Origin of the sequence: Streptomyces sp. NPDC057438, assembly GCF_042802995.1 — a bacterium.
In the GTDB taxonomy this organism is placed as follows: domain Bacteria; phylum Actinomycetota; class Actinomycetes; order Streptomycetales; family Streptomycetaceae; genus Streptomyces.
Genome location: NZ_JBHVDD010000001.1, coordinates 57672 through 171399, shown reverse-complemented (window position 1 = coordinate 171399; position 113728 = coordinate 57672). Strand labels below are relative to the sequence as shown.

The 113728-nt window shown below is 71.6% G+C and carries 107 protein-coding genes, 3 pseudogenes and 1 riboswitch (2 of these 111 only partly in view); of the genes and pseudogenes, 56 read left to right on the top strand and 54 right to left on the bottom strand.

The features are described from left to right. Positions 1–236, top strand: partial view of a M28 family metallopeptidase gene (locus ACFU5F_RS00800; RefSeq protein ID WP_383880097.1) — the end only. 718 nt of this gene lie to the left of the window's left edge; 236 of the gene's 954 nt are visible here — the last part of the coding sequence; the start codon falls outside the window, past its left edge; the stop codon is at positions 234–236. Between the two features lie 195 nt (positions 237–431). Here ACFU5F_RS00800 and ACFU5F_RS00795 read toward each other — a convergent pair whose 3' ends face one another. The 4 genes from ACFU5F_RS00795 to ACFU5F_RS00780 all read right to left on the bottom strand — a co-directional run bounded on the left by ACFU5F_RS00795 (position 432) and on the right by ACFU5F_RS00780 (position 5517). Further along, on the bottom strand, positions 432–1265 hold the full coding sequence (locus ACFU5F_RS00795; RefSeq protein ID WP_383880095.1) for a hypothetical protein: 834 nt from the start codon (positions 1263–1265) through the stop codon (positions 432–434). Further along, positions 1255–3600 (bottom strand): hypothetical protein, encoded by a 2346-nt coding sequence (locus ACFU5F_RS00790; protein ID WP_383880094.1) that lies wholly within the window; start codon positions 3598–3600, stop codon positions 1255–1257. The genes ACFU5F_RS00795 and ACFU5F_RS00790 overlap by 11 nt, the downstream gene beginning before the upstream one ends. A 7-nt stretch (positions 3601–3607) precedes the next feature. Further along, on the bottom strand, positions 3608–4387 hold the full coding sequence (locus tag ACFU5F_RS00785; protein ID WP_383880092.1) for a hypothetical protein: 780 nt from the start codon (positions 4385–4387) through the stop codon (positions 3608–3610). Positions 4388–4479: 92 nt separating this feature from the next. Continuing rightward, a complete protein-coding gene (locus tag ACFU5F_RS00780) occupies positions 4480–5517 on the bottom strand; it encodes a peptidoglycan DD-metalloendopeptidase family protein (RefSeq protein WP_383880090.1) in 1038 nt (345 codons plus the stop codon). Positions 5518–5793: 276 nt separating this feature from the next. Here ACFU5F_RS00780 and ACFU5F_RS00775 point away from each other — a divergent pair, with 276 nt between their 5' ends. The 16 genes from ACFU5F_RS00775 (at position 5794) to ACFU5F_RS00700 (ending at position 23236) form a co-directional block, all read left to right on the top strand. After that, the gene (locus ACFU5F_RS00775) at positions 5794–6342 is read left to right on the top strand and encodes a DUF6668 family protein (RefSeq protein WP_383880088.1); all 549 of its coding nucleotides are present in this window, start codon (positions 5794–5796) and stop codon (positions 6340–6342) included. Further along, entirely contained in the window at positions 6339–6599 is a 261-nt protein-coding gene (locus ACFU5F_RS00770; RefSeq protein ID WP_383880087.1) for a hypothetical protein, read from the top strand. The genes ACFU5F_RS00775 and ACFU5F_RS00770 overlap by 4 nt, the downstream gene beginning before the upstream one ends. Before the next feature lie 397 nt (positions 6600–6996). Beyond that, a complete protein-coding gene (locus tag ACFU5F_RS00765) occupies positions 6997–7293 on the top strand; it encodes a hypothetical protein (protein ID WP_383880085.1) in 297 nt (98 codons plus the stop codon). A gap of 31 nt (positions 7294–7324) precedes the next feature. Next, positions 7325–8113 carry a hypothetical protein gene (locus ACFU5F_RS00760; RefSeq protein ID WP_383880084.1) on the top strand — a complete coding sequence of 263 codons (789 nt, stop codon included), beginning with the start codon at positions 7325–7327 and terminating at the stop codon, positions 8111–8113. A 1-nt stretch (position 8114) separates the two neighbouring features. Continuing rightward, on the top strand, positions 8115–9305 hold the full coding sequence (locus ACFU5F_RS00755) for a hypothetical protein (RefSeq protein ID WP_383880082.1): 1191 nt from the start codon (positions 8115–8117) through the stop codon (positions 9303–9305). 114 nt (positions 9306–9419) lie between these two features. Further along, complete coding sequence (locus tag ACFU5F_RS00750; RefSeq protein ID WP_383880080.1) at positions 9420–10913, top strand: SCO6880 family protein; 1494 nt, start codon at positions 9420–9422, stop codon at positions 10911–10913. After that, entirely contained in the window at positions 10910–12388 is a 1479-nt protein-coding gene (locus ACFU5F_RS00745) for an ATP/GTP-binding protein (protein WP_383880078.1), read from the top strand. The genes ACFU5F_RS00750 and ACFU5F_RS00745 overlap by 4 nt, the downstream gene beginning before the upstream one ends. A 257-nt stretch (positions 12389–12645) precedes the next feature. After that, the gene (locus ACFU5F_RS00740; RefSeq protein WP_383880077.1) at positions 12646–14397 is read left to right on the top strand and encodes a TraM recognition domain-containing protein; all 1752 of its coding nucleotides are present in this window, start codon (positions 12646–12648) and stop codon (positions 14395–14397) included. Continuing rightward, positions 14394–14780, top strand: coding sequence for a DUF4913 domain-containing protein (locus ACFU5F_RS00735; RefSeq protein WP_383880076.1), 387 nt, complete (start codon positions 14394–14396; stop codon positions 14778–14780). Before ACFU5F_RS00740 ends, ACFU5F_RS00735 begins: the two co-directional genes overlap by 4 nt. Positions 14781–14939: 159 nt before the next feature. Further along, on the top strand, positions 14940–16121 hold the full coding sequence (locus ACFU5F_RS00730) for an amidase (protein WP_383880074.1): 1182 nt from the start codon (positions 14940–14942) through the stop codon (positions 16119–16121). After that, positions 16099–16650 carry an NUDIX domain-containing protein gene (locus ACFU5F_RS00725; RefSeq protein ID WP_383880072.1) on the top strand — a complete coding sequence of 184 codons (552 nt, stop codon included), beginning with the start codon at positions 16099–16101 and terminating at the stop codon, positions 16648–16650. Before ACFU5F_RS00730 ends, ACFU5F_RS00725 begins: the two co-directional genes overlap by 23 nt. Before the next feature lie 103 nt (positions 16651–16753). Beyond that, a complete protein-coding gene (locus ACFU5F_RS00720) occupies positions 16754–17704 on the top strand; it encodes a hypothetical protein (RefSeq protein ID WP_383880071.1) in 951 nt (316 codons plus the stop codon). Then, entirely contained in the window at positions 17701–20496 is a 2796-nt protein-coding gene (locus ACFU5F_RS00715) for an ATP-binding protein (RefSeq protein WP_383880070.1), read from the top strand. The genes ACFU5F_RS00720 and ACFU5F_RS00715 overlap by 4 nt, the downstream gene beginning before the upstream one ends. Before the next feature lie 404 nt (positions 20497–20900). Further along, a complete protein-coding gene (locus ACFU5F_RS00710; protein ID WP_383880069.1) occupies positions 20901–22208 on the top strand; it encodes a C2 family cysteine protease in 1308 nt (435 codons plus the stop codon). A gap of 4 nt (positions 22209–22212) precedes the next feature. Next, positions 22213–22485, top strand: coding sequence for a DUF6406 domain-containing protein (locus ACFU5F_RS00705; protein WP_383880068.1), 273 nt, complete (start codon positions 22213–22215; stop codon positions 22483–22485). Positions 22486–22633: 148 nt separating this feature from the next. Continuing rightward, on the top strand, positions 22634–23236 hold the full coding sequence (locus ACFU5F_RS00700; RefSeq protein ID WP_383880066.1) for a flavodoxin family protein: 603 nt from the start codon (positions 22634–22636) through the stop codon (positions 23234–23236). A 7-nt stretch (positions 23237–23243) separates the two neighbouring features. Here ACFU5F_RS00700 and ACFU5F_RS00695 read toward each other — a convergent pair whose 3' ends face one another. The 4 genes from ACFU5F_RS00695 to ACFU5F_RS00680 all read right to left on the bottom strand — a co-directional run bounded on the left by ACFU5F_RS00695 (position 23244) and on the right by ACFU5F_RS00680 (position 28214). After that, positions 23244–24188: an ABC transporter permease gene (locus tag ACFU5F_RS00695; protein WP_383880064.1), complete on the bottom strand. Its 945-nt coding sequence runs from the start codon at positions 24186–24188 to the stop codon at positions 23244–23246. Then, a complete protein-coding gene (locus tag ACFU5F_RS00690) occupies positions 24175–25197 on the bottom strand; it encodes an ABC transporter ATP-binding protein (protein WP_383880062.1) in 1023 nt (340 codons plus the stop codon). Before ACFU5F_RS00690 ends, ACFU5F_RS00695 begins: the two co-directional genes overlap by 14 nt. Positions 25198–25268: 71 nt before the next feature. Beyond that, positions 25269–26648 (bottom strand): outer membrane lipoprotein carrier protein LolA, encoded by a 1380-nt coding sequence (locus ACFU5F_RS00685; RefSeq protein ID WP_383880061.1) that lies wholly within the window; start codon positions 26646–26648, stop codon positions 25269–25271. A gap of 555 nt (positions 26649–27203) precedes the next feature. Next, the gene (locus ACFU5F_RS00680) at positions 27204–28214 is read right to left on the bottom strand and encodes a polyprenyl synthetase family protein (RefSeq protein WP_383880059.1); all 1011 of its coding nucleotides are present in this window, start codon (positions 28212–28214) and stop codon (positions 27204–27206) included. Between the two features lie 784 nt (positions 28215–28998). Then, a riboswitch (cyclic di-AMP (ydaO/yuaA leader) is annotated at positions 28999–29204 on the top strand. 4 nt (positions 29205–29208) lie between these two features. On the opposite strand from ACFU5F_RS00680, the gene ACFU5F_RS00675 reads away from it, so the two are divergent. Then, on the top strand, positions 29209–29961 hold the full coding sequence (locus ACFU5F_RS00675) for a transglycosylase SLT domain-containing protein (RefSeq protein WP_383880057.1): 753 nt from the start codon (positions 29209–29211) through the stop codon (positions 29959–29961). 63 nt (positions 29962–30024) lie between these two features. Here ACFU5F_RS00675 and ACFU5F_RS00670 read toward each other — a convergent pair whose 3' ends face one another. Beyond that, positions 30025–30831: an HAD family hydrolase gene (locus tag ACFU5F_RS00670; protein WP_383880055.1), complete on the bottom strand. Its 807-nt coding sequence runs from the start codon at positions 30829–30831 to the stop codon at positions 30025–30027. A gap of 819 nt (positions 30832–31650) precedes the next feature. On the opposite strand from ACFU5F_RS00670, the gene fahA reads away from it, so the two are divergent. The 10 genes from fahA (at position 31651) to ACFU5F_RS00620 (ending at position 43164) form a co-directional block, all read left to right on the top strand. After that, the gene (gene fahA, locus ACFU5F_RS00665; RefSeq protein WP_383880054.1) at positions 31651–32895 is read left to right on the top strand and encodes a fumarylacetoacetase; all 1245 of its coding nucleotides are present in this window, start codon (positions 31651–31653) and stop codon (positions 32893–32895) included. A 412-nt stretch (positions 32896–33307) separates the two neighbouring features. Beyond that, positions 33308–34111, top strand: a complete 804-nt coding sequence (locus ACFU5F_RS00660) for a GntR family transcriptional regulator (protein WP_383880053.1) — start codon at positions 33308–33310, stop codon at positions 34109–34111. 46 nt (positions 34112–34157) lie between these two features. Next, positions 34158–34385 carry a ferredoxin family protein gene (locus ACFU5F_RS00655; protein ID WP_010986276.1) on the top strand — a complete coding sequence of 76 codons (228 nt, stop codon included), beginning with the start codon at positions 34158–34160 and terminating at the stop codon, positions 34383–34385. A gap of 27 nt (positions 34386–34412) precedes the next feature. Continuing rightward, positions 34413–35774, top strand: a complete 1362-nt coding sequence (locus ACFU5F_RS00650) for an ABC transporter substrate-binding protein (protein WP_383880051.1) — start codon at positions 34413–34415, stop codon at positions 35772–35774. Next, entirely contained in the window at positions 35771–36721 is a 951-nt protein-coding gene (locus ACFU5F_RS00645; RefSeq protein ID WP_383880050.1) for an ABC transporter permease, read from the top strand. Before ACFU5F_RS00650 ends, ACFU5F_RS00645 begins: the two co-directional genes overlap by 4 nt. Continuing rightward, on the top strand, positions 36705–37592 hold the full coding sequence (locus tag ACFU5F_RS00640) for an ABC transporter ATP-binding protein (protein ID WP_383880048.1): 888 nt from the start codon (positions 36705–36707) through the stop codon (positions 37590–37592). The genes ACFU5F_RS00645 and ACFU5F_RS00640 overlap by 17 nt, the downstream gene beginning before the upstream one ends. A 123-nt stretch (positions 37593–37715) precedes the next feature. Beyond that, the gene (locus ACFU5F_RS00635; RefSeq protein WP_383880046.1) at positions 37716–40511 is read left to right on the top strand and encodes a fumarate reductase/succinate dehydrogenase flavoprotein subunit; all 2796 of its coding nucleotides are present in this window, start codon (positions 37716–37718) and stop codon (positions 40509–40511) included. Positions 40512–41647: 1136 nt separating this feature from the next. After that, complete coding sequence (locus ACFU5F_RS00630; RefSeq protein WP_383880044.1) at positions 41648–41800, top strand: hypothetical protein; 153 nt, start codon at positions 41648–41650, stop codon at positions 41798–41800. Between the two features lies 1 nt (position 41801). Next, positions 41802–42527, top strand: coding sequence for a Crp/Fnr family transcriptional regulator (locus tag ACFU5F_RS00625; RefSeq protein WP_383880042.1), 726 nt, complete (start codon positions 41802–41804; stop codon positions 42525–42527). Between the two features lie 118 nt (positions 42528–42645). After that, the gene (locus ACFU5F_RS00620) at positions 42646–43164 is read left to right on the top strand and encodes a hypothetical protein (protein WP_383880040.1); all 519 of its coding nucleotides are present in this window, start codon (positions 42646–42648) and stop codon (positions 43162–43164) included. Between the two features lie 67 nt (positions 43165–43231). Here the strand turns inward: ACFU5F_RS00620 and recQ are convergent, their stop codons facing one another. From recQ to ACFU5F_RS00545, 15 genes are all read right to left on the bottom strand, one after another. Beyond that, complete coding sequence (recQ, locus tag ACFU5F_RS00615; RefSeq protein WP_383880039.1) at positions 43232–45295, bottom strand: DNA helicase RecQ; 2064 nt, start codon at positions 45293–45295, stop codon at positions 43232–43234. A gap of 265 nt (positions 45296–45560) precedes the next feature. Next, a complete protein-coding gene (gene nuoN / locus ACFU5F_RS00610; RefSeq protein ID WP_383880037.1) occupies positions 45561–47210 on the bottom strand; it encodes an NADH-quinone oxidoreductase subunit NuoN in 1650 nt (549 codons plus the stop codon). After that, positions 47207–48778 carry an NADH-quinone oxidoreductase subunit M gene (locus tag ACFU5F_RS00605; protein ID WP_383880036.1) on the bottom strand — a complete coding sequence of 524 codons (1572 nt, stop codon included), beginning with the start codon at positions 48776–48778 and terminating at the stop codon, positions 47207–47209. Before ACFU5F_RS00605 ends, nuoN begins: the two co-directional genes overlap by 4 nt. 5 nt (positions 48779–48783) lie before the next feature. Next, entirely contained in the window at positions 48784–50679 is a 1896-nt protein-coding gene (gene nuoL / locus ACFU5F_RS00600) for an NADH-quinone oxidoreductase subunit L (RefSeq protein WP_383880035.1), read from the bottom strand. 15 nt (positions 50680–50694) lie between these two features. Beyond that, positions 50695–50994, bottom strand: a complete 300-nt coding sequence (gene nuoK, locus ACFU5F_RS00595; protein WP_005481399.1) for an NADH-quinone oxidoreductase subunit NuoK — start codon at positions 50992–50994, stop codon at positions 50695–50697. Continuing rightward, positions 50991–51827: an NADH-quinone oxidoreductase subunit J gene (locus ACFU5F_RS00590; protein ID WP_383880034.1), complete on the bottom strand. Its 837-nt coding sequence runs from the start codon at positions 51825–51827 to the stop codon at positions 50991–50993. The genes nuoK and ACFU5F_RS00590 overlap by 4 nt, the downstream gene beginning before the upstream one ends. Continuing rightward, complete coding sequence (nuoI, locus tag ACFU5F_RS00585; RefSeq protein WP_383880033.1) at positions 51824–52465, bottom strand: NADH-quinone oxidoreductase subunit NuoI; 642 nt, start codon at positions 52463–52465, stop codon at positions 51824–51826. Before nuoI ends, ACFU5F_RS00590 begins: the two co-directional genes overlap by 4 nt. Continuing rightward, entirely contained in the window at positions 52458–53822 is a 1365-nt protein-coding gene (gene nuoH, locus ACFU5F_RS00580) for an NADH-quinone oxidoreductase subunit NuoH (protein WP_383880032.1), read from the bottom strand. The genes nuoI and nuoH overlap by 8 nt, the downstream gene beginning before the upstream one ends. Beyond that, a complete protein-coding gene (locus ACFU5F_RS00575) occupies positions 53819–56323 on the bottom strand; it encodes an NADH-quinone oxidoreductase subunit G (RefSeq protein WP_383880031.1) in 2505 nt (834 codons plus the stop codon). Before ACFU5F_RS00575 ends, nuoH begins: the two co-directional genes overlap by 4 nt. After that, positions 56320–57675, bottom strand: coding sequence for an NADH-quinone oxidoreductase subunit NuoF (gene nuoF / locus ACFU5F_RS00570; RefSeq protein WP_383880030.1), 1356 nt, complete (start codon positions 57673–57675; stop codon positions 56320–56322). The genes ACFU5F_RS00575 and nuoF overlap by 4 nt, the downstream gene beginning before the upstream one ends. Then, a complete protein-coding gene (gene nuoE, locus ACFU5F_RS00565; protein WP_383880423.1) occupies positions 57675–58505 on the bottom strand; it encodes an NADH-quinone oxidoreductase subunit NuoE in 831 nt (276 codons plus the stop codon). Before nuoE ends, nuoF begins: the two co-directional genes overlap by 1 nt. Before the next feature lie 29 nt (positions 58506–58534). Continuing rightward, entirely contained in the window at positions 58535–59875 is a 1341-nt protein-coding gene (locus ACFU5F_RS00560; protein ID WP_383880029.1) for an NADH-quinone oxidoreductase subunit D, read from the bottom strand. Continuing rightward, positions 59872–60633: an NADH-quinone oxidoreductase subunit C gene (locus tag ACFU5F_RS00555; protein ID WP_383880027.1), complete on the bottom strand. Its 762-nt coding sequence runs from the start codon at positions 60631–60633 to the stop codon at positions 59872–59874. The genes ACFU5F_RS00560 and ACFU5F_RS00555 overlap by 4 nt, the downstream gene beginning before the upstream one ends. Beyond that, a complete protein-coding gene (locus ACFU5F_RS00550; RefSeq protein WP_046913396.1) occupies positions 60630–61184 on the bottom strand; it encodes an NADH-quinone oxidoreductase subunit B family protein in 555 nt (184 codons plus the stop codon). Before ACFU5F_RS00550 ends, ACFU5F_RS00555 begins: the two co-directional genes overlap by 4 nt. 14 nt (positions 61185–61198) lie before the next feature. Next, positions 61199–61558, bottom strand: a complete 360-nt coding sequence (locus ACFU5F_RS00545; RefSeq protein ID WP_005476348.1) for an NADH-quinone oxidoreductase subunit A — start codon at positions 61556–61558, stop codon at positions 61199–61201. A 717-nt stretch (positions 61559–62275) separates the two neighbouring features. Between ACFU5F_RS00545 and ACFU5F_RS00540 the strand changes: the two genes are divergently transcribed. Then, positions 62276–63106 (top strand): C40 family peptidase, encoded by an 831-nt coding sequence (locus ACFU5F_RS00540; RefSeq protein WP_383880026.1) that lies wholly within the window; start codon positions 62276–62278, stop codon positions 63104–63106. A gap of 333 nt (positions 63107–63439) precedes the next feature. Here the strand turns inward: ACFU5F_RS00540 and ACFU5F_RS00535 are convergent, their stop codons facing one another. Next, positions 63440–64732, bottom strand: a complete 1293-nt coding sequence (locus tag ACFU5F_RS00535) for a geranylgeranyl reductase family protein (protein ID WP_383880025.1) — start codon at positions 64730–64732, stop codon at positions 63440–63442. A 145-nt stretch (positions 64733–64877) separates the two neighbouring features. On the opposite strand from ACFU5F_RS00535, the gene ACFU5F_RS00530 reads away from it, so the two are divergent. Further along, positions 64878–65384: a GNAT family N-acetyltransferase gene (locus ACFU5F_RS00530; protein WP_383880023.1), complete on the top strand. Its 507-nt coding sequence runs from the start codon at positions 64878–64880 to the stop codon at positions 65382–65384. 143 nt (positions 65385–65527) lie between these two features. Next, positions 65528–65851, top strand: coding sequence for a PASTA domain-containing protein (locus ACFU5F_RS00525; RefSeq protein ID WP_013001520.1), 324 nt, complete (start codon positions 65528–65530; stop codon positions 65849–65851). 80 nt (positions 65852–65931) lie between these two features. Here ACFU5F_RS00525 and ACFU5F_RS00520 read toward each other — a convergent pair whose 3' ends face one another. Next, positions 65932–67821 carry a zinc-ribbon domain-containing protein gene (locus ACFU5F_RS00520; RefSeq protein WP_383880021.1) on the bottom strand — a complete coding sequence of 630 codons (1890 nt, stop codon included), beginning with the start codon at positions 67819–67821 and terminating at the stop codon, positions 65932–65934. Positions 67822–68019: 198 nt separating this feature from the next. After that, positions 68020–68718: a demethylmenaquinone methyltransferase gene (locus tag ACFU5F_RS00515; protein ID WP_383880019.1), complete on the bottom strand. Its 699-nt coding sequence runs from the start codon at positions 68716–68718 to the stop codon at positions 68020–68022. Positions 68719–69122: 404 nt separating this feature from the next. Here ACFU5F_RS00515 and ACFU5F_RS00510 point away from each other — a divergent pair, with 404 nt between their 5' ends. Then, positions 69123–70127 (top strand): chitinase, encoded by a 1005-nt coding sequence (locus ACFU5F_RS00510; RefSeq protein WP_383880018.1) that lies wholly within the window; start codon positions 69123–69125, stop codon positions 70125–70127. A gap of 45 nt (positions 70128–70172) precedes the next feature. Here the strand turns inward: ACFU5F_RS00510 and ACFU5F_RS00505 are convergent, their stop codons facing one another. From ACFU5F_RS00505 to ACFU5F_RS00485, 5 genes are all read right to left on the bottom strand, one after another. After that, positions 70173–70622 carry a hypothetical protein gene (locus tag ACFU5F_RS00505; protein WP_383880016.1) on the bottom strand — a complete coding sequence of 150 codons (450 nt, stop codon included), beginning with the start codon at positions 70620–70622 and terminating at the stop codon, positions 70173–70175. Positions 70623–70629: 7 nt separating this feature from the next. Then, complete coding sequence (gene mqnC, locus ACFU5F_RS00500) at positions 70630–71829, bottom strand: cyclic dehypoxanthinyl futalosine synthase (protein WP_383880014.1); 1200 nt, start codon at positions 71827–71829, stop codon at positions 70630–70632. A gap of 112 nt (positions 71830–71941) precedes the next feature. Then, on the bottom strand, positions 71942–72724 hold the full coding sequence (locus ACFU5F_RS00495; RefSeq protein WP_383880012.1) for a prepilin peptidase: 783 nt from the start codon (positions 72722–72724) through the stop codon (positions 71942–71944). 141 nt (positions 72725–72865) lie between these two features. Further along, entirely contained in the window at positions 72866–74653 is a 1788-nt protein-coding gene (locus ACFU5F_RS00490; protein ID WP_383880011.1) for a serine/threonine-protein kinase, read from the bottom strand. Positions 74654–74858: 205 nt separating this feature from the next. After that, the gene (locus ACFU5F_RS00485) at positions 74859–75704 is read right to left on the bottom strand and encodes a menaquinone biosynthetic enzyme MqnA/MqnD family protein (RefSeq protein ID WP_383880010.1); all 846 of its coding nucleotides are present in this window, start codon (positions 75702–75704) and stop codon (positions 74859–74861) included. Positions 75705–76082: 378 nt separating this feature from the next. Here ACFU5F_RS00485 and ACFU5F_RS00480 point away from each other — a divergent pair, with 378 nt between their 5' ends. Next, positions 76083–76286, top strand: coding sequence for a cold-shock protein (locus tag ACFU5F_RS00480; protein ID WP_007490911.1), 204 nt, complete (start codon positions 76083–76085; stop codon positions 76284–76286). A 145-nt stretch (positions 76287–76431) separates the two neighbouring features. On the opposite strand, the gene ACFU5F_RS00475 is transcribed toward ACFU5F_RS00480, so the two are convergent. Continuing rightward, entirely contained in the window at positions 76432–76953 is a 522-nt protein-coding gene (locus ACFU5F_RS00475) for a DUF4115 domain-containing protein (protein WP_383880008.1), read from the bottom strand. Positions 76954–77262: 309 nt separating this feature from the next. On the opposite strand from ACFU5F_RS00475, the gene ACFU5F_RS00470 reads away from it, so the two are divergent. After that, on the top strand, positions 77263–77772 hold the full coding sequence (locus ACFU5F_RS00470) for a GNAT family N-acetyltransferase (protein WP_383880007.1): 510 nt from the start codon (positions 77263–77265) through the stop codon (positions 77770–77772). Here the strand turns inward: ACFU5F_RS00470 and ACFU5F_RS00465 are convergent. After that, positions 77756–78238: a hypothetical protein gene (locus ACFU5F_RS00465; protein WP_383880005.1), complete on the bottom strand. Its 483-nt coding sequence runs from the start codon at positions 78236–78238 to the stop codon at positions 77756–77758. The genes ACFU5F_RS00470 and ACFU5F_RS00465 overlap by 17 nt on opposite strands. Positions 78239–78387: 149 nt before the next feature. On the opposite strand from ACFU5F_RS00465, the gene ACFU5F_RS00460 reads away from it, so the two are divergent. Then, positions 78388–78879, top strand: coding sequence for a hypothetical protein (locus ACFU5F_RS00460; RefSeq protein ID WP_383880003.1), 492 nt, complete (start codon positions 78388–78390; stop codon positions 78877–78879). 32 nt (positions 78880–78911) lie between these two features. Here ACFU5F_RS00460 and ACFU5F_RS00455 read toward each other — a convergent pair whose 3' ends face one another. After that, positions 78912–80870 carry an AMP-dependent synthetase/ligase gene (locus ACFU5F_RS00455; RefSeq protein WP_383880002.1) on the bottom strand — a complete coding sequence of 653 codons (1959 nt, stop codon included), beginning with the start codon at positions 80868–80870 and terminating at the stop codon, positions 78912–78914. A 291-nt stretch (positions 80871–81161) separates the two neighbouring features. Here ACFU5F_RS00455 and ACFU5F_RS00450 point away from each other — a divergent pair. Together ACFU5F_RS00450 and ACFU5F_RS00445 are read left to right on the top strand one after the other, a co-directional pair. Next, positions 81162–81692 (top strand): annotated as a pseudogene (locus tag ACFU5F_RS00450) (hypothetical protein); the annotation flags it as partial. Positions 81693–82094: 402 nt separating this feature from the next. After that, positions 82095–82469 (top strand): annotated as a pseudogene (locus ACFU5F_RS00445) (MaoC/PaaZ C-terminal domain-containing protein); the annotation flags it as partial. 419 nt (positions 82470–82888) lie between these two features. Here the strand turns inward: ACFU5F_RS00445 and ACFU5F_RS00440 are convergent. From ACFU5F_RS00440 to ACFU5F_RS00415, 6 genes are all read right to left on the bottom strand, one after another. Continuing rightward, entirely contained in the window at positions 82889–83548 is a 660-nt protein-coding gene (locus ACFU5F_RS00440) for a TetR/AcrR family transcriptional regulator (RefSeq protein ID WP_383880001.1), read from the bottom strand. Positions 83549–83585: 37 nt separating this feature from the next. Then, a complete protein-coding gene (locus ACFU5F_RS00435; RefSeq protein WP_383879999.1) occupies positions 83586–84002 on the bottom strand; it encodes a DUF4229 domain-containing protein in 417 nt (138 codons plus the stop codon). A gap of 112 nt (positions 84003–84114) precedes the next feature. Next, positions 84115–84639: a GNAT family N-acetyltransferase gene (locus tag ACFU5F_RS00430; protein ID WP_383879997.1), complete on the bottom strand. Its 525-nt coding sequence runs from the start codon at positions 84637–84639 to the stop codon at positions 84115–84117. A 166-nt stretch (positions 84640–84805) separates the two neighbouring features. Further along, positions 84806–85969: an aminofutalosine synthase MqnE gene (mqnE, locus tag ACFU5F_RS00425; protein WP_275456668.1), complete on the bottom strand. Its 1164-nt coding sequence runs from the start codon at positions 85967–85969 to the stop codon at positions 84806–84808. A gap of 91 nt (positions 85970–86060) precedes the next feature. Then, the gene (locus ACFU5F_RS00420; RefSeq protein ID WP_275456669.1) at positions 86061–86519 is read right to left on the bottom strand and encodes an Lrp/AsnC family transcriptional regulator; all 459 of its coding nucleotides are present in this window, start codon (positions 86517–86519) and stop codon (positions 86061–86063) included. A gap of 137 nt (positions 86520–86656) precedes the next feature. Further along, positions 86657–87355, bottom strand: a complete 699-nt coding sequence (locus ACFU5F_RS00415) for a UbiX family flavin prenyltransferase (protein WP_383879994.1) — start codon at positions 87353–87355, stop codon at positions 86657–86659. Between the two features lie 92 nt (positions 87356–87447). On the opposite strand from ACFU5F_RS00415, the gene ACFU5F_RS00410 reads away from it, so the two are divergent. After that, positions 87448–88116, top strand: coding sequence for a rhomboid family intramembrane serine protease (locus ACFU5F_RS00410; protein ID WP_383879992.1), 669 nt, complete (start codon positions 87448–87450; stop codon positions 88114–88116). A gap of 226 nt (positions 88117–88342) precedes the next feature. Here ACFU5F_RS00410 and mqnP read toward each other — a convergent pair whose 3' ends face one another. Continuing rightward, the gene (mqnP, locus tag ACFU5F_RS00405; protein WP_383879990.1) at positions 88343–89248 is read right to left on the bottom strand and encodes a menaquinone biosynthesis prenyltransferase MqnP; all 906 of its coding nucleotides are present in this window, start codon (positions 89246–89248) and stop codon (positions 88343–88345) included. Then, positions 89245–90702 carry a menaquinone biosynthesis decarboxylase gene (locus ACFU5F_RS00400; RefSeq protein WP_383879988.1) on the bottom strand — a complete coding sequence of 486 codons (1458 nt, stop codon included), beginning with the start codon at positions 90700–90702 and terminating at the stop codon, positions 89245–89247. The genes mqnP and ACFU5F_RS00400 overlap by 4 nt, the downstream gene beginning before the upstream one ends. Before the next feature lie 94 nt (positions 90703–90796). Here ACFU5F_RS00400 and ACFU5F_RS00395 point away from each other — a divergent pair, with 94 nt between their 5' ends. The 15 genes and pseudogenes from ACFU5F_RS00395 (at position 90797) to ACFU5F_RS00325 (ending at position 99364) form a co-directional block, all read left to right on the top strand. Then, the gene (locus tag ACFU5F_RS00395; protein ID WP_383879987.1) at positions 90797–91204 is read left to right on the top strand and encodes a PLD nuclease N-terminal domain-containing protein; all 408 of its coding nucleotides are present in this window, start codon (positions 90797–90799) and stop codon (positions 91202–91204) included. An 85-nt stretch (positions 91205–91289) separates the two neighbouring features. Beyond that, on the top strand, positions 91290–91517 hold the full coding sequence (locus ACFU5F_RS00390; RefSeq protein WP_383879985.1) for a MerR family DNA-binding transcriptional regulator: 228 nt from the start codon (positions 91290–91292) through the stop codon (positions 91515–91517). Between the two features lie 21 nt (positions 91518–91538). Beyond that, positions 91539–91865, top strand: a complete 327-nt coding sequence (locus ACFU5F_RS00385) for a gas vesicle protein (RefSeq protein ID WP_383879983.1) — start codon at positions 91539–91541, stop codon at positions 91863–91865. 120 nt (positions 91866–91985) lie between these two features. After that, positions 91986–92435 carry a gas vesicle structural protein GvpA gene (locus ACFU5F_RS00380; RefSeq protein WP_383880420.1) on the top strand — a complete coding sequence of 150 codons (450 nt, stop codon included), beginning with the start codon at positions 91986–91988 and terminating at the stop codon, positions 92433–92435. 8 nt (positions 92436–92443) lie between these two features. Then, positions 92444–93157 carry a GvpL/GvpF family gas vesicle protein gene (locus ACFU5F_RS00375; protein ID WP_383879981.1) on the top strand — a complete coding sequence of 238 codons (714 nt, stop codon included), beginning with the start codon at positions 92444–92446 and terminating at the stop codon, positions 93155–93157. Between the two features lie 22 nt (positions 93158–93179). Further along, positions 93180–93443: a gas vesicle protein GvpG gene (locus ACFU5F_RS00370; protein WP_383879979.1), complete on the top strand. Its 264-nt coding sequence runs from the start codon at positions 93180–93182 to the stop codon at positions 93441–93443. Then, positions 93440–94153 carry an ABC transporter substrate-binding protein gene (locus ACFU5F_RS00365; RefSeq protein ID WP_383879977.1) on the top strand — a complete coding sequence of 238 codons (714 nt, stop codon included), beginning with the start codon at positions 93440–93442 and terminating at the stop codon, positions 94151–94153. The genes ACFU5F_RS00370 and ACFU5F_RS00365 overlap by 4 nt, the downstream gene beginning before the upstream one ends. Beyond that, positions 94146–95291 carry an SRPBCC family protein gene (locus ACFU5F_RS00360; protein ID WP_383879975.1) on the top strand — a complete coding sequence of 382 codons (1146 nt, stop codon included), beginning with the start codon at positions 94146–94148 and terminating at the stop codon, positions 95289–95291. Before ACFU5F_RS00365 ends, ACFU5F_RS00360 begins: the two co-directional genes overlap by 8 nt. After that, positions 95288–95800, top strand: coding sequence for a gas vesicle protein (locus ACFU5F_RS00355; protein ID WP_383879973.1), 513 nt, complete (start codon positions 95288–95290; stop codon positions 95798–95800). Before ACFU5F_RS00360 ends, ACFU5F_RS00355 begins: the two co-directional genes overlap by 4 nt. 39 nt (positions 95801–95839) lie before the next feature. Further along, positions 95840–96070, top strand: a pseudogene (locus tag ACFU5F_RS00350) (gas vesicle protein); the annotation flags it as partial. A gap of 112 nt (positions 96071–96182) precedes the next feature. Further along, positions 96183–96605 (top strand): gas vesicle protein K, encoded by a 423-nt coding sequence (locus tag ACFU5F_RS00345; protein ID WP_383879971.1) that lies wholly within the window; start codon positions 96183–96185, stop codon positions 96603–96605. Between the two features lie 48 nt (positions 96606–96653). Continuing rightward, positions 96654–97133 (top strand): nucleoside deaminase, encoded by a 480-nt coding sequence (locus ACFU5F_RS00340; RefSeq protein WP_383879969.1) that lies wholly within the window; start codon positions 96654–96656, stop codon positions 97131–97133. Beyond that, on the top strand, positions 97096–98091 hold the full coding sequence (locus tag ACFU5F_RS00335) for an isopenicillin N synthase family dioxygenase (RefSeq protein WP_383879966.1): 996 nt from the start codon (positions 97096–97098) through the stop codon (positions 98089–98091). The genes ACFU5F_RS00340 and ACFU5F_RS00335 overlap by 38 nt, the downstream gene beginning before the upstream one ends. 102 nt (positions 98092–98193) lie before the next feature. After that, positions 98194–98985 carry a hypothetical protein gene (locus ACFU5F_RS00330; RefSeq protein WP_383879964.1) on the top strand — a complete coding sequence of 264 codons (792 nt, stop codon included), beginning with the start codon at positions 98194–98196 and terminating at the stop codon, positions 98983–98985. Continuing rightward, positions 98978–99364 (top strand): GntR family transcriptional regulator, encoded by a 387-nt coding sequence (locus ACFU5F_RS00325; RefSeq protein WP_383879962.1) that lies wholly within the window; start codon positions 98978–98980, stop codon positions 99362–99364. Before ACFU5F_RS00330 ends, ACFU5F_RS00325 begins: the two co-directional genes overlap by 8 nt. Here ACFU5F_RS00325 and ACFU5F_RS00320 read toward each other — a convergent pair. Genes ACFU5F_RS00320 through ACFU5F_RS00310 form a run of 3 tightly spaced genes read right to left on the bottom strand, consistent with a single transcriptional unit; the run spans position 99361 to position 100260 of the window. Further along, positions 99361–99573, bottom strand: coding sequence for a hypothetical protein (locus tag ACFU5F_RS00320; protein ID WP_383879960.1), 213 nt, complete (start codon positions 99571–99573; stop codon positions 99361–99363). The genes ACFU5F_RS00325 and ACFU5F_RS00320 overlap by 4 nt on opposite strands. Before the next feature lie 52 nt (positions 99574–99625). Beyond that, positions 99626–100054: a hypothetical protein gene (locus ACFU5F_RS00315; protein ID WP_383879958.1), complete on the bottom strand. Its 429-nt coding sequence runs from the start codon at positions 100052–100054 to the stop codon at positions 99626–99628. Beyond that, entirely contained in the window at positions 100051–100260 is a 210-nt protein-coding gene (locus ACFU5F_RS00310) for a hypothetical protein (RefSeq protein WP_383879957.1), read from the bottom strand. Before ACFU5F_RS00310 ends, ACFU5F_RS00315 begins: the two co-directional genes overlap by 4 nt. Positions 100261–100382: 122 nt before the next feature. Here ACFU5F_RS00310 and ACFU5F_RS00305 point away from each other — a divergent pair, with 122 nt between their 5' ends. The 3 genes from ACFU5F_RS00305 to ACFU5F_RS00295 all read left to right on the top strand — a co-directional run bounded on the left by ACFU5F_RS00305 (position 100383) and on the right by ACFU5F_RS00295 (position 103426). Continuing rightward, complete coding sequence (locus ACFU5F_RS00305) at positions 100383–101345, top strand: Scr1 family TA system antitoxin-like transcriptional regulator (RefSeq protein ID WP_383879955.1); 963 nt, start codon at positions 100383–100385, stop codon at positions 101343–101345. Then, a complete protein-coding gene (locus ACFU5F_RS00300) occupies positions 101287–101415 on the top strand; it encodes a DUF397 domain-containing protein (RefSeq protein ID WP_383880418.1) in 129 nt (42 codons plus the stop codon). Before ACFU5F_RS00305 ends, ACFU5F_RS00300 begins: the two co-directional genes overlap by 59 nt. A 73-nt stretch (positions 101416–101488) precedes the next feature. Continuing rightward, positions 101489–103426, top strand: a complete 1938-nt coding sequence (locus tag ACFU5F_RS00295) for a hypothetical protein (RefSeq protein WP_383879953.1) — start codon at positions 101489–101491, stop codon at positions 103424–103426. A gap of 178 nt (positions 103427–103604) precedes the next feature. Here ACFU5F_RS00295 and ACFU5F_RS00290 read toward each other — a convergent pair whose 3' ends face one another. The 8 genes from ACFU5F_RS00290 to hemL all read right to left on the bottom strand — a co-directional run. Continuing rightward, positions 103605–105263: an alpha/beta hydrolase gene (locus ACFU5F_RS00290; RefSeq protein ID WP_383879951.1), complete on the bottom strand. Its 1659-nt coding sequence runs from the start codon at positions 105261–105263 to the stop codon at positions 103605–103607. A gap of 362 nt (positions 105264–105625) precedes the next feature. Continuing rightward, a complete protein-coding gene (gene ccsB, locus ACFU5F_RS00285) occupies positions 105626–106768 on the bottom strand; it encodes a c-type cytochrome biogenesis protein CcsB (protein ID WP_383879950.1) in 1143 nt (380 codons plus the stop codon). Further along, on the bottom strand, positions 106765–108579 hold the full coding sequence (locus ACFU5F_RS00280; protein ID WP_383879948.1) for a cytochrome c biogenesis protein ResB: 1815 nt from the start codon (positions 108577–108579) through the stop codon (positions 106765–106767). Before ACFU5F_RS00280 ends, ccsB begins: the two co-directional genes overlap by 4 nt. A 24-nt stretch (positions 108580–108603) precedes the next feature. Next, positions 108604–109383 carry a cytochrome c biogenesis CcdA family protein gene (locus ACFU5F_RS00275; protein ID WP_383880415.1) on the bottom strand — a complete coding sequence of 260 codons (780 nt, stop codon included), beginning with the start codon at positions 109381–109383 and terminating at the stop codon, positions 108604–108606. 10 nt (positions 109384–109393) lie between these two features. Then, complete coding sequence (locus ACFU5F_RS00270; protein ID WP_383879947.1) at positions 109394–109993, bottom strand: TlpA family protein disulfide reductase; 600 nt, start codon at positions 109991–109993, stop codon at positions 109394–109396. An 89-nt stretch (positions 109994–110082) separates the two neighbouring features. After that, positions 110083–111360 carry a hypothetical protein gene (locus ACFU5F_RS00265; RefSeq protein ID WP_383879945.1) on the bottom strand — a complete coding sequence of 426 codons (1278 nt, stop codon included), beginning with the start codon at positions 111358–111360 and terminating at the stop codon, positions 110083–110085. 471 nt (positions 111361–111831) lie between these two features. Then, on the bottom strand, positions 111832–112506 hold the full coding sequence (locus tag ACFU5F_RS00260) for a histidine phosphatase family protein (RefSeq protein ID WP_383879943.1): 675 nt from the start codon (positions 112504–112506) through the stop codon (positions 111832–111834). Further along, positions 112503–113728, bottom strand: partial view of a glutamate-1-semialdehyde 2,1-aminomutase gene (gene hemL, locus ACFU5F_RS00255; RefSeq protein WP_383879941.1) — the 3' portion only. 94 nt of this gene lie beyond the right edge of the window; only the last 1226 of its 1320 coding nucleotides appear in the window; the start codon falls outside the window, past its right edge; it ends in the stop codon at positions 112503–112505. Before hemL ends, ACFU5F_RS00260 begins: the two co-directional genes overlap by 4 nt.

The window sequence follows — 113728 nt, the reverse complement described above, 5'->3', positions numbered from 1 at the left end:
ACGGCCGCTCCGACCACGCGCCCTTCAAGAGCGCGGGTGTCCCCGTGGGCGGCCTCTTCACCGGGGCCAGCCGCACGAAGACCGCCGCGCAGGCCACCAAGTGGGGCGGCACGTCCGGCCAGGCCTTCGACCGCTGCTACCACTCGTCCTGCGACAACACGTCGAACATCAACGACACGGCGCTCGACCGGAACAGCGACGCGGCGGCGTACGCGGTGTGGGAGCTGTCGGAGTAGGCAGCGCCTGGGTTTCGGGGGGCGGACACCCGGGGTCGGCCGGTCGGCGGGGAGCGCCGTGGCCGGCCCCGGGCGTGGGCGTGGGCGTGGGCGTGGGCGTGGGCGTGGGCGTGGGCGTTGCGAGTGTGGCGGTCCCGGGTAGGGGGCGGGGCGGGTGCAGCGGTCCCGAGTGTGGGCGTTGCGGGCGTGGGCGGGTCAGCGTGCCGGCCGGTACGCGGGGGCGTCGGGGGTCCGCGGGCGGGTGGGCGCGGCGGCCGGCGGGTGGGTCGCGGCCGAGGTGTGGTGTGCGGTGAGGGCGTGGGTGTGGGCCGGGGTCGCGCTCGTCGACCTGAGACGGGACGCGAGCGCCGTGGGCATCCCGGCGCCGTGGGCGAGTCCGGCGGCCGCCTCGGAGCGCAGGGCGCCGAGCCGGGCCAGATGGCTCCGCCGGCCCTCCGGGGTGAGCGCGGCCACGTCGACATCCAGGGCGGACCGTACGGCCGCGGGGTGCGTCGGGATCGGGACGGCACCCGTGGCGGGGGCACGGGACGGGTCCAGCCCGGCGGACCGCAGGGCCGCGGCGCGGGCGCTCCAGGGCGCGGTCCCGGGCGTGAGGCGGTGCGGGGTGCGCGGGGTGCTCGCGCTGCGCGGGGTGGCGTCCTGGGCGCCGCCGGCCGCGGGGGCCGCCCTGTCGAGGGTGCGCCAGCTCATGGTGCCGGTCAGCTCGTTGAAGGTGACCTCGACCCGGGGGCGGGAGCCGGACGGCGGTGCGGGGGACGACGGGGACGGCGAGCGGAGTCGCGCCGCCCCGGCACTCCGGGCGACGGCCGGGTCGCGCGGCGCGTCCGGGAGGCCGGCGGGGGCCGGAGGAGTGTCCGGGTGAGTGCCGCCGGCGGCAGGGGCGGCGGCGCGGCGGGCGGGATCGTCGGCCCGGACCCCGTCGGCCCGGACCCCGGCCGTCCGGACCCCGTCCGTCCGGGCGCGCCGGAACCGGGGGGCGGCCGCCGCCGGCCCTCCGTCCCGATGCCGTCCGGTGGGGTCACTGGCCATGGGCGTAGGGGGCGGAGTCGAGGGCGCGAGCCCGTTCGGTGAGGCGGGTCATCCGGGAGCGGGCCTTCTCCAGCTGTTCCAGGTCGTCGGCGGCGGGCCCCTCGTCGGCGGCGAGGTCGGTCCAGACGGCGATCAGGTCCCGGCCCAGGTGCAGGCCCTGGAGCGGATCACGGACCGCGCGCCAGGCGGCCGCCGCGCTCTGGATGTTGCCGTACGCGGCCCGCTCGTCGCGCAGGCGGTGCCGCACACCCGCCAGGTCGAGCGAGACGTGGAAGGAGCGGAGGGCGTCACCGGCCAGGTAGGCGATGTAGGCGGTCAGTTCACGGAGCTTCAGCACCTCGGGGTGGTGCGGGCCCAGCGCGGCCGTCGCCTGGGCGACGGTCTGCTCGGCCATCTCCGCGGCCTCCTGGATACGGCCCAGCTTCACCGCCTCGTTGATGTGGGACATGGGCTCCGCGAAGGGGGAGGCCGTGCCCGCACTCGTCCCCTCCAACTCCAGCACGGCTTCGGCGACGCCGTCGAACTCCCGTACCGGCGCGGGTTTGGGGCCCGGGTCCTCCTCCAGCACCCACTCGGGAGCGGAGTAGGCGTCCGTCGCGGACTCCTCCGGCAGGACCGGCGCGGAAGGTACGGGTTCCGGGGCGGGCGCGGTCGCCGCCGTGTGGAGTGGCATCGCAGGCGGTGCCGGCGGCCAGGGCTGGGGCTCCAGCGAGGCGGGCCCCGCGTCCGGCACGGAGTCACCGGGCGCGGACGGCTCGTAGGTCTGCTCCGGGGCGGGGCCGTCGGCCGGGGCCGGGGGCCAGGGCTGCGGGGTGAGCGAAGCGTGCCCCGGCACCGGGTCGGCCATGGCGTCCGGTGCCTGGAGCATGTCCCCCGCGCGCTCCGGGGACCCACCCGGGGGCCACGGCCGCGGCTCCAGGGAGGCCGGGGCCGGCGGCGGGGCGCTCGGCGGGGTGGCGGACTGGTCCGGGTGCCAGGACGGGGAGGTCGTCCCCGCCGGGGGCGCCGACGACTCCGCGTCCATGAGCGGACCGAACTCGCCCGTCGGCGGCGAGACGGTTCCGGCGGCCGGGGCGGCGTCGTAGGCCGGCTCGGGTGCCGGCGGGGTGCTGTCCGGGTCCGCCGTGCCGCCCGGCGGGGTCGGCGGGAGGTCCGGCGTGCGGGGTGGCCGCGCCTGCGGGCGGGCCAGGGGGCCCTCCGTCGGTTCCGGCACCGCGCGCAGCACGAACGTCGACGGCGCGACCCTGCCCGGCGCGGGCTGAGCCGATTCTTCCCGCTTCTCCTTCGCCGCCGTGAGCGGCATCGTCCGGGGCTCCCGCTTCTCCTGCGGAGCCACGGGCGGCACCGAGGGTCGGTCCGGCGTGGACTCGGCGGCGGCCGGCTCCTGTGCGTGCGGGGGCGTGGCGGCGGGGGCAGGGGCGGGTACGGGTGCGGGTGCGGGCTTCGCCGCCGCCAGCGGGAGCGTCCTCGGCTCCCGCTTCGGCCGCGCGGGCGGCTGCGGCTGCGGCTGCGGCTGCGGTCCGGGGTACCCCGACGGCTCCGGGCCGGCCTGAGCCTGCCACTGCGGCTGCGCCTGGGTCTGCGGTTGAGCCTGGGCCTCCGGCCGTACGTCGGGCTGCCGCTGCCACTCGGCTCGCGCTTCCGGCCGTACCTCGTGCCGTTGCCGACTCTCGGCCTGCGCCTGGGCCTGCGCCTGGGCCTGTCCGTCCTGCTCCGGCTGCCACTGCGGCTCCGGGCGGACGTGGTGCTGGGGAGCGGCCCCCCGCGGTCCGGACCGCGCGTGGGGTGCCGTGCCGGTCGGGTGGGGCAACTGGCCCTGACCGTGCGGCGGTTCCGGCTCGGCGGCTGCCGACTCGGGCACCGCGCGCAGGACATGTGTCGACCTGTCACGGCGGGGGCCCGGCGCGGCTGCCGGCTGCTCGGGCACCTCAGGGGCCGCCCAGCGGGGCGTCCCCTCGCCGCGGTGGGCCCCCGGGGCCGTACCCGGCACGGCCTCGCCCGTGGCGGCTCCCGCGAACCCCCGCGGCTCGCCCACCCGCACGGGTTCCCCGGCGTAGTGGCTGGAGCCGTCGACGTGGACCTGGAGGGGGACGACGTAGCCGATGCGCTCGTCGTGGACGGTGGCGAGGACGGGGTGGCCCGTGGCGAGGGCCAGGCGGTGCAGGTAGTCGAGGGCGGCGCTCTGCGGGGTCTCCCCGGCGGTCGGGGGCACCGGCATGCCGCCGACCGTCGCACCGGTCTCGGCACTGACGCGTACCTCGATCGGGGTGAGTCCGGCCGGCGCGCGTCCCGCGCGCTTGAGTTCCCGCTTCTGTTCGCGGCTGAGTCGAGTCATCGTTCCCTCACTCGGGTCGGGCAGAAGGAGAAGTCGTGGACGGGGCGGCGGAGTCCGGGCCGGACGGGTCCGGTGCCGACACCGCTGCCTCCACCGTACGCACCCCGTCCACCCGCCATGGCTCGCCCTTGCCCGGGCGAACCAGCTTCACGTACACCGTGGCCTGCGGCCCGGTCCCCGTCCAGCCGTCACGGCCGTGCGCCGTGCCGTCGACGAAGAGGGCACGGTAGGCGTCCCGGGCCGAGTCGGCGGGCGCGTCGCCGTCGTCGTCGGCTTCCACGTCGACGGTCGTCCACGCCTCGTGCGCGGCCCAGGAGTTCCACTGTTCACCGGCACCGCTCGCGGGCCGGTACGAGCGCTCGGCCTTCGCCCTGGCGGCGGTGAACCAGCGGGCGGAGCGCAGGACGGCGTCGTGCGGGCCGGTGTCGTACTTCGTGTCGTGGCCGTACGCGACCTGCACCCATGCCTCCGCGACGGCGGTCGCGTCGGTGCCGTCGACACCGGTGGGGTTCGGGACGTGCGCGTCCGCGCCCAGCGGCCGGCCGGAGGGCAGGGGCGCCTTGGGGGTGAAGGGCGGTGCGGACGTGGCCGTTCCGCCGCCCGCCGTCTCGCGGTGGTCCTCCAGGCCGCACGCGGCGAGGACCGCCACACCGGTCACCGTCGCGAGCACCGCCGCGCACGCCCTGCGCGCGCCGCCGCGCCCCCCGGCCACGGGCGCGGTCGCGTGCCGGCCGGTGCGCTCGTCACGCCCCGCGCGCCCGCCGCGCGCATCGTGCTTCGCGTTCACCCTCGTCCCCCTCCTCACTTCGGTGTCCTTCCCCGCCGATCGCGTCGTCCACGGCGAACGCCGTGCGCGCTGCGCCCATGTCTCCCGCGCCCTCACTTCAGCCCCAGCCAGGGCGCCGGATCCACGTACGTCCCGTTCCGCATCACCTCGAAGTGGAGGTGGGCGCCCGTGGAGTAGCCCGTCGAGCCGACCAGGCCGACCCGTTGACCGACCTTCACCTCGTCGCCGGCGCTGACGGAGAGGCCGGAGAGCATGTGGTTGTAGGTCGTGGAGACGCGGTCGCCGTCGATGGTGCCGTGGGAGATGACGACGCGGTTCCCGTACCCGTTGGTCCAGCCCGCGAAGGTGACCTCGCCGTCGCGGGCGGCGAGGACCGGCTTGCCCTCGGCCACGCCGAAGTCGGTGCCGGTGTGCAGCTTGCGGACCCCGAGGATGGGGTGCATGCGCCAGCCGTACGGGGAGGTCACGGGCGGGTTGCCGGAGAGTGGCATCGCCATCTGCCTGCCGTCCGGGAGTGTGCCCGGCGGGTCGTCCACCGACTCGTACTTGGAGATCAGGGACTTGATGCGGACGACGTAGTTCCGGGTCTCGGTGTAGGGCGGGACACCGCCGTACTTCTGCACCGCGCCCGGCCCGGCGTTGTACGCGGCGAGCGCGAGGTCGAGGGTGTCGCCGGTCGCCTGGCCGCTGTCCTTGTAGCCCTGGACCTGCCGGGCGAGGGCGCAGTCGTAGCGGCCCTGGGCCATGATCGCGTCACCGGGGTCGTACGGGGAGGCACGGCCGTTGCCGTCGTCGTCCCTGCCCCAGCTCGGCCAGGTGCCGGGCATGAACTGGCTCAGCCCCTCGGCGCCGACCGGGGACCTGGCGTTGGGGTTCCAGCCCGACTCGGCCTCGATCTGCGCGGCGATCACGGCCGGCTTGATGATGTCGCACATGGCGCCCGCCTTGAGCACCCAGGGCACGTACTCCGCCGGTACCTGACCGGACTTGAGGCCGCCGCCGACGCCCTGTTCCTCGGCCTCGGCCTCACCGCCCCCGCTCACCGCGACCATCATCACCACCGGCATGAGCACGGCCGCCACGCAGCCGCCGACGACCCAGGTCGTGACGGACCCTCCCCCGTTGGACATCTGCTCCCCTCAGCGCCGCAGTGGCGAAGTCCGGTCATGCTCCTGCCACTTGAGTCCTGCCGACGAGTCTCGCCGGTCCCCCTCGTTCCGCGCGTCACCGCCGCGTCACAGGCTCGTCGCAGGAACTCACGCCCCGATTCCCAAGCCGTCCGTACGCCGTGAAGATCGGTGGTGAGCGGTTCGCCGGGCACGGAACCGGCGGCGGGCACCGCGCCGGCGTGCGACGGGTACGCGGGGACTCAGGAAGACTGCTGGGATCAGCGGTGGAAACGGGGAGTGGTGGAGAGCGGTGATGCGGTGATGCAGCCGGGCACGGGACAGGCGGCGGCCGGGCCGGAGATCTGGCTGCGCGGGCCGGTCGGGGAACCGGAGGCGCGGCCGCAGGAACCGCGGGCCCGGGCGGCCGCGAGCACGCGGCGGTTCTCCTGGGTCGCCACGCACGGGGGTGCCGGGGCCACCACCCTCGCGACGGTCTTCGGCGGCCACGACACGGGCCGCAACTGGCCACGCCCCGAGCAGGGCGAGCCGACGTCGGTCCTCCTGGTGGGACGTACGCACGCCGCCGGGCTCGACGCGGTCTCGCACACCCTGGACATCTTCCGGCGGGGCGACGCGCCTCCCGGACTGGACCTGGACGCGATCGTGCTGGTCGCGGACGCGCCCGGCCGGCTGCCCCGGCAGCTCGTGCAGCGGATGAAGGTGATCGGTTCCGTCATCGACGTCTACCGCGTGCCCTGGGTGCCCGCCTGGCGCACCGGCGATCTCACCGGCCCGCCGCCGCGGGAGAGCGCGGCACTGGCCCGACTGACCGGGAGGACCCCATGAGCAGCACCCTGCACGCCGCCGCCACGACCCTGGCCGGGCCTCCGGCGGCGGTCACCGACCAGCTGAACTACGTACTGAGCATCCTCGCCTGGCTGGTGACCGCCGCCGGGGTGTGCGGGCTGTTGCTCGTCGGGTCGCGGATGGCCGTCTCCCTGCGGTCCGGGGAGGGCGACGAGCACCTCAGCCAGTTCGCCATGGTGCTGGGCGCCTGCGTCATCGGGGCGACGGCGGGTCCGATCGTGGCGTTCGTGCTGTAGGAGGCGCGCACGACGCGTGGGAAGACCGTGAGCAGGACAGCAGCACGGCCCGCCGGTTCCTCGTGAACCGGCGGGCCGTTGCCGTATGTGAACCACCTCGGGGGCGAACACCGGTGCGAACCACTCCGCTTCGCCGCAGGTCCCGCGCATTCTGACGGCTCGTCACTGTCCCGGACATGACGAGAGCTTCCCGTCTGTCACGAGCACGTCACCGGCCAGTGCTGGATCACTACATCGCTTGGTTTCGCCTCACGGGAGTCGCCAAGCTCACAGGGCGGCCGGGAACCCGGGCACGTCGTACGGGCCCCGAAAGCATCCCAATGTCCCATCCGCTCACATCGGTCGACGTCGGACCGCCGCCCACGGCGGACCGATCGAGACCACGGGGAGAAACCACATGCTGCACGCGATAGCCGCCAAAGCGCATCAGTCCCTCCACCTGGCCGACGGCACGGTCCCCAACCCCAACCGCGACGCGCCCGCCGAACTCACCGGCAAGGTCGACACCGTGCTCGGCATCGTGGCCTGGGCCGGCACCGCCGCGGGTGTCGCGGGTGTGCTGATCACCGGCGCGATGATGGCGATCTCCATGCGCCGCGGCGAGGGCTCGGAGCACATGGGACGGCTCGGCATGGTCCTCGGCGGCTGTGTCCTGGTCGCCACCGCCGGCCCGCTCGTGAACTTCGTCTTCTAGCCGTCCGAGCACGTCGAAAGGGGGAGCGACGATGCTGAACTCCGGCCGGGCCCCAGCGGGCAGCGGAGAGTGGGAGCAGCCGTTCTGGCAGCAGCGGGGCTGGATCCTGTCGGCCGGGTTCCTGGTGGTGCTGCTCGTCCTCGCGGTCCTCTTCGCGGTGACGGGCGACGGCGGGAAGGGGCCGGCCGCCGCGTCCGGCGGCCCGGACCCCGCGCCGACCTCGACCGCGTCCCCGGACGGCAGGTCCGGCTCGAAGAAGGGCGGTTCGGACACCCGGCCCGCCGGCTGCCGCACCGACGACCGCGACCAGGCCAAGCCCACCGAGGCGCCGCGCGACTTCCGCTGGAAGGCCAACGGCACCGGCCTGGTCCCGGTCTCGAAGGCGGCGGGCCCGCTGAAGTACGACGGGCCGGTCTGGTCCTGCTTCGCGCACACCCCGCTGGGGGCCGTCATGGCGGCCCACTCCATCACCGACCACCTCAGCTACGACGGCTGGCGCAAGGTCGTGCACCAGCAGGTCGTGCCGGGAGCGGGCCGCGACGCGCTGGTCGCGAGCCGCTCCCAGGAGGCCGACAAGTCCACCACGGGCTCGCCGGACGCCGGTGGCTACGCCGGCTTCACCGTCCTGTCGTACGACGAGACGCGGGCGACCGTGATGGTCCTGGTGCGCGGCATGGGCGACGGCGGTTTCGGGTCCGCCTCGGTGACCATGCGCTGGCAGGACGGCGACTGGAAGCTCAGCCCCGACCCGGACGGCACGGTCTACAGCGGGGTGTCGCAGGTCAGCGGCACCGACGGCTTCGTCACCTGGGAGGCGTGAGATGGCCTGCTCCTGGAAGCTCTACGACTGCGTGATCGAAGAGGGCGGCAAGCAGTTCACCGAGGGTGCCGTGGTCGTCTTCGCCAAGGCGATCGGCGACGGCGCGGCGGAGGTGCTCAAGGCCCTCAACGGCGTCTGGCTGAGCGTCGACGTGCAGGACCCGGCGGGCAACGGCGCAGGCCACGGTCAGGCGGCCGCCGGCAGCCCCATCGGGCAGATCACCGCCGAGGTCAACTGGATCGTCGCCTATGTGGCGGTGGCCTCACTGCTGATCGCCGCGATCCGTATGGCGGTGGACCGCAAGGGCCAGTCCATGAAGCAGGCGTTCATGGGGATGTGGAAGGTCATCCTCGTCGGCGCGGCCTCCGTCCCCGTGGTCACGGCCCTCATGGCGGCGTCGGACGCGTACGCCAAGGACGTGTACGCGCGGTCCGACCTCGGTGACAACGCCTCCACGATGCTGGGGGTGCTGACGCTCAACCAGCCGGGTCTGGTCCTGATCTTCGGTCTGCTGGTGATGCTGTCGAGCTTCGTGCAGATCGTGCTGATGTACATCCGCATCGGCGTCCTGATCATGCTGGTCGGCACGCTGCCGCTGGCCGCCGTCTCCTCGATGACCGGGTGGGGCGAGGGCTGGTGGAAGAAGCACATCGGCTGGCTCGCCGCCTGGCTGCTGTACAAGCCGGCGGCGGCCCTGATCATCTACTCGGCCACCGCGATGACCAAGGGCACCAAGGACCTGAACTCGATCATCGCGGGCATGGGCATGCTGATCATGGCGGTGTTCGCGCTGCCGGCCCTCCTGAAGCTGATCGTCCCCGCCACGGCCGCCCTCGGCGGCACCTCCGGCGGCACGGTCGCCATGGGCGCCGCCAACAACATGGCCTCGGGAGCCGTCAGCATCGCGGGCGCCTCCGTCGCCGGTGGAGGCGGTGGGGGTGGCGGGGCCGGTGGCTCCGCGGGCCCCCAGGGCTCGCCCTCGGCGGGCGCGGGTTCCTCGGCGGGCGGTGCCGGTGGCGCCGCCGGAGGCGCCGGAGCGGCCGCCGGCACGGCGGCCGCGGGCGCGGCCACGGCGGGCGCGGCCGTCGCGGTGCAAGCCGCCGCTGTCGTCGTCCAGACCGGGATGCAGGCGGCGTCCGAGGTCGCCGGCTCCCTCGACGACAACGACGGGATGAAGGGCCACAACCAGTAGGCCGGGCCCGCGCCCCCGACGGGGCGCGGGGCGGTCCGCGGCCCCGACCGACACAGATCCATCCGAGCTCGTCGGCACTCGACCCAGCGACCTCAGCCGGAAGAAGGAATCCCCATGTCCACCGACGCCCTCACGCGTCCCACCTACGGAAACTGGCGCAGGCCCCGCCGCCCCGGCCTCGGCCCGCTCGGCCTCCTCGGCACCGTCGTCGCCTTCGGCGGACTCCTGGTCGCACTCCTCGCCTCGCTGGTCTCGCTGTCGGCCGCGATCCTCGTCCTCATCCCCCTCGGCCTCTTCCTCGCGCCGCTCGCGCTGCGCACGGTGGACGGCCGCAACATCTACCAGGTGGTCGCGGTGCGTATCGGTTGGCTCAGGCGCAAGGCGAACGGCTCCACCACCTACGTCTCCGGCCCGCTCTCCCGGCGTCCCGGCGGCCGCCACCACCCGCCGGGCCTGCTGGCCCGCACCAAGATGTACGAGGGCCGGGACGCCTACAACCGCGCCTTCGGGGTGCTCCACCACCCCGGCCGCAACCTCTGCACAGTGGTGCTCGCCTGCGAGCCGGACGGCGGTTCGCTGGTCGACCCCGAGCAGGTCGACATCTGGGTGGCGTCCTGGGGCGACTGGCTCGCCCGGCTCTCGCACGAGCCCGGCCTGCGCGGCGCGCAGGTCGTCGTGGAGACGGCGCCCGACACCGGGACACGGCTGGCCGCCGAGGTCCTGCCGCGCATCGCGCCGGACGCCCCGGCGGCGGCCCGCGCGGTGATGGAGGAGGTCGTCGCGCGCTACCCTGCCGCCTCCTCGGAGATGCACACGTACATCGCCCTCACCTACGGCCCCACCGGCGGCCCCAAACGGGACGTCCAGGACGTCATCACCGACCTGTCCATGCGGCTGCCGGGTCTGCTGTCGGGCCTGGTCGCGGCCGGCGGCGGCTCCGCCTACCCGCTGTCCGCCGAGCGGCTCTCGGAGGTCGTCCGGGTGGCGTACGACCCCGCGGTCGCCCCGGACGTGCTGAGCGCGCGGGCCGAGCAGTCCACGACCGGTCTCGACTGGGCGGACGCGGGACCGGCGGCCGCCGTGGAGTCGGTGCAGGCGTACAAGCACGACTCGGGTGTCTCGCGGACGTGGATGCTGACGCTGGCGCCGCGCGGCACGGTCCGGTCGAGCGTGCTGCGGGGCCTGCTGGAGCCCGCCTCCGGCACGCGCCGCAAGCGGGTCTCGCTGGTCTACCGGCCGATCGACCCGGCGACCTCCGCCCGCATCGTCGAGGCCGACCGGCGGACCGCGCACTTCATGGCCGGCTCGAAGCGGGGACTGGTCCAGGCCCGGGCCAGCTCCGAGATGCAGGCGGCCGAGCAGACGGCCGCCGAGGAGGCGGCGGGTGCCGGGCTCGTGGAGTTCTCGCTGATGGTGACGGTCACCGTGGACGGCGAGGAACAGCTGCCGGACGCGGCGATCACCGTACGCAACCTGCAGGCGTCGTCGCGCGTCCTGATGCGTCCCGCCGACCGTATGCAGGCCTCGGCGTTCACCTGCACGCTCCCCGTCGGCCTGCTGCCGTGGGAGCACACCCTCGTTCCGTACCAGCTCCGGGAGGCGCTGTGAGCAAGCGCGCTGCTGTACGTCCCCAGAACGCGCCCCCGCGCGGGTGGTTCGGCCCCGGCGGCGGCCAGGTCGGCCATGTCGACCCGCCCGCGATGTGGCGTGCGACGACGGTCCAGGCGTGCGGCCTGTGGCCGTTCGCGGCGGGCTCCGGCGCCCCCATGACCGGGGTGCCGCTGGGCCAGCACCTGCACACGGGCGCCACGGTCTGCGGTGACCCCATCTCCTGGTTCACCCGCGCCCGTTACATCTCCAACCCGTCCCTGTTCATGCTCGGGATGCCGGGCCTCGGCAAGTCCACCCTGGTCAACCGCATGCTGATCGGCATGGCGGCGACGGGGGTCACGCCGCTGGTCCTCGGCGACCTGAAACCGGACTACGCCGACACGGTACGGGCGCTCGGCGGCCAGGTGATCTCCATCGGGCGCGGGGTGGGCGGCATCAACGTCCTCGACCCCGGTGCGATGGGCGAGGCGGCGCTGCGCATCGGCGGCGAGCAGGGCCGGATCCTCACGGCGGAGGCGCACGGCCGTGTCCTGAACATGGTCGCGGCGCTCATCACGATCGTCCGGGGCCGCCCGATGGACGACCACGAACAGTCCGTCCTCTCGGCCTGTCTGCACCACCTCACGGCCCGTACGAAGCCGGGGCGGGCCCCGCTCCTGCCCGATCTGCTGAAGGTGCTGGACGAGGGCCCGGACCGGGTGCGCGCGGTCACCCTGGACCGGGGGAACGAGGCCCGCTACCAGGAGGCGGTGGACCCGCTGCACCGCTCGCTGCTGGGCGTGCTGGACGGTCCTCTCGGCGACACCTTCGCCTCCGAGACCTCCACCCGCATCGACCCGGCCTCGCCGGCCGTGTGCGTCGACATCTCCCGCATCGGTGAGGCGGACACGCAGCTCACGGCCGCGGCGATGCTGGCGGCCTGGTCGGACGGTCTCGGCACGGTCGCCGCGGCCCATGCCCTCGCGGACGCGGGACTGGCTCCGCAGCGCTGGTTCTTCACGGTGCTGGACGAGCTGTGGCGCCCCCTGCGGGCCGCCTCCGGCATCGTGGAACGCATCGACGCCCTCACCCGCCTCAACCGCTCCCTCGGCCTCGGCGACGCGAAGATCACCCACACCCTCAAGGACGCGGAGGCACTGGGCAGCGCGGCCGACCGGGCGAAGGCGCGCGGCTTCGTGGAGCGGGCCGGGATGGTGGTGTGCGCCGGTCTCCCCCGTACGGAGATGAAGGAACTCGGCGAGATCGTCGGCCTGTCGGAGCGGGAGATCGACCTCGTGTCGTCGTGGTCGTCGCCGCCGGGCTGGGCCAGCACCGGCGGCAACGAGGAGCCGCCGGGGCGTGGACGTTTCCTGATCAAGGTGGGCGGGCGGCCGGGTATCCCGATCAAGGTGTCGATCACGGACACGGAGAGGGAACTGCACAACACGAACACGCGTTGGACGCCGACGCTTTCGAAGGCCGGGCGCCCATGAGCTCGGGAGTGCGGGTTCAAGGGCGGGTGCGGATCCGGTGGGGGCTTCTCGCGCAGTTCCTCGCGGGCCTGATGCCTTGAGGGGCGCGGGGAACCGCGCGAGCAACCACGAACCACCCGCACTCGCCCACGAACCCGCACCCCCACCCTCACCCCATGAGGCGCCCAAGGGGGTCGAAGGAGCACAGCCCCTGGGGAGGGGACGGGTAGGGGCGGCGGGGGCGAAGAACCATCGGTCGACTGACGGGGGACGGAAAGATGACCACACGCAAGCACAGCCACACCACCACCGACGACCTCCTGCCCTGGCTCATCCCCATCACCGCCCTCCTCATCGCCGCCCTCTCCCTCACCGCCTGGCTGGGCGGCACCCTCGCCGCGGCCCTCACCGGTGCCGGCTGGGACCCGCCCCCCTTCACCCCGGACACGATGAAGGCCCTCGTCACCCAGGGCCCGACGGCGATCTGGCCGACCACCTCCACCGGCGCCCTCACCACCGGCATGGGCCTGATGTTCGGCGCCACCCTCACCCTCCTCATCACCCCCGTCGTCCTGATCCGCCGCAGAGGCAGGAACCCCACCGGCTTGGCCACCCGCCGCGAACTCTCCACCCTCCTCCCGAAGGGCGCCACCGTCCGCGCCCGCCGACTCCGCCCGTCCCTCCCGAGGTCCGGCAAGCTCCCCCCGGACGACACGGGCAACCTCCTCGGCGACCTGGAACCCACCGGCCCCGAACTCCGCAGCAGCTACGAGGACGTGGAACTGGACCTGATGGCCCCGAGGGCCGGCAAGTCCACCGGTATCGCCGTCCCGCGCGTCCTGCGCGCCCGGGGCAGCGTGCTGCTGACCTCGAACAAGGCGGACGTGTACAGCGTGACCCGCGCGGAGCGCGAACGCGCGGGCACGGTATGGACGTTCGACCCGCAGGGCATCGCGCACACCCCGCGCGGCCTGTGGTGGGACATGCTCGCCGACGCGGCCACCATCGAGGGCGCCCGCCGCCTCGCCGGCCACTTCGTCGGCGCGGTCAACGACGACGCGACGAAACGCGACTTCTGGATCTCCGCCGCCCAGAACACCCTCACAGCCCTGTTCCACGCGGCGAACCGGGGCGAGCGGCAGGTGGACGAGGTACTGGCCTGGCTGGCGGACCCGGCCGACCGTACGCCGGTCGACCTGCTCCGCGACGCCGGCATGGCGGCCCTCGCCGACCAGCTCCAGGGCACCGTCCTGGGCGCGGTGGAGACCCGCGACGGCATCTACGAGACGGCCCGGCAGTGCGTGGCCTGTCTGCTGGACCCGGCGATCGCGGCCTGGGTGAGCCCGGACCCGGGGCTGCCCCGGTTCCTGCCCGGACGGCACGCGCTGTCGTCCGACACCCTCTACCTGCTCTCCAAGGACGGCGGCGGCTCGGCGGCCGGTGTCATCGCCGCGTGCGCGGACTCCGTCCTGCGCGCGGGCGTGGTCGCCGCCGAACGCATGGGCGGCCGTCTGGATCCGCCGATGACGGCCGTGCTCGACGAGGCGGCCAACGTCTGCCGCATCTCCGACCTGCCCGATCTGTACTCGCACCTGGGCTCGCGCGGCATCAACGTCGTGACCCTGCTGCAGAGTTACCGCCAGGGCACACGGGTGTGGGGCGAGGCCGGGATGGACGCGCTGTGGAGCGCCGCCACCATCAAGCTGCTCGGCGCGGGCCTCGACGACGCCGACTTCGTGGAGAAGGTGTCCCGGCTGGTGGGCGAGCACGACGTGTCGACGGTCAGCTACTCCAGGGGCAAGGACGGTTGTTCCCGCTCCACCTCCTACCGTCTGGAGCGCATCCTGCCCGCCGACCGCATCCGCGCCCTCCCCAAGGGCACCGCGCTGCTCCTGGCCACCGGCATCAGGCCGGCCCTGGTCAGACTCCGCCCGTGGTACGCCGAACCGGGCGCCGACCGTATCCAGGCCGCCGCCCAGACCGAGGTGAGGGCCATCACCGCCCGCGCCGTGGAGAAGGCCGTCCGATGACCACCGCCCGGGAACAGACCGGGGCGCCGCCGTTCATCCTCTATCTGGACGGAGCGGACCACGCCGAGGAGATGCGTAACCTGGCCGTGTGGGTCGCGGATCTCCTCCTGCCCGTCTACGGCCGCGAGGTCACCTCGCAACAGCCCTGGTGCCCCCGCTGGTGGGAGCACCTGGAGGCGGTGGCCCGGCTGCACGCCCTGTGGCTGGCCTGGCAGGAGTACACCGACCCGGCGGCCGGCCCCTCCGGTCCCGCCGTCTGGCATCGTGACCACCTCGGCCCGGTCATGACCGAACTCCGTTCTGCGACCGGCCCGTTCGCCGGCTGCAAGCAGGGCAGCCATCGGGCGAAGGCGGGACCGGTGGTGGAGGCGTACGACGGCTGAAGCACCCCGATCGACGCCGTGAGCACGGGACGGCCCGCCGGACGCACTCGAAGGGCACGAGGCCGCCGGAGACACGACGGAGGCCGTCGAGGAACACCACTGGTACGAGAAGGAGCGGCAGATGCCCAGGACCGAGGCGGCCGCGTGACGCTCCCTGCCGTGCGGATCGCCGAAGGTGTGCGCACGCGCGCGCTGTGTGCCGTCGATGTCGTCGCGGACGCGCTCGTCCGCGTCGAGCGGGCCGAACCCACGTTGTGCGCCTTCGCCGAGGTGTGGGCCGAGGACGCGCTGCGGTGGGCCGCGGAGGTGGACGCGCGGGTCGCCGGTGGTGAGTGGCTGCCGTTGGCCGGGGTGCCGATCGGGGTGAAGGGGCGGGGCGGGCTGCGTTCGGCGGCGGCGCGGGCGCTGGTCGCTGCCGGGTGCGTACCCGTGGGGGCGACCTCCGTGCCCGGCCCCGGCACCCCTTGGCAGACCTGGGGGCTCGGGGCCGGCGGCCGGACCGTCAACCCCTGGCGGGCCGACCGGACGCCGGGCGGCTCCTCCGCCGGGTCCGCGGCGGCGGTGGCCGCGGGCCTGGTCCCGATGGCGACCGGCACGGACGGCGCCGGGTCGGTCCGCATCCCGGCCGCCTGGTGCGGCGTCATCGGACTGAAGGCCACGAACGGCCGCCTCCCCTCCCCCGACCGCACCGGCCTCGCGGCCCCCGGCGTCCTCACCCGCCACGCCTCGGACGCGGCGGCGTACTGGCGGTGCGTGACGGGCGAAACCGCCGAGGGCACGTGCCCGCCGCCCACCGCCGTCTGGTCGGCCGACCTCGGCTTCGCCGACACCGATCCCGAACCCGCCGCCGTCGCCCACCGCGCGGCGCTCCGCCTCGCGGACGCCGGGCTCGTCCGGCTCGTACGCCCGGACGCGCCCCCGCGCCTGGAGAACCCCGCACCGGCCTGGTCGGCCCTCCGTTCCGCGCCGGCGTCCCACGCCGGGGTGACCGCCCTCCGGGCCGCCCAGGAACTCCGCGCCGAGAACGACCGGCGGCTCGCCGCCCTCTTCACCGAGGTCGACCTGATCCTCACCCCCACCACACCCAACGCACCCCACGGCCACGACGGCCCCGGCGATCGCTATTCAACGGCCCTGACCTGGGCGTTCAACCTCAGCGGACACCCCGCCGCGAGCATGCCCGCCGGGTTCGGCGCCGACGGCTGCCCCGTCGGTCTCCATCTGGTGGCGCGGCACGGCGAAGAGGCACTGTTGCTGCGGGTGGCGCAAGCCGCCGAAGCCGTCCGGACCCACCCGGACCGAGAGCGGAGGACCTGGCATGAGAGGGACCGTCCACGGTGAACGCGTGATCCACGACACCCCGTGGGTGCGGTTGCGCTCACTGGACGTCGAGCAACCCGACGGCACCCGCGGCGACTACCACGTGGTCCGCCTGCGGGACCTCGCGGTCACCGCGGCCGTGGACGCCCGGCAGCGGGTCCTGATGATGTGGCGCCACCGTTTCGTCACGGACACCTGGGCCTGGGAGCTGCCCATGGGCCTGGTCGAGGACGGAGAACGGCCCGAGGCGGCGGCGCGGGAGCTGGAGGAGGAGACCGGGTGGCGGCCGGGGTCACTGCGGGAACTGGTCTACGCCGAGCCGGCGGCCGGTATCACCGACACCCGGCACTTCGTGTTCCGCACGGACGACGCCCGGCGCGTCGGCGAGCCCACGGAACAGAACGAGTCGGACCGCCTGGAGTGGATCCCCCTGACCGACGTGCCGGGACTCATCGCCCGCCGGGAGATCGTCAGCGGGGCCACGCTCGTCGGTGTCATGGCCCTGCTGCTGGCACGCTTCGACGAGACGTCGTCCGTACCGGGCCGGTGACTGTCTGTCAGACCCTTGGTCTAGGGTGATCAATCGCCAGGGCTTACGGGCTACTTGTGTACGGGGAAACGTGCGCGCGGAGAACGTGGCACGGGGAACGGGGATGATGGACACGACAGGGACAGGGAGCCCCGTCGGCTGGGCGGCCTCCGGCGCGGTGGGCCCGAACGTGGCGTACCGCAATCAGACACTGCAGTACCGGGACGTCGAGCTGAGCTTCGACGAGTCCGTGGAGTTCAGGACCGTCAGACAGCTGTGGTTCCAGGCGGCCGTGGCGTCGTTCCTGGTCTTCTTCGTGTTCGGTCTGCTGCCCGCCCTCCTGACGGCCGACGTCGACGCCGTCGGCCCCGGTCTGATTCTCTCGGTCATCATCTTCTGGGTGGTCTTCCTGCTGGTCCGGCAGAACGAGCCGATCTCGGAGTGGAAGACCCTCCTGGAGGACAAGGCCGCGGCCTCCTCCTCCGCGTACGCGACGATCTACGGCGCGCTGACCAGCCGCCGGATCCCCGTCACCGCCGTTCCCGCCCGGATCCGCAGCGACATCGCGCCGGAGGTCGTGCACAACCGACTGGTCGTCACCAGTGGCCGCTACGTGGCCTATGTGACCGTCTTCGCCTACGGCACCAGCCTCTACGTCGGCTGGACGATGTGGCGCAGCCGCTCCGGCGCCGTCGTGATCGGGCACTTCGTGAAGGATGTCGTCGCGTCGATGCTGAACCGCGCGGGCAGCCTCAACCAGATGCTGCGCACCGACCGGCCGCGCGCCATGCGGGAAGCGGTGCACTCGGCAGCCCGTGAAGGTGTGGAGATCGCGATCCAGGGCATCGAGGTGCCCCTGGCCTCGGCCTTCGGCCAGGAGCCCCCGGTCCGGTCGGCCTCGGCCCCGGCCGCCCCGCCCGGGCCTCCTGCCCCGCCCGTGTACCCGGCGGGGCAGCCCACGCCCGGGTATCCGGCGGCGGGTCCGACGGGTCACATACCCATGGCGCCGCCGGCACCGCCCGTCGCCCCGCACGCCCCGCTGGACACGAACGGGCAGCACTGGAACGGGAGTTGAGCGCCACTGACCGGGCGGCGGCCGGCGTGCTGACCGTGTCCGACGGGACGACCGTCTGGGCCTGGACGGCGGTACGCGTCGATGCCGCGGCCGATCTCACCGAGACCCGGGAGTACGCGGATCTCGCGGAGGACGACCGCCGGATCAAGGCGGTCGCCGCCGAGACGGCCTGGCTGACCGGCCAGTGGGGCACGGCACACGGCGAGCGCGTCGAGTTGCGCTACCTCTCCGATCCGGCGGAGCGGGGCATGACCTGCGCCCTGCTCGGCCGTGTGTCGGCGGCCACGCGCGACCGGGCGGAGGCGGCCGCGCTCGCGCTGCGCGCCCGGCTGGCCGCGCTGCCCCGCCATGTGCTCGCGAGCCCGGTCGAGGACCCGGCCGAGGTGGCACGGCTGCTGACCCCGTTCACGCCCGAGCCCGTCGCGGGTGTGGCCGAGATCCGCAAGCGGTACCGCGCCGGGGTGCCCAACCGTCCCGACGCGGGAGTGCGGTACTACCTGTCTCCCCAGCCGTTCACCGCGTCGGCGCCGCCGTGGGACGCGCTGTGGCGGGCGCTGGCCGAGCATCCGTACCCGGTGATGCTCACGGTCGGCCTGGAACCGTACGTCGTACCGGACGACCTCGGACCGCTGCTGCACCGCGTCGCCACGCAGTACGGCCGGCTCGGCACCCAGGGCCAGGTGCCTGACGGTCTGTGGTCGCCGGGCGCCCAGCTCGCCCCGGACGCCTTCGCGGTGGACGCGTCCCGGGTGTACGCCGACGCCGCGCGCCGCTACACCGGCCGCGCCTTCCGCATCCGGATCGCCCTGGCCTCGCCCGCGAGGCTGCCCGAGTCGCTGGCCGAGCTGGCCGGCGCGACGGTGTCCCCACAGGAACGGGCACGTGAGCAAGGCGTGCTCACGGAGACGTTCAGCGGTCCGGCGCACAGCGTGGCGTGGCCCGGCCCCGGTGAACTCCCGGCCGCCTGGCAGGGGTTGACCACCCTGGAACACGGACGCTGGGGCGGCGACCACGGGTGGCGGCTGCCCGAACCGCTCTCGCCGCAGTTGCGGCTCCTCGCGGAGCTGGTGGACGCCCGCGAAGCGGGAGCGGCGTTCCGGCTGCCACTGGCGGTGAACGGCCACATGACCGGGTTCCCGGTTCGGCGCCCCGGTCTCGCCGGTGAGACGGCGTACCGCGCGGACGGCCCCGCGCTCACCCTGGGCCGCCAGCTCGTCCACGACACCCCGGCCGGGCCTCTGGGCATCGGACTGGACGACCTCACTCGGCACGCCCTGTTCGTCGGGACCACCGGTTCGGGCAAGACGAACACGACCCTGGCGTTCTGCGAGCAGTTGTGGCGCGACCACCGGGTTCCGTTCCTCGTCATCGAGCCGGTCAACTCCGAGCTGGACGACTACCGCTGGCTCGCCACACGTCCCGGGTTCGAGGACCTCGTGGTGCTCACCGTGGGGGACGAGACCACGGCTCCCCTGCGCCTGAACCCCTTCGAGGTTCCGGCCGGGGTGCGCATCAGCACCCACGTGGCCGGGCTGCTGGCCTGCTTCGACGCGGCGTTCGGCCTGTGGGACCCGCTGCCGAACATCTACAACCGGGCGCTGCGGGCCACGTACGCGCGCAAGGGCGTCGTACCGACGGACATCGCGGGCCCCGACCACGAGTGGCCCACGCTGCGTGACTTCATCGCCGAGATGCGCCGGGAGTGCGAGCGGCTGGACTACTCCGGCGAGGTGCGGGACAACATCGTGGCCGCGTCCCGGCTGCGGGCCGAGTCGCTGGCCGAGGGCGCCTGCGGCAGCACGCTGGACGTGACGCGGTCCTACCCGGTGGCGGAACTGCTGCGCCGCCCGGTGGTTCTGGAGCTGGCGGCGATCGGCGACAACGAGAAGGAACAGTCGCTCGTGACCGCCCTGATCCTCCAGACGATGACCGAGCACTACAAGGCGAACCGCCCCGGCGGCTCGCTCTCCCACGTCACCGTGATCGAGGAGGCACACCGTCTGCTCGGGCGGCCCCTCGCCCAGTCCGGTGACGCGAAGGAGGGCAACGCCCAGGCGCGGGCGGCGCAGGCCTTCGCCAACACCCTCGCCGAGAACCGGAAGTACGGCGAGGGCGTGGTCATCGTCGAGCAGGTTCCCGGCAAGCTCGTGGAGGACGCGTACAAGAACACCAACCTCAAGGTCATGCACCGGCTGCCCGCCGCCGCCGATCGTGAGCTGATCGGCGGCACCATGCGCTTCTCCCCGGACCAGGAGCGCTACGCGGCCACCCTGGAGCCCTTTCACGCCTTCGCCCACCACGACCGCCTCGACCGCCCGGCTCTGATCACGGTGCCCGACGTCCGCGCGGCGGCGGCGCGGCAGGCGGGCGTGCACCGGGCTCCCTTGGCCACCTCCCCTGAACTGGCCTCCCGTTTCCGCGATTTCGCGGCGGAGGTGACGCCGGTGTCCGACGCCCTGTCCCCCTTTCCCGAGTGCGACGGCTGTGCCCACCGCTGTGCGTTCCGCTCCCGCGCGAGTACTGCCGTCTGGCCCGAGAACGCGAAGGATCTCAAGGAGCGGGTCGCTCGGTACCCCAAGTCCAAGCCGGAGCAGTCGGCCTGGTGGAGCGACACGGCGGACTGGGTCGCCGAGCTGGCGGACACGGTCCCCCTCCGGGACCCCGTCCCGGACGCCCTGCGCGACTACCGGGCCTGCGTCTTCATCCACCTGGCCCGCGCCGCCTGGCAGCGCAAGACCCTCCCGTGGGTCCGCCTCTACCGCACCCACACCACCCCCGGACCCTCCGCATGAACGACCGCCCCACGGAACAGCCACCACCCCCGGAGACAGCACCGGCCCCGACGGACGCGCCGGACCCGACAGGCGAACCGACAGAGGCTCCGGAACCGACGGAGCCCCCGCAGCCCCCGGACCCGCTGGAAGCACCAGAGCCGACGGCAGCCCAGGAGGACCTGGAAGCCCCGGAACCCACGGAGGCACCGACTCCGGCAGAGACACCTGCCCCTGGGGAGCACGGGGAACCCGACCCACCCGAGGCACCGACGGAGCCAAGCGATCCGACGGAACCAGTCGGGCGGAGGGAGCACCTGGAGCCGGCAGAACTCACCGAACCCATGGAGCCGCCAGAGCCCTCCGAGCCCGCGCAGCCGGCAGAACTCACCGAACCCACGCAGTCTGCGGAGCCCGTGGCTCCCGTGGACGCATCTGCCCCGGTGGAGCCAGAGCCCACGGACACGCCCCCACCGATCGAGGTCACGGAAGATCTCGGCGAAACCGGCGCCCCGGAGACCCCGGACACCCCGGGGGCGGCCGTCCCCGGGGACGCCCCGGATCCTTCAGAGGCACCGGCCGCCTCCGACGACACGGCCCCCGCCCCGCCGGAGGCACCCGCACCCGCGACGACCGAGTCGGACTCGGCACCCGAACCGCACCCCGTCGACAGCGAGGTGCCGGCGGAACCGGCAGTCGTCGAGCAGCCGAGCCGGACGGACGCGACGCAGGCCGCCCTGTCGGAGGCCCCCGACCCCTTCGAGGCCGAGGAGCCGGACGACACGGCGGAGGGCGGCTTCCTCGACTGGGCGCACGACGTGTTCTCCCACGTGGGGAAACCGGCCGATGTACCGGTGCCGAAGGAAGCGACGATCGACAGACCGGACTTCAACAATGTGGACCTGCCGGGCATGGGGCCCCTGATCGAGTACGGCACCCCTCTCGACCGCCCCGACGGCACACGCCTCCCCCTCTTCGACGGCCCACCGGCTCGGGAGCAGACGCAGCAGGGCATGCTCGACGACTGCGGAGTCATCGCGACCATGGGTGCGGTCGCCGGACACCGGCCCGAGTTGATCTCTCAGTGCGTTCGCGAGAACGACGACGGCACGTACGCGGTGACGCTCCACCAGACGAAGCATTCCTTCGATGGGGACTGGCGCCACTTTCACCCCACGGGTGCCGTCACGCACCTCACTGTCACGGCGGACCTCCCCGTCGAGGCCGGATTCCAGGAGCGCCCGGTGTACGCCACATCGGGCGGCAGCAATGTGGCTTGGCCCTCTGTCCTCGAGAAGGCGATCGCCGGGGTGGATCAGACATGGGACGACTCTCGGCCCAGACCGGATTCGGGATACGCGAGGCTGGACCGGGGCAGCAATCCCAACGTTCGCGCCGAACTGCTCGCCCAGCTCACCGGTGATACGGCCTACACCGAGGACTTCCCCACGACGTACGACATGCGGGGCCGCAGCCCGGACCGCCAGCTGGTGGATACCTTTCGCGAGAAGCTCGCCGAAGGGCGTCCCATACTCGTGGGCACCAACGCGCCCAAGGACGACCCGGCGCCCCTGCCCCACAAGCTCTTCCCGAAGCACGCCTACGAAGTGACCAAGATGGATGACCGGGGTCTGGTGCATCTGCGGAACCCGCACAATCGCACGAACCCAGACCCGATGACCGTCAGCCAGTTCAAGCAACACTTCAAGAACCGCTACACGACAACGGAGTGACACAGTGATCGACCAACTCGCGCTGCGCAGCGGAGTTCCGCGCCAGACCGAGGACGCCTGGTTCGCCGTACGCCACCTGTACGCCCCCGTCGGCCGGCCCACCAGGGTCTACCTGATCGTCGCAACCGACGAGGAGCGGGAATTCGAGCTGGGCATCGGCGACACGTTCCCCGTCCGGGACGCCACCTGGACCTTCGAGCGCATCGAGAAGCCGGCCACCGGCGACGACCAGTACGTGGTCCTGCGCAAGGTCGAGCCCACGCCCGCCGCGGGCTGAGGGAATCGCCGTACGGCACGGCGGGCGCCCCCCCTGAAGTTCCCCTTGGCAAACTTATGCATACGCATATATTGTCCAAGCATGTAATCGCCGCGCGCCGCGCACCCATGCGTCGCGTACGGAGAGGCCACGTACCCAGGGGGACACCATGACCCGACGTTTCCTGTTCGTCCTCGGCAGCAGCCGGTCGGACGGCAACTCCGAGACGCTGGCCCGCGCGGCCGCCGAGCAGTTGCCCGAGGACGTCGAACAGCACTGGCTGGACCTCACCGAGCACCCGCTGCCCGACTTCGCGGATCTGCGGCACGACAGCGACCACGTACGGCCCCGGGGCGACAACAGGGCGCTGCTGCTGGACGCCACGCTCGCGGCCACGGACCTCGTGATCGTGTCGCCGCTGTACTGGTACTCCGTGTCCGCCCAGGTCAAGCGGTACCTCGACCACTGGTCCGGCTGGCTGCGCACCCCCGGGGTCGACTTCAAGGCCACGATGGCCGGCCGCACCCTCTGGGGCGTCACCGCGCTCGCGCACCACGAGGAGGAGGTCGCCGAGCCGCTCATCGGCACGCTCAACCACTCCGCCGCGTATCTGGGCATGCGGTTCGGCGGAGTCCTGCTGGGCAACGGCAGCAAGCCCGGTGACGTGCTCCGCGACACGGCGGCCCTCGCCCGCGCGAAGACGTTCTTCACCGGGCCCGGCGAGCAGCCGTACGCCCGCTTCCCGTACGACACCGAGCCCACTGCCGCCTGAAGTGCTCTCAGGCGGTGATGTCCTTCGCCGTGAACCTCGCCCACGCCGCCGACCCGAACACCGCCGCGTACAGGGCCTGGAGGCCGAGGTTGCGCTGGAGGTCGTCCCAGTAGACCGGCTCGCGCATGAGGTCGGCGAAGGAGAGCCAGTAGTGGGAGAAGAAGTACGGGTGGAGGGCGTCGAGCTGGGGGATCTGGTCGAGGATCTGGACGGTGATGAGAAGCCCGACCGTGGTGGCCATCGCGGCGATACCGCTGTTGGTGAGGGTGGAGATGAACAGGCCGAGGGCCGCCACCCCGATCAGTGAGGCGGCCACCGCCAGGGCGATCAGCAGGGCCCGCAGCAGGCCCTCGGAGAAGCTGATACGCGTACCGGAGATCGTCGTCAGGTCCCCGAGCGGGAACAGCAGCGCCCCCACCGCCAGCGCGGAGGCGGCCACCACGAGGGTCGCGACCAGGCAGAACGTCATGGTCGTCGCGTACTTGGTGAGCAGCAGCCGGGTGCGGCCGGCCGGCGAGACCAGCAGATAGCGCAGGGTGCCCGCGTTCGCCTCGCCCGCGATCGCGTCCCCGGCGATCACGCCCACGGCCATCGGCAGGAAGAAGGGGAGCGTCGCGGCCAGGGCCGTGAACACCAGGAACAGTCCGTTGTTGGTGATCTGCGCGATGAACGCGGGCCCGCCACCGCCGTCCGGGCCGCCTCCCGCCGACGACCCGTCTCCCGTCTCGATCCGCACCGCGATGCCGACGAGGATCGGCACCGCCGCGAGCACACCCAGCAGCGCGATCGTCCGCCACCGCCGGAAGGTGGTCACCAGCTCACTGCGGAATAGCCCGAAGGTCCAGAGGAGGCCGGGCGTGCGGACGGCGGCGACGGACACGGCAGGAGCAGAAGTAGAAGTAGAAGTAGCCGTGGTCGCCGGAGGCGGCTCCGGCGTATCAACCCGCGACATCGAAGCCCTCCCCCGTGAGTGCCACGAACGCGTCCTCCAGCGAGGCGCGTTCGAGGGCGAAGCCGCGGACGCGGACGCCTGCGGTGACCAGTGCGGCGTTCAGTTCGGCGAGGTCCCGGTCGGGGGCCGGTGGTTCCGCCGTCACCCGGCCTCCCCCGCCGGTCCGCCGCACGGCGAGCCCGTCGGCCCCGGCACCCTCACCCCCGGCACCCTCACCTCCGGCACCGTCGCCCTCGGTCACGACCACGTCCCCGAGGCCCTGTTCCTTGAGCACCCGGGCCGCGTCCGCGGTGTCGGGGGTGATGACGACGAGACGGCCGCGCGCCCCGGCGGCCAGCTCGCTCACCGGTCCCTGCACGACGAGCCGGCCCCGGGCCATGACGGCGGCGTGGGTGCACACCTGCTCGATCTCGTCGAGCAGGTGCGAGGAGAGGAAGACGGTCGTGCCGTCGGACGCCAACTCCCGTACCAGCGAGCGGATCTCGCGCATCCCCTGCGGGTCGAGACCGTTCGTCGGCTCGTCCAGGACGAGGAGGCGGCGTGGCTGGAGCAGCGCCGCCGCGAGGCCGAGGCGCTGCTTCATGCCCAGGGAGTACGCCTTCGCCTTCTTGCCTGCGGCGGCCGCGAGTCCCACCCGGTCGAGCGCGGCGCCGACCCGTGCGCGCCGGGTGCGCGGGTCGGCGGTCGGGTCGGCGGAGTCGTAGCGCAGCAGGTTGTCGCGGCCGGAGAGGAAGCCGTAGAGCGCGGGGCCCTCGATGAGCGCGCCCACGTGCGGGAGCACCGTCCGGGTGGAGCGGGGCATGGGCAGGCCGAGAACCCGGGCGGTGCCCGAGGTCGGCTCGATCAGGCCCATCAGCATGCGGATGGTGGTGGTCTTGCCCGAGCCGTTCGGGCCGAGGAAGCCGAAGACGCTGCCGCTGGGCACGGTCAGCTCCAGGTGGTCCACGGCCACCTGGCCGCCGCGGAAGGTCTTGGTCAGCCCCTGGGTGTGAATGGCTGCGTCGGTCATGGCTCCCCTCGGGTACGGCCGGTGGGCCGGGGGCGGCGGTGTCGCCGTCCCCGGCCCACCGGCCGGCGTCGCTACTTCGCCGCGTCGGCCGCCTTCACCAGCGCGTCCTTGGTGACGGCACCCGCGTACACCTTGCCGTCCTCGGTGAACAGGACGTTGACCAGCCGGGTCTTGAAGACCGTACCCGAGCCGAACTCGCCCTTGACCGGGTCGCCGAGGGAGTTCAGGAACCCGTCGACCCGGGCGTCGCCGGAGGACTCGCCGCCGGTGGACATGCCGCCGCCCTCGCCGCCGTCGAACACGGCGATGGTGCTCCAGCCCTTGCCGATCGTCTTCAGCCCGTCGAGCCCGCTCGCGAACTCCTCCCCGGAACCCTTCTCGGAGCCCTTCCCGGAGTCGCGGGGGCCCTTGCTCTCCTTGCGGGACTCGGTGTTCTTCCCGTCCTTGAACCCCTCGCCCTTGCCGGGCTCCCCGAACACGGAGTCGCCGAACCCGGACGCGTGGCCGTCCTGCTTCCCGGCCTCGTCGGCCTCGGTGACCTTGGCGCCCTTCGGCGGGGTGAAGTCGAACGTCGAGGCGCTCGGCTTGCCGAAGTCGACCTTCGTGAAGCCCGCGTCCACGACGGCCGAGCCGCCGCTCGCCGGGGTGAGCGTGAACTTCAGCGGCAGCCCCGTCTTCGCGTCGACGGCGATCGAGATCGCCCCGACGGTCGAACCGGACTGCTTGGGCTCGATCACCAGCTTGTACGCGTCCCGCCCGGCGACCCGCGCGGTCCCGTCGACGGTCACGGACGTGGTGTCGTCCACGGCCTTCAGGGCTTCCTCGGCGAGCTGCTGCGGTGTCGCCGGCACGTCCTCGGACGCGTCGGGGGCGCCCTTGGGCCCCCGCTGGTCCTTGCCCTCGCCGGCGTCGGTCGCGTGGTACACCTCGTTCGAGGCGCTGTCGTACGCCCACAGGTCGTCGCCGTTGTGGATGACGCTGTACTCGGCGGCGTCGTCCAGCAGCGACAGCTTCTGCTTGTCGGGGCCATCGGTGGCGACCCGCAACGTGTGGGTGCCGGCGGCGAGTTCGAGGAGCTTGGCGGAGGGGTCGGCGGCCGATCCGCCGTCTCCCCCGGAGGGTGCCTGCGAGACGAGGCCGTCCGCGAGGCCGCCCAGGTCGGGGAGGCCGAGGTCCGTGGTGATCTTCACCGTGCCGGACACCTGCTCCACGTCCGAGGCGGCGATCTTCTCGATGAGTTCCTGCGCGCTGATCTTCGGCAGATCGGGGTCACCGGAGCCGGCGAAGGCCGGGACGAGCCCAATGGTCGCGGCGGCGACGCCCAGCACGGTGACCGGGACGACGTACCGCGCGGCCTTGCGTCGCCGTGCCGAACGCATCTCCTCGGCCTCGGCCGCGAGCACGGCGGCGTCGCCGGACCGGGCGCTGTCGTCGGTTTCGTACGGTGCCATGTGTGCCTTACCTCCGTCGTCGGCGGCGGCATCTTCTCGGAGCCGCCATTCTCACCCGAATCGGTGAGGAGTGGTGATACCCATCTGACCAAATCGGCCGGGGAGAAGCGTCAGACTCCGGGCTCAACTCGGCGTACTGCTACGGGATGACACAACGGGCCGGAGCGTCCACCCGACCCGTAGGGGTCGTCCGGGGGGACACGCCACCGGCGGTGCGTTCCGGAGTACCCCGACGGCCCCCGACCCACGCCTGCCGGCCGGCACGGGCAGGGTGCTCGGGAAAGGCCGGCCTGCGGCGGCGGGCCCGGTGTCGGGCAGGGGGCACCGCGTGGCCCATGCCGAGGGGGACGGGCCGGGAGTGCAGGGCCGAGGCGGGCCGGGGGTAGCCGACCGCGAACGTCCGCCGAGCGTCGGCGGCCGACGGGCGACCGGTATGAGGCCCCGCCTCCGGCCGACCGGCACGAACCCAGCCGCCGCGGAGGGGCCGGCCGACGCGGAAAAGCCGGCCGACGCGGAGGAGCCGGCCGACGCGTCGGCCGGGGACCCGCGAGGGGGCTAGCCAGCCCGGTGCACCACCGCGTCACACAGTTCCACCAGGGCCGCCTTCGCGTCGCACTCCGGGAGCGGTGCCAGGGCGGCCCGAGCCTCCTCCGCGTAGCGGACCGTGTCGCGGCGGGCCTGCTCCAGCGCGGGGTGGACGCGGAGGCGGGCCAGGGCATCGGCGAGGCGGGCGTCGTCGGTCAGGTCGGAGTCGAGCAGTTCGCACAGGGCGATGTCGTCCGCCAGCCCCAGCCGCCCCGCCCGCTCGCGCAGCCGCAGCACCGGCATGGTCGGCACATGCTCACGGAGGTCCGTGCCGGGCGTCTTGCCGGACTCGTGCGAGTCGGAAGCGACGTCGAGGACGTCGTCCGCGAGCTGGAAGGCCACGCCGAGCCGCTCCCCGTACTGGGTCAGCACGTCGACCACGGTCTCGTCGGCCCCCGCCATCAGCGCGCCGAGCCGCCCGGCGACCGCGACCAGCGATCCGGTCTTGCCGCCGAGGACATCGAGGTAGTGCTCGATCGGGTCGCGCCCGTCACGCGGTCCGGCGGTCTCCAGGATCTGCCCGGTGACCAGCCGCTCGAAGGCCTCGGCCTGGATGCGGACGGCGTCGGGACCGAGGTCGGCGAGGACGTGCGAGGCGCGGGCGAAGAGGAAGTCGCCGGTGAGGACGGCGAGGGAGTTGTCCCAGCGGGCGTTGGCGCTCGGCACACCCCGGCGCACCTCGGCCTCGTCCATCACGTCGTCGTGGTACAGCGTGGCGAGATGCGTCAGCTCGACCACCACCGCCGAGGGCACGACACCCGGCGCGTAGGGGTCGCCGAACTGCGCCGCGAGCATCACCAGCAGCGGGCGGAACCGCTTGCCGCCCGCGCGCAGCAGATGCTGGGCGGCCTCCTGGATGAACGGGACCTCGCTCTTGGTCGCCTCCAGCAGACCCTCCTCGACGGCCGCCATTCCGGCCTGGACATCGGCTTCGAGAGCCTGGTCCCGCGCGCTCAGCCCGAACGGCTCGACGACGGTCACGAGGGTTCTCCTGTCTGCTGACGTCTGATGACGGTCACACGGTCGGTCTAGGTCGCTCTCACGGTCGATGACACGGTTTGTCGATCTGTCGCTGTCATCACCCGAGTCAGCGTATCCGGTCACCTTTCGATCACCGCGAGCGCCCACGGCTTCGCCTCGAGTGGTATGGGACCGCACTCCTCCCATTCTTGATCAACTGATACACGCCGATATCCATCGACGCGCATGCCGCACCTGTCCGCGCACCCACCGGCACCCCTGCCCGCACCCTGCTCCGCACCCCCGCCCACGCATCCGCTCGCGCGCCCGCCCGCGCCCACCCGCGAACGGATACCCGCCCTCCCCCGCGGAACGCCTCCGCGCCTCGCTCACCGCCTCGCCCGCACCCCAGCCCTCACCCCCGCCCCACCGCGTCCCACCCCGAGCCGGCCGATTCCCCACGCACTCGACCACCCATTTCTAACCTTTTGCACCCTTTCCCCTTGGCCCGAGTTGACCGATTTGCCGCTTACTTTCATTTCACCCGACTCCTCCCGTGAGTTGAGTCACCAGCCGCCGTCGACCCTCCGCGCGAGACCCACACCCCGCGCCGTCGACTTTCCCTTTGCGCTAGGCAAGTTGAGCCGCGAAACAGATAGCCGATCTTGGGTCGAATCACAGCAAACTCAAGGTCAACTGGATCAAAGCGCCAAACCGGGACTTGTTCCAGTCGTGTGCTCTCGCATACGTTCACACCTCGTCCGGACGGACCGCCGAATCCTGCCGCCGCCCCGGACTCCCCACCCATCACCACTCATCCACGCACGGCAGGAGCGGGGGACCCAGGTAAGCCGTCGGTCCGATGACCCCCAATCGGACCGGCTAGGGGTGAAGCCACGCGCAGTACGCCCGGCGGACGCGGCACGCACAGCGACCGCCGGGACGACGCGCGAGGCCGGGCATCTCCAGCCCGAACCCGACAGCTCACCTCGCAGGCGACGGAGAGGAATTCAGCATGCCCGCACAAGGCAAACACCGTCGTCCCCGAAGCAACGCGCTGACCCGCGGCATCGTCGCCGCCGGCACCGGCGGGGCCGCGCTGGCCCTTCCGCTCACGGTCGCCACGACCGCGAACGCCGCCGCCCCGGCCCAGGCCGCCACCTCCGTGCAGTCGGCCCCGCAGGCCGCGCCCGCCGCGGTGCTGCCCAAGTCCACGACGTACACCGTGGTCTCCGGCGACACGCTCTCCTCCATCGCGCGCAAGCACCACACCAAGGGCGGCTGGCAGCAGCTCTACAAGAACAACCGCGCGGCCATCGGCGACAACCCGGCGCTCATCCGGCCGGGCCTGAAGCTGAAGCTGAACGGGACCAAGGCGGCCACGGCCCAGAAGTCGTCGACCGCGTCCAAGACGTCCACGGCCACGCAGGCCTCGGCCAAGACGTACGCGAACAACCTCGACGGCTGGATCCGCGAGTCGCTGGACATCATGGCGCAGAAGGGAATCCCCGGGACGTACAACGGGATCTACCGCAACATCATCCGCGAGTCCTCGGGCAACCCGCTGGCGATCAACAACTGGGACTCCAACGCCGCCGCGGGCACCCCCTCGAAGGGCCTCCTCCAGGTCATCGACCCGACGTTCGCCGCGTACCACGTCTCCGGCACCCCGTACGACCCGTACGACCCGGTCGCGAACATCACGGCGGCGTGCAACTACGCCGCCGACCGGTACGGCTCGATCGACAACGTCTTCGGCGCCTACTGAGCCCTGCGGCTCCCCCTTCTCCATCTGTTCCCCTGGGCCGGCGGGCCCAGGGGAACAGCCCGTTCACGGGAAGAGTCGCTCCAGCACCACCGCGATGCCGTCGTCCTCGTTGGAGAGGGTCACCTCGTCGGCGACGGCCTTGAGTTCGGGGTGGGCGTTGGCCATGGCGACCCCGTGCGCGGCCCAGTCGAACATCGGGATGTCGTTGGGCATGTCACCGAAGGCGATGGTCCGGTCCGAGGTCAGCCCGAGATGGTCGGCGGCCAGGGCGAGGCCCGTCGCCTTCGTGATGCCGCACGGCTGGAGTTCGACGGTGCCGGGCCCCGACATGGTGACCGTCGCCAGCGAGCCGACCGCCATCCGCGCCGCCGACGCCAACTCGTCGTCCGACAGATAGGGATGGCGCAGCAGCACCTTGCTGATCGGCTCGCACCACAGATCGTCCCGGCGCGGCACCTGGACCGCGGGCAGCGTGGGGTGGGGCATGAGGTAGCCGGGCTCGATCAGGGTGAGGCCGTCGACCCCGTCCTGGTCGACGGCGGCGTACACCTGTCCGACCTCGGCCTCGATCTTGCCGAGCGCGGTCTCGGCGAGCTCCCGGTCCAGGGTGACGGACCAGAGCAGCCGGTCCGCGCCGTGGTCGTACAACTGCGCGCCCTGTCCGCACACCGCGAGCCCCCTGCCGCCGAGATCCTCCAGCAGTGGGCGCACTCTGGGCGCCGGCCGTCCTGTCACCACGAGGTGCCGGGCACCCGCCCCCGTGGCCCGCGCCAGCGCGGCGAGGGACCGGTCGGAGAGCGTGTCGTCACTGCGCAGGAGCGTTCCGTCCAGGTCAGTGGCGATGAGTGAATATGCGGTGGGAGCGGCCATGATCAGAGAATACGGATGCCACACCCCATCGGTTCGACGGGAACCGGACGACGTCCGGCATCCCGACCACCGTGACCGGCCCCCACGTCAACATCCTTTGCCCGAACGGTAGTTCAGCGGCGCGCTCGCGGCCTGCGGGCCCGGGCACCGCCTCCCGCCGATCACGGACACGCCCTCCCGCCCCTGCGTCGCCGGGGGGATGCCGTGTCAGCCGCAATGACGCGGACCCCGTCCCGCACCCTGCCTCCACCACCGGCACCCCCGCGACCCCGCAACCCCGCCGCCGGCGATCCCGTGCAGTTCCGTACGTCCGCCCTACGTCCGCTCGCACCTCCGTCCACACCTCCGTCCGTACGCCGTCAAGGCCCCGCGCCCCGACCGCGGGCCCACACCCACGACTCGGCGCGCACGACCCGCGCCACCTCCCGCCACCACGGCCGGGCCGGTCCGGGCGGCGGCCGGGGCGTAGCCGTGGCCGGTTTCGCGGGGGCGCGCCGACGGCCACCACGCCCCGGCCGCGCGCCACCACACGCACCCGCGCGCCGGTCTTGGCCACCGCCAGGACCGCGGGGTCCACCCCCGTACGCGGACCCGTACCCGGACTCGACCCCCGCCCCGGCTCACCCGAACCACCCGAGCCCTCCAGGCCACCCGCGCCACCCGAGCCACCCGGGGAGGACCAAGCCGGAACCTTTCTCCCGCTCTCCCCTCTATGGGGACATTGCGAACTCTTCAGACACTCCCCGATCTTGGCACCGCCCCGTAACGTGTGCCGCGACCAGAGGAACGACGGAAAGCACGAGAGCGAGGCAGCACCCGATGCCCCCCTTCGATGTCCCCGAAGGTGATCCCTTCGACGTCCCCGAGGGCCACCCCTTCGGGCCGCACAACCTCCCCTACGGCGTCTTCTCCCCCGCCGGCTCCGACGCCCGTACGGTCGGCGTCCGCCTCGGCGACCACGTCCTGGACGCCGCCGCGGCGGCCCACGCCCTCGGCTCCCCGTACGGGGCGCTGCTGGCCCACCCCACGCTCAACCCACTGCTGGCGGCGGGCCGTACCGCCTGGTCGGACCTCCGCCGGGCGCTGACCGCGTGGCTCACGGTGCCCTCGCACCGGGAGACGATCGCGCCACACTTCCACGCGCTGTCCGGCGTACGCCTTCATCTGCCGTTCGAGGTGGCCGACTACGTCGACTTCTACGCCTCCGAGAACCACGCGCGGAACGTGGGCCGGATCTTCCGGCCCGACTCCCCGGACCCGCTGACCCCCAACTGGAAGCACCTGCCGATCGGTTACCACGGCCGGTCCGGCACGGTGGTCGTCTCCGGCACGGAGGTGGTGCGGCCGTCCGGGCAGCGCAAGGCACCCGCCGATCCGGCGCCCGTGTTCGGCCCGTCGGTACGCCTCGACATCGAGGCGGAGGTCGGCTTCGTGGTGGGCGTCCCCTCGGAGATGGGGCGGCCGGTGGGGCTGCGGGACTACCGCGACCACGTCTTCGGGCTCTGCCTGCTCAACGACTGGTCCGCCCGCGACCTGCAGGCCTGGGAGTACGTTCCGCTCGGCCCGTTCCTCGGGAAGTCCTTCGCGACGTCGGTGTCGGCGTGGATCACTCCGCTGGAGGCGCTGGACGAGGCGCGGGTGTCACCGCCGGAGCGCACGCACCCCCTCCTGCCCTATCTGGACGACTCAGGGCCGGACGTCGACCTCGGGGGGTACGACCTCCGGATCAGCGTCGCGATCAACGGGCAGGTCGTCTCGGAGCCGCCGTTCTCCACGATGTACTGGACGGCCGCGCAGCAGCTGGCCCACATGACGGTCAACGGAGCGTCCCTGCGTACGGGCGACCTCTACGGGTCCGGCACCGTCAGCGGAGCGGAGCCGGGCCAGCGGGGCTCGCTGCTGGAACTCACCTGGAACGGGCGGGACGTCCTGGACCTCCCCGACGGCAAGCGCACGTTCCTGGAGGACGGCGACGAGGTCACCCTCACGGCCTGGGCACCGGGCCCGGGCGGGACACGGGTGGGGCTGGGCGAGGTCAGCGGACGGATCCGGGCCCGGGACTAGAGGACGCCGGAGGCGGGACGGGGTGGTGCCGGGGGCGGCGGGTAGACGGACCGGATCGCGTGCGCTCGGTGCTCCGGCGGCTGGGGGCGGCGCCTCGCCGTAAGGGCGGCACCTCGTCGGCAGCGCCGCGCTCGCCGCGGATGCTCGCGCCGTTCCCCGCGCCCCTCGGAGGCGCGCGGCCGCTGCCTCCGCCCGCCCGCCATACGACGTCGGCCATGCGTGTCGACGCGTTCCGGCCACCGGCCCCGGGTCCCAGCCACTGACCCTCTCATCCCACCCCCTGGACAACCCGGTGGCAGATCTTCCTCATGCGCCCGGAAAACCCCAGTTCAGAGCAGCCCGACCCGGTCGGCGACATGGCGCAACACTCCGGCAACATTTCCTTCCCCACCATTTCGGTATGGTTCGAAACATGCCACCCACCGACCGCGTCCGAGAGCACGCCGGCCAGGGCGCGACCACCGTCGCCGCCCACCGTGCGCGCCGTCGGCTGCGTGCGGACCAGGCGCGGCAGCTCGCCGACCTCCTGCGCCGCCAGCTCCTCACCGGCGGCTTCGGGGACGGCCCCCTCCCCCACGAGTCCACCCTCGCCACCGACTACCGCGCGACCCGCAACACGGTCCGCGAGGCCCTGGACCTGCTGCGCGCCGAGGGCCTGGTGGAACGGTTCCCCGGCGTCGGCACCGTCGTCGTCGCCCGGAAGTACCCCCACGGGCTCGACCGTCTGAAGGGACTCGCGGAAACCCTCCGCGAACACGGCACGGTCACCAACGAGGTCCGCACCATGGGCCCCGCCCCGGCCCCCGCCCCCGTGGCCGACCGCCTCCACCTCCCGCCCGGCACCGACGTCCTCTACATCGAACGCCTGCGCCGGCTGAACGGCCTCCCCCTCTCCCTCGACCTCACCTACATCCCCCTCGCCCTCGGCTCCCTGGACCTCGGCACGGCACTCCTCGGCGCCGACCTGGAGAACACCGACGTCTTCCGCCTCCTGGAGACGATCACCGGCCACCGCCTCGGCCACGCCGAGATCACCCTGGAGGCGGTGAACGCGGACACCCGCTCCGCCGCCGTGCTCGAAGCCCCGCGCGGCTCGGCCGTCCTGATGCTGGAACGGCTCACCCACCTCGCCGACGGCCGGCCCGTCGACCTGGAGTTCATCCGCTTCCGGGGCGACCGCATCTCGATGAGCGGTCTGCTGCACCGCTCCCTCTGACAACCCCCCGCAACAGCCCCTGTTCCGCCCCTCCCTGGAGACAGCCATGCCTTTGGCGCCCCAGCGGGCCGACGTGCCCGTGACCATCGACGAGTCGAAGTGCATCGACGGCTGCACCCTCTGCGTGGACATGTGCCCGCTGGACTCCCTGGCCATCGACGAGAGCAACGGCAAGGCGTACATGCACGTCGACGAGTGCTGGTACTGCGGCCCGTGCGCGGCCCGCTGCCCCACCGGCGCCGTCACGGTCAACATGCCCTACCTGCTCCGCTGAACGCTCCGGTGAGAGGCCCGAACTCCCATGAAGACCACCACAGCCACCACAGCAGTCACCCTGGCCACAGCCCTCCTGCTGCCCCTGACGCTGACCGCCTGCGGCAACGGCAGTGACACCGCGGCGGACGGCGGGACGGTCACCGTCACCGTCGGCTACCAGTCCAAGACCATCAACACCGTCACCGCCGGCACCCTCCTGCGCTCCCTCGGCTACTTCGAGGACGAGCTGAACGCGCTCGGCGGCAAGACCACGTACAAGGTCGACTGGCAGGACTACGCCACCGGCGCCCCCATCACCGCCCAGATGACCGCCGGGAAAATAGACATCGGCTCGATGGGCGACTTCCCGCTGCTGCTCAACGCGGCCCGCGGCAAGCAGCTCGGCAAGCCCACCCGGCTCGTCGCGGCCACCGGCTACAACCTCCGGGGCGGCCTCAACACCATCGTCACGGCCCCGGACTCGAAGCTGGGCACGCTCACGGACCTGAAGGGCAAGAAGGTCTCGACGAGCATCGGGTCTGCGGCCGACGGCACCCTCGTACGAGCGCTGCGCGACGCCGGCCTCGACCCCGACAAGGACATCGAGAAGCTCAACCAGCAGCCGGCCGTCGGCGCCTCCGCGCTCTCCGGCGGCAGCACCGACGCGCTGTCGCAGTTCGTGGCCTGGCCCGGCCTGCTCACGTACCAGGGCAAGGCGAAGGCCCTGTACGACGGGGCCCAGCTGGATCTGCCGACCTTCCACGGCGTGACCGCCCGCGAGGACTTCGCGCAGCAGCGGCCGGCCGTCCTGGAAGCCTTCCTCAAGGCCCAGGCCAAGGCCACGGACTACCTCCACGAGCACCCCGTCGAGGCCGCCGAGAAGGTCGCCGACGCCACCGGCCTGCCCGCCGAGGTCGTCTACCTCTACAACGGCGCCCACGGCATCGCGACCTTCGACCCCGCGCTGAAGCCCGCTCTGATCGCCGCCCTGAAGAAGGACGTACCGATCCTCAAGGCCGCGAAGCTGACGGGCGACGTGGACGTGGACTCCTTCGTCGACGACCGTTACGTGCGCAAGGCGCTCGGCGCCTCGTACGAGAAGCAGCTCGCGGCGGAACCCGCCCCGGCCGCGAGCGAGGTCTGGCCGAAGAACGCCGAGGAGACCACGTCGTTCAAGACACCCGCCGACCTCCTCGCCTACGTCGCCGGGCACAAGGACGGCATCCGCGCCGCGTACGTCCCGGACGCCACCACCGGCACCCAGTGGTTCGCCGACAAGGCGGTGTGGGTGGCCGACGGCGACCGGCTGCTGCCCTTCGTCGCCCCCGCCACGGCGAAGGCGTACGTCGCCGGACACGACGGCGCCGAGGTCATCACCTACGCCGCCGCGCTGAAGCGGGCGTCGTGAGCCGCCCCGCGAAAGCGGGCGCCCGGCGTCTGCGGAGCCCCGGCCCCCGCCCCGTCGCCCGCCACGCCCTGCGCGCCCTGTCCCTGGTCGGGGCCCTCGCCCTGTGGCAGCTGCTGACCAGCCTGGACGTCGACGTGTGGCTGCGCTTCTCGCAGTTCCCCACCGTCACGGACGTGGCGCACGCCTTCGCGGACCGGGTGACCGGGCCGGACTACTGGACCGACCTGACCGACAGCCTCACCCGCATCCTCACCGGCTTCCTGCTGGCGGCGGTGCTGGGGGTGGCGGCGGGCATCCTCGTCGCCCGGTCCCGCCTCGCCGCGGACCTGCTCGGGCCGGTCCTGGAGGTGATCCGCCCGATCCCCGCGATCGCCCTCGTCCCGGTGGCGATCCTGCTGTTCCCCTCCAACGAGCAGGGCATCGTCTTCATCACCTTCACCGCCGCCTTCTTCCCGGTCCTGGTCTCCACCCGGCACGCCGTACGCGCCCTGACGCCGGTGTGGGAGGAGGCGGTCCGCACGATGGGCGGCGGCCGGTGGCGGATCCTCGCCTCGGTCGTCCTGCCGGGCGCGCTGCCGGGCATCTTCGGCGGCCTGTCGGTCGGTATCGGGGTGTCGTGGATCTGTGTGATCTCCGCCGAGATGATCTCCGGGCAGTACGGCGTCGGCTACCGCACCTGGCAGGACTACACGGTCGTCGACTACCCCGGTGTCTTCGTCGGCATGGCCACGATCGGGGTGCTGGGCTGGCTGACGTCCACCGCCGTGGAACTGGTCGGCCGCCGCCTGACCCACTGGCTGCCCCGGACGTCCACCGCCCCCGCCACCCGCCCCCGGGGACCGCGCCCGACCGACCGGCCCACCACCGCCCCGCGGACCGCCGTACCGCAGGCCACCGCCCCCGCCGCGGCCGACCTCGAGGAGGCACGTGATGAGCACCTCGTCTGAGACCCCGGCCCAGGTCCGTCCGCGCACACCGGCGACGGACGCCGGGGAGAGCACGCGGACACCGGCACCGGACGCCGGGGAGAGCACGGCGACACCGGCACCGGCCGGTGAGGAGCGGCGGGCGGTGGGGGCCGTCGGGCGCGGCACCCGCCTCGCCCTGAACCGCGCCGACCTCGGCCGGCCCGACGCCGTCGCCCTGACGGACGTGGGCCTGGACATCGCCCCCGGCGAGATCCTCACCGTCGTCGGCCCGTCCGGCTGCGGCAAGTCGACCCTCCTGCGCACCCTGGCGGGCCTGCTGCCGCCGCTCGCCGGAGAGATCACCCACGACGGGGCCCCGCTGACCGGGCCCTCCGCCGAGCGCGCCCTCGTCTTCCAGGAGGACGCCCTCCTGCCCTGGCGCACGCTGCGCGCCAACGTCGAACTCCCGCTCGCCATCCGGGGCCTGCCTCGCGCCGAACGCCGTAGCCAGGCGGAGCAGTGGCTGTCCCGGGTCGGGCTCGCCGAGTACACCCGGCAGCTCCCGCACCGCGTCTCCGGCGGACAACGCCAGCGCGCACAGCTGGCCCGCGCGCTCGCCGGGCGCCCCCGCGCCGTCCTCATGGACGAGCCGTTCGGCGCGCTCGACGCCCAGACCCGCGCCGGGATGCAGGACCTGCTGGTGGAGGTGTTGCGGGGCACGGGCGCCACGGTCGTCTTCGTCACCCACGACGTGGACGAGGCCCTGTTCCTCGGCGACCGCGTCGCCCTCCTCGGCTCCGGCCGGCTGACCGCCGTACGGGACGTGCCGCGCCCCCGCGACCGCACAGCCCACGACGACCCGGCGCGCGCGGCCCTGCGCCGCGACGTCCTGACCTCGCTCGGCGACTGAGCGATCGCGTACCGGAGCGTCCGAGCAAGCGAGCACCCGAGCAAGCGAGCACCCGAGCACCCGAGCACCCGAGCACCCGAGCACCCGAGCACCCGAGCGACCAGACACCCGAAAGGCACCCCGGTGGACACGGTGGAGACCCCCCTCACGATCCCGGCGCTCGCCGACGCCGAGGAGCTGACCTGCGATGTCCTCGTCATCGGCGGCGGCACCGCCGGCACCATGGCGGCCCTGACCGCCGCCGAGCACGGCGCGGACGTCCTGCTCCTGGAGAAGGCGCACGTACGCCACTCCGGCGCCCTCGCCATGGGCATGGACGGCGTCAACAACGCCGTCATCCCGGGCCGCGCCGAGCCGGACGACTACGTCGCCGAGATCACCCGCGCCAACGACGGCATCGTCGACCAGTCCACGGTCCGCCAGACCGCCACCCGCGGCTTCGACATGGTCCGCCGGCTGGAGTCGTACGGGGTGAAGTTCGAGAAGGACGAGCACAACGAGTACGCGGTCCGCCAGGTCCACCGCTCCGGCTCGTACGTGCTGCCGATGCCGGAGGGCAAGGACGTCAAGAAGGTCCTGTACCGGCAGCTGCGGCGCCGGGAGATGCGGGAGAGGATCCGCATCGAGAACCGGGTGATGCCGGTGCGCGTGCTGACGGCCGGCGAGGGCGAGGACCGGCGGGCGGTGGGGGCCGTCGGATTCCACACCCGTACCGGCGCGTTCGTCACCGTGCGCGCCGGAGCCGTGATCCTCGCGACCGGCGCCTGCGGCCGCCTCGGACTGCCCGCCTCCGGCTACCTCTACGGCACCTACGAGAACCCCACCAACGCGGGCGACGGCTACGCCATGGCGTACCACGCGGGCGCCGAACTCACCGGCATCGAGTGCTTCCAGATCAACCCGCTGATCAAGGACTACAACGGGCCCGCCTGCGCCTACGTCGCCAACCCCTTCGGCGGCTACCAGGTCAACCGGCACGGCGAACGCTTCGTCGACTCCGACTACTGGTCCGGCCAGATGATGGCCGAGTTCGCCGCCGAGATCGCCTCCGACCGTGCCCCCGTCTACCTGAAGCTGAGCCACCTCCCCGAGGAGTCCGTCTCCGCCCTGGAGTCGATCCTGCACACGACGGAACGCCCCACGCGCGGGACCTTCCACGCCGGCCGCGGCCACGACTACCGCACCCACGACATCGAGATGCACATCTCGGAGATCGGCCTGTGCGGCGGCCACTCCGCCTCGGGCGTACGCGTGGACGACCAGGCCCGCACGACCGTCCCCCGCCTGTACGCCGCCGGTGACCTCGCCTGCGTGCCGCACAACTACATGATCGGCGCCTTCGTCTTCGGCGACCTGGCGGGCGCGGACGCCTCCCGGTACAGCCCGTACGAGGGCGAGCTGCCCGCCGACCAGCTCCGCGAGGCGCACGACCTGATCTACCGTCCGCTGCGCAACCCGGACGGTCCGCCGCAGCCCCAGGTCGAGTACAAGCTCCGCCGCTTCGTCAACGACTACGTGGCGCCCCCGAAGTCCGGCTCCCGGCTCTCGCTCGCCCTCAACGCGTTCGAGCGCATGCGCGACGACATCGCGGAGATGGGCGCCCGCACCCCGCACGAGCTGATGCGCTGCGCCGAGGTCTCCTTCATCCGCGACTGCGCCGAGATGGCCGCCCGTGCCTCCCTCGCCCGCACCGAGTCCCGCTGGGGCCTCTACCACGACCGTCTCGACCATCCCCACCGCGACGACACCTCCTGGTTCCACCACCTCGACCTCCGCAAGTCCCCGTGCGGGGCGATGGAGTTCACCGCCCGCCCCGTCGCCCCCTACCTCGTCCCCGTCGAGGAGTTCACCCCGGTCGGCGGCCCGTCCCGCCACCTCGGCGAGGTCCACGCGGAGAACGTGGCGACGGCGGGGTCCCGGGAGGCGGCGCCGGTGGCCGCGGGGGCCGCCGGTGCCGCGGGGGCGGTTCCGGAGGAAGGGGCGGGCCCCGAGCCGGAGATCGAGGCCACCCCCCCGACCTCCTCCACCCGCCTCCTCGAACTGGTCGCCCTCGCCGAGGAGCAGCCCGAACTCGCCGCTCTCCAGCCCTATCTGGCCGACCCGGCGCCCGCCGTCCGCCGGGAAGCGGTCGCCGTCCTCACCGAGACGCTTCCGCCCGGCACCGGCTCCGCCCTCGCCGAGGCGCTGCGCGACTCCGCCGCCGAGGTCCGCGCCGCCGCCGCGGCCTCGCTCCGCGAACTCGTCGAGATGCTCCCGCCCGAGCCCGCCCTGCGCGACGGCCTCGCCGCCGCGCTGACCGAACCCGACCCGGCCGTCCGCGCCGCCGCCCTGGACGTGCTGCGTGCCCTGAACCTCGGCGACACCGCCCTGTACGCCACCTCCCTGGCCGACTCCGACATCTCCGTCCGCATCGAGGCCGTACGCGCCCTCGTCTCGGTCGACGCCGCCGCCGAGCTGGCCGGGGCCGCGACCACCGACCCGTCCCGCGAGGTCCGCGTCACGATCGCCAAGGCCCTGGCCACGGTCACGGCGGACTCCTCACGCCCCCTGCCCCCGGCCGTCCTCCCCGCCCTGACGGCTCTGACCGACGACCCCGACCCCCTGGTCCGCGCCGCCGCCTACGCCGCCCTGGGCGCCGTCGGCTGCCCCGCTCCGCTCGCCGCCCGCGCCGTGACCGCCCTCACCGACGCCGCCTGGCAGGTCCGCGCCGGCGCCGCCACGGCCCTGTCCACCGCGCCCTCCCCCGTGGCCGTACCGGCCCTGACCGCCGCCCTCACCGACCCCAACGCCGACGTCCGCAAAGCCACGGTCCTCTCCCTCACCCGCCACACCACCACCGAGGAGGCCCGCACAGCCCTCACCACCGCCACGAAGGACACCGACGCCGACGTCAGGGCTTACGCGTCCCGCGCGCTCTGACTTCACGCAGAGTTCCATTCGCGCTACGCGTTGTGTTGCATCCGAGGAGAGTCAACTACGCGCCCCGTCAACATGGTTGACGGGGCGTAAGACGCGGTCGGCCCAGCGGCGGCCAGAAACGCAGGACACCTCCCCTTATTGATTAGTCGATAATCAATTCTCCAGGTGACACCCGGCCGGCGGGCACTGGACTTTCACACGGGCAATACACGCGCACGCAACGACCGGCATGCCCGATATTCACCACGGAGCCATGAGGAACGCCCCGCATCACCACACCACCGGAGCCTGCAAGAATGATTAAGCGACGCAGTTTTGCGCGCTTTATTGCACGCTTTCCCGTTAGTTGAAAACTTGATGGCCCGCCTTGGCGCGCGGGCCCACCAGGGATTGTCCGGTCAAACAGCGCCCCAGAGGCGCTCCCTGCTCACTTTTCTCGCGCCCGTACGAAAGATGAACGCCGTCAAGTGGTCCCACAAAAGGGGCACAGAGCGAATATGTCTACGAAACGGCCATCGGTACGGCACGTCTCGTCTCCACTCTCAGAGACGGGACATCAGGCCCTCGAACCCCTCGCTGGAGGGAGATGTGGACGGCACCTCCCTTGCCAGAGTTACCTTTTCGCAGCTCATGGTGTTTACTGGCAGCAGGTCTGAGCCTTGGTGGGTCCAGGCCCTTTCATTGGAGGCCTCGGGGGTGGTTCCCCGGGGCCTCCGTGCTTTTGCAGCCCCCTCCCCACACCTCGCCCCACCGGTGCACGACGCAATTATCCTCACCCCCGCACCGGACTTTCCGAAGGCGCACGGTCAACTTGGCGTAAAGCGAAGAACACTGACCGTGACAGCAGTCGGTTGCGCGAACTCGGCGCAAACCCCCACCGTGAGGGTTTCACTTTCCCCTCGGGCGGGATACCAAGAGCGGTGCCGAATTCCGTACTCCCGCGCATGTGCGACTGGCGATTTCCTCTCACAGAGAGGTAGCGTTGTCGACCTGACGTCTTCGTGTCGCTACCGGACCTAAACCAGTCGGTGATCACGCGATGGAGAGGGCGCTGGACCCACCAACCCGGGTGCGTCTGTCATCGGCAGGCGCACCCGGACCTCCTTCGTCTCCCCCCGGGAAGGATTCAGACCCTGATGCAGACCGCCGTCCCCGATGGCGTCGGCACACCGCGCAGGCCCATGCCCATGGGCGTCGGCATCCGCCGGCTGACGGACCGTCACCGTCACGCGCTGTCGCCCACGCACTCCTCCGTACCGTCCGGCACCACGTCCGGGACGGAGGATTGACGTGCCTCCCAAGGTCGACACATTCCGCACCGTCGACGTCCTCAACGGCCGCCAGAGGATGCCCGACGGCAGCTTCCTGAACCTCCTCCCCTCCGACATCTGGCCACTGTTCGTGCGGGCCTGGGGCCTGGACGCACGTGTCCACGAACGGGGGGAGGAGCTGTCCCTCGGACCGGGCGACCAGCATGTGTACATCGTCCTCGGCGGCTGCGTCCTCCAGGAACGCCGCCCGCTCGGCACGCGGATCGCCCGATTCCGTGGCGTGGGCCAGTTCCTGGGCGAGGCCAAGCTCATCGAACCCGAAGCCTCGGTCGACACCGTCTGCCTCACCACGACCTGGGTCATGCCCTGCCCCGTACCGCGCATGAACGTCCTGCTGCATCAACAGCCCGACGCCCAACTCGCCCTGCTGCGCAGCCTGGAGCACCGTAACCGCAGCGACGAGATGATCTACGGCACCGCCACCCGTACGCCGCTGCAACGCGTCGGGGGCCTGCTGCTGCACCTCGCCGCCGTCGCCGGTACCAGGAGCGGCGTCGAACCAGGCCACCACACCATTCTCGGACCGACCCAACGGGACATCGCCGACGCCCTGCTGATGGGGATGTCCACCGTGGAGAACGTCCTCCGTCTCCTCCGCGACACCCACCGCGTGATCACCAGCAAGTACCGGCAGTTCGTGGTGACCGACCTCTCCGCACTGCGCGACCTCGTCTCGACCGCCTAGGCGTACCCGCGCTCCACCGCGCGCCCATCGGCTCCCGCCCCACCCACGACAGATTCCTGCGGCGTCGCAGGGACCCATGAGGGTCACGTGCGCCCGCGCCCGAACGGATCGGACCACGATGACCCTCAGCTCGACCGCCCTGGCGATCGGAACCAGTGCGGGCTCCCTCCTGGTGGCAGCCCTGGTCGGGGCACTCACGCTCACCATCGGCTACCTCGGAGTCCGCCACCACGCGCTGGTCTTCGCGTGGATGAAGCGGACCCGGGACCACGACGAGACCGCCAAGGACCTCGACGACGCCCTCAGCTACGTCAAGGAGACCTTCGAGGCGCTGTGCGACCTCGCCCAGAAGCCCTGCCAGGCCGCCGACCTCGCGCCGCTGAAACGGCTGCGGCACCTCCTCAGGGCCTCGGCCGACCAACTGGACGTCCTCCGCCCCGAACTCCACGCCGTCGTCGAGCACATCGACCTCTACGTCGCCACCGCTCTCCCCGAACCGACCGTCATGGCACGCGTGCCGTACCCGCAACATCTCAGCCAGTTGGAGCACGCCATGCGGCAGGAGCACGCCCGCATCGAACTCGAACGTGCCGTGAACAAGGCACAGCAGCGCATCCGGTCGCTGCGGCGCACCTGACGGACGGCCCGGCGGCGCAACGGCGGGGTGGCTCCGCGGCGCGGGGGGGCACCCCCGTCCCGGAGCGTCAGGCCCAGGCGTCCGGTTCGGGCTCCGGCTCGTCGTCGGGCCAGTCCACGCCACCGCCCGTGTCCGTGTCCGCGTCCGCGTCCGCGTGCCCGGCGTCCACCCCGTGCGCCGGGCCCCTCGCCCCTTCGGGAGCGGGGGCCGCACCGGCCGCACCGCCCGCCGAACCCAGCACCGCCAGCACCCCCTCCCCGTACGTGGCCAGCTTCTTCTCGCCGATTCCACTGATCGTGCCGAGGTCGGCGACGGACGTGGGGGCCCTGGCCGCGATCTCGCGGAGGGTGGCGTCGTGGAAGATGACGTACGCCGGGACACCCTGTTCGCGGGCCTGGTCGGCGCGCCAGGCGCGCAGGGCCTCGAAGACGGGGAGCAGCTCGTCGGGGAGTTCGACCGCCGCCTTCGGCTTGCGGTCGCCCCGGCCGGAACCGGAGGAACCCGAGCCGGAGGAACCCGACCGCGTGGTCACCGGCTTCTTCGGCTCCTTGCGCAGCGGCACGTCCCGTTCCCGCCGCAGCACCGCCCCGCTCTCCTCGGTGAGCACGAGCGTGCCGTACTCGCCCTCGACCGCGAGGATCCCCTCCGCGAGCAGCTGCCGGACGACGCCCCGCCATTCGCCCTCGGACAGTTCCTCGCCGATGCCGAAGACGGAGAGCTGGTCGTGGTCGAACTGGATGACCTTCGCGGTCCGCCGCCCCAGCAGGATGTCGACGATCTGCACGGCGCCGAACTTCTGCCCGCGCTCCCGCTGCAGCCGCACCACCGTGGAGAGCACCTTCTGCGCGGCGACCGTGCCGTCCCAGGTCTCCGGCGGTACGAGGCAGGTGTCACAGTTGCCGCAGCCCTCGGCCTGCGGTTCCTGGCCGAAGTACTGCAGCAGCTGGCCCCGGCGGCACTGGGCGGTCTCGCAGAGCCCCAGCATCGCGTCGAGATGACTGGCGGCCCGGCGGCGGAACGCCTCATCGCCCTCGCTGCCCTGGATCATCTTCCGCTGCTGTATGACGTCGTTGAGGCCGTACGCCATCCATGCCGTGGACGGCAGTCCGTCGCGGCCGGCGCGGCCGGTCTCCTGGTAGTAGCCCTCCACCGACTTCGGCAGGTCCAGGTGGGCGACGAACCGGACGTCGGGCTTGTCGATGCCCATGCCGAAGGCGATCGTGGCGACGACCACGAGCCCTTCCTCGCGCAGGAACCGCGACTGGTGGGCGGCGCGGGTGCCGGCGTCGAGTCCGGCGTGGTACGGCACCGCCTCCACGCCGTTCTTGCTCAGGAACTCCGCCGTGCGCTCCACCGAGTTCCTGGACAGGCAGTAGACGATGCCCGCGTCGCCCGGGTGTTCCTGGCGCAGGAAGGACAGGAGCTGCTTCTTCGGGTCGGCCTTGGGCACGATCCGGTACTGGATGTTGGGCCGGTCGAAGCTGGCCTCGAAGTGGCGGGCCCGGGGCATGGCCAGCCGCTCGGTGATCTCCCGGTGCGTCGCGCGGGTCGCGGTGGCGGTGAGCGCGATGCGCGGCACGTCCGGCCAGCGCTCTCCGAGCAGGGAGAGGGACAGGTAGTCGGGGCGGAAGTCGTGGCCCCACTGGGAGACGCAGTGCGCCTCGTCGATCGCGAACACCGCGACCTTGCCGCGCCCCAGCAGGTCGAGGGTGGCGTCGAGCCGCAGCCGCTCGGGAGCGAGATACAGCAGGTCCAGCTCCCCCGCGAGGAACTCCGCCTCCACCAGGCGCCGCTCGTCGAAGTCCTGCGTGGAGTTGACGAACCCGGCGCGGACGCCGAGCGCCCGCAGTGCGTCCACCTGGTCCTGCATCAGCGCGATCAGCGGGGAGACCACGATGCCCGTACCGGGTCTGACCAGGGACGGAATCTGGTAGCAGAGGGACTTGCCGCCGCCGGTCGGCATGAGCACGACGGCGTCGCCGCCCGCGATCACATGCTCGATGACCGCCGCCTGCTCGCCCCGGAAGGCGTCGTACCCGAAGACCCGGTGGAGTACGGCCAGCGCCTCGCTGTCCGTCTCGGTGGTCCTGCCTTCGTCCGCCATCACACTCGTTCCGCCCGTCCCGATCATCGCCCGTCCCCCGCGCCCTTGCGTCCCGCGCCCTGTGCCCTTGCGTCCCTGCGTCCTCGCGGCCCACGCCCTCGCGTACCGCGCCTGCGCGCTCGGGCCGTCCGTGCTTCCTCCAGCCCCTGCCACCATAGGCGCCCGCACCGACAGCCTCAGAGTTATCCACAGGCTCCACCCGTGCGGGGCGGTTTCCGGCCCGGTACGGACGGCGGGACCCGGCCCCTGAAGGAGCCGGGTCCCGCCGTGTCCGAACACCCCGAGCGGAGCGCTACCGCACGAACACCCCTGCCTGTCCCGCGAGGTCCAGGAAGTACTGCGGGGCGATGCCGAGCACCAGTGTGACGGCGACACCGACCGCGATCGCGGTCATGGTCAGCGGCGACGGCACGGCGACGGTCGGCCCCTCCGGGCGCGGCTCGCTGAAGAACATGAGCACGATGACGCGGATGTAGAAGAACGCGGCGATGGCCGAGGAGATCACACCGACCACGACGATCGCACCCGCGCCGCCCTCCGCCGCCGCCTTGAACACGGCGAACTTGCCCGCGAACCCGGAGGTCAGCGGAATGCCCGCGAAGGCCAGCAGGAAGACCGCGAACACGGCCGCCACCAGGGGCGATCTGCGGCCGAGCCCGGCCCATTTGGACAGGTGGGTGGCCTCGCCGCCCGCGTCCCGCACCAGGGTCACCACGGCGAAGGCACCGATCGTGACGAACGAGTAGGCGCCCAGGTAGAACAGCACGGACGAGACGCCGTCGGGCGAGGCCGCGATGACACCGGCGAGGATGAACCCGGCGTGGGCGATCGACGAGTAGGCGAGCAGTCGCTTGATGTCGGTCTGGGTGATGGCGACGATCGCGCCGCCCAGCATGGTGACGACGGCGACGGCCCACATGACCGGCCGCCAGTCCCAGCGCAGGCCGGGCAGGACGACGTACAGGAGCCGGAGCAGCGCGCCGAAGGCGGCCACCTTGGTCGCCGCGGCCATGAAGCCGGTGACCGGGGTGGGCGCGCCCTGGTAGACGTCGGGCGTCCACATGTGGAACGGCACCGCGCCGACCTTGAACAGCAGACCCATGACGATCATGGCGGCGCCGATGAGCAGCAGCGCGTCGTTGCCCATGGTGTCGGCGAGGGCGGGGTTGATGTCCCCGATGGTGCCGTCGACGACCTGGGCGATGGTGGCGTACTTCACCGAGCCGGCGTAGCCGTACAGCAGGGCGATGCCGAAGACGGTGAAGGCGGAGGCGAAGGCGCCGAGCAGGAAGTACTTGACCGCGGCCTCCTGCGACATGAGCCGCTTGCGGCGGGCCACGGCGCACAGCAGGTACAGCGGGAGGGAGAAGACCTCCAGGGCGATGAAGAGGGTCAGCAGGTCGTTGGCCGCCGGGAAGATCAGCATGCCGCCGATCGCGAACAGCAGCAGCGGGAAGACCTCGGTGGTGGTGAACCCGGCCTTGACGGCCGCCTTCTCGCTGTCGCTGCCGGGCACGGAGGCGGCCTGCGCGGCGAAGGAGTCGACCTTGTTGCCGTGCGTCTCGGGGTCGAGGCGCCGTTCGGCGAAGGTGAAGACGCCGAGGATGCCGGCCAGGAGGATCGTGCCCTGCAGGAACAGGGCCGGTCCGTCGACCGCGATGGCGCCCATCGCGGCGATGCCGGCCTTGGTGGTGCCGTAGCCGCGGGCCGCGAGGGCGACGACCGCGGCGAAGGACGCGGCGAGGGCGACGACGGAGAGGAACACCTGCGCGTAGTAGCGGGACTTGCGGGGGACGAAGGCCTCGATCAGCACCCCGAGGATCGCCGCTCCGATGACGATCAGGGTGGGCGACAGCTGCCCGTATTCGATCTTCGGCGCGTCGATCTTCGTGATCGGGTCGGCCGCGGTTGTCCACAGGCTGTGGACGGCTGATGCGCTCACTTGGCCGCCTCCACCTCGGGCTGGGGGTCCTTCTTCTGGACGTCGGACATGGTGTGCTCCACCGCCGGGTTGACGATATCCGTGAGCGGCTTCGGGTAGACGCCGAGGACGAGCAGCAGGACGATCAGCGGGGTGACCACCACGAGCTCCCGTGCCCGCAGATCGGGCATCCCCTCGACCTCTGCCTTCACCGGGCCGGTCATCGTCCGCTGGTAGAGAACGAGGACGTAGAGCGCGGCGAGGACGATGCCGACGGTGGCGATGATCCCGATCACCGGGTAGCGCGCGAAGGTGCCGACCAGGACCAGGAACTCGCTGACGAACGGGGCGAGTCCGGGCAGCGACAGGGTCGCGAGACCGCCGATCAGGAAGGTGCCGGCGAGCACCGGCGCGACCTTCTGCACGCCGCCGTAGTCGGCGATGAGCCGGGACCCGCGCCGGGAGATCAGGAAGCCCGCCACCAGCATGAGCGCGGCGGTCGAGATGCCGTGGTTGACCATGTAGAGCGTGGCGCCGGACTGCCCCTGGCTGGTCATCGCGAAGATGCCCAGGATGATGAACCCGAAGTGGGAGATCGACGCGTACGCCACCAGCCGCTTGATGTCGCGCTGGCCGACCGCGAGCAGCGCCCCGTAGATGATGCTGATCAGCGCCAGGACGAGGATCGCGGGCGTCGCCCACTCGCTGGCCTCGGGAAACAGTCCGAGGCAGAAGCGGAGCATCGCGAAGGTGCCGACCTTGTCGACGACCGCCGTGATGAGGACGGCGACCGGGGCGGTGGACTCCTGCATGGCGTTGGGCAGCCAGGTGTGCAGCGGCCACAGCGGGGCCTTCACCGCGAAGGCGAAGAAGAAGCCGAGGAACAGCCACCGTTCGGTGCTGGTGGCCATCTCCAGCGTGCCGTTGGCGCGGGCCTCGGCGATCTCCGGGAGCGAGAAGTTCCCGGCGACCACGTACAGACCGATCACCGCGGCCAGCATGATCAGGCCGCCGACCAGGTTGTAGAGGAGGAACTTCACGGCGGCGTACGAGCGTTGGGTGGCCGCCGCCGCCTCGCCGTGCTCGTGGGCACGGTCCCCGAAGCCGCCGATGAGGAAGTACATCGGGATGAGCATGGCTTCGAAGAAGATGTAGAAGAGGAAGACGTCGGTGGCCTCGAAGGAGATGATCACCATCGCCTCGACGGCCAGGACGAGAGCGAAGTAGCCCTGTGTGGGCCGCCACCGCTTGCTGCCCGTCTCCACGGGGTCGGCGTCGTGCCAGCCCGCGAGGATGATGAACGGGATCAGCAGGGCGGTGAGCGCGATCAGCGCCACCGCGATGCCGTCCACGCCCAGTTCGTACCGCACCCCGAAGTCCGCGATCCAGGCGTGGGACTCGGTGAGCTGGTAGCGGTCGCCGTCCGGGTCGAAGCGGAACGCGATGATCGCGGCGAGCACGAGCGTGGCCAGTGAGACGGTCAGCGCCAGCAGTTTCGCGGCGTTGCGCCGTTGGGCCGGTACGGCGGCCGTGGCGATCGCCCCGAGGGCCGGGAGCGCCGCCGTCGCTGTCAGCAGAGGAAAGGACATCGGTATCAGACCGCCCTCATCAGCAGGGTCGCGGCGATGAGGATCGCAGCACCGCCGAACATCGAGACCGCGTACGACCGGGCATAGCCGTTCTGGATCCGGCGCAGCCGCCCGGAGAGGCCGCCCATCGAGGCCGCCGTGCCGTTGACGACACCGTCGACCAGGGTGTGGTCGACGTAGACGAGGGAGCGCGTGAGGTGCTCCCCGCCCCGGACGAGGACGACGTGGTTGAAGTCGTCCTGGAGGAGGTCGCGCCGGGCGGCCCGGGTGAGCAGCGATCCGCGCGGGGCGACGACGGGGACGGGCTTGCGCCCGTACTGGAGCCAGGCCAGGCCGACGCCGATGACCATCACGGCGACCGTGGCCGTGGTGACCGCTGCGGCGCCGATCGGCGGGTTTCCGTGCTTGTGGCCGGTGACGGGCTCCAGCCAGTGGAGGAACCGGTCGCCGATGCTGAAGTACGCGCCGCCGAAGACCGATCCGACGGCCAGGACGATCATGGGGATCGTCATGACCCTGGGCGACTCGTGCGGGTGCGGCTCGTGGCCGTGCTCGTCGGGCTGCCAGCGCTTCTCGCCGAAGAAGGTCATCAGCATCACGCGCGTCATGTAGAACGCGGTGATGGCCGCGCCGAGCAGGGCCACGCCGCCGAGGATCCAGCCCTCGGTGCCGCCCTTGGCGAACGCCGCCTCGATGATCTTGTCCTTGGAGAAGAAGCCGGACAGGCCGGGGAAGCCGATGATCGCGAGATAGCCGAGGCCGAATGTGATGAACGTGATCGGCATGTACGTGCGGAGGCCGCCGTACTTGCGCATGTCGACCTCGTCGTTCATGCCGTGCATGACCGAGCCGGCACCGAGGAAGAGCCCGGCCTTGAAGAAGCCGTGCGTCACCAGGTGCATGATCGCGAAGACGTAGCCGATGGGACCGAGGCCCGCGGCGAGCACCATGTACCCGATCTGCGACATCGTCGAGCCGGCGAGGGCCTTCTTGATGTCGTCCTTCGCGCAACCGACGATCGCACCGAAGAGGAGCGTGACCGCGCCGACGACGGTGGTGACGAGCTGCGCGTCCGGGGCGCCGTCGAAGATGTTCGCGGAGCGGACGATCAGGTAGACACCGGCGGTGACCATGGTCGCGGCGTGGATGAGGGCCGAGACCGGGGTCGGGCCCTCCATCGCGTCCCCGAGCCAGGACTGCAGCGGCACCTGGGCGGACTTGCCGCAGGCGGCCAGCAGCAGCATCAGCGCGATGGCGGTGAGGGTGCCCTCGCTCGTCTCGCCGGTGGCCGCCAGGACCGGCCCGAAGGCGAAGGTCCCGAAGGTGGTGAACATCAGCATGATGGCGATCGACAGACCCACGTCGCCGACGCGGTTGACCAGGAACGCCTTCTTCGCGGCGGTGGCGGCGCTGGGCTTGTGCTGCCAGAAGCCGATCAGCAGGTACGAGGCGAGGCCGACGCCCTCCCAGCCGACGTACAGCAGGAGGTAGTTGTCGGCGAGGACGAGCAGCAGCATCGCCGCGAGGAACAGGTTCAGATAGCCGAAGAAGCGGCGGCGGCGCTCGTCGTGCTCCATGTATCCGATGGAGTACACGTGGATGAGCGAGCCGACTCCGGTGATCAGCAGGACGAACGTCATCGACAGCTGGTCGAGCTGGAAGGCGACGTCCGCCTGGAAACCCTCGACGGGGATCCAGCTGAACAGGAACTGGCTCATCTCACGGTGTTCGGCGTCCTTGCCGAGCATGTCGGCGAAGAGGACGACGCCGAGGACGAAGGAGGCGGCGGCGAGCGCCGTGCCGATCCAGTGGCCGACGGCGTCGAGCCGCCGGCCGCCGCACAGCAGGACCGCGGCTCCGAGCAGGGGCGCCGCGATCAGCAGCGCAATCAGGTTCTCCACGATTCTTCCGACCCCTTACAGCTTCATCAGGCTGGCGTCGTCGACCGAGGCCGAGTGGCGGGACCGGAACAGCGACACGATGATCGCGAGTCCGACCACGACCTCCGCGGCGGCGACGACCATCGTGAAGAAGGCGATGATCTGGCCGTCGAGATTGCCGTGCATCCGGGAGAAGGCGACCAGGGTGAGGTTGCAGGCGTTGAGCATCAGCTCCACGCACATGAACACCACGATCGCGTTCCGCCTGATCAGGACGCCGGTGGCGCCGATCGTGAACAGCAGGGCGGCGAGATACAGGTAGTTGACGGGATTCACTTCGATGCCTCCCCGCTCTTGCCGCCGTTTCCGCCGGAGGTGCGCTCCAAGCGGTCCTCGGCGCGCTGCTCCAGGGCCTTGAGGTCGTTGAGCGCCTCGGTCGACACGTCACGGACCTGGCCCCGGTCCCGCAGGGTCTTGGCCACGGTCAGCTCGGACGGGGTGCCGTCGGGCAGCAGACCCGGGATGTCGACCGCGTTGTGCCGGGCGTAGACGCCCGGGGCCGGCAGCGGCGGGAGGTGCTTGCCCTCGCGGACGCGCTGTTCGGCCAGTTCGCGCTGGGTCTTGGCGCGCTCGGTGCGCTCCCGGTGGGTGAGGACCATGGCGCCCACGGCGGCCGTGATCAGCAGGGCGCCGGTCAGCTCGAAGGCGAACACGTAGTCGGTGAAGATCAGGGCCGCGAGGCCCTCCACGTTGCCGCCCGCGTTCGCCGTGCCCAGGCCGTTGAACTCCGTCAGGGAGGCGTTGCCGATGCCCGCGATCAGCAGGATGCCGAAGCCGGCGCCGCACAGCAGGGCCAGCCAGCGCTGGCCCTTGATGGTCTCCTTCAGGGAGTCCGCCGCGGTGACGCCGACGAGCATCACCACGAACAGGAACAGCATCATGATCGCGCCGGTGTAGACGACGATCTGCACGATGCCCAGGAAGTAGGCGCCGTTGGCGAGGTAGAACACCGCCAGGATCACCATCGTGCCCGCGAGGCAGAGCGCGCTGTGCACGGCCCGCTTCATGAAGACGGTGCACAGGGCGCCGATCACGGCGATCGTGCCGAGCACCCAGAACTGGAAGGCCTCACCGGTGGAGGTGGTGTAGGCGGCGAGTTGGTGCGTCATCGGTCGCCCGCCTTCTGCGACGCCGGCTCGTCCTCACCGAAGGTGGAGGCGGCCTCCTGGGGCTTCTCTCCCCGGGAGACGGCCGTCTGCCGCACCGTGCCGGGCGCGGCCTCGGTGACCAGCCCCCGGTAGTAGTCCTGCTCGTCGGTGCCCGGGAAGATCGAGTGCGGCGAGTCGACCATGCCCTCCTCCAGCCCGGCGAGCAGCTGCTCCTTGGTGTAGATGAGGTTGGCGCGGCTGCTGTCCGCCAGCTCGAACTCGTTGGTCATCGTGAGCGCGCGGGTGGGGCACGCCTCGATGCACAGGCCGCACAGGATGCAGCGGGCGTAGTTGATCTGGTAGACCGCGCCGTACCGCTCGCCCGGCGAGTAGCGCTCCTCGTCGGTGTTGTCGGCGCCCTCCACGTAGATGGCGTCGGCGGGGCACGCCCAGGCGCACAGCTCGCAGCCGACGCACTTCTCCAGGCCGTCCGGATGGCGGTTGAGCTGGTGCCGGCCGTGGAACCGCGGGGCCGTGGTCTTCTGCTGCTCCGGATACTGCTCGGTCAGCCGCTTCTTGAACATGGCCTTGAAGGTCACGCCGAAGCCGGCGACGGGGTTCTGGAAACCCTGCTTGTTCTCTTTCGGCTCCTCAGCCATCGGACGCCTCCCTCCCATTCGAAGATCCGTCACTCTCGGTATCGGACCCGCCACTGACAATCAGCTCCCGCTCCCGGCGCGGGCGCCTGCGCGGCACCGGCGGGAGGGTCTGTCCGGGCAGGGGCGGTACGGGGAACCCGCCGGCCATCGGGTCGAAGGCGGCCGGTTCGGCGGGCTTGTCCTGGGCCTCGCGCCGGTCGCGGAACATGTCGGCGACGACGGAGAGCAGGAACAGCACGATGACGGCGCCGGCGACGTACAGGGCGATCTCGGCGAAGTCGTAGTTCTCGTTGCGCAGGGTCCGTACGGTGGCGACGAGCATCAGCCAGACCACGGAGACCGGCAGCAGGACCTTCCAGCCGAGCTTCATCAGCTGGTCGTAGCGGACGCGCGGGAGGGTGCCGCGCAGCCAGATGAAGAAGAACAGCAGCAGCTGCACCTTCACCACGAACCAGAGCATCGGCCACCAGCCGTGGTTGGCGCCCTCCCAGAAGGTGCTGATGGGCCAGGGGGCCCGCCAGCCGCCGAGGAAGAGCGTCACCGACACGGCGGAGACGGTGACCATGTTGACGTACTCGGCGAGCATGAACATCGCGAACTTGATCGACGAGTACTCGGTGTTGAAGCCGCCGACCAGGTCGCCCTCGGACTCCGGCATGTCGAAGGGGGCGCGGTTGGTCTCACCGACCATGGTCACGATGTAGATCAGGAACGAGACCGGCAGCAGCACGATGTACCAGCGGTCCTGCTGCGCCTCCACGATCGCCGAGGTCGACATCGACCCCGAGTAGAGGAAGACGGAGGCGAACGCGGCGCCCATGGCGATCTCGTACGAGATCATCTGGGCGGCGGAGCGCAGGCCGCCGAGCAGCGGGTAGGTGGAGCCGGAGCTCCAGCCCGCCAGGACGATGCCGTAGATGCCGACCGAGGCGACCGCGAGGATGTAGAGCATCGCGATCGGCAGGTCGGTGAGCTGCATCGTGGTGCGCTGGCCGAAGATCGAGATCTCGTTGCCGGCCGGCCCGAAGGGGATCACCGCGATCGCCATGAAGGCCGGGATGGCCGCGACGATCGGCGCGAGGACGTAGACGACCTTGTCCGCGCGTTTGACGATGACGTCTTCCTTCAGCATCAGCTTGATGCCGTCGGCGAGGGACTGGAGCATGCCCCAGGGCCCGTGCCGGTTGGGGCCGATGCGCAGCTGCATCCAGGCGACGACCTTGCGCTCCCACACGATGGAGAACAGCACGGTCACCATCAGGAAGGCGAAGCAGAAGACCGCCTTGACGACGACCAGCCACCAGGGGTCGCGGCCGAACATCGAGAGGTCTTCCGCGGCGAGGTAGTACGCGCTCATGCCTCCACCTCCTCGGGGGCCTCGGCGGCGAGCGTCGCGGGGGCGATACGGACCAGTGCGCCGGGCTGCGCCCCGGTGTCGGAGGCGACGCCGGAGCCGGTGGAGTTCAGCGGCAGCCAGACCACGCGGTCGGGCATCTCGGTGATCTGCAGCGGCAGTTCGACGACCCCGGCGGGGCCGCTGACCGCGAGGACGTCGCCGTTCTTGACGCCCGCCTCGGCGGCGGTGGCGGCGGACACGCGCGCGTGGGCGGCGTGCCGTGTGCCCGCGAGGGCTTCGTCGCCGTCCTGGAGGCGGCCCTGGTCGAGCAGCAGCCGGTGTCCGGCGAGGACGGCCTCCCCGGCGGCCGGGCGCGGCAGTCCGGCCGCGACCTCCACCGGCTCGTGGGCCCGCGCGCCGTCCCAGCCGCCGAGGCGGTCCAGCTCCGCGCGCGTGGTGGTCAGATCCGGCAGTCCCAGGTGGACGTCCATGGCGTCGGCCAGCATCTGCAGGACCCGTCCGTCGGCGGGTGCCACCCGGCGGGTCATCTGGTCGGGCTTGAGCGCTGCCTCGAACATCCGGGCGCGGCCCTCCCAGTTGAGGAAGGTGCCCGCCTTCTCGGCGACGGCGGCGACCGGAAGGACGACGTCCGCCCGGTCGGTGACCTCGCTGGGCCGCAGTTCCAGCGACACCAGGAAGCCCACCGCGGTGAGTGCCTCACGCGCGCGTGCCGGGTCGGGCAGATCGGCGACCTCGACACCCGCCACCACCAGGGCCCCGAGCTCTCCGGTGGCGGCGGCCTCGACGATCTGCCCGGTGTCCCGGCCGTAGCGCGTCGGGAGTTCGGCGACACCCCAGGCGGCGGCGACCTCCGCACGGGCGCGCGGGTCGGTCGCGGGGCGTCCGCCCGGCAGCGCCGACGGCAGCGCGCCCGCCTCGACGGCGGCCCGCTCCCCGGCCCGGCGGGGGATCCACGCCAGCTTCGCGCCGGTGAGGGACGCGGCCCGTACGGCGGCGGTGAGGCCGCCCGCCACGGCCGCGAACCGCTCCCCGACGACGATCACGGCGCCCTCGGTGCGCAGCGCCTCGGCCGCCTTGGTGCCGTCCTCGTCCAGGCCGAAGCCGCTCGCGAGGGCGTCCAGCCACTCGGTCTCGGTGCCGGGCGCGGCGGGCAGCAGCGTGCCGCCGGCCTTCGCGAGGCCCCGGGTGGCGTGCGTGGCCAGCGAGAACACCTGCTGCTTGTGCTTGCGCCAAGCCTTGCGCAGCCTCAGGAAGACGCCGGGCGCCTCCTCCTCGGCCTCGAACCCGACCAGCAGGACGGCGGGCGCGTTCTCCAGGGCGGTGTACGTGACGCCGGTGCCGTCGAGGTCCCGGCCGCGGCCGGCGACGCGGGCGGCCAGGAAGTCGGCCTCCTCGCCGCTGTGCACGCGCGCGCGGAAGTCGATGTCGTTGGTGTCGAGGGCCACGCGCGCGAACTTGCTGTACGCGTAGGCGTCCTCGACGGTGAGCCGGCCGCCGGTCAGCACACCGGCCCGGCCGCGCGCGGCGAGGAGTCCGCGGGCGGCGACCTCCAGGGCCTCCGGCCAGGACGCCGGTTCCAGCACGCCCTCGGCGTTGCGGACGAGGGGGGTGGTGAGCCGGTCCGGGCGCTGCGCGTAGCGGAACGCGAACCGTCCCTTGTCGCAGATCCACTCCTCGTTGACCTGGGGGTCGTTGGCCGCGAGGCGCCGCATGACCTTGCCGCGCCGGTGGTCGGTGCGGGTCGCGCAGCCGCCGGAGCAGTGCTCGCAGACCGACGACGAGGAGACGAGGTCGAAGGGGCGGGAGCGGAAGCGGTACGCCGCCGAGGTCAGCGCGCCGACGGGGCAGATCTGGATGGTGTTGCCGGAGAAGTACGACTCGAAGGGGTCGCCCTCTCCGGTGCCGACCTGCTGCAGCGCGCCCCGCTCGACCAGTTCGATCATCGGGTCGCCGGCGACCTGGTTGGAGAACCGGGTGCAGCGGGCGCACAGCACGCACCGTTCACGGTCGAGCAGTACCTGGGTGGAGATCGGTACGGGCTTCTCGTAGGTGCGCTTCCTGCCCTCGAAGCGGGACTCGGAGTGGCCGTGCGACACGGCCTGGTTCTGCAGGGGGCACTCGCCGCCCTTGTCGCAGACCGGGCAGTCCAGGGGGTGGTTGATGAGCAGGAGCTCCATCACCCCCTGCTGGGCCTTCTCCGCGACCGGGGAGGTGAGGTGGGTCTTGACGACCATCCCGTCCGTGCAGGTGATCGTGCAGGACGCCATGGGCTTGCGCTGGCCCTCGACCTCGACGATGCACTGGCGGCAGGCGCCGACGGGGTCGAGGAGGGGGTGGTCGCAGAAGCGGGGGATCTCGACGCCGAGTTGTTCGGCGGCCCGGATGACCAGGGTGCCCTTGGGCACGCTGATGTCGATGCCGTCGATGGTCAGCGAGACCAGGTCCTCCGGCGGGACCGCCGCCTCGCCGCCCCCGGAGGGAGCGCTCGTGGTCACGGTCATGCGTTCACCTCCGCGTGCTTGTCCTTGTCGGCCCAGACCGTCGACCTGGCCGGGTCGAACGGGCAGCCATGGCCCGTGATGTGGTCCTCGTACTCCGCGCGGAAGTACTTGAGGGAGGAGAAGATCGGCGAGGCGGCGCCGTCACCGAGGGCGCAGAAGGACTTGCCGTTGATGTTGTCGGCGATGTCGTTCAGCTTGTCGAGGTCGCTCATGACGCCCTTGCCGGCCTCGATGTCACGCAGCAACTGGACCAGCCAGTAGGTGCCTTCGCGGCAGGGGGTGCATTTGCCGCAGGACTCGTGGGCGTAGAACTCGGTCCAGCGGGTGACGGCCCGCACGACGCAGGTCGTCTCGTCGAAGCACTGGAGTGCCTTCGTGCCGAGCATGGAACCGGCGGCGCCCACGCCCTCGTAGTCGAGGGGCACGTCGAGGTGCTCGTCGGTGAACATGGGGGTCGAGGAGCCGCCCGGGGTCCAGAACTTGAGGCGGTGTCCGGGGCGCATCCCGCCGCTCATCTCCAGGAGCTGGCGCAGGGTGATGCCGAGCGGTGCCTCGTACTGGCCGGGGCTCGCGACGTGGCCGCTGAGCGAGTAGAGCGTGAAGCCGGGGGACTTCTCGCTGCCCATCGACCGGAACCATTCCTTGCCCTTGTGCAGGATGGCGGGAACCGACGCGATGGACTCGACGTTGTTCACGACAGTGGGGCACGCGTAGAGGCCCTCGACGGCGGGGAAGGGAGGACGCAGTCGCGGCTGGCCGCGGCGGCCTTCGAGCGAGTCGAGCAGCGCGGTCTCCTCACCGCAGATGTACGCGCCGGCGCCCGCGTGCACGGTGATGTCGAGGTCGAGTCCGCTGCCCAGGATGTTCTCGCCCAGGAAGCCCTCGGCGTAGGCCTCACGGACGGCCTCGTGCAGCCGCCGCAGGACGGGGACGACCTCACCCCGCAGATAGATGAAGGCGTGCGAGGACCGGATGGCGTAGCACGCGATGATCATGCCCTCGATCAGGCTGTGCGGGTTGGCGAAGAGGAGCGGGATGTCCTTGCACGTCCCGGGTTCCGACTCGTCGGCGTTGACGACGAGATAGTGCGGCTTTCCGTCCCCCTGGGGAATGAACTGCCACTTCATCCCGGTCGGGAATCCGGCGCCGCCCCGGCCGCGCAGCCCGGACTCCTTGACGTACGCGATGACGTCGTCCGGTGACATGGCCAGCGCCTTGCGCAGCCCTTCGTAGCCGTCGTGCCTGCGGTAGACGTCGAGGGACCACGCCCTGTCCTCGTCCCAGAAGGCCGACAGCACGGGTGCGAGCAGCTTGTCCGGGCTGGTGCCCTTGATCTCGGGTGCCAACGTCATCACTCCCCCTCCTCGGCTGCAGGCCCGGCCGGGTGGGCAGGGTCCGAGGCCGACGTGTCCTGCGGCGCGTCGTGCGAACTGAGGTGCTCGGTGGGTGACGGCTCGTGCACCTTGTCGCGCGGCTCGTCGTGCGGACCGCCGTCCCGTGGGTGGACCACGCGCGCGGGTCCGGTCTCGCCCCTGGCGAGGCGGAGGCCGACCAGCGAGGCGGGGCCGGCGCCGCCGCTCGCCTCGACGGCGCCGGGCCGCTCGTCGGGGAAGCCGGCGAGGATCCGCGCGGTCTCCTTGAAGGTGCACAGCGGCGCCCCGCGCGTGGGCTCGACCTCGGCCCCGTCGCGCAGGTCGTCGACGAGGCGCTTGGCGCTGTCGACGGTCTGGTTGTCGAAGAACTCCCAGTTGACCATCACGACCGGCGCGAAGTCGCAGGCCGCGTTGCACTCGATGTGCTCCAGGGTGACCTTGCCGTCGTCGGTGGTCTCGCCGTTGCCGACGCCCAGGTGGTCCTGGAGCGCCTCGAAGATCGCGTCGCCGCCCATCACCGCGCACAGGGTGTTGGTGCAGACGCCCACCTGGTAGTCGCCGGACGGCTTGCGCCGGTACATGGAGTAGAAGGTGGCGACCGCGGTGACCTCGGCCGTGGTCAGGCCGAGCACGTCGGCGCAGAACCGCACGCCGGTGCGGGTGACGTGCCCCTCCTCCGACTGCATGAGGTGCAGCAGCGGCAGGAGGGCGGAGCGGGAGTCCGGGTAGCGGGCGACGACCTCGGCGGCATCCCGTTCCAGCCGCGCTCGAACGTCGTCCGGGAAGTCGGGCGCGGGCAGTTGGGGCATGCCCAGGCTGACGCCCTCGGGGGTGGTGGTCACCGGTCGACGCCTCCCATCACGGGGTCGATGGACGCGACGGCGACGATGACGTCGGCGACCTGGCCGCCCTCGCACATCGCCGCCATGGCCTGCAGGTTGGTGAAGGACGGGTCCCGGAAGTGGACCCGGAAGGGCCGGGTGCCGCCGTCGGAGACGACGTGCACCCCGAGTTCGCCCTTGGGTGACTCGACGGCCGCGTACGCCTGTCCCGGCGGGACGCGGAAGCCCTCGGTCACCAGCTTGAAGTGGTGGATGAGGGCCTCCATGGAGGTGCCCATGATCTTCTTGATGTGGTCCAGGGAGTTGCCGAGTCCGTCCGGGCCGAGGGCGAGCTGGGCGGGCCAGGCGATCTTCTTGTCGCCGACCATGACCGGGCCGGGCTCCAGCCGGTCCAGGCACTGCTCGACGATCCTGAGGGACTGGCGCATCTCCTCGAGCCGGATCAGGAAGCGGCCGTAGGAATCGCAGGTGTCGGCGGTCGGGACGTCGAAGTCGTACGTCTCGTACCCGCAGTACGGCTGCGCCTTGCGCAGGTCGTGCGGGAGGCCGGCGGAGCGCAGGATCGGGCCGGTCGCGCCGAGGGCCATGCAGCCGGACAGGTCGAGGTGGCCGATGTCCTGCATACGGGCCTTGAAGATGGGGTTCCCGGTGGCGAGCTTGTCGTACTCGGGGAGGTTCTTGTCCATCTTCTTCACGAACTCGCGGATCTGGTCCACCGCGCCGGGCGGCAGGTCCTGGGCGAGTCCGCCGGGCCGGATGTACGCGTGGTTCATGCGCAGGCCGGTGATCAGCTCGTAGATGTCGAGAATGAGTTCACGATCACGGAAGCCGTAGATCATGATCGTGGTGGCGCCCAGCTCCATGCCGCCGGTGGCGATGCACACCAGGTGGGAGGAGAGCCGGTTCAGCTCCATCAGGAGCACGCGGATGATCGTGGCGCGGTCGGGGATCTGGTCCTCGATGCCGAGGAGTTTCTCCACGGCGAGGCAGTACGCCGTCTCGTTGAAGAACGGCGTCAGGTAGTCCATGCGCGTCACGAACGTGGTGCCCTGGGTCCACGTGCGGTATTCGAGGTTCTTCTCGATGCCCGTGTGGAGGTAGCCGATGCCGCAGCGGGCCTCGGTGACGGTCTCGCCGTCGATCTCCAGGATCAGCCGGAGCACACCGTGGGTGGACGGGTGCTGGGGACCCATGTTGACGATGATGCGCTCGTCGTCGGACCGGGCGGCGGTCTGGGCGACCTCGTCCCAGTCGCCGCCGGTGACCGTGTAGACGGTGCCCTCGGTGGTCTCGCGCGCCGAGGCGGCGGAATCCGCGGATGCGTGCTGCGTGCTCATGAGTACGACCTCCGCTGGTCCGGAGCCGGGATCTGGGCGCCCTTGTACTCGACGGGGATGCCGCCGAGGGGGTAGTCCTTGCGCTGCGGGAAGCCCTGCCAGTCGTCCGGCATCATGATCCGCGTCAGTGCGGGGTGGCCGTCGAAGACGATGCCGAAGAAGTCGTACGTCTCGCGCTCGTGCCAGTCGTTGGTGGGATAGACGGGGACGAGCGACGGGATGTGCGGGTCGGCGTCGGGGGCGGAGACCTCCAGGCGGATCAACCGGTTGTGGGTGATCGAGCGCAGGTGGTAGACGGCGTGGAGCTCGCGGCCCTTGTCGCCGGGGTAGTGGACGCCGGAGACGCCGGTGCACAGTTCGAAGCGCAGGGCAGGGTCGTCGCGCAGGGTCCGGGCGACGGTCGGCAGGTGCTCGCGCTCGATGTGGAAGGTGATCTCGCCGCGGTCGACGACCGTCTTGTCGATCACGTTCTCGGGGACCAGGCCCTGTTCCTCCAGGGCGCCCTCCAGCTCGTCGGCGACCTCGTCGAACCAGCCGCCGTAGGGGCGGTTCGCCTCCCCGGGGAGGCGGATGGAGCGGACCAGGCCGCCGTAGCCGGAGGTGTCGCCGCCGTTGTTCGCGCCGAACATGCCGCGCTGGACGCGGATCTCCTCGCCGCCGTCGCCGCGCTGGCCGGGGAGGTTGGAGGCGGCGAGGTCCTTCTCGGGGTTCACCCCGTTCGTCTCCCCGGCGCCGTTGGTGCCGTTCGCGTCGCTCATCGCAGCAGCCCCTTCATCTCGATGAGGGGGAGCGCCTTGAGTGCCGCTTCCTCCGCCTCGCGGGCCGCTTCCTCGGCGTTCACGCCGAGCTTGGACGTCTGGATCTTCTGGTGGAGCTTGAGGATCGCGTCCATCAGCATCTCGGGCCGCGGCGGGCAGCCCGGCAGGTAGATGTCGACCGGGACGATGTGGTCGACGCCCTGGACGATCGCGTAGTTGTTGAACATGCCGCCCGACGACGCGCAGACCCCCATGGAGATCACCCACTTGGGATTGGGCATCTGGTCGTAGACCTGCCGCAGCACCGGCGCCATCTTCTGGCTGACCCGGCCGGCCACGATCATCAGGTCCGCCTGGCGCGGCGACCCCCGGAACACCTCCATTCCGAAGCGCGCCAGGTCGTAGCGTCCCGCGCCCGTGGTCATCATCTCGATGGCACAACAGGCGAGGCCGAAGGTGGCGGGGAAGACGGACGCCTTGCGTACCCAGCCCGCGGCCTGCTCGACGGTGGTCAGCAGGAAACCGCTCGGCAGTTTTTCTTCGAGTCCCATGGTCTAAAGGCCCCTCAGTCCCATTCCAGGCCGCCGCGGCGCCAGACGTACGCGTAGGCGACGAAGACGGTGAGCACGAAGAGCAGCATCTCCACGAGCCCGAAAACACCCAGGGCGTCGAAGGTGACGGCCCAGGGGTAGAGGAAGACGATCTCGATGTCGAAGACGATGAAGAGCATCGCCGTCAGGTAGTACTTGATGGGGAAACGCCCTCCGCCGGCCGGCGTGGGGGTGGGCTCGATCCCGCATTCGTAAGCCTCGAGCTTGGCCCGGTTGTAGCGCTTCGGGCCGATCAGCGAGGCCATGATCACGGAGAAGATCGCAAAGCCTGCCCCGAGGGCTCCCAGTACGAGGATGGGCGCATAGGCGTTCACCGCTCCTCGCTCCTCTCAGTCGGCACTGACTGCTGGCGGATGGCGTCGGCCCTGTTCACCGACCCCACCGGTCCCACGAACTCCGCCCGTCCCGACGAAGATCGCGAACATGTGAAGCAGGTCACAAGCCCAACTGCCCCGCATCCTATGCCTGCCGGTCTGTGATCTGCGACACGGGGTGCGGCACCGAGTTTGTGATCTCCACCACCTGACGATGGATCATGATGTCGGACGGGCGTCGATCTTCATACCGGAAGCGCCAGACTGATCACCAGAAGTGACATTTTCATTCATTACCGCTGGTCACGAGGGTCGTCTCCATATCAAGAGATTTCCGCTGCATGCAAATTGGTGCTGGACGGGGCCCCTTGGTAGTGCGCGGCGTTCACACCCCGGAGGGAGCCAGGCACCCGGATGTGGACGCGTGCACGCGTTCACGAGCGCCCGGGGTGGACGCTCCCGCGCGGGACGCCGCCTCAACGGGTGACAGTTCTGTGACCTGCGCCACACCGAACCGAGATCAAATCCACGAGCCTTGGCCACTCGCTGCGATCGGTGGTAAGCGCAGGGCAATTCGGACGTATTCACGAAAGCGCATGATCACAGGCATGATGGGCCGTGTCCGCTATGCCCGTTACGGCGTCAATAAAGAGTGACGCACAGGGAATTTGGGGCCTCCGTTGAACAACTGTGGCGCAGCACACGTTTCTTGAAGGTATGGAGGAGTCGCTGGTACCGCTTGTACCCATGTCCCACACCGCTCACATACGCAGCCACCGGAAACCCCGCCGCAACGCGTCCTCGATCGCGATGCGCGCCGGAGTCGCCGGTGGCGTTCTCAGCACCGTGGCAGTGGCCGGCGCGTCCACGTCGGCTTTCGCGGCGGAGCCGGTGACGCAGACGCTCGAACTGCCCACCCTCACGGCCGACCTGGCCACGCAGGCCGCGCAGTCCGCGGACGCCACGCAGGCGATGGCGGCCGACTACCAGCTGCAGGCCGAGCGTGACACGGCCGCCCAACAGGCTGCCAAGCAGGCCGAGAAGGACCTGGTCAAGGCGAAGAAGGAAGAGGCCCGCAAGAAGGCCGCCGCCGAGGCCGAGCGCAAGGCCGAGGCCGAGCGTGCCGCGCGCGACAGCGAGCGGGCCACCCTCACCACCAACTCGACGACGACCACGACGACGCCCGCCGCCACCGGCAGCGTCGGCACGGTCATCGCCTTCCTCAAGGCACAGCTCGGCGACGCCTACGTGATGGGCGCCACCGGCCCCAACGCGTGGGACTGCTCCTCGCTGGTGCAGGCCGCCTTCAAGCAGGTCGGTGTGTCCCTCCCCCGGGTCTCGCAGGACCAGTCGATGCAGGGCACCGAGGTCTCGCTGTCCAACCTGCAGGTCGGCGACATCCTGTACTGGGGCGCCAAGGGCTCCGCGTACCACGTGGGTGTCTACATCGGGAACGGCCAGTACCTGGACGCGGCGAACCCCTCCAAGGGCGTCGTCATCCAGGACCTTTCCGGCTACCCGGCGACGGGCGCGGTGCGCGTGCTCTGAGGCCACGCCTCCACACGCTCGCCCAGACGCTTTTTCGAGAGGGCCGCTCTCCCCGAGGGGAAGCGGCCCTCCGGGCTGCCCTCAGGAAGGCCCCAGAAGCCCCACTGGGCCGCCCCCGGCCGCACGAGGTGTTGCGGGACAGCCCTGACCGCCGCGGGGCCCTGTCGTCGCGCCTGACGGGTTCCCGTGTCCGAGACCGGTACACCTCCGCACGCGCGCGGACGCGACCGGGGCGGACGGCGGGCGCCGCCACCCCGGTCAGGACTGGGCCGGGCAGGACAGATCGACCGGCCCGCACTGCCCGGTCAGTCCGTCCCGGTCACACCGCCCCGGTCACGCCTTCGGGGCCACCTTGCTCAGGCCGTTGATGATGCGGTCCATCGCGTCACCGCCGGTGGGGTCGGTGAGGTTGGCCAGCATCTTCAGGGTGAACTTCATCAGGAGCGGGTGGGTGAGACCCCGCTGCGTCGCGAGCTTCATGATCTTCGGGTTGCCGATGAGCTTCACGAAGGCGCGGCCCATCGTGTAGTAGCCGCCGAAGGTGTCCTTGAGGACCTGCGGGTAGCGCTGGAGGGCGAGTTCGCGCTGCCCGGGGGTGGCGCGGGCGTGGGCCTGGACGATGACGTCGGCGGCGATCTGCCCGGACTCCATGGCGTAGGCGATGCCCTCGCCGTTGAACGGGTTCACCATGCCGCCGGCGTCGCCCACCAGCAGCAACCCCTTGGTGTAGTGGGGCTGGCGGTTGAAGGCCATCGGGAGGGCGGCGCCGCGGATGGGCCCGGTCATGTTGTCGGGGGTGTAGCCCCACTCCTCGGGCATGGACGCGCACCAGGCCTTCAGCACGTCGCGCCAGTCCAGCTCCTTGAACGCGGCCGAGGTGTTGAGGACGCCCAGACCGACGTTGGACGTGCCGTCGCCCATGCCGAAGATCCAGCCGTACCCGGGAAGCAGACGGTCCTCGCCCGGCCCGCGCTTGTCCCACAGTTCCAGCCAGGACTCCAGGTAGTCGTCGTCGTGGCGCGGGGAGGTGAAGTACGTACGGACCGCGACGCCCATCGGACGGTCCTCGCGGCGGTGCAGGCCCATCGCGAGGGAGAGGCGGGTGGAGTTGCCGTCGGCCGCGACCACCAGGGGGGCGTGGAAGGTGACGTCCCGCTTCTCCTCGCCGAGCTTGGCGTGCACGCCGGTGATCCGGCCGGTGCGGTCGTCGATGACGGGCGCGCCCACGTTGCAGCGTTCGTACAGGCGGGCCCCCGCCTTCTGGGCCTGGCGGGCGAGTTGCTCGTCGAAGTCGTCGCGCTTGCGGACCAGTCCGTAGTCCGGGTAGGAAGCGAGATCCGGCCAGTCGAGCTGGAGGCGGACGCCGCCGCCGATGATCCGCAGACCCTTGTTGCGGAGCCAGCCGGCCTCCTCGGAGATGTCGATGCCCATCGACACCAGCTGCTTGGTGGCGCGCGGGGTGAGGCCGTCGCCGCAGACCTTCTCCCTCGGGAAGCTGGTCTTCTCCAGGAGCAGTACGTCCAGGCCGGCCTTGGCCAGGTAGTACGCGGTGGTGGAACCGGCTGGCCCGGCCCCGACGACGATCACATCGGCGGTGTGTTCGGTAAGGGGCTGGGGCTCGGTCACGACGGGTTCTCCCCAAGAAGTAGAAGGATCGGAGCAAAGCCGCCCGGCAGTCAGGGCAACCGGACGGCCGGAAAACATGTGCCGACCGGGGTCGGACATGGGCAGTCTATTCAGCGGTATCGATCATCGGCTGAAGGGCTGCCCTGTGAACCGAGCTCTGCCCGACGTACGGCTGCGCGTCCCCACCGACGAGGACGCCTTCGCCTGGCACCGGATCTTCGACGATCCCGAGGTCATGGAGTTCCACGGCGGCCGGGCCGCCGAGCTGTCCGTCTACGAGGAGCTCACCGCGCGCCAGCGCCGCCACGACGCCGAACACGGCTTCTGTCTGTGGACGATGCTCGACGAGGAGGGCCGGGCCATCGGTTTCACCGGCGCCCAGCCGTGGCCCCGCGAGTGGGGGCCGACCGGCGAGATCGAGATCGGCTGGCGGCTCGGCCGGGCCCACTGGGGCAAGGGGTATGTGACCGCCGCCGCCGCGCAGACCCTGGAGCGGGTGCGGGCGGCGGGCGTGGGCAGCGTCGTCGCCATGGTCAACGCCCGCAACGAGCGGTCCATAGCGGTGACCCGGCGGCTGGGCATGGAGCTGGCGGAGACGTACACGACACCGGTCACGCGGCAGGAGGGGCACTGCTACCGGCTGGCGCTGTGAGGGGGAGCCGTTGGAGGGGCTCCTCGTTCGGGATTTCGTCAACGCGTCACCCAGAGTAGCGATGTGCGGCAGATTGCCACGCAGTGCTTCCGGTCGGGCCCGCTCGGCGGCTACCCTGCCGGTACCGCTGGGGGTGAACATCTGTGCGCATAACACCCAAGTCATTCGAAGTGCGTGTGCCACGGTTCGTCGGTCTGATGGCCGTGGACGCGCGTGAGACGGCCGAGGCGGACGGGCTGACCCTCGTCGCGCCCGACCGGCCCGACCTCCGGCTCGCCGCCGTGGACCACGTCGTACGGCAGTACCCGCCGCCGGGCGTGAAGGTGCCGCGCGGGGCCGCGGTGACCGTGTGGTTCGAGTCGGGCGACGACGGCGGCGGCGTGCGCGAACCGCGCCACGGCGGGCCGCCGCCGGGGTTGCGCAGGGCGCTGGACGAACCGGGGGACCCCTTCGCGGCCCGTCGGTAGCCCGGGGTGAGCCTCCGGGGCCCGGGGCGCCCCCGCGCCCCTGTGGGGCGCGGGTCGCCGCCACTTCCCTCCGGGCCCCTCTACCTCTGCCAGAGCAGGATCGCCGCCGCGCCTCCCCCGCCGACCACGAGGGCCGCGACGATCGTGACGGCCCAGACGAGGGCCCGGCCGCGGGGCCCGGCAGGGGCCGCGGGCGGCGGCTGGTGGTGGTGGCCGAGTTCGACCAGCGGGGGCTCGTACGCCGCCGGGGCCGGGACAGAGGGCTGGTGCGGGACGCCGTGCGCCGCCGGGCCGTTGCTCGGCATGGCCGGGACCGGAGGGGCGACGACCGCCGTGCGTGCTCCCGCCATCTGGAGCAGATAGGGCGCGAGGAAGGCCGCGCCGAAGATCCACAGGAGCCCGAAGAGAAGCGCCTCGGCGATGTCGAGGCCGACATCCGCCTGACCCGCGGCCGAGAACTCACTGCTGAACTCGCTCGTGGCGGAGCCCGAGGCCTCCATGCCGAAACCGCTGACCCCGGCGAGCAGGAGGAAGAGGCCGAAGAAGACACCGGCGGCGAGGAGTTGCTCGCCGCGGCCCGTGGAGCGGCGGGCCGCGATGATCCCGAGCGTCAGGGCGCAGACCGCGCCGAGCGTCAACACGCCCACGACCGCCCAGGAGTTGACGGCGTCGCCCAGCTCGGAGAGCCCGAACGCCCGGTGCTCGTAGCCACCGCCGTACGGGTTCGACTCGCCGAGCCCGTGGTCCCCGGACGAGTCGCTGCCGAACGACGCGCTCTCCCCGAGACCCGTGCGGCCCGCCTCGCCCTGGACGGAGGCGCCCCAGGAGAGACCGAGCAGGTGGACGGCGAGGTTGGGGAGGACGAGCAGGACGAGCAGGAGCGGGCTGAGTTCCTCGTCCCATTCGGCCTGCCACTCGTCGTTCGCCGCGAGGACGACGAACGCGACGAGCGAGCAGAGGACGAGGACGATCACCATGGCGCGTACGGCCGTCCCGGTCGCCCGGAACAGGGCCCGGGGGCCGGGGCGGACGGCCAGCCAGGCCGCCAGGTCGTCGCGCTGCAGCAGACCGGCCGAGACGGCGGCGGTGAGCAGCAGCGCGCCGAGGGCCGTGCGCCAGACCGACGTCGAGACCTCGACGACCGCGATCTCGGGCTGCCCGAACAGGGCGAGCAGTACGACGGCGGCCGTCACCAGCAGCGTGACCCGCACGGCCGCTTCGAGGCCGGCGGTACGGCCGCCACCGGCCACCGCCGCCCCGGGCACCCCGGCGTACGTGCCGCCGAACCCTCCGGCGTACGTGCCGCCCGGCACACCTCCGTACGCGCTCCCGTACACGCCCCCGTTCGCGCCCGGTGTCGCCAGTCGCGTGCGGAGGAGCCGTACGCCGATGACGAGGGCCCCGACGAAGAGGGCGGTCACCGTGAGCGGGACCAGGGACACGGCGAGGGCGCCCTCGGCGGAGCGGAACTCGCCCGAGTAGTCGCCGCCGCCGGTCTCGGAGATCTCGAAGCCGCCGCCGAGGCCCTGGAGGACGCCGGCGAGGGCGAGGGCGAGACGGTCGCCGAAGCCGACGAAGTCCTCCTCCCCCTCGCCGCCCTGGCCGTACGACGGGACGGCCAGGGCGACGGCCGTGACGAGGAGGAAGGCGACCGGCCAGAGCGCGGCCAGCGCCGAACCGGCCCAGTCACCCCGGAAGGCCCGGCCGAGGAAGGCGCCGACGGGCGAGGGCCGGGCGGGGATGGGGGCGTACTCGGGTGGCGGCGGGGGTGGGCCGAGGGGTGGAGCGCCCGGCGGAGCCGAGGGAGGAACCGAGGGAGGAGCCGCCGGTGGGGCGGCCGGGGGTGCCGGAGTCGCCCCGGTGCCCGTGCCCGGCGCCGCCGGGATCGGCGGGCGTTCCCCTCCGCACTTCATGCAGAAGCGCGCCTCGTCGGGGCCGGGTGTTCCGCAGTGCGGGCAGTAGGACGTCATGGAACGCTCCGTCATCCAGAGAACTCGGGCCGTGATGCGCCGTGGCCGGGAGGGCGCCGGTGAGTCCTGGGACATCACCGGCGCGTACCGACGTATCAACGGACGGTAGTTTCTGTTGACCGGTTCCCGTCAACAGGATTCCCTCGCGGGCATCCCTCGTACGGGTGAAATCAGGGCGTGACGGGCGCCCTCACGGCCCTATGCGAGGGCCTTGAACCCCCGGTGCAGCGCGACGATCCCGCCCGACAGGTTGCGCCACGCGACCTTGTCCCAGCCGGCCTTGCGCAGCCGCTCGGCGAGGCCCGCCTGGTCGGGCCAGGCACGGATGGACTCGGCCAGGTAGACGTACGCGTCCGGGTTGGAGGACACCGCACGGGCCACCGGCGGCAGCGCGCGCATCAGGTACTCGGTGTAGACGGTCCGGAACGGTGTCCAGGTCGGGTGCGAGAACTCGCAGATCACGACACGTCCGCCGGGCTTGGTCACCCGGTACAGCTCGCGCAGCGCGGTGTCGGTGTCCTGCACGTTCCGCAGGCCGAAGGAGATGGTCACCGCGTCGAAGGTGTCGTCCTTGAACGGCAGCCTCGTGGCGTCGCCGGCGGTGAACGGCAGCCAGGGGGTGCGCTCCTTGCCCACCCGGAGCATGCCGAGGGAGAAGTCGCACGGGACGACGTACGCGCCGGTCCGCGCGAAGGGCTGGGACGAGGTGCCCGTGCCGGCCGCGAGGTCCAGGATCCTCTGGGCGGGGCGGGCGTCGACCGCCTGCGCGACCTCCTTGCGCCAGCGCCGGTCCTGTCCGAGGGACAGCACGTCGTTGGTCAGGTCGTACCGTTTCGCCACTCGGTCGAACATCGAGGCGACTTCGTGCGGCTGCTTGTCCAGGGATGCGCGGGTCACGGGCCCATTGTGGCAGTACGGGCCGGACGCCCCCACGGCACCCGGGCCGATCGTGCGCGCCTCGGCGACGCGCTTTTCGTCGACGGACTCGCCGTGCACGCTCCCGGACATGAGTGGTCATCGTCCGGACACGCCTGTGGTCATTGTTCGGGCAATTCCCGACTTCCCCTGCGGGACATCCACGGGAAACACCGCGTCCCGTCCGTTTCCTCACGGATTCCATGAACGAACGCGAAGCGAAGGCGTTTGCTTTCGGGGCGGGACGGGGTGACGGTAAAGGGATGTTTGCCCGACTGGTGAACCCTTTGCCGGTCACCGTTCCGTGACCTGGCTTCGGTTCCGCAATTCCGGGGAAGCACGCGTGAAGCACGGCCGGGTGTGCTTCATTTCCTTTCGTGAGTACCGTGAGGAATTCCCTGAGAACGGCCGCCGGACTGATATGTCTGGCGGTCCTGGCCTGCACGGGTTGCACCACGGGGACCGACGGGTCCGCGTCCGCACCCGAGGGCTCGGCGGCACCCGGTACGCCCACGGAAACGGAGTACGCACCGTACGTGAGCGCCACCGCCGCCTCCCCCCTCGACGGCGCCGGGTCGGCCGCCGCCTACAACCTGGCGTTCGTGATCGCCGACGGCGACGCGTGCACGCCCGCGTGGAACGGGACCAAGGCCGTCGACGACCCGGCGGTCAGGTCCCGGATCGCCGCGCTCACCGCTTCCGGAGCGTCGGTGCGGGTCTCCTTCGGCGGCGCCTCCGGGCCGGAGCTGGCCGAGGTATGCGACAGCGCGCCCGAGCTGGCCGCGGCGTACGGCGCGGCCCTGGACGCGGCCGGCTCGACCGCGGCCGACTTCGACGTCGAGGGCGACGCGCTGAAGGACACCGTCTCCGTCGACCTGCGCTCGGAGGCGATCGCGCTGCTCCAGCGGGACCGCCCCGGCCTCACCGTCACCTTCACCCTCCCCGTCATGCCGTCCGGGCTCGACGACCACGGCGTGGCGCTGCTCGAATCGGCCGCCGCCGAGGCCGTGGAGGTCACCACGGTCAACATCATGACCATGAACTACGCCCGTTCGTACGACGGTGACATGGGCGACTACGCGGAGCGGGCGGCCGAGTCGGCGCACGAGCAGCTGCGGGCGGTCTTCGATACGGGCGGGTCGACGGCGTGGGGGGCACTGGCGCTGACCTCGATGCTCGGCGTCAACGACATCGACAACGAGACGTTCACCCTGGAGGACGCGGCACAGGTGCGGGAGTTCGCGCGGGAGAAGGGGGTGGCCTGGGTGTCGATGTGGGCGACGTTCCGGGACCGGGAGTGCGGGGGCGGGGCGCGTGACGCGCTGGTCGACTGCAGTGGGGTCGAGCAGGAGGACGGGGCGTTCGGGGAGGCGTTCTCCCCGCGCCCCTGACAGCGGGATCGGCGGTGCCCCTCAGCGGCTCAGTCGCTAGGCGGCTCAGCGGCGGCGGTGGACCAGGCGCCCCGCGCAGACCGTGGCCACGCAGGTGCCGGAGTCGTCGAAGACCACCAGGTCCGCCCGGCCCGCCTCCACGATGGCCGGGGGTGCCGGGTGCGGCAGGACGACCACGTGGTTGCGCTCGGCGGCCGCACGGAGTTCCGGGGTGTCCGCGTGCTGTCCCAGCACCGCCGTCGCGCCCGACTTCAGAACCGCGTGGACCCGTTCGCGGGGTGACGGGGCGTCCGGGAGCGGGCCCTCGTGCACCCGGCCGGGCCCGAGGACACCGGGCCACCGCCGCACCCGGGCGTCCGGGAACCGCTGCCGGACGGCCTCCGACGGCCCCACGGCCCGGATCCGGGCGCCGTCCACCACGACGGCGCCGTCCTTGATCGGCTCCGGGTCGTCCCAGGTGCGCCGCACCTCGTCGGCGGCGTGAATCGTCAGCACGGCGGCCCTAGTTGGCGTTCAGCAGCTTCAGCTCGGGGTGGGCCGTGCCGCCCTCGATGGCCGTGGACGAGATGTGGGACATGACGCGCTCGTCGACCGGGTCGTTCGCCGGGTCCTCGTGGACGACGATGTGCTCGTAGGTCGTGGTCCGCTGGGCCGGGACGCGGCCGGCCTTGCGGATCAGGTCGATGATCTCCATGCGGTTGGAGCGGTGCTTGGCACCGGCGGAGGAGACCACGTTCTCCTCCAGCATGATCGAGCCGAGGTCGTCCGCGCCGTAGTGCAGGGAGAGCTGGCCGACCTCCTTGCCGGTGGTGAGCCAGGAGCCCTGGATGTGGGCGATGTTGTCCATGAACAGCCGGGCGATGGCGATCATGCGCAGGTACTCGAACAGCGTGGCCTGCGTACGGCCCTTGAGGTGGTTGTTCTCGGGCTGGTAGGTGTACGGGATGAAGGCTCGGAAGCCACCCGTCCGGTCCTGCACGTCACGGATCATCCGCAGGTGCTCGATGCGCTCGGCGTTGGTCTCACCGGTGCCCATGAGCATCGTGGACGTGGATTCGACGCCCAGGTTGTGCGCGATCTCCATGATCTCCAGCCAACGCTCGCCGCTCTCCTTCAGCGGGGCGATGGCCTTGCGGGGGCGCTCGGGAAGCAGCTCCGCACCGGCGCCGGCGAAGGAGTCGAGGCCGGCCGCGTGGATCCGGGTGATCGCCTCCTCCACGCCCACCTTCGAGATCCGGGCCATGTGCTCGACCTCGGACGCGCCGAGGGAGTGGATGACCAGCTGTGGGAAGGCCTTCTTGATGGCGGCGAAGTGCGTCTCGTAGTACTCCACCCCGTAGTCCGGGTGGTGTCCGCCCTGGAACATGATCTGCGTGCCGCCCAGCTCGACGGTCTCCGCGCAGCGGCGCAGGATGTCGTCGAGGTCGCGCGTCCAGCCCTTGTCCTTGGCCTTCGGCGGGGCGTAGAACGCGCAGAACTTGCACGCCGTGACGCAGACGTTCGTGTAGTTGATGTTCCGTTCGATGATGTACGTCGCGATGTGCTCCGTGCCCGCGTACCGCCGCCGGCGGACGGCGTCGGCCGCGGCGCCGAGCGCGTGCAGCGGGGCGTCGCGGTAGAGGTCGAGCGCCTCCTCTGGCGTGATCCGCCCACCCGCGGCGGCACGGTCGAGAACGGACTGGAGGTCGGCCTTCTCGGTCACCGGGAGCGTCCCTTTCGTAAGGGTTGAACAGACCGAGCCAGCCTACGCCAGGGCCGGGGATCACCCGACGTCAGCCCGTCCGCCTGTGGAAAACTCCGGCACAGGGACCTGTTCAGGCCGCGTACGCCTCCAGCAGCAGCGCGACGTACGCACCGGCGATCATGAACGGTCCCAGGGCCACCAGCTGCCCGCGCACCGCGCGGCCCCGGACCGCCAGGACCAGGGTGTACGCGCTGCCGATGAGCGCGCCGGCGAACGTGCCGAGGTACAGCGCCCCCCAGCCGTACCAGCCGAGGACGGCGCCGAGGCCCAGGGCCAGTTTCACGTCGCCGAAGCCGAGGGCGACGGGCCTGAGGAGGAAGAAGAGGAAGTAGAAGCCGCCGAGGGCGAGGGCGCCGTAGGCCGCCGTCCGCCACTCGCCCGCGTGCTCGGGCACGAACGCGACCCCGCCCAGAAGGGCGAGCGCCAGGCCCGCGAAGGGGAGTGTCAGGGGGTCGGGGAGACGTTGCGCGCCGAGGTCCACGAGGGCGAGCAGGACGCCCAGGGGGGCGAGGAGCAGCCATACGGCGAGTTCGGGGCGGAAGCCGGTGGCGAGGGCGAGGGAGGCGCAGACGAGGGCGGTCATGGTCACGACGGCGGGGGTGCGAGGGCCGTAGGCGCAGGTGGGGGGTTGGACTGTCGAGGGTGGGGCGGTGGGGGCGGTCGTGCAGCGTGCGGGGCCCAGCCAGCCGGCCGCCGGGCCGGTGATGCGGTGGCCGGCGGGGCACGCCTGGTGCCAGGGGGTGTCCTCGTCGGCCGTGAAGCGGTAGGCGGGGCGGGGAAGCAGGGTGCCCGCGGCCGCGCCCCAGAGGGTGGCGGCCAGGGTGAGTGCGATCAGCCAGGGGTCCGGATCCACGGAGGCAGCCTATGAGGGGGCGGGGCGGGGGTGAACCGGGGTGTTCTCGCCCCCGCCTCCGCTACCCGTCCCTCCTCCAGGGGCTGCGCCCCTTCGACCCCCCGCTGCGGGTCCGGTGGGGGCTTGTCGCGCGGGGAACCGCTACTCCACCCTCGCCAACCGGGCCGTCGGCTTGCCCGCGTCCGCGTTGGTCGAGGTGTAGGCGAGTTCCTTGCCCACCGGGGTGAGGGTGATCTCGTGGGTGTTCCTCGTGCAGGTGCCGGGGTTGTTCTTGGTGTCGGCGATGCTCGTGGCGACGATGTTCTTCTTGGTGACCTTCTTGAGGACGAGCTTGTCGTCGCAGGTGCCGCCGAGGAGGTCGACGGAGCGGAACGTGCCCAACGCGTCGCCCACCGCGGCCTGTTCGAGGGTGACGGTGAAGGTGCCGGCGGGGAGGCTGCCGGAGAGGGCGTAGCCGTCGCCCTCCCAGGTGCCCAGGTACCGTGCGGGCAGCTCGCCCGCCGCGTCCTCCCCCGGCGCTTCCGTGTACGTGGCCCCGCTGCTCGGACTGGCCTCGGCCGACGGCGCCTTGCCCGCCGCGTCGCCCTTCTCCTCCCGGCTCCACAGCGTCCCGGGCCCGACCAGCATTCCCACGCCCACCAGCGCGAACACTCCCGCGATCGCCAGGGCGACCGAGCAACTCACCCTCCGGCCCCGCCCGTTCGCGGCGGTCGTGGAGGTGGCCGCCACGCTCAGGGAGAGCTTGCCCGGCGCCGGCGGGACCGTGTCCGGCGCCGCACCTTCGGTCCGCTGCCCCGGTACGTGCGTCACGGGCGGCGCCTGTGACCCGTGCACAGCCTGCGACGGCTGTGAGGCTTGGGCCGACTGTGACGCTTGCGACGACATCACCGGCGGCGGCCCGAACACCCCGCTCGCGGCGGGCACATCGGCCTTCGCGTCACCGGCCGGGCTCCCCGCCGCCGACGCGCCCGTCCCGGCCGTCCCCACCGACGGGCTGCTGAACCCCACCGGCCCGGACGGAACCTCCTCCGCCACCGCCTCCAGGTTCAGCAACTGCACGGCGCTGCGGCCGACCTGTTCCACCAGCGGTCCCGGCAGCCAGCCCGCCGCCACCAGCCGGGCCGCGCCCTGGGGGGCCAGGGTGCGGGCGACCTCGTCGGGGCCCGGGCGGGCGGCGGGGTCCTTGGCCAGACAGCGCTCGACCAGCGCGCGCAGGTCGCCCTCAAGTCCGTCCAGCCGCGGCGGCTCGTGGACGACCTTGTAGAGGAGGGCGGCGGAGGAGTCACCGGGGAAGGGGGACTGCCCGGTCGCGGCGTACGCGAGGACCGCGCCGAGGGAGAAGACGTCCGCCGCACCGGAGATGCCCTTGCCGAGGATCTGTTCGGGGGACATGTAGCCGGGGGAACCGATGGACACGCCCGTCGAGGTGAGCGAGGCCGTGCCGTCCGTGGCGCGGGCGATGCCGAAGTCGATGAGGAGGGGGCCGTCCACCGTGAGCAGCACGTTCGACGGCTTCACGTCGCGGTGGACCAGGCCCAGCGCGTGCACCGCCGCGAGCGCTTCGGCCAGGCCCGCGCCCAGGACCCGTACCGAGTGGGGCGGCAGGTGGCCGCCGTCCGCGATCGCCTGCGCGAGGGACGGGCCGGCGGCATAGCCCGTGGCCACCCACGGGACCGACGCCTCCGGGTCCGCGTCCAGGACCGGGGCCGTCCAGGAGCCCCCCACGCGGCGGGCCGCGTCGACCTCGCGCCGGAAGCGGGCGCGGAACTCCTCGTCCAGGGCGAAGTGCGGATGCACGATCTTGACGGCGACGGTACGGCCGCCCGCGCTGCGCCCCAGATAGACCCGGCCCATCCCGCCGGACCCCAGCCGGCCGAGCAGCCGGTAGGGCCCCACGACCGTGGGCTCGCCGGTATCGAGCGGTTGCATGGGCGGCACCTCCCCCGTACGTCTCGCGCGCCACCCGTACGTCCCCCGTACGGACCCTCCACGACGCACGACTCCCCAGCAGCGTAGTGCCGTACGCCCGGAGGGGAATGCGAGCGGCGGCGGCCGGTCGGCGGGCGATGCCACAGACCGGGGAATTCGTCAAACGAAATTCTGGGAAGTTCGCCGGGAACTCCGGGGGAAATGTTCAGGAAAGCAGGTCGACCTTCACGTCCGCCGGAAATCCCGTGGTGGGGCCGACCCGCCGCGCGAACTCGGCGACGGCGCTCAGCTGCGGCACGCCGAAGCGGAAGTCCAGGGTGGTGAAGTACCGCTCCAGGACCCGCTCGTCGAAGGCCTCCCAGCGGGCGGCCTGCTCGGCGACCTTCGCCACCTCGGTCAGGGACAGGTCCCGGGAGGCCAGGAACGCCTCGTGCACCTTGCGGGTGACCTCCGGCTCCCGCTCCAGGTAGTCCCGCCGCGCCGCCCACACCGCGAAGACGAACGGCAGCCCCGTCCAGGCCTTCCACATGGCGCCGAGGTCGTGCACCTCCAGGCCGAAGTTGGGGCCGTCGAGCAGATTGGCCCGCAGCGCCGCGTCCCCGATCAGTACCGCCGCCTCCGCCTCCTGCATCATCAGCGGGAGGTCGGGCGGGCAGGTGTAGTAGGACGGCCGCACCCCGACGCTCTCGGCCAGCAGCAGCTGCGCCAGGCGTACGGAGGTGCGCGAGGTGGAGCCCAGCGCGACGCGTGCGCCGTCCAGGCGGTCGAGGGGTACCTGGGAGACGATGACGCAGGACATCACCGGCCCGTCGCAGCCGACGGCGATGTCGGGGAAGGCGACCAGGTCGTCCGCGTTGCGCAGGAACTCGACGAGCGTGATGGGCCCGATGTCGAGATCTCCGCGCACCAGCTGCTCGCTGAGCTTCTCGGGGGTGTCCTTGGTCAGCTCGAAGTCGAGGAGCGTGCCCGTTCTCGCGAGCCCCCAGTACAGAGGCAGGCAGTTCAGGAACTGGATGTGGCCGACGCGCGGCCGGTTGCGAGAATTGTCCACATCGCGAGGCTAGCCCTCATGGGGTACGGTGCGGGCTCCGGGGGCCGGGAGAGGCTCCCGAAGCCGGATGGACACCACGTGTCAACGCTTTCGGCGGCGTGTCGCCGGTGGGCCCGGTGGTGCGGAAGAGGCGATGCGTCAACCCCCGAGTCGGGCCGATCAAACATCCGGGTGACGTGATCTTGCCCTCTATTGCATTCCCCTGCCTGCGTGCTAGGCTCGCCGCAAGTTGCAGTTTGGTTTCCCTTGCAGTACAGAGCCTGCGGAGCATGTAACCGCGGGCTCTCGTCTTTTCAGACGTATGCAGTTGTGCGGCATCTTGTTTTCACACTTGCAGGGTTCTGGAGCAGGGCAACCCTTTGGGCCCAAGGAGGGCTTATGGCTACCGGAACCGTGAAGTGGTTCAACGCCGAAAAGGGCTTTGGCTTCATCGCCCAGGAAGGTGGCGGCCCGGACGTCTTCGTCCACTACTCCGCCATCAACGCGAACGGCTTCCGTTCGCTGGAGGAGAACCAGCAGGTCTCCTTCGACGTGACGCAGGGCCCGAAGGGCCCGCAGGCGGAGAACGTCACGCCCGTCTGATCGAGGGATGCCCCTCTGACGACGTCTGATTGCAGTACCCAAGGAGCCCCTTGCCTTTCGGCGCAGGGGCTCCTGCCTTTTTCCCGGCGTCGGCTGTCCGGGCCGGCGCTCCCGGGTTCGCCAGGGCCGGTCGTCCTTGGTGGGGTCAGTCGTCCGTGGTGTAGGTAAGGCGGATCACCTTGCCTGGGGCGAAGTCGCTGTCGATCCTCTTCCCATTCACGACGAGGCGGAGGACGCTCGCCTCGCCGAGGACCAGGTCGATCGACTCCTCGGCGGAGAGGGTCCTGGTCTCACCCGGTTGGAGCAGTCCGTCGTAGAGAAGTTCGCCGGCCGAGTCCTTCGCAGAGACCCAGCTCCGGCCGTCCTCGGCGGTGACACGGACCGTGACCTCGTTCGCGCCGTCCCGCGCGCCGGCGCCTCCCGAGGACTCACCGGCCGCCGAGGAGGTCGGCCCGTGGGCCGGCGACACGCCGGTCGTCCCGTCCCGGTTCGCCACGTACACCCCGGCGGCGACGAGCACGCCCACGACGAGCAGGGCGACGAGGGCCGCGACCGGTCCGCGCGAGCGCGGGGGGCGGACCGTGCCCGTGCCTCCCGTGCCGTCTCGGCGTTCGACGCTGTCGACGTCGTCGCTGCCGCTCCGTGACAGATCCGCTCCCGACTCCACTGCTGCCGGCCTCCCCCCGTGCGACACCGCGCACTCTAGGACGGCGCGGGACGAGGGACCGTTCCCGAACGGGGCCGGGGAATCAACGAGCCCGGGGAGTCAGGGCGAGGACGGAGCGGGGTGATCAGCGCGGGGGACGGCCGTCCCCCGAGCGGCTGCCCCGCGGTTCCTCCGGCACCCGCCGCAGCCGGACGCCCCGCCCCAGGTGCGGTTCGAGGCCCTTGGCCGCGAGGAGGGCCCCGCGTCCCCCGGGCCTCCTTCCTCGCGAACTGCCTTCCTCGCGGGCCGAGTCGGCCGTAGCCTGCCCGCATGATCGATCAAGGTTTGGTGGACGGGGTGGGGCGGCGGATCGCCCTGCACGAGGTCGACGACGAGAACTGGCGGGCCGTCGCGGACGTCGCTCCCCTGGACGGCCAGCGGCGGTACGTTCCGGCGCTGGCCGCTCGATACCTCCTGCTGTCCCTCCGCGAGGGCGTGTGGAACTCGCTCGCGGTCCGCGCCGACGACACCGTGGTGGGGCACGTCATGTGGGGGCGGGACGAGGACGGCTCGTACTGGGTCGGCGGGATGCTGATCGACGGTGCCGAGCAGGGCAGGGGGGTCGGGCGGGCGGTGGCGCGGACCCTTCTGCGCTGGCTGGCGGACCGTCCGGACTGTACGGTCCTGCGCCTGTCGTACCACCCGGAGAACACCACCGCCGAGCGCCTGTACACCTCGCTGGGGTTCGTTCCGGTGCCCTCCGGTGAGGGGGACGCGGACGACGAGGTGGTCGCCGAGCTGTCCGCGACGTCGGTCGGCCGGGTCAGCGGCGCTCCTTGAAGTGCGTGGCCACGAAGAGCGCGGCGGTGGCGCAGACGACTGTCCCGGCGCGGACGAACAGCCCGCCGTCGTCGCCGGGCGGGACCAGCGGCATGTCCCGGCCCAGCATGCGCACGAACACCCACGCGTACGTCCACCCGGCCACGCCGAGCGCGGCGAACGTCAGGGCGACCTTGCCGTTGGCGGAGGTGGGCAGGGAACGGATGCCGTCCAGCACCCGCCGTGCGTCCAGGGCTTCGGCCTCTGGCCGCCGCTGACGCTGGTGGAGACCGAGGAGCAGGAAGGCGGCGGCGTAGACGGCCCAGCCGGCGAGCGACAGGTGGTCCGCGAAGGGGTCCCCGTCGCCCGGCTCTCCGAAGGTCCGGACTGCGGACCAGCTCCAGAGTGCGGCGGCCAGGAGCATGCCGACCGCCGAGAGCCGGCCCCACTTCGAGGACAGCAGCTGCATCATGCGTCTTCGTTCCATGTGACCGCACGGTATCGGCTGCGTCTGCGCGCACGACAAGCCGTGGTGCTGGGAATTCGTCAGGACGTACAACCTCCCCCGGCCGAGACGACTCTTAGGGAGGGTCGGCATCGGCCGACGGGTCGGAACGGATCGGAACGGGGTGGGTCGTGGGGTCGGTGAGGAAGCGGGGCGTGCTGCTGGGCTGTGGAGGGCTGGTCGTCGTGCTCGGGGTCGGGGCGGTCGTGTGGGGGAACTGGTTCCGGGCGCCGTACTCGCTCGCCTCCTCCCCCCGCGTCGATGTGACCGTGCGGGCCGAGAAGTCGAGGTACCCCGATGTCCGGGAGACCGCCGAGGACGTCGACACCGTCGTGCGGGCGTATGTGCAGCGGCTCAAGGCCGGTGACGTGGAGGGGCTGATGGAGCTGGCCGGGCCCGCGTACGAGGAGACCCGGGGCGCCGCCTACGACCAGGTCCGTGAGTTCGGCGAGGGTGCCCGCGGGCATGTCGACGTCACGGTGACGGAAGGGGTCGTGGACTACTTCAATCCCGTCCGGCTCACCTACGACAGGACCGGCCAGAAGCAGGAGCTGCTGCTGGTGAAGGACGACGGGCACTGGTGGATCGGGCTGGGGGAAGGTGATCCGGCCGCCGGGATGTAGGGCCCGTTCCGCGGGCGTCGCGTCTTCGCGGACTACTTCTCGTACAGCCCCTCGATCTCCGTCGCGAAGGACCGTTCCACGACCTCACGCCGCAGCTTCATCGACGGGGTGAGGTGGCCCTCCTCCTCCGTGAAGCCGCCGGGGACGATGGTGAACCTGCGGATGGACTCGGGGCGCGAGACGAGGCGGTTGGCCTCGTCCACCGCGCGTTGCAGGACGGCTCGCAGGTCCGGGTCGGTGGCGAGGCGGTCGAGGGGGACGTCCTGCTTGGCGTTCATCAGGGCCCAGTGGGTGATGCCCTCGGGGTCCAGCGTCAGCAGGGCGGTGACGTAGGGGCGGCGGTCGCCTATGACCATGGCGTGGGCGATCAGGGGATGGGAGCGGAGCCAGTTCTCCAGCGGGGCAGGGGCCACGTTCTTGCCGCTGTCGGTGACGAGGATCTCCTTCTTGCGTCCGGTGATCGTGAGGTACCCCTCGTCGTCGAGCCGCCCGATGTCCCCGGTGGCGAACCAGCCGTCGGGGCCCGCGGGGACGACTCCGCCGGCCTGGGGGTCCCAGTAGCCGCGGAAGATCTGGCCGCCGTGCAGGAGGATCTCGCCGTCGGCGGCTATCCGGACCCGTGTGCCGGGCAGGGGGCGGCCGACCGTGCCCAGGCGGGGCAGGTTGGGCGGGGTGACCGTCACGGCCGCCGTCGTCTCCGTCATGCCGTAGCCCTCGAAGACGTCGATGCCCGCGCCGGCGTAGAAGGCGGCCAGGCGGCGGCCGAGGGGGCTGCCTCCGCAGATGACGTAACGGACCCTGCCGCCCAGCGCCTTGCGGATGCGGCGGTAGACCAGGGGGTCGTAGAAGGTGCGGGCCGTTCTGAGGAAGGCGGAGGGGCCGGGGCCGGTGCCGTGCTGCTCGGCCTCCAGGGCCTCGCCGTAACGGCGGGCCACGGCGGCGGCCCTGTCGTACGAGGAGGCGCGGCCCATGCGTTCGGCGGAGGCGCGGGCCGTGTTGAAGACCTTCTCCAGGACGTAGGGGATGACCAGGAGGAAGGTCGGGCGGAAGGACTTGAGGTCGGCGAGGAGGTCCTCCGTGCGGAAGCTCGGCGAGTGGCCGAGGCGCACCCTCGCCCGCATACAGCCGATCGCCACCATGCGGCCGAACACATGGGCGAGAGGGAGGAAGAGGAGGGTGGACGCCTCCTCGTCCGTCTTCGCGCGGAAGATCGGGTAGAGGAGGTCGATCGCGTTGTCGACCTCGGCGCAGAAGTTGCCGTGGGTGAGGGCGCAGCCCTTGGGGCGGCCGGTGGTGCCCGAGGTGTAGATGAGGGTCGCCAGGGTGTCGGGGCCCAGCACCCCGCGCCGTACGGCGACTTCCTGGTCGGACACGTCCCGGCCCAGCTCGGCCAGCCGGTCCAGGTGGCCCTTCTCGAAGACCCACATGTGGCGCAGGTCGGGGATGCGGTCCAGTTCGGGGCCGAGGGCGGCGGCCTGGCCCGCCGTCTCCACGGCCAGCGCGACCGCGCCCGAGTCCTGGAGGATCCAGCGGGTCTGGAAGACGGAGGAGGTCGGGTAGACGGGGACCGTCACCAGGCCCGCCGCCCAGGCCGCGAAGTCCAGCAGCGTCCACTCGTACGTCGTCCGCGCCATGATCGCGATGCGGTCGCCCGGCATCAGGCCTTCGGCGATCAGGCCCTTCGCCAGGGCCAGCACCTCGGCGGCGAACTCGGCCGCCGTCACGTCCCGCCACTCGCCCTCGCCCGCGTCGGCGCCCCGCTCCCGGTCCGGGTCTCCGTCCGCGCTCGGCTCGGCCGCCGCGCCGCCGCGCTTGCGGCTGAGGACGACCGAGTCGGGCGCGTGGGTCGCGTTGTCGAACGGGATGTCCGCGAGCGAGCCGTAGGCCGCCGACTCGGCGAGCGCGGGCACGTACGCCTCTCGCACGGCGCCGTCCAGCCGCTTCAACTCGGGCTCCACCGGCGCGGGTTCGGTGTGTTCGAGGCTGGACAAGGGCGACTCCTGGGCGTTCGTCGTGCCCGGATCGTACGGGGTTGGTGTGTGAGGTGCGTGTGAGTGTAGCGATGGTCCGGAGACGGAACGGGGCCGGGGATGTGCAGTGTCGCAGACCGTCGGCACATGGCTCACGCGCAGGTCAAGGGCGTGCCAAGTTACCTGAGGGTCGCTCACGTCCTGCGACATGAAAGGGTCCGCCCGACCCTTACCTCGGGTAACCTGACTATGGAGTAAGAAGCGGGTCCGGCGCGGGGAGTGGAGCCCGCGCGAGGAAGGGGAGACCGTTCGATGCAGCCGACGCAGACCCTCGCCGCTCCGCCGGCCCTCGGCCCCGCTCTCGCCCGGGGTGCCCTCCTCTCGCCGCGCAAGAGCCGCGGGCTCGCGGGCGCGGGCTCCCCGGCCCTGCCTCCCGGCGGGTTCCCCCGGCTCGTCCTCCCCGGCGTCCGGATCGACCTCGCCCGACTCGCCGCGTACGAGCGCGTCTGCGGGTTCCCCACCGGGGAGGACGCCGTCCCGCTGACGTACCCGCACGTCCTCGGCTTTCCGCTGGCCATGCGCATCATGTCCGGCCGCGGCTTCCCGCTGCCCCTCCTCGGGCTCGTCCACACATCGATCGAGATCACCCGACGCCGACGGCTGCCCGCCACCGGGGAGTACGAGATCACCGTGTACGTCGACGAGCTGACGCCCCACCGCCGGGGTACCGAGGCGACGGTGGTGACCGAGGTACGCGACGGGAACGAGAAGGAGGGCGGCTTCGGGGTGGCGGTGGGGGTCGCGTGGGAGTCCCGGAGCACGTATCTCGCCCGGCACGGACGGGGGGAGGGGGCGGGACGGGCGAGGGGTGACGCGAGGGGGCGGGGCGACGGAAGCGGTCGGGCGGCCGGCGGGACCGGGAACGGGGGCGCGACCGGCGCGAACGGGGACGCGCGGGCCGGTGGGACAGAGCGGGCGAGCACCGGCGCGAGCGGGCCGGTCCGGACCGGCGGGAGCAGCGGAACCGGCAGGAACGGACAGACGGAAGCCGGGCCGGCACAGAGCGACCGGTCCGGGCAGGCGCCCTCCGGCGAGAGCGGGCCGGTCCGGACCGGCGGGACCAGCAGGACCGGCGGAACCGGCGGGGCCGGACGGGCCGTGGACGGCGAGGACGGGGCAGGGGCTGCTCGCGACGAGCGGCGGGCCGGGGCCGAGGCGGCTCGTGAGGGGCGGCGGCGGGACCGGGAGCCGGCCCTGCCCGGGGTGGTCGAGTGGCGGTTGGGCGGGGATGTGGGGCGGCGGTACGGCGCGGTGTCCGGGGACCGCAACCCGATCCATCTGCATCCGCTCGGCGCCCGCCTGTTCGGGTTCCCCCGGGCCATCGCGCACGGCATGTGGACCGTGGCCCGCTGCCTCGCCGAGCACGGCGCGCCCCCGGCGACCCTCGTCCGCGCGGAGTTCCGGGCCCCGGTGCCACTGCCGGGCACGGTGACGTACGCGGCCGACGGACAGACCTGGGGCGGCTTCGAACTGCGCGGCGGCGAGGCCCCGGAGCCGGGCGGACGGCGGGTCGGGCCGAGGGTCCATGTGAGCGGCCGCGTGTACCCGCTCGTTGTCTGAGCACACCAGGGCGGCACGGCTGGCGCTGCTCGAACGGGCCGCCGGGCACGCCCGGGTCGCCGCGCCGCGCGCCGGTGCCGTGCCGCCGCTGCGGCCCTACTACACGCCCCAGCGCGCGGGGCTCTACCTAGGTGACCTCCTCCTGCGGCACGGCCTCGACGAGCAGGGGCGGCCGCTCCCGGGGCCGCTCACCGCGGGTGACGCGGGGCGGGTCAAGGCCGTGGTCCGCCGGGTGGCCCGCAACGGGGCGGAGTCGCTGTACCGGATGGGGCGGCAGAGGGTGGCCCCCACGTTGCGGAAGTGGGGGGCGGTGTGGGAGGTCGCTGATCGGCCGCGGCCCGGTGGGCGCAGCCCTGCTTCTCAGGGGCTTCGGGGAACTGCGCGAGAAGCCCCATCGGACCCGCGGCCGACGACGGTCGCTACTCCCCGGACTCCCCCACGGGCGGCGGGACCCAGGGGTGGCCTTCCATGAGATCGCCCAGGCCCGCCCACGCGAAGTTCATCAGGGTCGCGGCGGCCTGCCGGGCGGTGATTCCGGGGGTCGCGTTGGCCCAGGCCGCCAGGGCCTCGGCGGCGCCCACGAGGCCCTCGGCGAGACCCGCCACCTCACGCTCGGGCAGCGAGGGGTCACGCCGGGCCTCCCTGGCCGCGACCAGGATCAGCCCCGTCACGAACGCCACCATCTCCTCCCGCATCGCAGCCACTTCGGAGGCGAACGGCTCCCCGTGCGTACGCGCCTGCAGATGCAGCACGGACCAGGCGTCCGGGTTGCGCGCGGTGTGCGTGAAGAAAGCCCGCAGCCCTTCCCAGAGTTGGCGGTCGGCGGGCAGCTCGGGATCGACACCGGCGCGTACGGCGGTGGTGAGCGCCGTGACCTCGCGGCGGATGCAGGCGGTGAAGAGGTCTTCCTTGGAGTTCAGGTACAGGTACACCAACGGCTTGGACACGCCCGCCAGTTCGGCGATCTCGTCCATCGACGCGGCCCGGTAGCCGCGCTGCCCGAAGGTCCGCACCGCCGCGTCCAGCATCTGCTGTTCGCGCACCGCGCGGGGCATCCGTTTGCTCTTCACAGCACCCATGCGGGCAAGCGTACGGTTCCGGCGGCGGGACGGACTCCTACGAGGCCTGACCCGACGCCGGCTCGGCGGTCCTGGCGGTCTTCTCGGCGGTCGCGGCGTTGCCTGCCACCTCGGCGCTCTCGACGGCGTCGGCCTTCTTCGTCCCCTCGGCCGCCACCGGCGTCCGCGCCTCGTCGTCGACCTCGTCCTCCTGGCTGCGGTTGGCCGCGAGGTTGGACTTGACCCGGCCGATGGAGCGGTCGAGGCGGGGGGCGATCCGCTCGGAAGCCCGGTCGCGCTCCTTGCGCAGGGCGACGAGGCTGATCGGCGCGGAGACGAGCAGGGCGAGGATGATCATCCACATGCCGTTGGAGGCGCCGAGGCCGCGCGGCGCGACGCCGGAGTAGACGAGGGCCCAGACGACCACGAAGCAGCCCGCGAAGATACCGAGGCGCATCAGTGTGTAGCGGAGCATCTCAATCCACTCTTCCGTTTCCGTTCCGGACCCTGCCGAGGGGCGTGTCGCCGAAGGGCGTCTTCCAGTGAAGCACGGTCGGCAGGCGATCTTGCACGGGGGTTGTCGGGCCTCAGGTCAGGGGCAGGAGCATCGTGATGTCGTCGCGGTGGTCCCCGGGGGCGACGCGGATGGCGCCGGGGACCCGGCCGACCTCCTTGTAGCCGCAGGAGGCGTAGAAGTGCTCCAGGCCGTGGCCGCCCCGGCAGCCGAGGCGGATGGCGTCTATGCCGTCGAAGCCGCGGGCCGCGGACTCGGCCGCCGCCATGAGTTCGCGGCCGTGGCCCTTGCCCTGATGGGCGGGGTGGACCATCACCGTGTAGAGCCAGACCCAGTGGGTCATCAGGCGGTGGGTGTTGAAGGCGAAGAACGCGGTGGCGGCGGGGGTGCCGTGGTCGTCGAGGCCGAGGAGGAGGCGGTGCCTGCCGTCCGCCATGGCGGCGAGGTGCTTGAGGAGTTCCGGGCGGATGTCCTGGGGGGTGACCGGGGGGACGAAGCCCACGGCTCCGCCGGCGTTGGAGACGTCCGACCAGAGGGTGAGGATGTGCTCGTGGAGGGTGGAGGTGAGGGGTGGGTCCAGGTGGAACGTAAGGGGCATGGGGCGACGGTAGCCATTACACGGGGCTCACCTCAAGAGAGATTCGCCCCCGCCGCCCCCACCCGTCCCATCCTCACCGGGGGCTGCGCCCTTCGGCCCCAGCCATCCGCCCGGCGGGGGCCGAAGGGGCGCAGTTCCCCGCGCCCCTCAAGGGCCTACGGCCCTCTCAGACCCGCATCGGCTGCGGGGACTCCCTGCGCGCCGGGTCCGGGCCCTCGTACTCGCGGATGATCTCGTACCTCGTGTTGCGTTCCACCGGGCGGAAGCCCGCGTCGCGGATGAGGTCCAGCAGGTCCTCGCGGGTCAGCTTGTTCGGCGTGCCGTAGTTGTCCGCGTCGTGGGTGATCTTGTACTCGACGACCGAGCCGTCCATGTCGTCCGCGCCGTGCTGGAGCGCCAGTTGCGCGGTCTGCACGCCGTGCATGACCCAGAAGACCTTGACGTGCGGGACGTTGTCGAACAGCAGCCGCGACACCGCGAAGGTCTTCAGCGCCTCCGCGCCGGTCGCCATCTGGGTGCGGGCCTGGAGGCGGTTGCGTACCTTGCCGTCCTGCATGTCGACGAAGTCGTGCTGGTAGCGCAGGGGGATGAAGACCTGGAAGCCGCCGGTCTCGTCCTGCAGTTCACGCAGGCGCAGGACGTGGTCCACCCGGTGGCGCGGCTCCTCGATGTGGCCGTAGAGCATGGTGCAGGGGGTCTTGAGCCCCTTCTCGTGCGCCAGGCGGTGGATCCGCGACCAGTCCTCCCAGTGGGTGCGGTGGTCGACGATGTGCTGCCGGACCTCCCAGTCGAAGATCTCCGCGCCGCCGCCGGTCAGCGACTCCAGGCCCGCGTCGATCAGTTCGTCCAGGATCTCCGAGGCCGTCAGACCGCTGATCGTCTCGAAGTGGTGGATCTCCGTGGCCGTGAAGGCCTTCAGCGAGACGTTCGGGAGGGCGGCCTTCAGCTCCTTGAGGGAGCGCGGATAGTAGCGCCACGGGAGGTTCGGGTGCAGGCCGTTGACGATGTGCAGCTCGGTGAGGTTCTCGCCCTCCATCGCCTTGGCGAGTTTCACCGCCTCCTCGATGCGCATCGTGTACGCGTCCTTCTCCCCCGGCTTGCGCTGGAAGGAGCAGTACGCGCACGACGCCGTGCACACGTTGGTCATGTTGAGGTGGCGGTTGACGTTGAAGTGGACGACGTCGCCGTTCTTCCGCGTCCGCACCTCGTGCGCCAGACCGCCCAGCCAGGCCAGGTCGTCCGACTCGTACAGCGCGATGCCGTCCTCACGGGTCAGCCGCTCCCCGGAGCGGACCTTCTCCTCCAGCTCGCGCTTGAGCCCGACGTCCATGCCCACACCTTTCACCGACCGACCTGCCTGCCCGCTACCCGCCCTCGCCACTGCCTGCCGCGAGGGCCTCGTCAACCCTACGTCCACTCCCCTACTGCTCCTCCTCCGGCAGCTCACCCACCCGGTTCTCCCACTTCGTGGAGAGCACGATCGTCGTACGGGTCCGGGAGACGCCCTTCGTGCCGGAGAGCCGGCGGATGGTCTTCTCCAGGCCGTCCACGTCGGGGGCGCGCACCTTGAGCATGAAGGAGTCGTCGCCCGCGATGAACCAGCAGTCCTCGATCTCGGCCAGGTCCCGCAGACGCGTCGCCACGTCCTCGTGGTCGGCGGCGTCGGAGAGGGAGATGCCGATGAGCGCGGTCACGCCGAGGCCGAGGGAGGCCGCGTTGACGGTGGCGCGATAGCCGGTGATGACCCCGGCCGCCTCCAGCCGGTTGATGCGGTCGGTGACACTGGGTCCCGACAGGCCGACGAGGCGTCCCAGCTCCGCGTAGGAGGCCCGGCCGTTCTCCCTCAGGGCCTGGATGAGCTGCCTGTCCACCGCGTCCATGCGTTCGGTTGCCTTCCGCTGAAGAGTTGTGTCGTAAGTAATGCGTGCTGCGTGCTGGTGCTGCGTGAAGTGGTGCGGGGTCGTGCTGCGTGAAGTGGTACGGGTCGTGCGTCGCGAGGGGTGAGCGTGTGGGGCGCTCAGGTGGTCGTGTGCGCGGGACGCGCGCCGCCCACCTCGCCCTCCCAGCGCCGGTACAGGGTGTGCGGGACGCCCGCCGCGTCCAGCGCCCGTCCGGCGACGAAGTCCACCAGGTCCTGGATGTGCGTGGCTCCCGCGTAGAACGCCGGGGACGCGGGCAGGACGGTCGCGCCCGCCTCGTCCAGCGTCACCAGGTGCCGCAGGGTCTGCCCGTTCAACGGGGTCTCGCGTACGGCGACCACCAGGCGGCGGCCCTCCTTGAGCGTCACGCTCGCCGCCCGTTGCAGCAGGTCCTTCGAGAGCCCCAGGGCCACGCCCGCGACGCACGCGGTCGACGCGGGCACGATCAGCATCCCCTTGACGGGGTACGAACCCGAGGACGGCCCGGCTGCCAGGTCCCCGGCGCTCCAGTACCGCACGCGCTCGCCGTCGAGGTTCACGGCGAAGGTGCCGGGCTTGCCGTCGGCACCGCGGGACAGCCATTCGCGCAGGTCGTCGCGCCAGTGGGCGTCCCGGAAGGAGATGCCCGTCTCGTCGAGCAGGGTCAGCCGCGAGGCCCGGGACACCACGAGGTCGACGCTCTCGCCGACGGCGAGGAGCGTGCGCAGCACCGCCGCGGCGTATGGGGTGCCGGACGCGCCGGACACCCCTACGATCCAAGGCGTACGCGGCGTCTCTCCTGGCTTGACTGGGTTCACGACCCCGAGCCTATCCGGCGGCGCGGGACGGGAACCGGTCAAGGGGGCATGGCCGTTTCCTGGAGTGACGGGTCGAGTCGGGGGTTGGACACATGGCGGGTGGAGTGCGCGGGGCCCTGAGTCCCGAGCGGGAGTGGTCGCGCGGGGGCCGGGCGAAGGCCGCGGCCAAGCTGATGGTGGGCTGGGTGGCGCTGCTGTGGCTGCTCGAAGTGATCGACGTGGCGACGGGGCACGCGCTGGACGAGTTCGGGATCGTCCCCCGCTCGGTCCCCGAGCTGGCCGATGTCGTGCCCGCCTCGTTCATCCACTTCGGCTTCGGCCATGTCGCGGCGAACAGCGTGCCGCTGCTGGTGCTGGGGTTCCTCTCGGCGCTCGGTGGGCTGCGGCGCTTCGCCGCCGTCTGCGCGCTGATCATCGTCGCGGACGGGCTGGGGGTGTGGCTCATATCCCCCGACAACACGAACACCGCCGGTGCCTCCGGCGTCGTCTTCGGACTCTTCGGGTTCCTCGTCGTCAGCGGGTTCGTCGAGCGCCGGCTGCTGGGGGTCGCGGTGGGTGTCCTGGTCGCGGCGGTCTGGGGCGGCTCGATCCTCGCGGGCATCGCGCCGAACGAGACCGGCATCAGCTGGCAGGGGCATCTGATCGGGCTGGTGGCGGGGGTGGTGGCAGCGTTCGTGTTCCGGCGGCGGGCGCACGGGGCCGCGCTCAGGGCGCGCCGAGCGCCCCAGGGTCCACAGGAAGACGGCTGGTATCGACCGTGAGGCGGCCGATCTTGGTCTCCACGGCGAGCTTGTCGCCGTACGGAAGGGCGTCTCGTCCGCGGTAGCCGTCGGGACCGGGGTTTCCAGAGCGTGCCGAGATGCGCCTTCCGCGGGTCGAAGACCAGGTAGTTCGGGATGCCCGAGGCGTACTGCCTGTTCTTGTCCTCGTAGTCGTTGCGGACGCCAGCCTCCCTCTCTCTGCACTCGCTGGTAGGCCGCACCACATTCAGAAGGTCAGACCCCGAACCAGAAGATCGAGCAGCGCACACACGAACAGGGCAATGCCGATGAACCCGTTGACCGAGAAGAACGCCCGGTTCAGGCGGGACAGGTCGTGCGGACGCACGATCGTGTGCTCGTACACGAACGCGCCCGCGACGATCGCGAGGCCCAGCCACAGGAACGCGCCCGCGTCGGTGAGGATCGCGTACCAGGCGAAGAGGACGGTCGTCAGGACGTGGCAGACCCGTGCCGCCCAGATCGCCGCCGGGACACCGAAGCGGGCCGGCACCGACAGCACGCCGGACTCACGGTCGGAGTCGATGTCCTGACAGGCGTAGATCAGGTCGAAGCCGCCGATCCAGATACCGACCGCCAGGCCGAGGACGACCGCCTCCCACGACCACTCCCCCGTGATGGCGAGCCAGCCGCCGACGGGCCCCATGGCCTGGGCCAGGCCCAGGATCGCCTGGGGGTAGTTCGTGAAACGCTTCCCGTAGGGGTAGACCACCATCGGGATCACGGCGACGGGGGCGAGGGCCAGGCAGAGCGGGTTGAGCAGCGCCGCCGAGCCGAGGAAGATCACGACCGCGATCAGGGCACCGGTCCACGCGTGCCTGACCGACATCGCGCCGGTCACCAGCTCGCGGTGGGCCGTCCGCGGGTTCCGCGCGTCGATCTCCCGGTCGATGATCCGGTTGACCGCCATCGCGAAGGTGCGCAGACCCACCATGCAGACGGTGACCAGCAGCAGCCGCACCCAGTGGATGTTGCCGTCCAGCCGGAACATGGCGGTGAGGGCGGCGATGTACGCGAAGGGCAGCGCGAAGACCGAGTGCTCGATCATCACGAGGCGGAGGAACGCCTTGGTGCGGCCCGGTTGCTGCGGGATGGCCGCCGATGCGCTGGTCACAGGCCGTACTCCTTCCAGCGGCGGTCGACGAGCGCCGCCGTGGCCGGGTCGGACTCGACCATGTCGGGCCAGCCCCCGTCCCGCGTGTAGCCCTCCTCGATCCACTTCTTCGTCGCGTCGATGCCCGCCTTGCCGCCCCAGAACTGCTGGTAGGAGGCATGGTCCAGATGGTCCACCGGGCCCTCGACGATCGAGAGGTCGCGGGCGTAGTCCGTGTTGCCGAGGGCGCGCCAGGCGACCTCGTGGAGGTCGTGGACGTCGCAGTCGGAGTCCACGACCACGATCAGCTTGGTCAGGGACATCATGTGGGCGCCCCAGATCGCGTGCATGACCTTCTGCGCGTGCTTGGGGTACTTCTTGTCGATCGAGATGATCGCGCAGTTGTGGAAACCGCCCGCCTCGGGGAGGTGGTAGTCCACGATGTCCGGCACGATGATCTTCAACAACGGCAGGAAGAAACGCTCCGTGGCCCGCCCCAGTGGGCCGTCCTCCGTCGGCGGGCGGCCGACCACGATCGACTGCAGCAACGGCCGCTTCCGCATCGTCACACAGTCGATCTTCAGTGCGGGGAACGGTTCCTGCGGGGTGTAGAAGCCGGTGTGGTCGCCGAACGGGCCCTCGGGGAGCATCTCGCCGGGCTCCAGCCAGCCTTCGATCACGACCTCCGCCTGCGCCGACACCTGCAGCGGCACGGTCTTGCAGTCGACCATCTCGATCCGCTTGCCCGAGACGAACCCGGCGAACAGGTACTCGTCGATGTCGCCGGGGAGCGGGGCCGTGGAGGCGTAGGTCACGGCGGGCGGGCAGCCGAAGGCGATGGCGACCGGCAGCCGCTCGCCGCGCTTGGCGGCCACCTGGTAGTGGTTGCGGCTGTCCTTGTGGATCTGCCAGTGCATGCCGATGGTGCGCTTGTCGTGGCGCTGGAGGCGGTACAGGCCGAGGTTGCGTACGCCGGTCTCGGGGTGCTTGGTGTGGGTGAGGCCCAGGTTGAAGAAGGAGCCGCCGTCCTTGGGCCAGGTGAACAGCGCGGGCAGCTGGTCCAGATCGACGTCGTCGCCCTGGAGGACCACCTCCTGCACGGGCGCGCTGTCCGCCTTCACCTTCTTCGGCGGGACGTGCGTCATCGCGCCGAGCTTCCCGAACGCCTCGCGCACCCCCACGAAGCCCTGCGGCAGCTCGGGCTTGAGCAGGCCGCCGATCTTCTCGCTGATCTCGCCGTACGACTTGAGGCCGAGGGCCTTCAGCAGGCGGCGGTCGGTGCCGAAGACGTTCATCGCGAGGGGCATCGAGGAGCCCTTCACGTTCTCGAAGAGCAGGGCGGGGCCGCCGGCCTTGTTGACCCGGTCGACGATCTCCCCGACCTCCAGGTAGGGGTCGACTTCGGCCTTGATGCGCTTGAGATCGCCCTCGCGCTCCAGTGCGCGGAGCAGGGAGCGAAGATCGTCGTAAGCCATGCGGACAAGTATCCCCGAGGGGCTACCCTGACCCCGTCACGGGGCCCCGAGCACGGCCTCGATGTCACTTCCACCGCTTCCAGGGGGCTGTTCCATGCTCAGGGTGTTGATGTACCTCGTGCCGCTGGCGCTGACGATCTACGCGTTCATCGACTGCCTCAACACCCCCGAGGACGAGGCGAAGCACCTGCCGAAGATCGCCTGGGTCTTCATCATCCTGCTCTTCTGGATCGTCGGCCCCGTCGCCTGGCTCGCCGCCGGAAAGCTGCGGGGCGGCCCCGAGGGCGGCCGCACGCCCTCCGGGTGGCACCGCAACCACCGCACCGAGTACGTCGCCCCCGACGACAATCCCGAGTTCCTGAAGTCCCTCGCCGAGGACAACAAGAAGGACGAGTCCCTCCTCAAGAGCTGGGAGGCCGACCTCCGCCGCCGCGAGGAGGAGCTGAAGCGCCAGGAGGAGGAGCAGGGCGAGAAGCGGGACAAGAAGGACAGCGAGGACTGACGCAGGGAAGAAGGGCGACGAGGACCGGCGCACGACGGGGGCCGGCGCCGGCGGACAAGGCGCGCGCGGCGCTGACGCGGAGCGGGTGTCGCTGCGGGCGACCGGCGAGGCGCCGCGGACTCCGTCCGGGGAGCTGCCCGAGGAGGACCTACCGGGCACCGGCCTGCCGATCGGGGAGGTCGCGGCCCTGCTCGGCGTCCGCACGTCGACGCTCCGCGCCCGGGAGGCTGCCGGTCTCCTCGCGCCCCAGCGCGCCAGAAATTCACATATGCCGCTTAAAGGGGCAATGATGGGTATACGGACAAGCAGGTGACAGACAAGACAGGTGACAGTGATGGACGGTCGGGAGTCGGAGACGCGCCGTTCCTCGCCGCGGCGGTCGGAGCCCGCCGAGGAGCGCGTCTCCGCGCCCGAAGCCATGCGGAACGCGATCGAGCAGCTCGCCGAGCTGCTGGGCCGCGCTCCCGAGTCCGTTTCCGCGCTGAAGCCGACCGAGGAGGGCTGGGAGGCCCAGGTCGAGGTCCTGGAGCTGGAGCGCGTCCCGCAGACGACCAGTGTGATGGCCGCCTACCGGGTCGCCCTGGATCCCGCGGGCAAGCTGCTGGCGTACGAGCGCGGCCGCCGGTACACGCGCGCACAGGTCGACCGGGGCTCCCGCTGAGCCGCCGAGGTCGCGGCCACCGCTGACACCGCTCGCGGAAACCGGTGGTCCTCGACACGGCCGCGGCCCGAAGCCCTCCGGCGTACGGCTTCCCGTACCGGAAGGGAAGAGATCGTGACTGTGGTGCCGCAGAGCGAGGGCGGCGCCGGTGCCGCCCGCGGCGGTGGCTCCGGGAACCTCTACGACGTGCTGGAACTGGTCCTCGACAGGGGCCTGGTCATCGACGCGTTCGTACGGGTCTCCCTGGTGGGCATCGAGATCCTGAAGATCGACGCCCGGGTCGTGGTGGCCAGCGTCGACACGTACCTGCGCTTCGCCGAGGCGTGCAACCGGCTGGACCTGGAATCGGGACGCAAGGCCCCCTCCCAGCTGACGGACATCGTCGGGAACACCGTCGAGTCGGGCGCCAAGGGCAAGAGCAAGGGGGCGCTCACGGGCGCCGTCGAGGCCGTCTCCGACTCGCTCCACAAGGGGCGCGGGGACGACGACCGCGAGTCCGGCCGCGAGAGGCAGCGCGTGCGCTCCGCGCGGGCCGCGAGCCGCCGTTCCTCCCGAGAGCGTGAGGAGTGAGCGAGCCGATGTCGGTGTACGTCTACGCCATCACCAAGGAAGCGCATCCGCTGGGCCTGGACGACGTCAGGGGCGTCGGCGAGGACCCCGCCGAGCTGCGGACCGTCAACAGCGCCGGCCTGGCCGCCGTCGTCAGCGAGGCTCCCGAAGTGCTCTCGGTCAGCCGCCGGGACGTGGAGGCCCATCACGAGGTCCAGGAACAGCTGTGGTCCGACGGCACCATCCTCCCCCTGAGCTTCGGGTTCGTCGCCGAGGACGAGTCCGCCGTCGAGGCTCTGCTCCGGGAGCGGGCCGAGGCGTACGCCCAGCGGCTGGACGAGCTCACCGGGCGCGCGGAGTTCAACGTCAAGGGCGTGGCGGACGAGGACGCCCTGCTGCGCGCCATCCTGACGGAGTCCCCGCAGGCCCGTGAGCTGAACGAGACGATCCGCGAGGGCGGCGGTACGTACGAGGACCGGCTCGCCCTCGGTGAACTCGTGGCCGGGGAGGTGCAGGCCCGGCAGCAGGCGCTGGGCGAGGAGGCCCTGGCCGCGCTGCGGCCGTACATCCTGGCCGAGCAGCTCTCGCCGCCGTCCCAGCAGTACTTCGTGAACGCCTCTTTCCTGGTCGACTCGGAGCGCTCCGAGGAGTTCGCCGAGGCGGGCGGGGAGCTGGCCGAGGCCCTGGGAGAGGGGGTCGAACTGCGGCTGCGCGGACCGCTGCCGCCGTACAGCTTCGTGTGAACGCGTTCCCTGAGGAGGCGTTGTGGTGGGACTGGTCGGAACCATTCTGACCTTGCCGTTCGCTCCCGTCCGGGGCGTCGGATGGGTGGTCGACAAGGTGCGGCAGGCCGCCGAGGACGAGTACTACGACCCGGCTCCCGTCCAGGAGCAGCTGGTGCAGCTGGAGCGCGCGCGGGGCGAGGGGCAGATCGGTGAGGAGGAGTTCACGCGGCGCGAGGAGGAGCTGCTGCACCGGTTGGAGGAGATCAGCGCCTACCGGCTCCAGCAGAGAGAGGCACAGTCATGAACAACGCCACGATCGGCGCCGCCGTCCTGGGCGGGTATCTGCTGGGGCGGACGAAGAAGGCCAAACTCGCCCTCGGCCTGGGCGCGCTGCTGGCCGGCTCCCAGGTCAGACCCGGACAGCTGGGCAAGGCGGTCGACGCCCCGTTCCTCGGCGACCTCACCCGGCAGATCCGCACCGAACTGACGGGCGCGGGCAAGGCCGCGGCGACCTCCGTGCTGTCGTCGAAGGCCGACAGCCTGGCAGGAACCCTGCACGACCGCACCGCGGGACTGCGGGAGCGGGCCGAGGGGAACGGCGGGCAGAACGAAGCGGATGCGGACGCGGACGCCGATACGGATACGGATGCCGACGCCGGGGCCGAAGACGGCGACCGGGACGAAGCGGACGAGGAGAACGGCCCCGACGAGGACCACGATGACGGACACGAGGACGGACAGGACGACGGACAGGAGGACGCGCAGAAGGACGCGCAGAAGGAGAAGGCCGAAGCGGACGAGAGCGAGAAGGGCGGAGAAGGCCGGAAACGGCCGGCCAAGCGATCCGGCGGCGGCACCGCCGCCCGCAGGAGCGGCGGACGTTCGACGACTCAGCGCGGCGGGTCCACGACGCGCAAGAGCGCACCGCGCGCGACCGCGACGAAGAAGACCGCCGCCGCGAGCCGCTCCAGGAGCGGCAGTGGTTCACGGTCGAGGAGGCAGGACGATGGCTGAGGGCAGAGCGGCGAAAGGCGGGGCTGGTACCGGCACCCTCAGCAGGACGGACGAGGAGGCCGGTGGGAACGGGCATGCGAACGGCAACGCGGGCACGAGCCGGCTGAAGGAGGAGCTGGAGGACTACATCCAGGCCCGGCTCTCGGTGATGCTCCAGGGCGTGGGCCACGGCCTCGGCACGGGCGCGCGCAAACTGGGCGACATGAGCGCGGGAGCGGTGAAGTCGACCGCGTCCCACGCCAAGGACGCGGTGGTCGACAAGGCGAAGGGTGTCACGGGCAAGGCGAAGGACACCGTCGGCGAGAAGGCCGGGGACGTCAAGGAGAAGGCCAAGGAGGCCCTCGCCAAGGGGCACGGCAAGGATCCCTCGGGCGGCAGCGGCAAGGGGCACACCATCATCGAGGACATCGATGTGGGCGTCCCCGTGCGCGAGGCGTACAACCAGTGGACGCAGTTCGAGGAGTTCCAGCGGTTCGCCAAGGGTGTGATCGGCGTCGAGCAGAAGGACGAGGTCGCCACGCAGTGGCACGTCAAGGTCGCCAAGTCGAACCGGCACTGGCACGCCACCATCACGGAGCAGGTGCCCGACGAGCGCATCGCCTGGACCTCCGAGGGCGACAAGGCCACCACCAGGGGCGTCGTCACCTTCCACCCCCTCGGGGACAACCTGACCAAGGTGCTGCTCGTCCTGGAGTACTTCCCGAAGGGACTCTTCGAGAAGACGGGCGGCCTCTTCCGGTCCCAGGGCCGCCGTGCCCGCCTCGACCTCAAGCTGTACCGCACGTTCATCATGATGCGCGGCGAGGCCACCGGCGGCTGGCGCGGAGAGATCCGTGACGGGGAGGTCCAGGAGCGGGACGAGGACGAGGACGACGCGGAGGACCGGTACGACGAGGACGACGCGGAGGACCGGTACGACGAGGACCGCTCCGACGAGGACGAGGAGCCCCGGGCGGAGGACGAGGAGGACGAGGAGGACGAGTGGGAGGACGACGACGAGGCCGCGGACGACTACGAGCGCGACGACGCGTACGAGGACGAGGACGAGAACGAGGACAGCGACGAGGCTGCGGCTGAGGGCGAGGAGGACGACGAAGAGAAGCCGGTGAAGTCGAGGAGGAGGTCGAGCGAGCCGTGACCCCGTCCGACTCCCCCGTTCCCTCGCCGACGCGAAGCCCGTATCCGGCGTACGGCGGCGGCCAGGGCTCCAGCGCGAACCTCGCCGACATCCTCGAACGCGTGCTCGACAAAGGCATCGTCATCGTCGGAGACATCAAGATCAACCTGCTCGACATCGAGCTGCTGACCATCAAACTGCGCCTGCTCGTGGCCTCCGTCGACAAGGCCAAGGAGATCGGCATCGACTGGTGGGAGCACGACCCCGCCCTCTCCTCCCGCGCGTCCCGCTCCGACGGCCGGCGCTCGCTCGCCGACGAGAACGAGCGCCTGCGCGCCGAGGTGAGAGAGCTGCGCGAACGCGTCGAGACGCCCGCGCCGGAGCTGCCCGCGAGGAAGTCGAAACCGGCCGGACCGGCCGAGCGTCGCGAGGAGGGCCGCAAGGTGAGCCGTACGGAGGGCCGTAGGGCGGAACCCCCGCGGAAGCGGCGCGGACCGGCCGGTGACGACGCCGACGAGAACCGGTCCTGAGCTCCCGTTTCCCGAGGAGGTGTTCCGTCGACGATGAGCATGTACGGCGACCCCGACGGCCATGCCGCGTACGCCGACGACGACCGCCCCCTCAGCGGACGGCAGGTCGCGCTGATCGACCTCCTCGACCGGCTGCTGAGCGGCGGTGTCGTCCTGACCGGGGACCTCGTCCTCAGCGTGGCGGACATCGACTTGGTGCGGGTGTCGCTGCGGGCGGTGATCGTCGCCGTACGCGAGCAGATGGACGAGCAGTGGGCGCTGGACCTGCCCGAGCGGACGTCCCCGGAACCCGGGCGCTCCCTGGAACCCGGGCGGACGTCCCTGGAACCCGAGCGGACGTCCCTGGAACCCGGGCTGACACATCCGGAAGGAGGCGGCGTCGATGACGGTCCCGGACCCCCGGTCTGACGGCGGCCCCCGCACCGACCGTCTCCGCGAGGTCGCCGACGCCGCGAGCCGCGCGTTCTCGCTGCTCCCCGCACGGCCGGACGACCTCCCCCCGCCGGCCGGGCGGGGAGGCGCGGGACCTGTCGCCCGGCGCCTGCGCACCGACCCCGACACGGTCGAGCGGGACCTCGTCCGCCTGGTCCTCACCATCGTCGAACTGCTCCGCCAGCTGATGGAGCGCCAGGCCCTGCACCGCGTCGACCGGGGCGGCCTCACCGAGGACCAGGAGGAACGGCTCGGGATGACCCTGATGGTCCTGCACGAACGGATGACCGAACTCTGCGACCGCTACGGCCTCACCCTGGACGACCTCAACATCGACCTCGGCCCCCTCGGCCCCCTCCTCCCGCCGCCGTAGTCGAGCGCCGCGCAGGTGAGGGAGGCGTCCCCCGGGAAGAGTGGGGTCATGGACCAGGCACAGGCACGCGCATGGCTCGCCACCGCCGTCGAGGAGGCCCGGACCGGGCTGGCGGAGGGCGGCATCCCCATCGGGGCCGCGCTCTACGGGCCCGACGGCACTCTGCTCGGGCGCGGCCGCAACCGGCGCGTCCAGGACGGAGACCCCTCCATGCACGCCGAGACGGCCGCGTTCCGCGCGGCGGGGCGGCAGCGGACGTATCGCGGCACGACGATGGTGACGACGCTGTCGCCGTGCTGGTACTGCTCCGGGCTGGTGCGGCAGTTCGGGATCTCGCGGGTGGTGGTCGGGGAGGCCACGACCTTCGACGGCGGACACGACTGGCTCGCCACGCACGGCGTGGAGATCGTGCTCCTTGACGACCCGGAGTGCGTGTCCCTGATGCGCGACTTCATCCGGCACCAACCGGCCCTATGGAACGAGGACATCGGTGACCCCAGCGACATCGGCGACGGCAGCGGCCGGTAGGCCCCGCATCCCCACCATCGACCTGCGCCCCTGGAGCGACGGCGACCCCGGGGCCCGTGCCCGGATCGCCCGCACCGTCGACGAGGCGCTCCAGACCGCCGGATTCCTCCTCGTCACCGGCCACGGCGTGGACCCGGCCCTGCGCGCCCGCGTCCGGGAGGCCGCCCGCGCCTTCTTCGTGCTGCCCGTCGAGGCCAAGCGGGCGTACGAGGTGAAGGTCGGCGGGCGGGGCTGGCTCGGGCCGGGGGCCGAGGCCAACGGGTACGCGGAGGGGACGGAGACACCGCCGGACCTCAAGGAGTCCCTGACGTTCGCGACGCACGAGCCGTTCGAGGACCCGGTCGTGAACGCCGAGTGGTACGCGCCGAACGTCTGGCCGGCGGAGGTGCCGGAACTGCGGGCGCTGTGCGAGGAGTACCTGGCGCGCATGGGCGAGCTGGAGAACCTGCTGCTGACGCTCCTCGGCGAGGCGCTCGGTCTGGAGCCGGACTTCTTCTCCCGGCACATGAGCCACCCCACCTACGGCTTCAACATCAACTGGTACCCGGGCACGGACGTCATCGGCGACCCGGTGCCGGGCCAGTTCCGCATCGGCCCGCACACCGACTTCGGCACGGTCACGATCCTCGACCGGCAGGCCGGGAAGGGCGGCCTCCAGGTGTTCACGGACGAGGGCGGCTGGGAGGACGCCCCGTACGACCCCGCCGCCTTCACGATCAACGTCGGCGATCTGCTGGCCCGTTGGACCGGGGACCGCTGGCGCTCCGGGCGTCACCGGGTGCTGCCGCCCCCGGCCGACGAACCCGGCGAGGAGTTGATGTCGCTGGTCTACTTCGGCGAGTGCACCCCGGGCACGATCGTGGAGTCCGTGCCCGCGCCGGTCGGCCGGGTGGCGCACCCGCCGGTGGACTCGCACGTCTACCTGCGGGCGCAGCTGGACTCGATCACGGTCGGCTGACCGGCATCCGCGTCATCTTGTATCGAGTGTTTGACACAAGATCCCGGCTCACGGCATCTTGTACGCACCGCTTGATACAAGATGATCCGGGGGGATCTCCGCATGCTCGACACCGCCCCGTTCCAGCACCGGCTCCTCGACCACGCCGACCACTACGCCCGCTGGTCCGGGCTGGCCATCGGTCTCGTGGTCGCCCAGGCGCTGTCCACGCTGGGGGACGTCGAGTTCGAGCAGCGCGTGGTGTTCTGCCTCACCGCCTTCGGCCTGTGCGCCGTGGCCGGAGTACTGCTCGCCGACGCACTGACCCTGCGCCCCCAGGAGGCGGTCCGCACCGCGAGTCTCGCCCCGCGCCTGGTCAGGGACCACGTCCCGCCGCGCATGGGGCCCCTGATCGCCCTCCAGGGCGTCTCTCTGGCCGTCCTGCTCGTGATCACGGCCGCCACGGCCTCCGTCGATCCCGCCCGCATCTTCAGCACGGGCAGGGTCCTCACCCTCACCTGCAACGGGATGCGCGCGACCGCCGGGCCCTGGCCCGGCCTGTACTACACCCTCCCGATGTTCGGCGCGCTCGCCATAGCCACCCCCACCTGCGTCTGGGCCCTGCGCCGCATCGCCCACGGCCCGGGCGAGGAACAGCAGCGCAGGGACCGCGCCTGGGCGGTCACCGGGGCCTGGGGGCTCCTGGTGTCGAGCCAGCAGCTGTACGCCGTGCTGATGGTCTCCCTCGCGCTGACGGAGACGGGCTGCGCCGGCGTGCTGGGCGTGCTCACCTTCTGGGTGTTCTACCCGCTGGCCCTGCTGAACCTGTTCACCGTCGTCTGGTCCCTCGTCACCGTGGTGGCGCCCCGGGCCGTCGACGACGAGGCGACAGAGGAGCTCTCCGACGATGAGTGAGGCCGCCGTCCGCGTCGACACCACCAGCCAGGTCCCGCCGTACGAGCAGATCCGCGCGCAGCTCGCCGCGCTGATCGTCACCGGACGGCTGGCCGAGGGCGACCGGCTGCCGACCGTCCGCCAGCTGGCCACGGACCTCGGGCTCGCCCCCGGCACCGTGGCCCGCGCCTACCGCGAGCTGGAGGCGGGCGGGCTGATCCGCACCCGCCGGGGCGCCGGCACCCGCGTGGCGGCGCCCCCCGCCCCCGCACGCCCGCACGCCCCCCAACTTGCCACCCTTGCCCGCGACTTCACCGCAGCGGCCCGGGCCATGGGGGTCGACACCGAGTCCATCCTGACCGCCGTCCGCGACGCCCTGGGCCCGGACCGGCCCAGCTAGCGCCGCGCTCTCCAGAAGGTGACGCCGAGGACTCCGCCCACGCCGCTGCCGAGCGCCAGCCCCATCGCCAGGTTGTCGAAGACCGTTGTTCCCAGCGCGATCCCGACGGCGATACCGATCAGCATGCCCACGGCCAGCCCGACGCCCGGGTACGACGCCCCGTCGCCCGCGTCACGCTCAGCACCCTCGTCGATCTCCCTGTTCACCATTCGATCATTCTGTCGAACCGGTCGGTGAGGGCAAGAGCCGGCACGGCCGCCCTCACGAGGGGACCTCCTCCAGCGGCTCCAGCACCGAGTAGTCGCCGAAGCTCCGCCGGTACCGCAGGTGCCGGGTCTCCTGGGTGTGCCTGCGCTGCCACTCCTCCACGGCCGCCGGATCACTCCGTACGCCCGACTCCGCGCCGCACTCCGTCTCGTCCCCCGACACACACCGCGCCTCGTACTCCGGCTCCGCCGTCGCGTCCTGCGCGATGACGTACGGCACGTACCGGAGCACACGGCGCGTGCGGCCGCCTCCGGCATGCTCCCGTCGCTGGTGGTGCCGCAGCAGCACGTTCGCGTCCGTCTCCGCGCTCCCGTCGTACCGGGCCCGCGCCTCACCCCGCCGTACGGCCAGCTCGGCGCAGGCCGCGCAACCGGGCACCGGGACGGGCGGGCGGTCCAAAGAGTCCTGCCGGCGCAACGTCACACCCTCCTCTTCGTACGGCGGTTGGCCGCCTTGACCTCTGCCCCGAGCCGCTCCGCCGGAGTCGCCGGGCGCAGCGTCCCCGGGTCCGCCTCCCACTCGCGGCCGCCGCCCACCGGGCGCAGCAGCGCGTACGGCCCGCCCCTGTCCCGGTACTCCCCCACGCGCCGCGTCCGCGGATCGTAGACAAGCTGTCCCTCTGGTTCCACGCGCACTCCACAGCCCTGTTTCGTCACTCTGGGTGTACACAGCGTCGCCGAAGGGAACGGTCGCCAGCAATGCGGTACGTGTGGCACTGCGCCTTTGTCACGGGCAGCACGAGGGGGTCGTCATGACGCGGCGGAACGCGGAAGGGGCGGGCGGGGCGGGGAGTTCGGCCCTGTTCGGCGAGGTGCTGCGGCACTACCGCGAGGCGGCGCTGCTGACGCAGGAGGCACTGGCGAGAGAGGTCCCGTGCGACCGCTCACAGGTGGCGAAGGTCGAGGCGGGCACCCGGGTGCCGAGCGACCAGCTGGCGAAGCGGTGCGACGAGGTGCTGGACACGGGTGGGGTGTTGGCCCGCATCTGGGCCAAGGTGGACTGGTATCCGGAGGTTCAACATCCGGACTGGTTCAAGCGCCGGGCCGAGATGGACACCGAGGTTGTCGATCTGCGGGCGTACCACGAGCGTGTCATCCCGGGCCTGTTGCAGACGGTGGACTACATGGAGGCGCTGTTCAGCCGTCGCCGCAGGAGTTCCGAGGAGGTGGAAGAGCGTGTGCGAGCCAGGCTGAGCCGACAGCAGCGCTTCCTGGAGCCTGGCGGCCCGTTCTACGCCGTGGTGCTGGACGAGAGCTGTCTGCGCAACCTCGTCGGAGACCCCGACGTCATGCAAGGCCAGTGTGCGCACTTGCTCGACGTGGCCGAGCAGGCCAACATCCACATCCAGGTCGCCCCGGCCGCCCGACCTGGAGTCATCCGCCCCAGCGGTTCGATGTCGCTGATCACGATGCCGGACGGACACAAGTGGGTCTACTCGGAGACCTTGGACCGTGGCTACTTCAGCGACGATCCGGCCGTCTTCGTACGACATAGCCAGACCTATGATGTGCTCAGGGCCGACGCTCCGTCAGCTCGCGAGTCCGCCGCGCTGATCAGCGACGTGATGGAGGGGTACGGGGATCATGGACGAGTACCGGCTGAGCACGGCGACCTGGATCAAGAGCACTCACAGCGACGACAACGGCGGCGACTGCATCGAGATCGCCCCCGATATCCGCGGCCTCGTCCCCGTCCGCGACAGCAAGAACCCTGACGGCCCCGTACTGGTCATCAACCGCTCCGCCTGGCTCTCCTTCATAGGCGCCGTGCGGTCGGGTTCGTAAGCGAACGGGCAGACTTCGCCGTACTCCGAAACAACTGCCCCTCCCCCCACAGCTGTTGATAACCACAGCAGCTATGACAACGGCAACGGCAACACCGCAGACCCATGCCCTCTTCGACATACCCACGGCGTACGGGCCCTCCGAGGAACGCCCCTTCATCGTGCTGGCGGGAGCCCGAGGGCTCGGCAAGAGCACGGCGCTGCGGGAGCTGCGGGAGGCGCACCGGGGCCGTACGCCCGTCGCGTTGATCGACGGCGAGGAGACGCGGTTCGACCGGCCTCCCCCGGGGCGGCCCCCGGAGACCTGGTCGCCCGCCTACGAGGCCCTGTCGGCGATCGCGGAGCAGCTCGGCGAGCCCGTGGCCGGGGCCGGGCGGATCACGTTCCCCCGGCTCGCGTGCGGGCTGCTCGCCGTCGCGGCCGGGGGCTGGAGTGATCGCGGACTGTCGAGGATCTGCGCGGAGGCCGAGCGGGTCCTGCTGCTGAGCGACACGGGCGGCTGGCTGGCGGGACGGTGGGTCGGCAAGGCCGTGGCACGGCTGGTGTCGTCGATGTCGTTGCAGGGGCAGCCGGTGGTCGAGGCGATCATCGAGGCGGCGCTGGAGGCGTTCAGCGAGGGGATGTCGTCCTCGCACCGGCGGCTGCGCCGGGGCGCGGTCTGGTACCGCGACCATCCGCACGCGGCGGGGAGCCCGAAGCTCGGCCTGGTGCTCCTCTCCCGGCACTTCAGGGCGGGTGGCGACGCCCGGACCCACGCCGAGCACCACCTCGTACGGGCACTGCTCGCGGACCTGGACGACGCGTACGCGGGGGTCGTGCCCCGGGCGCAGCGGACGGGACGGCCGGTGATCCTGCTCGACAACGTGCAGGAGGCGGCGGGGCGACGGCTGCTGGAGTCGGTGCTGCGGGACCGGGCCGACGGCAGGGCCGACCAGGTGGCGTTCTTCGCCGGGCTGCGGGGGCAGGGTCACCCGGCGCTGCGGAACGCGGCCCGCCGCACCCTGCCGGAGGTGACCGGGGCCGGGGGCTGGGCGCCGGGCGGTACGCCGTCGTCGCACGCCCTGCTGGTGTCGTTGCCGCCGCTGTCCCCCGACGAGACGCGGCAGGTCATGGAGGCGGCCTGCGGCCCCGGACAGCCGGTCCCGCCCCAACTCATCCTCTCCGCTCACCGGTTGACCGGCGGCAACCCCCTCGGCACGGCACTCATGGCCGAATCGGCGCGCCGGAACCTCCCCCGAGGGCGCACCGGGCCGGCCGACCTGCTGCTCGCCGACCATGCCGGACGCCCCGCCTACCAGGTGATGCTGGACCACCTCCTCCCGGACGAGGACCACCTCGACGAGTTGGCCGTCCTCGCCCTCGCCCACGACCACGACTCGGCCGTCACCCTCGCCGAGTCCCGGCTCCCGGCCGGTTTCGGCGCGTCGGGCGTACGGGCTCTGGAAGACCGCCTGGCGGCGGAAGGCCACGGCCCCGCCCCCGACCGCTTCGTGGGCGACCCGTTCCTCCGGACCCTGTTGTCGCTGCGGCTCCGCCACGGCAATGCCGACCACCCGGACCGCACGGCTTGGCGGGACGCCCACCGCACGCTCGCCACCCACTACGGCAGCGCCCGCCCCCTCCACCGCGCCCACCATGAACTCGCCCTGGGAAACTCGGACTTCGCGGTGGCCCACCTCAGCGCCACGTTCCGCGAGGCAGACCCCCGCAACTGGCTGGAGTCCCTGGTCTTCATCGCGTCGGCCCCGTACACGGACGGCCCGGACGACCGGGGCACGGTGGCACTCGGCCGCCCGGACCCGGCCCTTCACCCGCGCGTACGCCGTCTGCTGCACGCGGTGTGGCAGCTGACGGATCCCCTCGTCCTACCCGATCCGGAAGTCGCCGAGCGCATGCGCCAGGAGCTGGAACAGCTCTCCGCCGCCCGCCCGGCCGACGATGTATTCCTCTGGCGGGCGTCGAGGGACTGGCCGGACGAGGCGGTCGCGGGCCGCCCGCTGCGCGTGGGGTGACCGGAGACCCGCCCGCGGCACCCCCCGCGCCGACCCCTCCGACTTCGACTTCGACTTCGACTCCGGCGACGGCGACGGGGCGGACCTCGCCAGGAGGTCCGCCCCGTCTTCAACGGGTCATGCGGGTCGACGGGTCATGCGGGTGAGGGGTCATGCGGGTAGGGATCGAGCCACGGACTCAGAAACGGTCCGGGGCCCGCTCCGGGAGCGGAGAACCGGGGAGTGCGTCCCGCTCCTGGTTCTTCCGTGCCTCCGCGTTCGAGCCGGCCGTCGCCTCGCAGGTCACGTCCTTCGCCGGGAGTTTTCCGGTGAGCAGGTAGCCGTTGACCGTGCCGTCCGAGCAGGCGATGCCGTTCGGGTAGACGCCGTGGCCCTCGCCGCCGTGGACGGTGACCATCCTCGAGCCCTTCAGGTCGGCGTGCAGGGCCTGACCGCTGGGCAGCGGGGTCTGCGAGTCCCACTCGTTCTGGACGACCAGGGAGCCGACCTTGTTGTTCACCTTGGTCGCCGGTTCCACGGACTTGCCCCAGAACGCACAGGGTTTGATGCTGGACGCGAAGTCACCGAAGAGGGGATAGCGGCGCTTGTCCGCGATGGCGTCCCGTCGGTAGCTCTCAGGGTCACGGGACCACGCGGCCGAGTTGTCGCCGCACACCACGGCCCAGAAGCTCGCCATCGAGTTGTCGGACGGCACCTTGCCGCCGCCGGCGGCGGCAGCCGTCCCGATCCCCGCGGAGCCGGCGAACACCGCGAGCTTCTTCGCGGAGGCGGGCTTGCCGGCCGCGGCCTTCTTCAGCTCCACCATTGCCTCGGAGGCGTACTCCGGGGTGAAGACCGCCCCGCGCATACCGCTCCGGATGTCATCAGCGGTGGCCGGCTGCCCGTCCACCTCGATGGGCTTCTTCTCGGCCCGCGCGACCAGGTCCCAGAAGGTCCGGTCCACCTCCTGCGGGGTGTCACCGAGACCGTACTTCTCCGAACGCGCGGCGGCCCACCCGGTCCACCGGTCGAACGCGGGCTCGGCGCCCTCCGCCCACCACTGGATCATCCCCCGCCAGGCGCGCGCCGGTTCGACCGCGCTGTCCAGCACGAACCGGTCGGCCCGGCGCGGGAAGAGCTGGGTGTAGACGGCGCCCAGGTAGGTGCCGTACGAGTAACCCACGTACGAGATCTTCTTCTCACCGAGGATCGCCCGGATCAGATCCATGTCGCGCGCGGTGTTGCGCGTGGTGATGTGCCGGAGCGTGGCACCCGCCTTCTTCTCGCACTTGTTCGCGACGCCGCGCGCCCACGCGACATCCTTGGCGAACGTCTTCTTCTTGTAGGGCCGCAGCCAGTCTTCCTCCCCCGGCTTCAGACCGCAGGAGACCGGGCTGCTCCGTCCCACACCGCGCGGGTCGAAGCCGATGAGGTCGTACTTCCGCTGTGCGGCTTTGGGAAGCGCCCCCTGCATTCCCAACGGCATGTAGATCCCCGGGCCCCCGGGGCCGCCGGGGTTGGAGAACAGGACACCGTGGCGCTGGTCGGGCGCGGTGCTCCTGATCCGGGATATGACCAGGTCGATGCGCTTGCCGCCGGGTGCCCGGTAGTCCAGCGGAACCTTGATGGTGGCGCACTTCAACGCCGCCGGAGCGTCGGCGTCGCACCGCTTCCACTTCGGCTTCTGCTTCACGAACCGGTCCAGCGGGCCCTCGGCGGTCGACGACGAGGTGGTCGACGACGAGGTGGTCGACAAGGAGGCCGCCGGAGCCGCGGTGGCCGTCGAGACGGCGAGTGCGGGAACCAGCGTTGCCGTGACACTCACCGCTAACAGGGGCACGAGACGTCGTCTGCGCACGAAATCGATCCTTCCGGTCACACGTTCGGACAGGAAAGATCCTTCAGGAAGCGGCCCTGCATGAGGATCCCTCGCCGGGCCGCGCCTCCCTCCACCCTGGGAATGACACAACAGGGGCTGGTGATACCTGAGTTGTAGGGGAGCCGGACCCGGGCGGTGTTCTCAGTGCCGCGGGGAGAACGGCGTCGGCGTCGCGACTCGACCGGGACCTCGATGCCGTCCAGCGCCCGGTCGAACCCGAAGTCGGTGTCGGTCCTCCCCTGTCCGCACGCCGAAGGCCGGTTCCCACGGCCCACGCCACAGGAGAACCGGCCTTCGGTGTACGGAAGTCGTACGGGAGCGGCGGTGCGGAAACCCGACCGTCAGGCTCCGTGCCCGACGGAGTGCAGAACGGCCATGCCGACGTCCGCGTAGGAGTGCTTGCCGCTGACGAAGATGTTGACGCCGTAGTAGTTGAACAGCCAGCAGGCGAAGGCGACGATCGCGATGTACGCGGCCTTGCGGCCCTTCCAGCCGGCCGTGGCGCGGGCGTGCAGGTAGCAGGCGTAGGCGACCCAGGTGATGAACGACCAGGTCTCCTTGGGGTCCCAGCCCCAGTAGCGGCCCCACGCGTCGCCCGCCCAGATCGCGCCCGCGATGATCGTGAACGTCCACAGCGGGAAGACGGCCGCGTTGACGCGGTACGAGAACTTGTCGAGGGAGGCCGAGGCGGGCAGCCGTTCCATGACGGAGGTCGCGAACCGGCCGGGCCGCCCGCCGCCCGCGAGCTTGCTCTCGTAGGAGTCCTTGAACAGGTACAGGATCGTGCCGACCGCGCCCACGTAGAAGACCGCGCCGCAGAAGATCGCGGTGGAGACGTGGATGTAGAGCCAGTACGAGTGCAGGGCGGGAACCAACTGGTCGCTGGCGGTGTACAAGACAGTGACGGCGAGACCGAGATCGAGGAGGACCGTCGTGATGAGCGGAAGCCCGAGCCAGCGGACGTTCTTCTTCAGCGCGAGCAGCGCGAGGTACACCCCGACGGCCACGGTGGAGAAGGTGATGTTGAACTCGTACATGTTGCCCCACGGCGCCCGCTGCACCGAGAGGGCCCGGGTGAGCACCCCGCCGAACTCGACGAGGAACGCCAGCACGGTGAGGGACACGGCGATACGGCCGTAGAGGTCGCCCTGCTCGTCCCCGCCGTGCGCGCCGGGCCCGTCCGGCACGTCCCGGGCACCGGCGGCGGCCCGCACGACCACCTGCGGCCGCTCCAGGACGCCGGTCCCGCCGGCGGACTTCACCGTCACCGCGGGCGCGTCCGCCTTCTGGGCGTCCTTGGCGTCCTTGGCGTCCTTGGCGTCGGCGGTCAGCGCGGCGGCCGTACGGCCCACCTTGCTCCGGCTCCCGAACAGCCATTCGGCGATGTACGCGAAGAAGGCGAGGGTGTACACGGCCATCGCGGAGTAGATCAGCGTGTTGCTGAGGTTCGCGAGGTTTTCGTTGGTGGCGGCGGCGAGAGTCACTTCTCAGCCCCTTCGGAGGGTACGGCCGGGGTCGGGGTCGGGGGGTCGTCCGCGGGAACCGCTGGGGGGTCCGCGGGGGATCGTGGCGCCGGGGCGGCGGCGGACGGTTCGCTGTCGGCGTCGGGCTCAGCGGCACCGGGCTCGGCGGCGGTGGGGGCTTCCGCGTGGACGGCCGCCGCCAAGTCACCGAGTTCCTCCGGCACCTTCGCCGACTCGCTGCGGCCGAGCCCGGCCATCTCGACGACGGTGACCCCGTCGGGACCGGCCACCGCACGCACCCACACGCGCCGACGCTGGATGAACAGCGAGCCGGCGAGACCGAGGATGGCGGTGATCGCGCCGCCGAGGGCCCACCCGCTGCCGGGCTGCTGGGTGATCTGGAAGCCGGCCCACTCCTTGACCCCGTCGAAGGTGATCGTGCCCGCACCGTTCGGCAGCGCCATCGACTCGCCGATCCGCAGGTTCTCCCGCACCTGCGCGCCCTTGGAGTCCTTGAACTCCTTCAGCTTCGACTTGTCGAGCTGGTACACGCTCTGCGGGATGCCCGCGTTGACCCGAAGGTCACCGTGGTACGGCTGCAGGTTGAGCACGGGGTTCAGCAGCGCGGGGAACTGCGAGACCACGGCGGTGTTCTTGCCGCCGTACGTCGGGAGGAAGAAGGCCTGGATACCGAGCTGCTCCGAGACGCCCTTGGCATCGCGGTAACCGTCCATGACCTTGATCGCACCGGTGGAGGTGACATTGGAGTCCAGCGGCAGCAGCGGCGCGGCGTCCTGGAAGACGACCTTGCCCCGCCCGTCCCTGATGGTGAGAACGGGGGCGTAGCCGTGGCTGACGAGGTAGACCTTCGAGTCGCCGATCTCCAGCGGTTTGTTGACCTCGATCCTGGTCGACCGCTGCTTGCCGCCGGCGCCGACGGTGTAGTCGACGGCGGCCTCGAAGACGCGCGGCGTGCCCTTGTTGGGGCCGCTCGTCTCGTACGTGCCCCGGAAGCTCCTGAGGTCGAAGCTGAACGGGTTGAGGTCCTCGGCGGTGAAGAGGTTGCCGGACTTGAAGTCGTCGTACTGGGTGAGGGTGTTGGCGAAGCCGCCGCCCTCCACGATCAGCTTGTTGCCCTCGGACCGGTAGAGCTGGCCCCAGGCGAAGGCGACGAGCATCACGATCAGGGCGATGTGGAAGGCGAGGTTGCCCGCCTCCCGCAGATAGCCCTTCTCGGCGGCGACGGCGTCCCCGGCGACATGCGCGCGGAACCGGCGCTTCTGCAGCGCCTTCAGCGCGGCCTCCCGCACCTGCTCCGGCGTGGCCTCCGTGCGCCAGGTCGCGTAGGCGGGCAGCCGGGTCAGGCGCCGGGGCGCGCCCGGCGGGCGGCCGCGGAGCTGGCCGACGAACTGCCCGGTGCGGGGCACGATGCAGCCGATGAGCGAGACGAAGAGAAGGATGTAGATCGCCGAGAACCACACCGAGCTGTAGACGTGGAACAGCCCGAGCCTCTCGTAGAGGGGCCCCAGAAGATCGTGCCGCTGCATGAAGTCGGCGACGCGGGACTCGTCCTGGCCCGACTGCGGGATCAGCGAGCCGGGGATCGCCGCGAGCGACAGCATGAACAGCAGCAGCAGCGCGACCCGCATGGACGTCAGCTGCCGCCAGAACCAGCGGGCCCAGCCGATCACCCCGAGCGAGGGGAGGCTGGGCGCGTCCTCCTCCGGTGCGGTGGACAGCTGCGAACCGGCGGCACCGAGATCGTTGTCGTCGGGGGTCCCGCTCGCGGGCCGGGCGGCGTTATCGCGGTTGCCGGAGTCGGTCGTCGTCATTGGCTCAGGTCCGTCGTCATTGGCTCAGATCCCAGGGGTGAAGCCGGCGGACCAGACCTGCATCTCCTGAATGATGCGGTCCCAGGCGCCGGTCAGCATGAGCAGTCCGATCGTGATCATCATGCCGCCGCCGATGCGCAGCACCCACGCGTAGTGCCGCTTGACCCAGGCGAAGGCGCCGAGCGCCTTGCGGAAGGCCACCGCGGCGAGCACGAAGGGCAGGCCCAGCCCCAGACAGTACGCCACCATCAGCAGGGCCCCGCGACCGGCGCTGGCCTGTTCGAGGGCGAGGGCGTTGACGGAGGTGAGGGTGGGTCCGATGCAGGGGACCCAGCCGATACCGAAGAGCGCGCCCAGTATCGGGGCGCCCACGAGCCCGGTGGCCGGCTTGGTGTGGAAACGGAACTCCCGCTGGGTGAACCAGGGCATCAGCCCCATGAAGAACAGGCCCATGGCGATCATGAGCCCGCCGAGCACCTTGGTCAGGATCTCCTGGTGTTCGAGCAGGGTGCGGCCGAAATACCCGAACAGCGCGCCGCCCGAGACGAACACGAAGGTGAAGCCGAGCACGAACAGTCCGGCCCCGGCCACCATCCGGCCCCGGCGGGCGTCGACCAGGTCGGTGCCGCCGACTCCGGTGACGTACGACAGATAGCCGGGCACGAGCGGCAGGACGCAGGGCGAGAAGAAGGAGACGAGCCCGCCGAGGACGGCGATCGGCAGGGCGAGCAGCAGGGCGCCGTCGAACACGGTGTCGCTCAGCTCGGTGGCGGTCGTGGTCAGCGCGGCGGCCGCGACGGACATTCCGGGCACGTCACTTCTCCGCGAGGATCGGCTTGAGCATCTTGCGCAGTTTCCCCTCGCTGAGCGCCTGCTGCGTGCGTGCGGCCAGCTTGCCGTCCCGGTCTATGACCAGCGTGGAGGGGATCAGCTGCGGGTTGAGCGACCCCTTCTCGAAGCGCAGCAGCAGCTTGCCGGTGGGGTCGTACAAGCTCGGGTACGTGACCTTGTACTGCTCCTCGAAGGCGACCGCCGGCCGGGTACTGGTGTCCCGTGTGTTGATGCCCACGAACTGCACGCCCTGGTCGGCGAGGTCCTCGGAGACCTTCGCCAGGTTGGGCGCCTCGGCGCGGCACGGCGCGCACCACGAGCCCCACACGTTCAGGACGATGATCTTGCCTTTGTAGGCGGAGAGGTCGAGCCGGTCGCCGTCGATGGTCTTGCCGGAGAGGTCGGGCGCGGTGTCCCGGTCCCCCTTCTTCACCGTCGCGATCCCGTCGGAGCCGGTGACGAACCCGGTCTGACCGCCCCCGCCCTCGATGCCGCCGCCCGCGCAGGCGGACAGCGTCATGACCAGGATGGCGGCCCCGGCGGCGAGCAAAGCGGCACGACTGCGGCTCGTACGGACACTCATGTGAAAAGTTTCGCATGCCCGTTTCGGGGGCTTACGGCGGGGTCAGCGGCCACCGTAGGGCCAGGTCAGAGCGGATGCGGACGCCGGGGTCAGGCGGCCGAACCGGACCCCAGGAACTCCTTCCAGCCGCCTGTCGGCCGCTGCCCCACCCCGAGGGTCTGGAGCTTGGCCAGGACGTCCGGGGTCTGCGCGTCCATCCAGTCCACGAACTGCCGGAACGAGACGATGCGTATCTCCCCGTCCTTGGCCTTCTCCTTGGCCCGCGCGATGTGCTTGAGGGCCTCCTCGACGGCGTCCATGTAGACCCCGCCGTTCCACTCCTCGAAGTGGTTCCCTATGAACAGCGGCGCCCGGTTCGTCTCGTACGCGCGCTGGAACCCGGCGACGTACGCGCCGGTCGCCTGGGTGCGGTAGGCCGGGTAGTTGGCGGGAGGGGCCTGGGTGGAGTTCTGGGACTGGTTGTACATGATGTTGTAGTCCATGGAGAGCACCTCGAAGCTCCGCCCGGGGAACGGCACGGACTGCAGCGGCAGGTCCCAGATTCCCTGCTTCTTCTTGGGCCACATCTGGAGGCCGCCGGGCGAGGAGGAGTCGTAGCGCCAGCCCAGTTCGCGCGCGGTGGGCAGCAGGTTCTCCTGCCCCAGCAGACAGGGCGTACGGCCGCCGATCAGCTCCTTGTCGTAGTCGAACGGCAGGGGTTCGACGTCCGTCCAGCCGCTGTTGGTCCTCCACTCCTTGACGAAGGACTTCGCCTGCTCGATCTCGCTGCGCCACTGCTTGGGCGTCCAGTTCCCGACCGAGCCGGTGCCACCGCAGAAGTGGCCGTTGAAGTGGGTGCCTATCTCGTGCCCGTCGAGCCATGCCGTGCGCACGTGACCCAGGGTCGACTTGATGTGCTCGTCCGTCAGATAACCGATGTCGGAGGCGCCGGGAGCGTTGTTCGGCGGGAGATACACGCGCTTTTTCGACTCCGGGAGGAGATAGATACCGGAGAGGAAGAACGTCATATGGGCGTCATGATCCCGCCCGGCCTTCAGGAACCGCTCGAAAAGCCCGTTCCCGACGTCTCCGGCCCCGTCCCAGGAGAACACCACGAACTGCGGCGGCTTCTCGCCGGGCGCCAGCGGCCGGGGTTTGCCCGGCTGGTTCGGCTGCTTCCCCGTGTACGAGGTCGAGCCGTCACCCAGTGGCTTCGCCTTCTTGCCGGGCTTGCCGTTCTTCCCCGGCTTCTTCCCGCCGCCCCCGGACCCGTCGGCCTCGTCCGGCTTCCCCCCGAGCCCCGTCCCGCACCCGGTCAGCCCCAGGCCCACGGCCGCCCCCGCCCCGACACCGAGCCCGAGCATCCCCCTCCGCGATATCTCGCGCATTGCATCCCCCTCGGTCATTCCACGCACCCGTTCACGTGAAGCACACCGACTGAGAGGCACGAAAGGACGAAGGGGTTCCCATTGATCTCCGACGAACGAAAATCTTTACGCCCACGAACAACTCACGGACCACTGGACCCCGGCCGACACCAGGGGTTTCACGAGGACGAGACGCAGGCCACTTTTCCGCCCTCCACCCCCGAAAGCCCTTTCCCCCAGGCCGACACCAGGTTCTTTCCAGGGGCGCGGGGAACTGCGCGACAGACCACGACGCAACGGCGGCCTCTCTCAGCGCCTCAGGGCACCACCAGGTCTTGAAGGGGCGCGGGGAACTGCGGCGAGCAACCACGTCGCACCCGCAGCCCGCCACGACCGCGACCACCCACTCCGCCCCGCGTAACCCACCACGCCAAGCGAATCGACCACCCACGCCAAGCGAATCGCCACGCACCCAGCGGAGCGCCCACGCGCTCACGCGCCGAAGGCCTTGTCCTTCCCCTTCACCGGCTTCGCCCCCGCCAGCAGATGCGGCGGCACCAGATCCCGCGCGGGCTCGCTGTACCCGACGGACACGATCCTGTCGCCCTGGTACGTGAACGTCGTCAGGGACGCCAGCGTGCACTGCCGCCGCCGCGGGTCGTGCCACAGCCGCCGCCGCTCGACGTACGACCGCACGATCCAGATCGGCAGCTGGTGCGAGACGAGCACCGCCTCGTGCCCGCGCGCCGCGTCCTTCGCCGCGTCGAGCGCCCCCATCATGCGGACGACCTGGTCGACGTACGGCTCACCCCACGACGGTTTGAAGGGGTTGACCAGGTGCTTCCAGTTCTCCGGCCGCTTCAGCGCGCCGTCGCCGACGCCGAAGGTCTTGCCCTGGAAGACGTTGTCCGCCTCGATGAGCCGCCCGTCGGTCGCGAGGTCCAGCCCGTGGGCCTTGGCGATCGGCGTCGCCGTCTCCTGCGCCCGCTCCAGCGGGGAGGCCACGACGTGCGTGACGTCCCGGGGCGCCAGATGTTCCGCGACCCGGTCGGCCATCCGGCGCCCGAGGTCGGAGAGGTGGTACCCGCCGAGGCGCCCGTAGAGAATCCCGTCCGGGTTGGCGACCTCGCCGTGCCGCATCAGGTGGACGACCGTGATGTCACTCATGCTGCCGAAGCCTCCGCTGCTGCCCGCGCCGCCGCCGGAAGGGCGTCGGCGATCCGCTGAACCGCCCGCTCGTCGTGCGCGGTCGACAGGAACCACGACTCGAACGACGACGGCGGCAGATAGACGCCCTGCGACAGCATCGAGTGGAAGAAGGCGTTGAAGCGGTACGACTCCTGCGCCTTGGCCTCCTCGTAGTTCCGCACGGGCGTGTCCGTGAAGAACACGGAGAACATGTTGGAGGCGTTCTGCAGCGTGTGTGCGACGCCCTCCTTGGTGAGCGCCTCCGTGACGAGCCCCTGGACCTGGGCGGAGACCGCGTTCACGGTGTCGTACGCCGCCTCGTCCAGCAGCCGCAGCTGCGCCAGCCCGGCGGCGGTCGCGACCGGGTTCCCGGAGAGCGTGCCGGCCTGGTAGACGGGCCCGGCGGGCGCGAGGTGCGCCATCACGTCGGCCCGCCCGCCGAAGGCCGCGGCGGGGAAGCCGCCGCCCATGACCTTGCCGAAGGTCATCAGGTCGGGGACCACCCCGTCGACGCCGAACCATCCGGCGCGGCTGGTGCGGAACCCCGTCATGACCTCGTCGGAGACGAACAGGGCGCCGTGCTCGGCACACACGTCCTTGAGGCCCTGGTTGAAGCCCGGCAGCGGCGGTACGACGCCCATGTTGCCCGGGGACGCCTCGGTGATGACGCAGGCGATCTCACCGGGGTGGGCGACGAAGGCGGCCCGTACGGCGTCGAGGTCGTTGTAGGGCAGCACGATGGTGTCGCCGGCCTGGGCGCCGGTGACGCCCGGGGTGTCGGGGAGCGCGAACGTGGCGACCCCGGAGCCGGCGGCGGCCAGCAGTGAGTCGACGTGACCGTGGTAACACCCGGCGAACTTCACCACCTTGGCCCGGCCCGTGAAGCCGCGGGCGAGCCGGATCGCGGACATGGTGGCCTCGGTGCCACTGGACACCAGCCGCACCTGCTCCAGCGGCCCGACCCGGTCCACCATCTCCTCGGCGAGCGCGACCTCGCCCTCGCCGGGCGTACCGAAGGAGGTGCCGCGCGAGACGGCCTCCGACACCGCGGCGATGACCTCGGGACGGGAGTGCCCGAGGATCATGGGACCCCACGAACACACAAGATCCACATATTCACGGCCGTCGGCGTCCGTCAGATAGGGACCGGTACCGGACACCATGAACCGGGGCGTACCGCCCACGGCACGGAAGGCGCGCA

Excerpts from the sequence above, each read along its gene's own strand:
- ACFU5F_RS00795 (WP_383880095.1), bottom strand. The coding sequence starts at position 1,265 with ATGGCCAGTGACCCCACCGGACGGCATCGGGACGGAGGGCCGGCGGCG.
- ACFU5F_RS00790 (WP_383880094.1), bottom strand. The coding sequence starts at position 3,600 with ATGACTCGACTCAGCCGCGAACAGAAGCGGGAACTCAAGCGCGCGGGA.
- ACFU5F_RS00780 (WP_383880090.1), bottom strand. The coding sequence starts at position 5,517 with ATGTCCAACGGGGGAGGGTCCGTCACGACCTGGGTCGTCGGCGGCTGC.
- ACFU5F_RS00770 (WP_383880087.1), top strand. The coding sequence starts at position 6,339 with ATGAGCAGCACCCTGCACGCCGCCGCCACGACCCTGGCCGGGCCTCCG.
- ACFU5F_RS00765 (WP_383880085.1), top strand. The coding sequence starts at position 6,997 with ATGCTGCACGCGATAGCCGCCAAAGCGCATCAGTCCCTCCACCTGGCC.
- ACFU5F_RS00760 (WP_383880084.1), top strand. The coding sequence starts at position 7,325 with ATGCTGAACTCCGGCCGGGCCCCAGCGGGCAGCGGAGAGTGGGAGCAG.
- ACFU5F_RS00755 (WP_383880082.1), top strand. The coding sequence starts at position 8,115 with ATGGCCTGCTCCTGGAAGCTCTACGACTGCGTGATCGAAGAGGGCGGC.
- ACFU5F_RS00750 (WP_383880080.1), top strand. The coding sequence starts at position 9,420 with ATGTCCACCGACGCCCTCACGCGTCCCACCTACGGAAACTGGCGCAGG.
- ACFU5F_RS00740 (WP_383880077.1), top strand. The coding sequence starts at position 12,646 with ATGACCACACGCAAGCACAGCCACACCACCACCGACGACCTCCTGCCC.
- ACFU5F_RS00735 (WP_383880076.1), top strand. The coding sequence starts at position 14,394 with ATGACCACCGCCCGGGAACAGACCGGGGCGCCGCCGTTCATCCTCTAT.
- ACFU5F_RS00725 (WP_383880072.1), top strand. The coding sequence starts at position 16,099 with ATGAGAGGGACCGTCCACGGTGAACGCGTGATCCACGACACCCCGTGG.
- ACFU5F_RS00720 (WP_383880071.1), top strand. The coding sequence starts at position 16,754 with ATGATGGACACGACAGGGACAGGGAGCCCCGTCGGCTGGGCGGCCTCC.
- ACFU5F_RS00700 (WP_383880066.1), top strand. The coding sequence starts at position 22,634 with ATGACCCGACGTTTCCTGTTCGTCCTCGGCAGCAGCCGGTCGGACGGC.
- ACFU5F_RS00695 (WP_383880064.1), bottom strand. The coding sequence starts at position 24,188 with ATGTCGCGGGTTGATACGCCGGAGCCGCCTCCGGCGACCACGGCTACT.
- ACFU5F_RS00690 (WP_383880062.1), bottom strand. The coding sequence starts at position 25,197 with ATGACCGACGCAGCCATTCACACCCAGGGGCTGACCAAGACCTTCCGC.
- ACFU5F_RS00685 (WP_383880061.1), bottom strand. The coding sequence starts at position 26,648 with ATGGCACCGTACGAAACCGACGACAGCGCCCGGTCCGGCGACGCCGCC.
- ACFU5F_RS00675 (WP_383880057.1), top strand. The coding sequence starts at position 29,209 with ATGCCCGCACAAGGCAAACACCGTCGTCCCCGAAGCAACGCGCTGACC.
- ACFU5F_RS00670 (WP_383880055.1), bottom strand. The coding sequence starts at position 30,831 with ATGGCCGCTCCCACCGCATATTCACTCATCGCCACTGACCTGGACGGA.
- fahA (WP_383880054.1), top strand. The coding sequence starts at position 31,651 with ATGCCCCCCTTCGATGTCCCCGAAGGTGATCCCTTCGACGTCCCCGAG.
- ACFU5F_RS00660 (WP_383880053.1), top strand. The coding sequence starts at position 33,308 with ATGCCACCCACCGACCGCGTCCGAGAGCACGCCGGCCAGGGCGCGACC.
- ACFU5F_RS00655 (WP_010986276.1), top strand. The coding sequence starts at position 34,158 with ATGCCTTTGGCGCCCCAGCGGGCCGACGTGCCCGTGACCATCGACGAG.
- ACFU5F_RS00650 (WP_383880051.1), top strand. The coding sequence starts at position 34,413 with ATGAAGACCACCACAGCCACCACAGCAGTCACCCTGGCCACAGCCCTC.
- ACFU5F_RS00640 (WP_383880048.1), top strand. The coding sequence starts at position 36,705 with ATGAGCACCTCGTCTGAGACCCCGGCCCAGGTCCGTCCGCGCACACCG.
- ACFU5F_RS00630 (WP_383880044.1), top strand. The coding sequence starts at position 41,648 with ATGCAGACCGCCGTCCCCGATGGCGTCGGCACACCGCGCAGGCCCATG.
- ACFU5F_RS00620 (WP_383880040.1), top strand. The coding sequence starts at position 42,646 with ATGACCCTCAGCTCGACCGCCCTGGCGATCGGAACCAGTGCGGGCTCC.
- recQ (WP_383880039.1), bottom strand. The coding sequence starts at position 45,295 with ATGATCGGGACGGGCGGAACGAGTGTGATGGCGGACGAAGGCAGGACC.
- ACFU5F_RS00605 (WP_383880036.1), bottom strand. The coding sequence starts at position 48,778 with ATGTCCTTTCCTCTGCTGACAGCGACGGCGGCGCTCCCGGCCCTCGGG.
- ACFU5F_RS00590 (WP_383880034.1), bottom strand. The coding sequence starts at position 51,827 with ATGACGCACCAACTCGCCGCCTACACCACCTCCACCGGTGAGGCCTTC.
- nuoI (WP_383880033.1), bottom strand. The coding sequence starts at position 52,465 with ATGGCTGAGGAGCCGAAAGAGAACAAGCAGGGTTTCCAGAACCCCGTC.
- nuoH (WP_383880032.1), bottom strand. The coding sequence starts at position 53,822 with ATGAGCGCGTACTACCTCGCCGCGGAAGACCTCTCGATGTTCGGCCGC.
- ACFU5F_RS00575 (WP_383880031.1), bottom strand. The coding sequence starts at position 56,323 with ATGACCGTGACCACGAGCGCTCCCTCCGGGGGCGGCGAGGCGGCGGTC.
- nuoF (WP_383880030.1), bottom strand. The coding sequence starts at position 57,675 with ATGACGTTGGCACCCGAGATCAAGGGCACCAGCCCGGACAAGCTGCTC.
- nuoE (WP_383880423.1), bottom strand. The coding sequence starts at position 58,505 with ATGCCCCAACTGCCCGCGCCCGACTTCCCGGACGACGTTCGAGCGCGG.
- ACFU5F_RS00560 (WP_383880029.1), bottom strand. The coding sequence starts at position 59,875 with ATGAGCACGCAGCACGCATCCGCGGATTCCGCCGCCTCGGCGCGCGAG.
- ACFU5F_RS00555 (WP_383880027.1), bottom strand. The coding sequence starts at position 60,633 with ATGAGCGACGCGAACGGCACCAACGGCGCCGGGGAGACGAACGGGGTG.
- ACFU5F_RS00550 (WP_046913396.1), bottom strand. The coding sequence starts at position 61,184 with ATGGGACTCGAAGAAAAACTGCCGAGCGGTTTCCTGCTGACCACCGTC.
- ACFU5F_RS00540 (WP_383880026.1), top strand. The coding sequence starts at position 62,276 with ATGGAGGAGTCGCTGGTACCGCTTGTACCCATGTCCCACACCGCTCAC.
- ACFU5F_RS00520 (WP_383880021.1), bottom strand. The coding sequence starts at position 67,821 with ATGACGTCCTACTGCCCGCACTGCGGAACACCCGGCCCCGACGAGGCG.
- ACFU5F_RS00490 (WP_383880011.1), bottom strand. The coding sequence starts at position 74,653 with ATGCAACCGCTCGATACCGGCGAGCCCACGGTCGTGGGGCCCTACCGG.
- ACFU5F_RS00480 (WP_007490911.1), top strand. The coding sequence starts at position 76,083 with ATGGCTACCGGAACCGTGAAGTGGTTCAACGCCGAAAAGGGCTTTGGC.
- ACFU5F_RS00470 (WP_383880007.1), top strand. The coding sequence starts at position 77,263 with ATGATCGATCAAGGTTTGGTGGACGGGGTGGGGCGGCGGATCGCCCTG.
- ACFU5F_RS00465 (WP_383880005.1), bottom strand. The coding sequence starts at position 78,238 with ATGGAACGAAGACGCATGATGCAGCTGCTGTCCTCGAAGTGGGGCCGG.
- ACFU5F_RS00440 (WP_383880001.1), bottom strand. The coding sequence starts at position 83,548 with ATGGGTGCTGTGAAGAGCAAACGGATGCCCCGCGCGGTGCGCGAACAG.
- ACFU5F_RS00435 (WP_383879999.1), bottom strand. The coding sequence starts at position 84,002 with ATGCTCCGCTACACACTGATGCGCCTCGGTATCTTCGCGGGCTGCTTC.
- ACFU5F_RS00430 (WP_383879997.1), bottom strand. The coding sequence starts at position 84,639 with ATGCCCCTTACGTTCCACCTGGACCCACCCCTCACCTCCACCCTCCAC.
- mqnE (WP_275456668.1), bottom strand. The coding sequence starts at position 85,969 with ATGGACGTCGGGCTCAAGCGCGAGCTGGAGGAGAAGGTCCGCTCCGGG.
- ACFU5F_RS00420 (WP_275456669.1), bottom strand. The coding sequence starts at position 86,519 with ATGGACGCGGTGGACAGGCAGCTCATCCAGGCCCTGAGGGAGAACGGC.
- ACFU5F_RS00410 (WP_383879992.1), top strand. The coding sequence starts at position 87,448 with ATGGCGGGTGGAGTGCGCGGGGCCCTGAGTCCCGAGCGGGAGTGGTCG.
- ACFU5F_RS00400 (WP_383879988.1), bottom strand. The coding sequence starts at position 90,702 with ATGGCTTACGACGATCTTCGCTCCCTGCTCCGCGCACTGGAGCGCGAG.
- ACFU5F_RS00395 (WP_383879987.1), top strand. The coding sequence starts at position 90,797 with ATGCTCAGGGTGTTGATGTACCTCGTGCCGCTGGCGCTGACGATCTAC.
- ACFU5F_RS00385 (WP_383879983.1), top strand. The coding sequence starts at position 91,539 with ATGGACGGTCGGGAGTCGGAGACGCGCCGTTCCTCGCCGCGGCGGTCG.
- ACFU5F_RS00375 (WP_383879981.1), top strand. The coding sequence starts at position 92,444 with ATGTCGGTGTACGTCTACGCCATCACCAAGGAAGCGCATCCGCTGGGC.
- ACFU5F_RS00365 (WP_383879977.1), top strand. The coding sequence starts at position 93,440 with ATGAACAACGCCACGATCGGCGCCGCCGTCCTGGGCGGGTATCTGCTG.
- ACFU5F_RS00360 (WP_383879975.1), top strand. The coding sequence starts at position 94,146 with ATGGCTGAGGGCAGAGCGGCGAAAGGCGGGGCTGGTACCGGCACCCTC.
- ACFU5F_RS00345 (WP_383879971.1), top strand. The coding sequence starts at position 96,183 with ATGACGGTCCCGGACCCCCGGTCTGACGGCGGCCCCCGCACCGACCGT.
- ACFU5F_RS00340 (WP_383879969.1), top strand. The coding sequence starts at position 96,654 with ATGGACCAGGCACAGGCACGCGCATGGCTCGCCACCGCCGTCGAGGAG.
- ACFU5F_RS00330 (WP_383879964.1), top strand. The coding sequence starts at position 98,194 with ATGCTCGACACCGCCCCGTTCCAGCACCGGCTCCTCGACCACGCCGAC.
- ACFU5F_RS00325 (WP_383879962.1), top strand. The coding sequence starts at position 98,978 with ATGAGTGAGGCCGCCGTCCGCGTCGACACCACCAGCCAGGTCCCGCCG.
- ACFU5F_RS00320 (WP_383879960.1), bottom strand. The coding sequence starts at position 99,573 with ATGGTGAACAGGGAGATCGACGAGGGTGCTGAGCGTGACGCGGGCGAC.
- ACFU5F_RS00305 (WP_383879955.1), top strand. The coding sequence starts at position 100,383 with ATGACGCGGCGGAACGCGGAAGGGGCGGGCGGGGCGGGGAGTTCGGCC.
- ACFU5F_RS00295 (WP_383879953.1), top strand. The coding sequence starts at position 101,489 with ATGACAACGGCAACGGCAACACCGCAGACCCATGCCCTCTTCGACATA.
- ACFU5F_RS00280 (WP_383879948.1), bottom strand. The coding sequence starts at position 108,579 with ATGACGACGACCGACTCCGGCAACCGCGATAACGCCGCCCGGCCCGCG.
- ACFU5F_RS00275 (WP_383880415.1), bottom strand. The coding sequence starts at position 109,383 with ATGTCCGTCGCGGCCGCCGCGCTGACCACGACCGCCACCGAGCTGAGC.
- ACFU5F_RS00270 (WP_383879947.1), bottom strand. The coding sequence starts at position 109,993 with ATGAGTGTCCGTACGAGCCGCAGTCGTGCCGCTTTGCTCGCCGCCGGG.
- ACFU5F_RS00265 (WP_383879945.1), bottom strand. The coding sequence starts at position 111,360 with ATGCGCGAGATATCGCGGAGGGGGATGCTCGGGCTCGGTGTCGGGGCG.
- ACFU5F_RS00260 (WP_383879943.1), bottom strand. The coding sequence starts at position 112,506 with ATGAGTGACATCACGGTCGTCCACCTGATGCGGCACGGCGAGGTCGCC.